Here is a 104,213-nt window from a genome sequence, read left to right on the forward strand (position 1 = left end):
TCGAGCTCCGATAGAATATCGAATCTCGATGGCTGCTTAGTCTTTTTCATACTGTCTACTTGACAGGGGTAAGACCACACTTTTGATAGTCTCTTTTTGTTGTCATTATTATTTCGTTTCACCATCGCCTTGCTGTGCATCAAACGTCCAAGTTAATTGTAACTTATCGCCTTGGAATTCATTTTGGTCTTTTTTATTATCAACGAATTCAAATTTCACTTTGAATTTATCAGATTTACCTGCAGAAATACCTTTTTCATCCCAGAACCAAGCAGCTAAATCATTATTTACTGCTGTAAGTGTATCACCCTTCAATTTATCTAATGTAGTTTCTTTCACAATCGTCTCATGCTTATCTACATTTTTTAAGAATGTTACTTTAATATGTTTACCAAAATCATCTTTATTATCTTTCTTCGTATCTTCTACATTATAGTCTGTTTTTAATAGAACCTTTTTAATATCTAAAGAGCCTTTATTTTCTAGTTTAAATTCTTTTTCAATTGTATCACCAGGTTTTAAATTCGATACATTAACAACTGTTGATGGACTTAATGATAAATCAAGCGTACCAGCCGCAAATGTATTATTTGACACTTCTTTATCGCTAAAGAATGCAAATGTTCCTCCACCAACTAATGCTGCTCCTAATACTGCTGATGCGATACCCATTCCTAATTTTTTCTTTAAAGTCATGTCCATATCCCCTTAATATATATATATATTTGTTAACTTCCTAAACGGAAAGTATAACCAAACGAACTAGACGGATTGTTCTACTTTTTTATCTTTCTTTTCTCCGTCAATGCTACGAATAGCGCCAAAAATAGAAATTGCGGAATAGCCAAGTAAAAAGACTCCAGGAATAATGAGCAGTAATGCTGCTCCCGCTTTTGAACTCGCATAATTCAGTCCATAACCAACGTATGGAACTGTAATATCTGCATACTTTCCAATTACATTCTCTGCAAGTACTGGTGCTAAATCTGGTCCGTTGTTGTTATCCCCTTTTGTTTCATACATTACTTTTCCATTTGTATCTTTCACACCGATAATACGGTGAGTGATAATTTTGTCATCTTTCTCTTTAAACGTAATAACATCACCTTTTTTATATTTAGAACCATCTTTCGTTGGCTCTATCGCAATGATTGATCCTGTTAAAAATGTTGGTTCCATCGATCCTGAAAGAACGCTCTTAAATTGATATCCCATCACTGTTGGATCCCCGCCACTCGCTTTTGAAGAAATAACTACAAAAGCTAAACAAACCATTACCGCAAATAAAACAAATGAGATAACGTTGCTAATCACCTTCCAAATTAATTTCATCGTCTCTCTCCCTCTCCGTTGTTTTATGTTATTTGAAGTATACAATATCCACTTTAGTTCTCTAACAAGAACACAAGTAAATAATATAACGAACGATTTGGAAATGCAATAAGAAAATTTACAATTATTAGTTAAATTATTTTTGAAATGCATACAAAAAAGACCGTGACAAAATCTCATCACGGTCTACTAGCAATTTATTTTTCTTCTGATTTCATCCCTTGGTTATTTCGGCGCAGCACTACATATAAAATCGCTCCAAATAATAAAATCGCACCTATTCCAACACTTATCACTTTCACATTCGATTCCTTTACTTCAGGTGCAACTGTATCTTTTTTAGGCATCGCAAAAGTAACATCTTCTTTTGAAAGAACATTTATAGTCGCAATCGTTTGATTATTCTTTATAATATCTACCGCACCAACTACTTCACCGCGATGAATTCCTTTTTGATACAAAGATTCTTTATCCACTGAATTAACCCGAAAAGCCGTTTTTATATTTTTCCCTTCATCTTTCTTTAGCATAAGCTCTGCACTTTTTTCCAGCTCAGAATCAACATCTTTATTTAAATACTTTGCCTTTTGGTGCCAACTATGTTTATCTAGTACAGTTTGCTTCGTAAATTGCCCAAAAGAATATTCCGCCATCTGCTTCAAATCTTCATAAATTTCAGGTCTTTGAGAAGCCATTACTACATTTATAATACGATTACCATCCTTCTCATTTAATAAAACGAGCGTATTGCGTGCTTCATTCGTAAATCCTGTCTTACCACCCATGCTATATGGATTTTCAAAATAAGTAGACTTATTAAAAATAGAAACTGTTTGCGTAGATGTCGTAACCGTCGTTCTTTTCGTATTCATCGCTTGTAAAATTTCAGGATACTTTTGCACACCTCTCGTAATCATGGCCATATCATATGGCGTCGTATAATGATTTGGATCATGCAATCCATTTGGCGTTACAAAATGACTATCTTTAGCCCCTAATTGCTTCGCCCTTTCATTCATCATATTGGCGAAGTTTTCAACACTTCCTCCAATACGCTCCGCAATCGCATACGACACATCATTCGCACTCAGCACCATTAAAATCATAAGTGCAGTATTTCTATTAATAGTCTCACCAGGGTGAAACTCAATTTGATAATTACTCTTCTCTTGATCTAATGCTAATTGTGAAAACGTAAATTGATCCTCTGGCTTCGTATGCTCCATCAGTAAAATCGCCGTTAACACTTTCGTCATACTAGCAGGGAACGCACGATGATGTGCATTTTTGTCGTACAACATATCTCCTGTTTTCGCATCAATCGTAGTCGCAAACTGACTAAAAACATTCGGCCCTTCCGCAGGTGGAGGTGCCACTTGCTCCGGATTTACTCCAATATTCGTCTCAGCATATAACGTCATAGGTGTCAAAAAAAATAAACAAATAACCATAACAAAAACCGAAATTTTCTTAAAATTTACCATATGACTCTCCCTTTTCCCTTTACTTTCACATTCTATAAAATACCTCTACCAACCTATATGTAATTTGTATTAATTTGGAAGAATATTCACTTTTTTTACTATATCACACTTTTACGATTAGGAACATAAATATACAACAAAAAATAAGAAGGAATTACTCTTTCTTATCCTTCTCATCAATCAACGAATCTATTAACTTTTGCCCAGCTTCTTCGGGCGTAATCTCGTCCGTCATACCCATAAACGACCAACCTTTAGAATCGACCCACTCAACGAACTCTTGTAAAAACTCATCATGCGTCACATCCACATCAAGAATCGAACCATCAATCGAAATCGTTCTATTTCTAGACACACGCATCTTAAACGTTTTTCTTACCATTACAATTATTCTCCCTCTACTCCTGAATATTTATAAATATCTTGTACTTCTTTTATACATGATTTCTTGAAAATTGTAAAAAGGATATATTGGCCAATTTGCATATTAAAAATGAAAATCTCTTATTATATGACCCTCACACTACATTCATTTAGTCATAAATTACGGAATACATCCATATAAAAAAACAAACCAACTTACATTCTATCACACTAACTACACTTGACTTTAGTACGATCAAATAGAATATATTAGAAAACACCTTAAAATGAGGAGGAACTCCATGGCGCGTTGTACATATTGTAAAACGAAGTGGAAAATAAAAGATGTATGGTCGATACTCGTAACATTTGAAAAAGATTGTCCGTATTGTTTTGGAAGGCAATATCTATCAAAGAAAACATTGAACGCTATGCCAGAACTTATAAGCTTACCTTTACACTTCTTATTCCCTTTTCTTGTTGACTTAAGCGATGAAGGTCCTTTGGATTGGTATCGGAAATCATAACACTTCAGCATCTTCTATTTATTAAATATAAAAACATACATACTAGTATACCTCTGAAATAAAACCTATTTTATATTGCACTACCTCTTTAAAAACTTACTACACAAAAACATTGTAAATTTTCAGTTAATTATATATAATTGCTTTAGCATAATTATTAAAGATGCTATTATATATAGCATTTTTGAAGATCCCGTAGCTCAGCAGGGAGAGCGCCACCTTGACAGGGTGGAGGTCGCTGGTTCGAGGCCAGTCGGGATCATATGAGAAACCCCTTGATAGTCACGGGGCTTTCTTTATGTAGCAAATCAATATATTATTTTTATAATAAATTTTTTATATACTGTTCAAGATTTGATCAATAGCTCTCTTTTGGTTAACGATTAATTTTTCATATGAAAATAGACTTATGATTTTAAATCTCTTATTAGATTTGAGTCAATATTTTAGACAAAAAAATTCAATCTAAGCTAGCTTTATTTTATTTGATTTACTTCTATTTATAATATCGTTCACCGTGATATAGCAAAGTGCGATTCTAAACTTGTAATATTCAACATGTCTTCAAAAAGCAGTAAATATATCAACTTCTTTCAACTTATATTCATTTCGATTGAAACATTGCGTAAGATTCTGTGAAACTTCCAGTTCATCAATCGCTAATATTATATTTATACCCTTTCCCCTACTTCTTTTCCTCAATTTTTGAGAAAGACATAAATTATATCAATCATCACTCTGCGTTGTTCGCCAGAACTCAATTCTTCACTCTCTTCTTGGGAGCTTTTTAAAGTTTTCTTTGAAAAATAGCCTAATACAATAATTTTTATATTTATTTATATATATTTTGTAACAACAAAGAACTACATAGATTAACTATGTAGTCTTTTTAAATATGAATAGGCCAATCTTATTTTTTCCCTAACTTGATTGCCTTTTTTATATTACTGAATGCACCTTTACCATATAATAATACGCCACCGCGGTAAACACGACTCGTTAAACCAATCATCATACATATTGTTGCTAATAGAATCGCTAATGCAAGCGCAATCTCCCATACTGGGATATTGAGGAATCCAATTCGTACGAGCATAACAATAGGAGTAAAGAAAGGTATATAGCTAGTAATGGTAACAACCGTGCTGCTTGGATTTGACATTCCATAAAGTGCGATATACAAAGCAGCAATTAACATAAATGTCAGCGGCATAACAGCTTGAGAAGATTCCTCTATACGACTAATAACAGAGCCGAGTAGACAAGATAATGAGCCATATAATAAGAATCCTAATGTGAAGAATAGAATCCCATAAAACACTAGAGTAGGAGCAACAGAATTTAAATCAATACTATTTAAAATATCATTTTTCGAATCATTAATTGCTGTTTTATACCCTACAGTTGCGACCAAGCCCCAAATTATTATTTGTGTAATACCTGCCAATAATGTTGAGAAGAGCTTCGCATATAAATGTTTTGTAGGCGAAATACTTGAAACAACTAACTCCATTACACGAGAAGATTTTTCTGTTGCAACATCTGTAGCTAATTGTGCAGCATACATTAATATCATTACATAATTTAGCATGATAAAGGTATTAATTAAAATTCCTACACCCTCTGTATGTTCTCCATCTTTAACCTTATCTGAAACAGTTTTGGTTTGTATTTCTACTGGCGTTGTTAACACCTTTAATTCATCTTGCGATAGATTCAATTGCTGAGCGAAATTAGAAGATTGTATTTGAGATAAAATAGTTTGAACCTTGCTAACATCTTGCTGATTTACATCTGTCTCAGTTATATACGTAGCCTTTAGTTGTTTATTATCCAATTCCTCTACAACGATTGCATATGTATAATCACCATTTTTAACACCTGATTCTGCTTTTTGTTTATCCGTACTACGCTTAACATGTATCTTACTATCGACATTTTTAAACACTTGATTAATAGTTGTATATAATTCTTCTTTTTCTGTAACAACAACAACTTGATCGTCCTCGTTACCTGCAAAATAGTTATAAATCTTGTCAAAATTCATCAATCCTATAATTAACATAGAAATTATTATTGTAATAGCAAAATATGATTTTGATTTCACCTTAGATTTATAGTTTTGTAAAAAAATTGTCCAGAAACTACTCATGTTGCGCACCTACTTTCGCAATAAAGATATCATTTAATGTAGGCTCTTCTACTGCAAACTTTTTAACATACCCTAACTTCGTTATTTCTTTAAATAAAACATGCGAAACTTCTTCATATGAAATTTTAAGAGTAACTGCATTCTTACGTTTCTTCATACTTTCTACACCTTTTATTTCTTTCAAATGGTCAAAGTCATGATCGCCAACGATTACAACATTCTTTTTACCAAAATCACTTTTAATTTTTGCAATGTCTCCCTGAACAACAGGTACTCCTTTGTGCATGATACAAATGTGTTGACATAACTCTTCCACATGTTCCATACGATGTGAACTAAAAAGAATGGACGACCCTTGTTTTTGCATATCAAGAACGGCTTCTTTTAACATTTCAACATTTACTGGGTCTAAACCACTAAATGGTTCATCTAAAATTAAGAGTTCAGGCTTATGTATAATCGCTGTTATCAGCTGAATTTTTTGCTGATTCCCTTTTGAAAGTTCTCCTACTTTTTTGTTCAGATTCTCAGTTATATTAAAACGCTCCAGCCAATAGTGAAGTTCTTTTTCTGCATCTTTACTTTTCATGTTCTTTAGTTTTGCAAAAAAGTTAACTTGTTCTTTGACAGTCATTTTCGCATAAAGCCCACGTTCTTCTGGTAAATACCCAATCTTATCCGTAACATCATAATTTATAGGTTTACCATTCCATGAAATAGTTCCGCTTGTTTTTGATAAAAGTCCAAGTATCATTCGAAATGTAGTCGTTTTACCCGCTCCATTTCCGCCCAAGAATCCAAATATTTCACCTTTTGGTATCTCGATATTCAAATTATTCACTGCAACATGCTCGTCAAATTTCTTTGTTAAATCTTTAATTAGTAAACTCATTATCCACGCCCTTAATTCCCAAGATGATTTATTTATACAATTGTATATCCATAGTCAACAACAATATTTTGACCTCTAATGGCACCGCTTTTATCAGACATTAAAAATAAGATGACATTTGTAACATCTGAAATTCTAACAATTTCCCTATATGGTATCTTTTTCAATAACTTATTTCCTTCAAAAATCATTCATTACCAACAAATGTTATATTTATCATTATAAGGTTAGCATAAGATTTAGAATAACCAATATGTAATTTTGCATATTTTAATATTTTCATAAAGTATTTCTTCGGAAAAAATTTTCGTTATGTACTTTAAAACAACTTATAGGCACATTTAAGCTGCTCAATAGATAAATCATTCGTTTCTATTTTTTCAAAAATTCCTACTTTCCATCTCATAACGCCACTACTCTCTATTAAAAATTTGTTTCTTCATTTATATTATAATACTTGTTTTAACATCGGTCTTACGATTCTATATTCGTCACCAAAAGGTTCCTTTATGATTAAAGGCGATTGATCATCTTTTTTCTTCAATCATTGTGAATACTTCTGTTTTTTCTTGTAATGTATTAGATTAGCTATTTTTAGTAGGTGCTTTACTTGCTTCAATTTTCTTTGTCACTTCGCCAAGCTTTTGTCCGATTTCTTCTGCTTTGGCAGGTTCATTCGTAACGTAGTATTCTTCGTTCTCCCATACTAACATAGGTGGCACTTGTTCTCGTTTGTTACATATCATATAAGTAATACTAGCTATAAGTAGTAGACATGTTAATTAAAAGAAGATAGCTTTTTTGTTCATATACTATTCTCCTTATCTATCATTTTATTGGATTATATAATAGGAAATATAGTCACTAAATAGTTTTCATGGTATTTTTTAGTATTAATTTCAAATAGAAAAACCTTACTATAAAGTAAGGTTCCGTTTTTAAGTTCTATAATGTTTTATTAATTAAAACGATCATTACGATAATCGCTATAAACATAACAACTAAGCAGCCGATCATTTTATAAAATCCTCGTTTCGTTAACGTTCCGCCCTGAACGTCTTTACGAATAAATAAGAATACCGCTAAAAATAAAACAAGCCCCATGCCAAAAGCGTACATCATTTGCATATGTTAATCTTCCTTTCTCTTTTACATCTTAATATCTTTTCGATAAAACAACAAACGATATAAAAACTGTACTCATCGTAAGTGCCATTAACATATTCAACAGTTCAACCGCAGATAGCGTAATTACTTTTAAGTTTAAGCCAATAGAGAAAAGAAGATAGTATGCCGTTAGTGCAAAAAAACTGAAGAACATTCCTTTATAACGAATGAGTTTCATTCGCTCATCTTTTTCTTTAAATTGCGGGTGCAAGTAGCTTAGGCAAAAACACATGATCATCATTGCAAGCAATGTATACGTTGGAGCCGGTGGTGCAGAATGCGTCATTATACCTGTTAATATCATAAATCCACTCATAAATAGAAAAATAATTCCCATAATAACGAAGTACTTTTGTGAATAATTCATCCTTTCTCCCCCTCTTCTTTTCCTTCATAAATAAATACATGTTCTATCGTTGTCTGAAATGTTTTTGCTATTTCAAATGCTAACGGAAGTGATGGATCATATTTTCCCTTTTCAATTGAAATGATGGTTTGTCTGGAAACTCCAAGTTTCTCAGCCAATTTTTCTTGAGATAGTCCAAATTTTTTTCGGTATTCAACCATTTTATTTTCCAAGGAAATTTCTCCCTCCTTCCTTATACCGAGTATATATGTAAAGGGAGCTTTACGTCAAGTTTCCTTTACATTCATTTCGTCTATTTTTCATTCTATTTATATAGAAGAAACTTTTTCAAATTCAGCACGTCTATTTTGAAATGAAACATGGAACAATGTATATAGCCGTTACTATATCTCCTCTCCGTTTTTATGAAAATTTAATATCTCCATATTTGTTTTATCCTTTTAAAATGTTTCATTCTGCTCTTTATCGGGTGAAATGCGCTATTGTTTTTACGTTGTTTTTCGCCATATTTATAGAAACTAACGATTTATGAAGCATTTTTTATGTTTAGCCACTTTTTTTGTAGAAATCCTTCATTTTCCTTTCGATATTTAACACTATCGAGATAAAGTTTATGGTAAATTCATAATTTTTTATTTTTTATACTATATTCCGTTATATTGTTGTATAATATCAATGAAAGCGCTTATTATTCCAATATACATAATTCGAACTAAACTTTATCGAAACATTCTGATAGTTATACTTATATTTAAATGCAACAATTATAGGTATTAATGTAGGTATACCAAATATATCCACCCCGTTTTCCCGTGAAATTACTTTATAACATGAAAGATTAACTTGGGTGATAAGTTATTGTGAATGTTTTTTTACAAAACAGATAAGTAATAGTGTTTGGTATTATGTAAATTATTGTAATAACATAAGAGTAAAGAAAAACATTTACATTGATTATTGGTTCATCAATTATTGAAAAGAGCAAAATGCACCTTTTTGTATGGAAAAAGGATTATATGCATTGGGAGGTTTAAACAAATGACGAGGAAGAATACAACGACAAACCCTTGGGCCAAGTTCCATGGTCCGAACCTTGGTTATGTTATTGAACAGTATGATCTTTACGTAACTGGAGCAGGTTCTGTTGATCCGGAATTACAAGAGCTTTTTGAAATTTTTGGAGCTCCTTCGTTTCAAGATGATGTCGTAACAGGGGACAACACAGCAACACATTTTTCTCCTCAAAACACAGGGAACATTGAAAAGATTCTTAAAGTCGTTCAACTTGTTGAACAGATCCGTTCTTTCGGGCATACATTGGCTCACATTAATCCGATGGAAGATGCTGCAAACGGACAATCTCTTATCGAGAAAACAATGAACGAACTGAGCGATGCTGACTTGAAAGCGATTCCAGCAAAAACAGTATGGCAAGATGCACCAGAGGGTATTCACACTGCACTTGATGTAATTCATAGATTAAAAGACGTTTATACAAAATCTTTAGCTTATGAATTCTCACATATACAAGATAGTGAAGAACGCGCGTGGTTGCATCAAATGGTGGAATCAAATTCATTGCGTCAACCATTATCAAATAAAAAACGAACTGCTCTTTTAAAACGTTTAACTGCTGTTGAAGGTTTCGAGCAATTCTTGCATAAAACATTCGTTGGTCAAAAACGTTTCTCAATAGAGGGCGTTGATATGCTTGTACCTGTACTAGATGAAATTGTTTCAGAAGGTGCTAAAGGCGGCGTTGAAGATGTCATGATTGGTATGGCTCACCGTGGTCGTCTAAGCGTACTCGCTCACGTATTAGAAAAGCCATATAATCACATGTTTGCAGAATTCAAACATGCAAAAATAGAAGGTGCAGTGGCAAATGCTGGCTGGACTGGCGACGTGAAATACCATTTAGGTAGAGAACAAGTCGTTGGTAATGAAGAGGTTAGCACTCGTGTTACATTAGCAAATAATCCGAGTCATCTTGAGTTCGTTAACCCTGTTGTTGAAGGTTTCGCACGTGCAGCTCAAGAGAATCGTAAAAAATCTGGTCTTCCAGAACAAGATACTACAAAATCATTCGTAATTTTAGTTCATGGTGATGCTGCATTCCCTGGTCAAGGTGTTGTGTCTGAGACACTCAACTTAAGTAGATTGAATGCATACCAAACTGGCGGAACGATCCATGTTATCGCAAATAATGCAGTCGGCTTTACGACTGATAGCTATGATTCTCGTTCTACTAAATATTCAAGCGACCTTGCAAAAGGTTTCGATATTCCGATTGTTCACGTGAATGCTGATGATCCGGAAGCTTGTCTTGCTGCTGCAAACCTTGCGATCCAATATCGTACGCTGTTCAAAAAGGACTTCTTAATCGATTTAATCGGTTACCGCCGATATGGTCATAACGAAATGGATGATCCAGCAGTTACGCAACCACAAGTGTACAAAAAAATTAAAAATCACCCAACTGTAAGAGCAATTTATGCAGATCAATTACAATCTGCTGGCGTTCTGAATGCAGATGAGGTTGAAACAATTACTCAGTTTATACAAGAGGAATTAAAGGCTGAATACGCACAAGTGCCACCAGCTGATACGAGTGCTGCAACAATTCACGTTAAAGTTCCAGAGGTTGTTGCAAAAGGAATTCAACCGATTGACACTGGTGTTTCAATTGAATCACTTCGTGCAATTAATGAAGGACTATTATCTTGGCCTGAAGGCTTTAACGTATATCCAAAAGTGAAGAAAATTCTTGAGCGCCGTAAAGATGCTCTTGAAGAGAACGGTAAAATTGAATGGGCACTTGCTGAATCGTTAGCATTCGCTTCTATTTTGCAAGAAGGTACGCCAATTCGTTTAACTGGTCAAGATTCACAGCGTGGTACATTCGCGCACCGTCATATCGTATTACACGATACTGATACAAACGAAACATATTCACCATTACACCGTTTACCGAACATTAACGCATCATTCTCTGTTCATAACAGTCCGTTATCAGAAGCTGCTGTTGTTGGTTACGAATATGGTTACAACGTATTTGCTCCAGAAACTCTTGTGATGTGGGAAGCTCAATACGGTGACTTCTCAAATACTGCGCAAGCATTATTTGATCAATATGTTTCAGCAGGAAGAGCAAAATGGGGTCAAAAATCTGGTTTAGTTCTTCTATTACCACACGGTTATGAAGGTCAAGGGCCAGAACACTCTAGTGCACGTCCAGAACGTTTCTTACAATTAGCTGCGGAGAACAACTGGACAGTTGCAAACTTAACGAGCGCGGCACAATACTTCCATATCTTGCGCCGTCAAGCATCTATCTTAGGAACAGAAGCTGTTCGACCGTTAGTGCTTATGACGCCGAAAAGCTTATTACGTCACCCACTTACACTTTCTACAGGTAGTGAGTTAAGTGAAGGACGTTTCCAACCTGCTTTAGAACAAGGAAACCTTGGTGCGAAACCAAATAAAGTAAAACGTCTTGTTTTAAGTACAGGTAAAATGGCAATTGACTTAGCAGCAGAAATCGAAAGTGGTAAGCATGAGTACAGCCTAGATGAAGTTCATATGGTTCGTATCGAGCAGTTGTACCCATTCCCTGCTGAAAAAGTTCAATCTATTATTAAACGCTTTAAAAACTTAGAAGAAATCATTTGGGTTCAAGAAGAACCTCGTAATATGGGCGCATGGCATTACATGGCTCCAATTCTGTTCGAACTAGCTGGGGATAAAGTGAAAACAGGTTACATTGGACGCCCGGATCGTTCTAGCCCATCTGGTGGCGATCCATTCGCTCACAAAGCTGAGCAAGAATTAATCGTTGCACACGCTTTAGATGTGAAGTACAACTTCCGTCAAGATAAACAAGAAATTGAAGTTTTCAGCAACTGAAAGTAACAATGAGTTTTTCAGGCTTGGCTGTGGCAGATAGTCTGCCACAGCCAGGCTAACAAATGGAGATTACCGAAGATTAAAGAAGATAAAACACACCGTTAGGCAAATAAGGGGAGGACATTTAAAATGATCGAAATTAAAGTACCTGAGCTTGCAGAATCTATTTCAGAAGGAACTATTTCACAATGGCTTATCAACGTAGGCGACAAAGTTGAGAAAGGTGGCAGCGTTGTTGAGCTTGAGACTGACAAAGTCAATGTAGAAATCATTGCAGAGGATTCAGGTATTGTATCGAAGCTACTAGGCGAACCTGGAGATACAGTTGAAGTTGGTGCTACTATCGCAATTTTAGATGCAAACGGCGCAGCAGTTGCAGTAAGTACACCAGCTCCATTGGCTGAGCAACCAAAACAAGAAACTACTGAAGCACCGAAAGCAGCTGCTCCAAGTGCTGAACAAAATAAAGCGTTGCAAGGTTTACCAAATACAAATCGTCCTATCGCATCACCAGCTGCTCGCAAAATGGCTCGTGAATTAGGAATCGATTTAAACGAAGTACGTAGCACAGATCCACTTGGACGTGTGAGACCACATGACGTACAAGCTCACGCTGCAGCGCCAAAAGAAGCACCAGCTACTCCAAAACAAAGTCCGGCTCCAGTTGCAAAAACTGAATTTGAAAAACCAGTTGAGCGTGTGAAAATGTCCCGCCGCCGTCAAACAATTGCAAAACGTCTTGTAGAAGTTCAACAAACATCTGCAATGTTAACTACATTTAACGAAGTTGATATGAGTGCAATCATGGAATTACGTAAAGAACGCAAAGATGCTTTCGAGAAAAAACATGATGTACGTCTTGGCTTTATGTCATTCTTCACAAAAGCAGTTGTTGCAGCATTAAAACAGTTCCCATTATTAAATGCTGAAATTCAAGGCGATGAGCTTATCATTAAAAAATTCTATGATATCGGTATTGCAGTAGCAGCTCCAGATGGATTAGTTGTTCCAGTTGTACGCGATGCTAACCAATTGAACTTCGCTGAAATTGAAAGCGAGATTCGTAATTTAGGTCTGAAAGCACGCGATAATAAACTTTCATTAAAAGAGCTACAAGGTGGTACATTTACAATTACAAATGGTGGTGTGTTCGGTTCTCTAATGTCTACACCAATCCTAAATAGTCCACAAGTAGGTATTCTAGGGATGCATAAAATCCAAGTACGTCCAGTTGCAATTGATGCAGAGCGTATGGAAAACCGTCCAATGATGTACCTTGCACTATCTTACGATCACCGTATTGTTGATGGTAAAGAAGCAGTTAGCTTCCTTGTTGCTGTTAAAGATATGCTTGAAGATCCAAAATCATTATTATTAGAAGGTTGATAGATTATTAATCTATTAAAGGCTGTAGAATGAATCATTCTACAGCCTTTTTTCATTATGTTCATATGGGACAAATCACACTACATAGACTAATAATGTATGCCTAAAACGTAAGGGGGATAAACATGAATAACCTTCCAGTTCATGCAAAACTTAAAGCAAATAAGGATACTTTCTTCCTCCCCGATTCAAACGGGGGTGTTTACTTTCGAAATAACTCCAGTTCATTCCGTATGGATGGTGATGGAATTTATGACTGGATTGAGAAATTAATGCCTATGTTTAACGGTAATCATTCTTTGACAGAAATAACCGATGGTCTCCCTCTCCCCTATCAAAATCGTGTATTTGAAATTGGAGAGATTTTATATGAAAATGGTTTCGTTCGTGATGTAAGCCAAGATGCTCCCCACGAATTAAACAGTGCATTACTCGACAGATATGCTTCGCAAATTGAGTTTTTAGAAGCTGATTCCCATTCAGGCGCTTTAAAATTCGAAACGTACCGCGCAGCAAATGTGCTTATAATTGGTTCTGGCGATATGCTTACTTCCCTAGTTTCTTCTTTATTAGAATCTGGTTTACCTACATTTCATTATCTTGTTACAGATCGTGCTGAAACAAACTACAATCGAATTCATGAATTAAGCGAACGTGCATATGCAAATGATGACAATGTACTTATTCAAGAAATAGATATTACAATTGATCGCCCTTTACATGAAGTATTCGAGCCTTTCGACTGGATTTTATACGTTTCCCAAAATGGAGATATTGAAAGTTTAAGAGCAATCCATACTATTTGTAGAGAGTTTAAGAAAAATTTCATACCAGCTATGTGCTTATCAAGAATTGGTTTAGCTGGACCCGTCGTAACCGCAGACCGTGAAGAATGCTGGGAATCAGCTTGGCATCGTCTACACGAAACTACTTTACAAAGTGAAAATCCACCTGAACCTTTCTCACCAATTGCATCTGCAATGTTAGCAAATGTTATCGTTTTTGAGTTATTTAAACATGTCGCTGAAGGTTCACATAGGCAGCATAATCCTCAATTCTTTTTATTAAACTTGGAAACACTTGAAGGAAAGTGGCACCCTTTCATAAAACATCTTCTCGCAACCGATGAAATCTTTACAATTGATACGGTGCAAAATCTTCAAGAAAACCTTGCCCATCGTTCCGGACAATATACTTCAACTGAACTTTTTCGTTTCTTTGATACGTTAACTTCTAAAGAAGCTGGCATATTTCACATGTGGGATGAACAAGATTTACACCAATTGCCTTTATCACAGTGCAATATTCAAGTTGCAAATCCATTATCAGACGGACCTACCTCTCCCCTTCCTACTATAACTTGCGGTGGATTAACTCATAATGAAGCACGCCGCGAAGCTGGCTTAACAGGAGTTGAAACATATGTAGCTGAAATGATTCATCGTCTTATCCCCGAACATACTGATATCGGTATTGGTGCTGGGGAAACGATGACAGAAGGTGTATACCGAGCACTCCAAAAACATTTAAATAATAAGTTATATGAACGCCAATCACATATGCTAGAAGAGATTACAGAGCTTTATTTAACCGAAATTCATGATAAACATTGTAGGTTTTACTACGATGCTCTCTCTACAATTCATGAAATACCTAAAGTAGGAATGAGTGAGGAGTTACTTGGTTTTCCTGTCGTTTGGATCGGTATTAATGATAGATGGTATGGTGCGGCAAATATTAATATAACACTCGCATTAAGAAATGCTCTGCAACAAGCACTCCTTCATATTCAAAATGAAGAGATTCCTTATAAAGCTAATATGTTACCGGAATCATCCATTATTTTATATAGTACGGATCCTGTTAGAGTAGCAATACAAGAAGAGGAAGAAATTCCAGGCGTACAGTCTTTACAAGTTGCTTTGCAAAATTTAACGGAAAACAACTTGTATCCATTCGTTTTTGATTTAGCTATTGAGTCATTTTTAAGAGACAACTTAGACGGTGTATATGGGGTATTAATTGCAAAGGAGGATGACCAATGACTCAAAACATACTACTTATAGGAGATGGCCTACTCACAGACTATGTACATGAGCAATTGTGTAAGCAATATTCACTCATCCGCCAGCATACAATTACAGAAGCTCTCCCTGAAAACATTCATCTTGCTCTCGTTTTACATGACGGGTCTCCTTCTTCCGTACATCGTGATGCTGAGCTTATCTTTCGCTCAAATAATATTCCGTGGCTTCGCGCGTTTACTTCGTTTGGTGAAGGTATTATCGGTCCTTACGTGAAGCCTCTTACAACTGGATGTTCCCACTGCGCTGATGGACGCCGGTTTATAGCTGGCTTTGATCAAAAAGAAATGTGGGAACTACAACGAAAATATGCATTAAAAGCAGAGAACGTGACGAGGCGTGATGTACGCGCCACCCAAAATGGAATGTTACAAATGTGCCAGCTCATTCATGCTGAAACAGAGAAAATATTAGCTCATGGATATTCTTCTTTAGAAAACGAACTCATTTTACTGGACTTACAAACGTTACAATGTACCCGGAATTCGTTTCTTCCAGACCCTCTCTGTCCGGTATGCAGCAATTTGCCTGACGATACAGCAGATGCAGCGCAAATTTCTTTACAACCAAGTTTGAAAACGAGTACTGAAACGTATCGCTGTCGTTCCATTCATGAGCTAAACACATTTTTAACGAGAGACTATTTAGATTACCGGACTGGTATTTTAAACGGTAAAATGCAACATTCTCTATTACCGTTTGCTGATGTCATTATAAACATGCCGTTACTGTTTGGAAATGAAGGTGTCGCGGGCCGGACTCATTCATTTTCACTTAGTAAAGCAACCGCTATTTTAGAAGGTTTAGAACGCTATTGCGGTATGTCGCCTCGTGGAAAAAAAACAAATGTACATGGCAGTTTTCGTGAGCTAGAAGATATTGCACTGAATCCCCTCACACTTGGTGTGCATACAAATGAACATTACAATCGTGATAGTTTTCCATTTAAGCCGTTTGATCCTGATTATGAGCAAAACTGGGTATGGGGATATTCTTTATTACAAAACAGGCCCCTTTTAGTTCCAGAATCAATCGCTTATTATAGCCTTGGTCATCGAGATGCTTTCGTGTATGAAACATCAAATGGATGTGCAATTGGTGGTAGTTTAGAAGAAGCAATTTTTCACGGCATTTTAGAAATTGTAGAGCGTGACGCCTTTTTGCTCACTTGGTATGCCGAATTACCTCTTCCCCGTCTCGATCTTAGTTCAGCCAATGATACTGAATTGCAACTAATGTTGGAACGCTTACGCACAATTACTGGATATGAATTATACGTTTTCAACGCGACGATGGAACATGGTATTCCGAGCATATGGGTCATTGCGAAAAATACAAGGCAAGATGGTATGAATCTCGTCTGTGCTGGCGGCGCACATATGGAACCAATTCGAGCTGTAAAAAATGCAATTCATGAAATAGCGGGCATGTTACTTATAACAGATGAAGAGCTTGAACAAAAAAGAGAGAAATATGAAAACTGTTTACAAGATCCATATCTTGTTTCGCAAATGGAAGATCATAGTATGCTGTATGGATTGAAAGAAGCGGAAGAACGTCTTCACTTCCTTTTACGTGAAGATGCTCCGGTGCAAACGTTCCAAGAAATGAATGCATTACAATCATTTGATATGGATTTAACATCTGATCTTCATCAACTTTTAAACAGGTTACATCAATCTGGACTTGAAGTAATTGTTGTAGATCAAACGGTCCCCCTTATAGAAAAGAACGGCTTACATTGTGTAAAAGTAATTATTCCAGGCATGTTACCGATGACGTTCGGTCACCATCTCACTCGGGTTACAGGACTGGATAGAGTGTATACCGTACCGATGACACTTGGATATTGGGCTGAGCCTTTAACGAATGAAAGTTTAAATCCACATCCGCATCCGTTTCCATAATTCATAGTGAGGGGGAAATTTGATGCAACCTGATACTTTTTTACATCATCTCCATTTTTCTATTAATGAAATTATGTCGTCCGATAAAGAGATTAACTGGGAAGACGCACCACTTCCTTATAAATTATATCGAAATTTACCAGTCATCCCTCTCTCTTTAGAAATCCCATTAACTTTGCGAAATTCTTCTACTAAACCTAACTTAGAGGAAATCGGTCATTATCTTTGGTACTCATTTGGTTTAACACAATTATGTCAGCCTACTACTAACCTAGAAAATAATAAAACAACGACTCTATTCCGAAGATTCATCCCTTCTGGGGGTGCTTTATATCCAAATGAATTATATATGTATTTAAAAATTGATCATTATCCAGACGGCATTTACCATTACGACGCCGCGCACCACCGTCTTATCTTACTTCGTGAAGGAAATTTCGATTCTTATCTTACAGAAGCACTCGGCAATCGTTGTAACATACATTCTTGTTTTGGTGCTGCATTTGTATCCACTATGTTTTGGAAAAACTTCTTTAAATACAATAACTTTTCGTATCGTCTGCAAGGATTAGATAGTGGTGTTCTAATCGGTCAATTACTTGAATGCGCAAAACAATTCGGTTATACAAATGGTGTATATTTTCAATTTCTAGACCGGGCAATGAATCATTTACTTGGACTGTCAGAAGGTGAAGAAAGTGTGTATGCTGTTATTCCTTTAAGTACAGAACCGAATACAGATTGGTTTCATGATGATCATCGTAAAAATAAAACCATTACTTCTCATGACTTGTTGCAACAAATCCCGCCGTTAACACATGAGCATTTCGTTCGTTCAAAACATGTAGATGACTATCCGATGATAAAAAAAATAAACGCGTCATCTATGATTGAATCAACAGAACACTTCCAAACATTTACCTGTGAAGAACGACAACAATATAGTGCACACGCTATGCAGCTACCTAAAGTGGAACGTTTATCATATGATTTTTTACAACTTTGTAAAAAACGATATTCACCTGATTCTGACTTCATTTTAACGAAATGGGATGCAGCCGAGCTCACTAATCTACTACAAGAAGCGAGCCTCTCCTTCCCTTATTACAACGACCTTGATGGCAAATATTTAAATGAAAACGCACGAGTCTCACTATATGGATGTTTTTATAACGTAAAAGACATAGAAAACGGCGCTTACGCTTATAACAGTAGTACACATTCCATACAGCCAATTCGGTACGGAGACCTTCGTTATTCTCTGCAATCCAGTATGACGATGGATAACGTAAACCTTTTTCAAGTACCACTTTGTCTACATGTAATCGGAAATAAAGATTACTATAAAAATAAATTAGGTTATAGAGGATATCGCATTCATCAAATGGAAGCTGGCATGCTCGTTCATAAACTCGTTTTTGCAGCGACTGCGATGGGAATGGGTGGGCATCCGTTACTAAGTTTTGATACAAATTCATGTGATCAATTGTACGGGATTGATGCTGGAAATGAAACTTCACTCATTCAAATTCCGGTTGGGGCGTATCGAGCACGAAATTGGCTAAAAGGGTCCTTGCATAATTAGAAGCACGCCGATTAATGGCGTGCTTTTTTTAAAGGAGTTAAATTATTAAAAGCGAAATAAATACATATTCTTATATAAAAGGAGAGTTTGAATTGAGTATTTTACAAAGATTAATCGAGCAAGCGAAAAATCCTCGCGGGACAATTGGTTCCTCTATGCTTTGCATTATGAATGCTGCGCATACGAGACTAACAAATTGGGCTTTACAAAAAATACATATACGTGAAAATGCAGTTATTTTAGATATTGGTTGTGGGGGTGGTAAAACCATACAGACTCTTTCAAAACGAACTCCACTTGGGAAAATATACGGGATCGACTACTCCAATCAAGCTGTTGAAAACTCAAAGAAAGCAAATATGAAGGATGTCAAAGCAGCGAAAGTAATTATTCATCAAGCAAGCGTCTCCTCTATTCCATATCATCCGGACTTCTTTGATCTCATTACCGCTTTTCAAACCCACTACTTTTGGCCTGATGTTGAGAATGATATGAAAGAAGTATTTCGCGTCTTAAAACCGAATGGATCCTTTTTACTAGTCGCTGAAACTTTCAAAATCCAATATCATATGGATAAATTTAAGACGACCGAAGAATTAGTAAACCTTTTTTATGAGACGGGATTTACAAGCCTGAAATGTTACGAAGAAAGAGGGTGCCTTTGTTTAATAGGAAATAAGTAAAAAAGCAGACCTTTCAAGGTCTGCTTTTTTACTAGATTACTTTAAAAATACTCTTAATTTGTCTTGCAAATAACCAGTTTTTCGTACCGTAGTTATCATTTAGACTATCTAAATTAATAGCTTTCCCGTTAGAAAACTTAAGTTCTAACGTTGTATTTTTGTCATTTGTTTTTAAGTTACTATTTGTAATATCATCATACTTTAATTTTTCTATCTCAATATACTCTTCCTTCTCTTCTCCAATAACGACGTGATCTTGGAAGAAGAAGAATACTTCTACTTTCTTACCGAAACAAAATACGTTTTTCGTATAAATTAATGTCGCGTTATCAAGTCCGACACATACTTCTTTCATCTCTTCAACAACGTTTCCTAAGTCTTCTTCGTTTCTTGCATTTGATTCAGCAATCCATTCTTCGATTGTATTCATGTTAATTGCCATACTGTGCCCCCTGGTTCGTTCATTGCTTTATAAAAAAATAAATACTATATGACAATATAAGCGATACGTACTATGTTTTCAAGGGCGAACGGTATATTCAAAATAAAGTGAAACTTTATTTATTCCCCTTTCACAAAAAAAATAACACTTAAAAAAGTGCTATTCCGCTCTCCTTGCTGCTTGTTGAATTGGATCCCAAACGCTGTTATATGGTGGTGCGTAACTTAAGTCGACATCTTCTAAATCGTGAATACTCATTTTATTGAAAAGTGCCATTGCGATAACATCAATACGTTTATCTACGCCCTCTTCTCCAATTACTTGTCCGCCTAACAATTGTTTCGTATCCGCGTGATATAGTAATTTCAAGTGAAGTGGCGAAGCACTCGGGTAATAGCCCGCCATATTTGTTGAATCTACTTTGACCGTCTTATACGGGATGTTTAGCCCTTTCGCTTCTTTTTCATTTAAGCCTGTTCTTGCGAGCGTCAGATCCATAAATTTAATAATGCCCGTACCTAACGTACCTTTAAATGCCCTTCGTTTATCAACCATATTGAGTCCGGCAAGTCGCCCTTGTTTATTCGCAGTCGTTCCAAGCGGGATATGATCATGCATTTCCTTTATAACATGGTAATGCGTTGCACAATCACCAGCAGCGTATACGTCTTTCACATTCGTTTGCATATAAGCATTTACTTCAACTGCACCTTTATGAGTTTTACGTATATTTGTCCCTTCAAGAAAATCAGTATTTGACTGTACACCGACAGATACTAAAACGAGATCTGTTTTATACGTACCTTTATCTGTTTCAATTTGTTCCACTCTCTCTTTTCCTTTAAACGCTTTTACATTTTCATTTGTTAAAATTTCAATATTATGTTTATCTGCTTCTTTATGTATATATTCCGCCATATCGGCATCATAAATTGTGCCAATATGATTGTTTCGCTCAATCATTCTTACTTTCTTTCCTAGTTCTACAAATGTTTCTGCCATCTCTAGACCAATTGCACCGCCGCCAATAATAGTTACAGCCTCAACTTTATTCGTTTCTAGCGTTTTTAATATGCGCTCAGCATCCGGAATTGTTTTTAAAAGATGAACGCCTTGCAAATCTCGCCCTTCCCATTCTGGCATAACAGGACGCACTCCAGTCGCAATTAATAAACGGTCATACGGAAATTCAAAAACATCTTTCGTCTCCGTATGCTCTGCGTACACCATTTTCTTTTCCGTATCTACTTTCGTTACTTCATGACGTACTTTGGCATCAATTCCATATTTATCACGAAACGTCTTTACATCGCGTGCAATTAACTTTTCAGTAGAAGCAATAACACCACTAATCACATACGGTAATCCGCACTGAGCGTATGAATAGATTTCACCTTTTTCTAACGTTACAACATTTGCCGTTTCATCGTTTCTAACAATTTGCATTGCTGCACTCATACCCGCTGCATCTCCGCCAATAATGACATAGTTCACTTTACCACTCCTTCTTTTTTACATACTCTTTACGATTTCCATATTTTATAGAAATAACACCTACTTCCATTGTAAAGAAATAGAATTCTATCTACAAATTTGGTGCACAAACCTATGCATGAATAGGTATCCGTCGTGTCTTATAAACAACATATTTAATATGCTATAACAGCAACTATTGAAAGTAGGTGAAACATACATGTGCGCCGGCCTTCTCGCTCAAACTCCAGAGGAACCGCAAGAACCAAAAGCCGCCATGCCACTTGATCAAGAATTTTCTATTAACGCAACATTATACAGCGCTCGTGCTTGGTTATCTAATGATGAGACTTTCGCACAAACGATTTGGAAAGGCTCTCGCTTTGCTTCAGCATCACACGCTGGCAAGTCCATCTTACCAATCGGTACTGTTAAAATTTTGAACTTATCTGATGATACAATAACAGTTACTGCATCATCAGAAAAAGATGATACTCTCAAAATAGTCGTACCCCCTCGTTCTGAAGGTGTTTTAACATCTAGTGCATTATCTGATGTGCAAGCAAGTACATCAGGAGGAGCAAGCAAAGTCACATTCCTCTTTCATATCTTTTTCTCAAGGGATCCTGGTCCAGCTAAATAACCATAGAAAAGGTACAGCTATGCACTGTACCTTTTTCACGTGTTTATTCTCTTGATTTGATCAATTCAACATTATAAGTTTCAATATCTGTTAGCTTTCCTGTAAAATACGGATTTTCTCTATACCAAGACTGTTTTGAAAAATACGCTTGCATATCTTTCGTTTGAAACATATGTCCATGTCTTGCGTATATTTCATTTCTTGCTATTTTCAATTGTTCTTTCGATAAATATGTTAAGTCCGTACTCGTTAATTTTCGAATATCACTATCAGGGAAGATGAAACCATTATATACATAATGAGTCGTAGGCGGTGGAGTAACATTGTAAACAACTGTTTTTTCTACACTTTTCTTTTGAAATGGAAGATTATAAGCCGAAAGTGCCGTTACCGTTTCTACCTTTGTCATTTCCCTTCCGTTTTCTCCATTTCGTTCTAAATAAATCGCCGCACTTCCATCAGTCGCTATCGGTCCCCACGTAATTTCTTCTCCAGTCAACGCAGTAACTGGCTTTTGATTCACGTATAATGTCGCACCAGATTCATTCGTTTGAACTGTAATATATTGCCCTTGCAACGTTAAATCTACCGTTACATTATTTTGACTTTGTTTCATAAGTACAACCTTTTCCTCACGTGATAGTTTTACATAGTCATTTTTATATTCAGATTGAAATACTTGAGTTCCAGGAAGAAACGGTCCATATTGCTTCTCAAACTTTTTGTCATTTGTCTTATCAATTTCTTTTCCGTTCAATTTTAAAGATGTACCTTTTTCATTTGTAAGCAGAGTCGTATAATACGTCTTCGCTTTCAATTTATACCGATCAAATAAAAAGAAATGTTTCCTATCTTTCGTTAAAGAAAAATCTGCTCTTTCTATTCCATCCCCTTGTTTTTCACCTTGCCTCAAATATTCTTTCAATTCATTCACGTAAGATGGATTTTCTTTTATATATGAAAATAGAGGCGTTAAACTCTCTCTCGTTACAATAACGGCTGGATCATCTGTCGTGACAATCTCAGCTAATTTCTCCCCGTCCCTCTCTTGTAAAATAGTAATCATTCGGTCTACTTGTGCCGTCTGCTTATAATACGATGATCCATACGAATACAATCCAACAATTACTATAACAAGTAATGTTAAGAGTGTAATGCCAACTTTTGTACCGCCGCTCATTTTCTTCTTTACTACAAGACTTTCCCTCTTCATCCCGCATTTTTGGCAAAATTGCACTCCATCTTCATACTGAGCTCCGCATTTTGTACATACATTCATCCATTCAACCACCTTTTCGTTAGAAGCCTGTTAATCCCCCGATAAAGGTTTGGATTATCGTTTTAATGTAAGACCAAAACACGATAAACGTTGCAATTCCGATTAAAACATTTGCGATAATAAGTGTGTAAACAGGATCTACTCCGCCGTTGTCTAGTTTTAATATAGCTACAATTATACTAATTCCCATATACGTTGTAGCCAGCCCTAATAAGATTGGTAAAAAAAAGATCAATAGGAAACTAAATAGAAAAGAAAGAACTAGTATAGCAATAGCTGGCGTCGCTATCGTCCCCCATATACCGAATGCTTCAAGAAAAGAAAAAGATGATTTCATCATCTTACCACTTACAAAAATAATAAATCCGACAAATAAAGTTAAAATTAATAAAAAGAAAAAGACCATTACAGATTCTCCAAAGAAAGTAGGAGTAGCTATATCTGGCACTAATGTCCTCGTAACAGTCGCCGCTGCGCTCATCATTCTATAAAAAATACATGCTCCTAAAAAGCAAATAAGCACAAGACTTACAATTCCATTTCGCACTTCAATATTTCCACTTTCCATAATGGCCGATGGTGATTTAAAAGCATTTTTAAAGAACTGAAAATAGCCACTTGCAAATTGTTTCACTTGCTCTACCGTTTCATTCGGACGAGTATCCTTTACTCGTGCCGGGCGCGATAGCTGCCCTTCTTCCTGGCCACCACTCGCTACCACTTCTTCCGTTAACGAATGTCCACAATTTCCGCAAAACCTTGCTTCCGCTGCATTTTCAGTATTACATGCCGGACATTTCATTCTCTCATCCCTCCTTAAGCATATACCTTATAGGGTGTTACAAATTCAATATATGACTTTGTACATAAAACATGACTACAAGAAAAAGAATATGAAATCCTTCTTTTAAACGAAACTATGTGTGCTAGTAATATAGAAAAATAATGTTATTATGAAACAGAGCAAATAACATTTTTAACAGATTGGATGAAGACAGTGGATTTTGTAAACTCGATTTTTCAAACACTCCTTACAAGCGTGATCCAATTATTTTCTTTAATTGGTGTCATCATTGTAATTGGATTTATATTAGGTTATTTAGAATCTCTCACACGAACGTATTGGTCGAGAGCTTTTGGTAGGAAAGGTTTTCTTTTAACCGCGTGGATTGGTGTTCCCGTTCATGAGCTTGGACATGCAATTATGTGTCTATTATTTCGTCATAAAATTGTAGCAACGCAGTTCTTCCCGACAGATACAAGTCAAGGAGCTCTAGGTTACGTACAACATCAATACAATCAAAAAAGTATATACCAACGAATCGGGAATTTCTTTATCGGCATCGGCCCTATTATTTCTGGTATTACTGCCTTAATACTTTTAATGCGCTATTTCGTACCAGAGTCATATTCTTTATTTAATACGACTCTCGAAACAACGATTGCATCGACTTCTATTAACTTAGACATGATCCAAAACATGTTTTTATCAACATTCTTTTTATTAAAAAGCTTGTTTACAATGAGCAATTTATTGACCCCTTCTTTTTGGTTATTTTTATTTATCGCTATTTGTATTTCCGCACATATCGCTTTAAGTAAACCAGACATTAAAGGATCAATAGACGGTGTGATCGTCATGTTTATCGTGTTATTTTTATTCAATATAATAGCAGGACTATTTCAGTACGACAGTAACCAGCTAATTGGCAAAGTGATGAAATATAATATGTACCTCATTGCGTTTTCTAGTGTGGCGCTTCTTTTCTCTTGTATTTCTACACTTGTGAGTTTTGCGTTTTATAAAATAAGAAGAGGGCGTTCGTTGTGAACGCCCTCTTCTCATCAATCATTTCTCTTATAATCACAATGCTCAACCGGAACACGAGCATGCCCTTCTTCATCGGTACACCATGACTGTGACTGAAAGACAAGAAAAATACCGATCCATTCTTCTTCCTTTTCAAAGTGAATGAGTATTCCTCCGTCTTGCCATATACCATTATCACCTTTCCATTTCTCTACATTCCCTTGATTCATATGAATATCGTGTATACCGTTTCCTGGTTCAAAATGAAAGTAAGAATCGGATGTATTTTCTTCTGGTCCCCATCTTTCACCAAACGCGTAAATAATTGCTTTCTCATCTATTGCTCGTTTTATATAACGTTCTATTTTCTCATTTAAATCATTATCAGATCCCGATTTTTCAGCAGGTAAAGGAATCATTTGCTTTGAATCAAATAAATTACCTCTTACATAATCTAAAGCTACTTTCGGCTCATTGTTTTTCACTTCTGTAAACCCAAACGGTAATGTTGGTAAAATGTGAATAGCTTCTGAATCAATATGTTCGCTTGCAAAATATAAAACTTCTGACGGATAACTTTGCGATTTCACATTAATTGCAATGCGATAATCTACTTCTGCTTCGCCTTGTAAATGAACTTGATAATGAGGTGTTTTCCCTTTTCCAATCTTAGATTGTACAACTGTACCTTTTAATACACCGTAGTTTTTTAAGGGCATCTCTTTCATCTCCTATTCATTTAGTAGAAGCTTTTCATACTTTAGGCATTATCCATATAAAAAGAAAATCCTCCTTTCCCAGGAGGATTTCTTATTTTCTCAACATATACCAAACAATAACCTCCACCACTACAAGCAACACCGCACCAAAAATCATTAACGTCGTTTTCTTTAATAGTTCATTTTCACGATAAGGGATATTACATAAATACGCGCCTAGTGTAATTCGTGATGGACAAGCGATTGTCGCTACTGATGATGCTGTGTTTTGGAGTGTTGTGACATATTGCCACGGGAGTGCTACGTTTTGCGCTGTTTGCATTTGAAGTTTAATAAACATCGCATTTGATCCTGCGTTACTACCTGTTAAAAAACCGCCGATTCCCCCAATAAACGGAGCAACGAAAACGAAAAATGTCCCAAATGTTTCACCAGCTGTTTTTGCGAGTAATGAATGCATACCAGATGCGCCCATTAGTTCTGAAATGGCGATGAACATCGTCGTTGTAATTGCGAATGGAATCCATTGTCTTATCGTTTGCGAGAGTGATTGTTTCATAATATTAGATGGAATGCGGAAGAAAATAATTGTAAATAAACAAGTCATGGCGAGCCAAAACCCTGGCGAATATAGTAACTCTAGTTTGTAAGAGTATGATTTTAAATCGAGAACTGCATATGACCTAAGAAAATCATGTAATGCTGGAACGAGGCGAGAAAGTAAAATACAAACTGTTAAGAATATATAAGGGCTAATAATCTTTATAATAGATACTTCTCTCTCTACAGCCGCAGCATGTTCTGTTATAAAGTTTTGCTCACTTTTCCCTTTTAATTTAATGATTAGAAAGCCAAATGTAATGGTAACGATAGAACTTAATATCCCTGCTAGTTCAACACTTACGTATGCGTTAGAAAGATAGATTCCGAGAGAAAATAATAGAAAGAATCCTATCCCTTCCTTCCACTTTTCTATAACTGCCTGCCAGCCACCGACAACGTATAAAGAAAGGATGATAAAGTATGCGAAAATCGGGATGCTTAATAATGCTGTATTTGTACCAAGAGTTGTGAGCGGCATGTTAATAAGCTGAGAACCGATAATCGTACCCGTTGCCATCGCGCCCCATGAACTTGCAAGTAAACCGATAAACGATAGTAGCACAGCTTGAAACGGTTTATAACCTAACGAAAGAAAGATTGGCGCTGCGACCATAAAACCAATTCCGAATCCACTCACTGATTCAATAAGTGGACAAATACCAAAACACATAAGAAGCATTTGCAATAATCGATCGCGCGTGACTTGTTCTAGAAATCGTGCTACTTGATCGATGTATCCCATTTTGTTCATGAGGTGAAATAAAAAAATACCGAAAAATAAAACGTATCCGACAATAAAACAAATTAACCACCCTTTAATTGTTGCGTGTACAGTTTCACTTATCCCTAATTGAAACGTTGGCGAGAGTAAAACGATTCCGACAGAAACGGCATAAGAGATTAATGAGGCTCTTAATGACGTTTGTTTAAACAAAAACAAACAAATGAAAATCATCATAATCGGGATAAGTGCCAACAATATGGCCATGCTATCATCTCTTTTCATTAAAAATACAATTTTTAACTATTATATAACAGATGTCATATTTTTCAATTGTTTTTACAACAGATTCAAAAAAGGAGCCTTTTGGCTCCTTTTTGAATCACTCCCATTTTCTTTTATCCTGAAAAACCGTCTGCTGTCCAATCATTTTTTCTAGTACAACAAACACAATATAAGCACATATTACTTGCAATACAATATTCCCAAGTTTTATTAATTCAAATGAATGGATCCATTGGAATAATTCACTTAATAATACAATCGAAACGATACTAAATAGTTCTATACTAACCGAAAATATACATACTTCGAAAATAGATTGCTCTTGAATCCTGTTTAAGTTGGAAAAGATGAATAAATACCCTAGAAATAGAGCCATCAACTCTATTTTCGTCATGCTAATGAGCCAAGCGTATAATGGTACAGTTAAAAGAAGATATAATAGTTTACGTCTTAGCATGCCTTCTCACCCTTTAATTTATAAGTATTTTCTGTATATTTTAACATTTATTACACAAAAGAAACAGAAGAGACTTAAGCCTCTTCTGTTTCTTTTACTGCATGTATTAACTCACAAATTTCTTCTCGCTTTTCATTTTCTAACAGCTCAATGACTTTACTTCCAACGACAACGCCGTCACATATTGTAATCATTTCTTCAATTTGCTCTCGTGTTGAAATACCGAATCCTGCGACTACTGGTAAGTGGACGTGTGCTTTTACTTTTTCTAAGTAACTACGAATCTCATCTTTAAAGTTTTGGCGTACTCCCGTTACGCCCGCTACTGTAACGGCGTAGACGAATCCTTGTGATTCACTCGTAATTTTTTCAATTCGTTCAATAGGGCTCGTTACGGTAACGAGTGGAATTAAAGCGATATTCGCCACGCGAAGGAGCGGTGCAATAATGTCTTGTTCTTCATACGGTAAGTCTGGAACGATAATACCGTCCACCCCTGCTTCAAGACAGCTCTCAATGAAACGTTCCTTTCCGAATGCGAGTACTGGATTTAAATATGTCATAAGTACAAATGGAATTTGAACTTCTTGCCTCACCTCTATTAATGCTTGAAAAATACCTTTCAATGTTACACCGCTATCTAATGCTCTTTTTCCTGCCCTTTGAATAGTTGGACCGTCTGCGACTGGATCTGAAAATGGGATACCAATTTCAACGATGCTTGCTCCTGCTTCATCAAGAAAACGAATTCTTTCTTTTAACTTTTCAAGTCCACCATCTCCGCCCATTACATACGGAATAAATGCTTTCTTGCCATTTTCAAACGCTGCTATAATTTTTTCTACTCCCATTTTTTACACCTCTTCCATATAACGTTTTATACTCTCTACATCTTTATCACCGCGGCCGGATAAACAAATGACAAGTCCTTCGTCTTTCTTCATTTGCGGCGCTAGTTTTAAAGCGTATGCAACAGCATGTGAACTTTCTAATGCCGGGATAATCCCTTCTTTTTTCGTTAATAATTGAAATGCTTCTAACGCTTCTTCATCTGTAATGGAATGATAAGAAACGCGGCCAATATCTTTTAGCAAGCTATGTTCTGGCCCAACACCTGGGTAATCCAGCCCTGCCGAAATAGAGTGCGCTTCTTGAATTTGCCCTTCTTCATTTTGCAGAAGGTACATCATCGATCCGTGTAAAACACCGACACTTCCTTTCGTTAAAGTGGCTGCGTGCTTTTCTGTGTGAACACCTTTTCCAGCTGCTTCAACACCGTAAAGAGCAACTTCTTCATCGTGTACGAACGGATAAAACATTCCCATTGCATTACTACCACCGCCAATACAAGCAACGACTGCTTCTGGTAATTTTCCTTCTAACGCTTCGTATTGCTTTTTCGTTTCTTTCCCAATTACACTTTGGAAATCACGAACAATTTGCGGGAATGGATGTGGCCCGAGAACTGATCCCATAATGTAGTGCGTATCGTGTACATGTGAAACCCAGTAACGAAGCGCCTCGTTTACCGCATCTTTCAACGTGCCGCTACCTGCCGCAACGCTTTCTACTTTTGCTCCGAGTAATTCCATTCGAAACACGTTTAATTTTTGTCGTCTCACATCTTCTTCTCCCATGAAGATGACGCATTCTAAACCGAAAAGTGCACATACAGTAGCTGTTGCAACTCCGTGTTGTCCTGCTCCTGTTTCAGCGACAACTTTCTTCTTACCCATTCTTACCGCAAGAAGTGCCTGACCGATTGTATTGTTAATTTTATGAGCTCCCGTATGGTTCAAATCTTCACGTTTCAAATAGATTTTTGCTCCGCCGCAATACTTCGTCATATTTTCAGCGAAATAAAGCGGTGTTTCTCTTCCGACGTACGTTTTTAAATAATGATTTAATTCCTTTTGAAACGCTTCATCTTGCATCGCTTCTTTATATGCTTCTTCTAGTTCTAATACAGATTGCATTAACGTTTCTGGAACGTATCGTCCTCCGTATATACCGTAATGACCTTTTTCATCTGGATATGCATAATTCATTTGGAACACTCCTTCGCTTTTATAATAAATTGTTTTATTTTCTCTATATCTTTCTTTCCTTCTGTCTCTACTCCGCTGCTCACATCGATCATATATGGCTGAACGGTTCGAATTGCTTCTTCTATATTAAGGATGTTTAATCCGCCAGCTAATATCGTTTTCTCTCGCAACTCGTTTGGCATATGTGCGAGTAACTCCCATGAGAATGTCTTTCCGTTTCCTCCGTGGAACTTTTCTTTCGGGCTATCAAATAACAGATAATCCGTATCGTATTTTTTCGCACATTCAATATCTTTCTCTAAAGCTACTCCTACCGCTTTTATAGACGGAATATTCAATCTTCTGATTTGATGATTGTCTTCATCCCCATGCAATTGCACATGGGTTAACCCGCACTCCTCTGCAATTTTCTGGATCACTTCTACTGATTCATTTACGAAAACACCTACCTTGAAAACGCGGACTGGAATTTCCCCAATAATTTCTTTCGCTAGCCCTGGGGTGATTTTTCGCTTACTTTCTGCAAAAACAAATCCAATTGCATCTGCTCCGTATTCGCAAGCATGTTTTGCTGTTTCAACATCAGTGATGCCGCAAATTTTCACTTTCATATGTTCACCTTACAGTCTTCGAAAAAGTTACTTATAGAAGATGATGTCATAAGTGCTTCTCCAACTAATACACCTTTTGCACCAGCTCGTTTGACGCGAATAATATCTTCTTTTGAATGAATGCCGCTTTCACTAATCCAAAGTAGGTTTTCCTCATTCAGTCGTTTTCCGAGCTTTTCAGTTTGGCTTAAATCTACTTCAAATGTTTTTAAATTACGGTTGTTAATACCGATAACGTGCGGATTTAATCGGATTGCAATTTCTAATTCCTGTTCATCATGAACTTCAACAATCGCTTCTAATCCTTTTTCTAGCACGTAGTTATAAAGCTCGTTTAATTTCTCTTTTGACAATGCTGCAACAATTAATAAAATAAGATCTGCTCCTGCTTCATACGCTCTATCAATTTGGATTTTATCGATTATAAAATCTTTACATAAAAGCGGAATGTTACTTTCTGCTCTTGCCGTTTGTAAGTCGTGAAACGACCCTTTAAAAAATTGACCGTCTGTTAAAACCGAAACTGCTCCAGCACCGCATTCTTCATATGTTTTCACTTGTTTTGGCACATCAACGTGTAAATTAATATCGCCTTTTGATGGAGACGCTCGCTTTACCTCTGCTATTACAGTAAACTGCTCTAACGCTTTTACAAGTGAGTGTGTTTTCCTTTTTTCTTTCACTGGTGAATATGTTTCATATAACTCCGCAACTTCTACTTTCTTTTGCTCTACAATTTTGTCTAAAATCGTCCCCATTTTAATTCACCCTTTCTAAATTTTCATGGCTTGCTGCAATTAATAAGTTTAGTTTGGCTAATGCTTTTCCAGAGTCAATGCTATGTGCCGCTAGTGTAATTCCTTCTTCAATCGTTTCTGCTCTTCCATTTGCGAAAAGGGCTAGACCTGCATTTAATAAAACAGTATCGCGATAGACACTCTTTTCTCCGCTTAATACTCCGAGCGTAATCTTTGCATTTTCTTTTGAATTCCCACCTCTAATTTCTTCATTTTTCACTCTTGAAAAACCATACTTTTCTGGATCAATACTCATTTCTACTATTTCATTATCTTTTAAAACGACGACATGATTTTCTCCCTGTAATGATGCTTCATCTAAAAAGCCACTTCCGTTTACGACGAGCGCTTGTTTTCTGCCAAGTTTCTGCAATACTTCCGCTACTGGCAATAACATATCTCGCTTATAAATACCGACAAATTGTGTTTCTAAATTAACCGGATTCGTCAACGGTCCAATTAAGTTAAAGATCGTCGGAACGTTTAATTCTTTTCTTATTTTCATAATGCGTCTTAATGCTGGATGCATCGCTGGTGCGAATAAGAAGGCAATACCTACATTCTCTAATAAATAGTCAATCTCACCCGGCGTACAGCTTATGTTTACACCGAGTTCTTCTAATAAATCAGCACTTCCTGTTTTACTAGAAACAGCGCGGTTTCCATGTTTCGCAACCTTTACACCAGCTCCGGCAAGTACAAATGCCGATGTTGTACTAATATTGAATGTTTGCGCACCGTCACCACCCGTTCCGCAATTGTCCATCGCGCCTTTTATATGATTTGAAAACGGTAATGCCTTTTCGCGAAGAGCACGAACGAGACCGTATATTTCTTCTGCTGTTTCGCCTTTCGCTTTCAGCAATACTAAGAAAGCTGCAACTTCACTTTCCAATATGTTGTCACTTAATAAAAGAAGTCCCGCTTCATACATTTCTTCTTCTGTTAAATGTTGTCCCTCTACTAATTTTCGAAGATAACTGTTCATACTCTCTCCTCCTCTTTCACTTCTGCTAAAAAGGCACGTATTAACTTTCCGCCTTCTTCTGTTGCAATTGATTCTGGGTGAAACTGTAATCCGAAGAGCGGATAATAGTTGTGACGAACTGCCATGATTTCTCCGTCATCCATCGCTGTCGCAAGTATGTCAAAACACTGCGGCAAACTATTTTGCACTGCGACGAGTGAATGGTAACGCATTGCTGTTAGCGGCTGCGTTACGTACGAAAAGATTGACGTTCCGTTATGTTTCACACGCGATGTTTTTCCGTGTTTAATGCGCTCTGCTCTAACAATTTCTCCTCCAAATGCGGATATGATTGCTTGATGGCCAAGGCAAATTCCTAAGATGGGAACGTTCTTATAAAAGTGACGAATAACATCGATACAAATTCCAGCATCTTCTGGTTTCCCAGGTCCTGGTGAGAGCACAATTCCTTTCGGCTTCATCTCCTCTAATTGTTCAATTGTTATTTGATCATTTCTTACGACAACAATTTCTTTCTCGTACTCGCCTAATAGTTGATACAAGTTATATGTGAACGAATCATAATTATCGATAAGTACAATCATTTCATAACCTCCAAAAGCGCTCTCGCTTTATTTAATGTTTCTTCATATTCAGCAACCGGGTCTGAATCGTAGACGATACCCGCTCCTGCCTGAACGTACGCTTTCTCGTCTTTTACAACCATCGTTCGAATTGCTAGCGCCATATCAAGGTTTCCTGAGAATGAAATATATCCAACCGCTCCGGCATATACATTTCTTTTTTCATGCTCTAACGTATTAATAATTTCCATCGCCCTTATTTTCGGAGCACCTGATACTGTACCAGCTGGTAAACAATACGCTAATGCATCAAATCCACTCGTTTGTTTTCGCAATGTTCCGTAAACTTCAGATACAATGTGCATAACGTGAGAGTATTTTTCTACTTTCATATATTTATCTATCGTCACAGAGCCAATTTCACTTACTCTGCCAATATCATTTCGTCCTAGGTCCACAAGCATCATATGCTCTGCTCGCTCTTTCTCATTTCCTAACAGTTCTTTTTCGATTTCCTCATCTTCCTGCTTCGTTTTCCCTCTCGGCCTCGTACCAGCAATTGGGTTTGTCATCACTTTATCCTCTCTTACTGATAACAAACTTTCCGGCGAAGAGCCAAGTACAACATAATCTTGAAAATCGATATAGAACATATATGGTGATGGATTTGCAATTCGAAGTTTCCGGTATAATGCAAATGGATCTCCAATACATTCACTTTGCAAACGCTGGGATAATACAACTTGGAAAATATCTCCGGCCCGAATGTATTCTTTCGCTGTTTCTACCATTTCACAAAATTCTTTTTCAGTTATTGAAGAAGTGAATGATAATATTGATTGTATTTCATTTACTTCCGCTTCTTCTCCCTTTAGCACTTCCTCTTTGTATACTTGCAATCTTTCGTATACTTCTTCATAAGAAGCTGAATCGTCTTCCCTGCATACATATACAAATGACAACTTTTGGCGTAAATGATCGTAAACGGTAAACTCACGATATAGTAAAAGGTGTACTTCTGGAATATTTAATGGATCGTGTAAATCTGCTCCAATGTTTTCATACTGCCGAATGACGTCATAGCCAATATATCCAACTGCTCCCCCGCAAAACGGAAATGGACTGTCTACTTGCGCTGGTGCGATTACCTCTTCTAGCATTTGCAGTACGTTACCCTGCAGCTTTTCTTTTTTCCCATACATCATTCGCTCTACTTCTATACCAACGCTTTTCACTTCTCCATAAGGATTACACCCTAAGTAAGAATAGCGCCCTTTATCTTGATGAAGCTGCGAACTTTCTAATAAAAACTTTTTCTTTCCCTTCATACGTCTATATAAAGAAATTGGCGTAATGCTATCTCCTTCTTCTTCAGCAATTACTAAAAATGTGTTTCTTTGTTCTTTTTGCTTCATAAATTCCTCTTTTGTCATCATGCCTTTCACCTCACTCTGAAAAATAAAAAAGTCCCCTACATATCGAAATATGTAGAGGACGATAAATTTACCGTGGTACCACCTCAGGTTGGATGCAAAAGCATCCCGCTTTATTCAGGTACAAAATATATACCTTATCCTTGTAACGGCGGAACCCGGGTTGCCTACTGAAAATAATTGTTCAGCATACCTCTCGTAAGCCCATTCCGTATATGGCACCGCACCGGGCTCCCACCTGTCCCCGGCTCTCTGAAACGTCTCCAATATACGTACTCTTCTTACTTAAACGATTTAACATATTTAATTTTTTGTACACAAAAAGGGAGTACTCATCCTATAGAAAGGACGGGTACTCCCGTGGTGCCACCTTAATTCGTTACGAATGTAACGCACTTTGCCGTATCAAAAAATAATACGTGTCTCTTGTATCGATGAGATCATGTCGCCAAAGCCTACTTCTTTCGTTTCGGTTTGGAAGCTCCGAAGCCCATTCCACATCAATCCCATACTGATTCGCACCAACCATCAGCTCTCTGACATGTTCATCATATGTACTCTTCTTCATCAACGCTTGCATTTTTTTAAGTTGCACTCATTATAGACCTAACTTTTTTTACAAGTCAATACTTTTTTTAAAAAATTATTTCTCTCTTCTTTCAATATTATATTGACAAAACAACGTGTTTTTATGTAAATATAATAAATACTCTATTAAAATTAAGGTTTTTTCGTCTGAAATTTATATATTAAAAAAGTAAAACGATGTCAAAAAACGCTTACATTTCTGAAAATTCATATTTGTATATGGATTTTTCAGAATAATCATGATAGATTATAAATATGCATAATGCATCAAAAGACATGACAAAAGGAAGGGGAACTACATGAGTACGCAGATGTTAACTTTAACTTCTATCTCTATTTACATGCTCGGGATGTTAGTAATCGGCTATTTCGCCTACAAACGAACGTCCAACTTAACAGATTATATGCTTGGCGGGCGTACACTAGGCCCCGCAGTAACAGCATTAAGTGCTGGAGCATCCGATATGAGTGGTTGGCTTTTAATGGGATTACCCGGTGCAATGTTTAGCGTTGGATTAAGTAGTAGTTGGATTGCATTCGGCCTAACACTAGGCGCATACGCAAACTGGCTTTATGTTGCTCCTCGCTTACGTACCTACTCTGAAATTGCAAACAACTCTATTACTATCCCAGAATTTTTGGAACACCGTTTCCACGACAAATCTCATATGCTACGCTTAGTATCCGGACTTGTTATTATGATTTTCTTTACTTTCTATGTAGCTTCAGGACTAGTTTCAGGTGCTGTATTATTTGAAAATTCATTTGGTATGAACTATCATGTTGGATTATTCATTGTCGCAGCAGTTGTCGTGGCTTACACATTATTTGGTGGTTTCTTAGCGGTAAGTTGGACAGACTTCGTGCAAGGAATCATTATGGTAATCGCTCTTATTCTTGTTCCTATTGTAACAATTATGAATTCGAACGGACTTGGACCTGCGTTTGACACAATTCGATTTGTAGATCCAACACGTTTAGATATTTTTAAAGGTGCCTCTACTTTAGGAATGATTTCTTTATTCGCATGGGGCCTTGGTTATGTTGGACAACCTCATATTATCGTACGCTTTATGGCAATTTCGTCTGTAAAAGAAATTAAAAGCGCACGAAGAATTGGTATGAGCTGGATGATTTTCTCTGTTGTCGGAGCTATGTTTACTGGTCTTATCGGTATTGCTTACTATTCACAACAAGGGTTGACATTATCTAATCCAGAGACAATTTTCCTTGAACTTGGAAAAATTTTATTCCATCCACTTATTACTGGATTTTTATTAGCAGCGATTTTAGCAGCTATTATGAGTACAATTTCTTCTCAGCTTCTCGTTACTTCTAGTGCTATAACAGAAGATTTATATCGTACATTCTTTAAACGTTCTGCTTCTGATAAAGAGCTTGTATTTGTCGGTCGTATGGCTGTACTTGTTATCGCCTTAGTCGGGTGCGCATTAGCGTTTAAACAAAATGATACGATTTTAGCTCTTGTGGGATATGCTTGGGCTGGATTTGGTTCTTCATTTGGACCTGCTATTTTATTAAGCTTATATTGGAAACGTATGACGAAATGGGGCGCACTTGCTGGTATGGTTTCAGGTGCCGCTACAGTAATTATTTGGACACAGTTTAAGTTCTTAAAAGATTTCTTATATGAAATGATTCCTGGTTTCGCTATTAGTTTAATAGTGATCATAATTGTTAGTTTACTAACTAAACCTTCAAAAGAAGTTGAAGAGCATTTTGAGCATTTTGAAAAACAACATATTCATAATCTATAAAAAGAAAGCTCTGCTGTTACGATAACAGCAGAGCTTTCTTTTTATTACAGTTCGACAATCTTCTTCTCAAATTTAACAAATTCTTTATGTTTCGTTAAATTTACTATAACATTCTTCCTTTATATTATTAGTATCGACACCTATACAGAAAGGGGACTCCACAATGTTAGCATCTTTACAGCAACAACATATAAGAAAATTTTCACCTATCACAAACACTTCTGCTTCTCGTTTAAACATACAACCAAATCCACCTAAAATTTCAATTGCTCCTTCTGTTATTTCAGTTATCGGTGTTCATATGCAAAAAAATAAGTTAAAGATAAAAACTGGACAAAGTACTGAGTTATCAGCTTCCGTTTTGCCAATGCAAGCAACGAATAAAGAACTTATTTGGACAAATATGAATTCTGATGTCATCACAATATACCCAAAAGGTGATACGGTAACGATTACTGGAAAAAGTGCAGGAAGAGCAGTCGTAATTGTCACAACTGCTGAAGGAAAATTTCGTGACTTATGTGTCGTTCACGTGCAACCTTATATGACAAATCCAAAGTGACATAAAGAGAGTAGATATGAATCCACTCTCTTACTTTATTTCAATCCCAGGATTTTTTCTTTTTAACAACAAAATAAATTCTTCTTTATTTCTTGGAGAAATAAGTTCTGTTTCATATGATCCGTAAACAATTTCTAATCGATCGAATGATAGTGCATGAGCTGCGATTGGATTTTTTGTATTGGAAATTCGTTTTATGTCTCGTATAAATATACGTTTTTTAACGGGACCTGATGTAATTATAATTATTTCTTCCTTAACGATATATTTTGTTAAAAACCAACTCCAACTAAACAGTATAGCCAACGGAATTGTAAAAAATAAGAGAAAATATTCTCTCCCTGCAAATATGGGAGCAAAACACGCTCCAATGACAACGAAAAAAATCGGATATAACCATACATCTTTTTTTGATGGAAATTCCACTAAACTTCCTCTCCCTTGATTTAAGTCAATGAATCTCCTCCTCTTCCCTATTACAATGAAAACAACATTAGAATAGGAGGACGTATTATGACTGAGCGAAATTTTGCCTTATTTGCAGGCACTTCTCTTCTTATCATGGCATTCACTGCATTTTTTTCTTACGGTTTTGTTCACGGAAATCTCGTTGTACCAAGTAATGCGAGCACGACACTCCATAATATTCAAACTTCAAGTTCACTTTTCAAAGCAGAAATTTTCGGATGGATTATCATTTTTATTACGGATATTATCGCCTCGTGGGCTCTTTATTTCTTTCTAAAACCTATCCATACTAGCCTCTCATTGCTAGCTACCTGTCTTCGTCTTATGTATACAGCTATACTTGGTATTGCTATATTCAATTTAACATTTGTATTACTTCTTTCAAAAAGCACAGTTGCTAATTCAGAAGCATATACAATGTTATTTCTAGAAGCTTTTGAATACATTTGGTCTGTAGGATTAATCATTTTCGGCTTACATCTTCTCACCTTAGGATACGTAACCTTTCAATCTAAAAACATACCGAAGACTATTAATATATTACTGCTCATTGCTGCAATCGGCTATATCATCATTAACGTAATGAATACGATGTTTTCACAATATGATGCGATTATTTCCATTCTTAACGTTGTCTTTCAACTACCGATGATCACAGGTGAACTAGGATTTAGTATATGGCTATTGCTTAGAGGTGGAAAAAACTCTACTGTTTGAGTCGTTTCTTAATTCTGCTTAATGATTCTGGCGTAATACCTAGATAACTTGCCAATTGATATTGAGGAACACGATCGATTAAATGCGGTCGTTTTTGTAATAATGATTTGTAGCGCTCTTCTGGTGTCGATGTAATAAATAATGTAAGTTCTTCTTGTACTTCACCAAAATTGTATTCAATCATTTGGCGCGTCATTTCTTCTAACTGTGAATATTTCTTATACATGTCCTTTTCACTATACAGATCGCCAACTACAACTAGACAATCTTCTAGGCACGTTAACGTATGTGGGGATAATTTATCTTGTTTATGATGATTGAAATTCGCGATTGCTTGTTCTTCTGTATAAAAATTTGCTGTAACTTCTTTTCCAGATTCATCTATACAATGTTGCCTCACGCATCCTTTTAATACAAAATAACATTTAGACGGAACATCTCCTTGTCTTAAGAGCACTGTTCCTTTTTTATACTCTTCAATTTGTAATTCTTCCACGATCATGCGCTGCTGCTCTTCACTTAATGTTGTAAGATTTGTCATGTATTTCATTAAAATCTCTTTCATTTGGTCTCTCCTTCCCCTTCTATATTTGTATGAGAAACGTATGATGTAACTCCACTATATATTATCTTTTTTCATGCTATATGGCGGGAATTCCCCCCTATTAATTTGTTTTATTTTCTGCATAGAACAAAAAAAGAGAAGTTACCAATAACTTCTCTTTTCGTATATTAGAATGGGCTCGTTATAATTCCTGTGTATACACCGGCTCGTTCACCACATTTTTTGCTGTTCGCTTTTGTTGCTGTAGTAAGAAAACAGATACACCAAACAATACGAGCATGCTACCGATAATTTGCATTGCATTTAATTTTTCTCCAAGTAAGAAGAACGCTAGTATAGATGCCCCAACTGGTTCTCCTAAAATGCTCATTGAAATCGTTGTTGCATTTACGTAATTTAATAACCAATTATTAATGACGTGTGACACTGTCGGTACAATCGCAAGTAAAAGAAAAATACTCCAATCCCACTTCGTATAGCCTGTAAATGGCACTTGAAGTATAACGTTATAAATCGCTATAAATATACCAGCGAAGGCAAATACAGTGAAACTATAAATCCAATGAGATACTTTCTTTACTGTCGTTTGTCCGATAAATAAATAACCGACAACTGCTATTACACTTAAAAAGGATAATATATCCCCATAAATTGCTTGCTCACTTAGCCCTAAATCCCCCCAGCCAATACACATTACGCCTAGTATCGCAATTCCCATCGTCGCAATTGCTGAATAGGTTGTTCTTTCTTTAAATAAGAAAAAACCTCCCACTAAAGATACGATCGGTTGAAGTGCTAAAATAATCGTCGAACTAGCAACTGTCGTATGCTTTAAGGATTCAAACCATAAAAGAAAATGAAGAGCTAAAAAGAAACCAGATCCAATTAAAAATCCCCAATCTTTTATTTGAATCCTACTAAACTCTTCCCGTTTTTTCCAAACGATCGGCAGCATAATAAGTACGATAATCCATAATCGATACATACTTAAAACGGAAGATGGTGCTGAGGACATCTTTGCAAAAACAGCTGCGAATGAAATTGCTATAATGGAAATTGCTAGTGGTAGTGCGATTGATCTTTCTTGTTTCAAATCCTGTCTCCCCTCTCACCTGTAAAAAATCCCACTTCATTATATCCGTTTTCTTTCACAACTTAAATACTAATTTTTTAGATTCTTCGTACCATTATGGTAAAATAGAAATTAAGGCACCTATTAGTGATTATTTCTTTCCTTTTCACTACAAGCGTTGCTCTTACAATCATTACAGTAAATTTTTATTTAGGGGGATATACATGAATCAAACAATAGGGAGAATTGAAGAAATTTCATTTTTTAGTACATCACTTCAAGAGGAGCTTACACTTCTTGTTTATTTACCAGTAAATTACACACCTCTCCATAAGCATACGGTTGTTATTGCACAAGATGGTAGAGATTATTTTCAGCTTGGTAAAGCGCACCGTGTAATTGAGCGTCTTCGTGAAACTGAAGAAATCGACCGCACAATTATTGTCGGTATTCCATATAAAAATGTACACGATCGTAAGGAAAAATATTTCCCAAATGATGTAAAGAATGCTGCTTACATTCGTTTCCTTGCTCATGAGCTTGCTCCATATATTGATGCAAATTATCCAACATATCAAATGGGTAAAGGACGCGTTTTAATTGGAGATTCTCTCGGCGGTACAGTTTCCTTCATGACCGCAATTATGTATCCGCATACATTTGGTAAGGTCGTTATGCAATCACCATTTGTTGATGAAACAGTCATGAACTTAGCAAAAGATTTCAAAAATCCGGGGGCGCTAGATCTTTATCACGTAATTGGGACCGAAGAAACAGCTGTCAAGCGTACAGACGGACAAGTATCTGATTTCGTAGAACCAAATCGCGAGTTAAATAAACTACTTACAGATAGAAATTTCATCACGCATTATGAAGAGTTTGAAGGGAATCACACATGGAAATATTGGCAAGCAGATTTACCAAAAGCATTTTCTCATATTCTATCAATGAAATAATAGAGAGCGGTATTCAGAATAATTTGATATAATAGATAAAGAGATTTATTCTCAAAATCTAACTAGACTTGCAAAGGGAGGAATTGGAACATGAAATTAGGAATTGTAATTTTCCCATCAAAAATGATTCAAGATAAAGCGAACGGATTGCGTAAACGTTATGATCCGCACTACGCATTAGTTCCGCCACATGTTACATTGAAAACACCCTTTGAGACGCAAGATGATCAACTAGAATCGATTGTAAACGAGTTACATACAATCGCAAGTAAAACGAACCCCTTCACCCTTCATGTTGGAAAAGTCGGTTCATTCGCACCTGTTAATAATGTTCTTTATTTTAAAGTAGAAAAAACACCTGAACTTACTTTCTTAAATGAAGAAATGCATAATGGTTTCTTTACACAAGAGCGCGAGTACTCTTTCGTACCTCATTTAACAATCGGTCAAGACTTATCAGACGCAGAGCACGCTGATGTATTAGGTCGATTACGTATGAAAGATTTCTATTATGAGCAACCAATCGATCGTTTCCACCTTCTATACCAATTAGAAAATGGAACGTGGACTGTACATGAAACATTCCACCTCGGAAAGGAGAACAACTAATTTGCACGCACAAATCGTACAAACGGACGAACAACTAAGTGATGCATTCTCTGTACGTAAGCAAGTATTTGTAAATGAACAACAGGTTTCTGCAGAAGAAGAGTATGATGAGTTTGAAAAGATTTCAACACACGTTGTTATATATGATAATGATGTTCCAGTTGGTGCTGGTCGCTTCCGCATCGTTGATGGAATAGGAAAAATGGAGCGCATTTGCGTACTAGCTTCACATCGTAAAAAAGGCATTGGTAAAATCATTATGGATGCACTTGAAGCGTATGCGAAGGAAGAGTCTCTACCGAAATTGAAACTCCATGCTCAAACACATGCTGAATTTTTCTATAAAAAGCTAGGATACGTGACGGCTTCTGATGTGTTTATGGAAGCAAATATCCCACACGTCGTAATGATAAAAGAATTATAAAGTGAAACTTTAATCAGTGGGGGTTTTGTTCCTCCCCCACTGATTATTAGCCTTCACCAATCGGGCGTTTACGGGCACCTGAATTTTGAGGTAAGAGTTTTACTGCCCGCAAATAGCGGGGTAATTTTGTAGCAGGAGGTAGCCCCTCCTGTTTTTTACATTGCTATTTTCTTTTTCTTCCGCTAAAGTTAAATGTTGATGCTATAGTTTTGAAGGTGAATATATGACACAAGAAAAATTTTCACAAAAACCGTTAACACACGCTGGCATTCCGCAAGCGGCGTATCATATTCCGAAAACATCTACCCATTTAATTATGGAAGAAGATGCAGATGCGGCGTATTTCCGCGCTTTAGAACAGCAAGGTGTTTATTTAAATGAAAAACAGTTAGAAGCAGTGCAAACGACAGAAGGACCTGTCCTTACACTAGCTGGTGCTGGAAGTGGTAAAACATCTGTTTTAACAACTCGCGTTGGTTATTTAGTTAATGTAAAACATGTCCATCCGCGAAATATTTTACTGCTGACGTTTACACAAAAAGCAGCTGAAGAAATTCGAAGCCGTGTAGCGAATTTACCTGGTATGAATCATGCCGCAAGTAGCTATGTCGTTGCTGGTACATTCCACTCTGTCTTTTTAAAATTGCTTCGTAGTCAAGGATATAATCAGCAAATTTTAGCAAATGAAAAACATAAACAAATTATGATAAAGAAAATTTTGAAAGAATTGCGCTTAAAAGACGATTATGATGCCGAAACGATACTCGCTATGATTTCACTTGAGAAAAACAACTTGAATCGTCCGAAAGATGTAAAAGCGAAAACACCGGTTGAACAAGAGTTCAAAGAAGTATACGAACGTTTCGAAGAGGTAAAACAACGACACAATTATATCGATTTTGACGACATCTTATTAGAAATGTATTATATGTTAGAAAATAACGCTCCCCTGCTTACTCAATTACAAGAGCGTTTTCATTACATTGAAGTAGATGAGTTTCAAGATACGTCGTATGCACAATATGAAATTGTAAAATTGTTAGCCACGCCGAGAAATAATTTATTTATCGCAGGTGATGACGATCAAGCGATTTACGGCTGGCGAGGGGCAAGTCACCAAATTATTTTATCTTTTCCAAAGGAATTTGATAATACTACGATTATCGCACTTAATACGAATTATCGATCTAATCCATTTATCGTAGGACTTGGAAATGAAGTTATTAAGCTCAATCAAGAACGTTTTGATAAAGAGCTATATTCTGTTCGTAACGATGGCATACAGCCGTTTTATGCACGACCTGCGACAACTCTTGATGAAGCAAATCAAATTTTGCAACTCATTCAGGAAAAAGTAGATAGTGGTGAACGAAATTATAAAGATTTTTGTTTATTATATCGTACACATTCTGTAAGCCGTTCTTTACTTGATCAGCTTACAATTCATAAGATTCCATTTATTAAACATGGAGCGAGCCAATCGTTCTACGAACATTCTTTAATTAGGCCCGTATTAGATCACTTACGACTCGTGCTTGAACCGTTCCGCCTCGAATCACTTTCAAATATATTACCAACAATGTATATTGGCCGTGATGAGTGCATTTCATTTATTGAACGTGAACAATGGAAATATGGTGAGGGCCGTTTCCCTTCTCTTCTTCATTTTCTATTACTAAACCCAAGCTTGAAACCTTTTCAAGTTAAAAAAGTAAATGAGCGAATCGATTTTATTAAGTTTATAAAAGAACTTGAACCGAAAAAAGCATTGAAAGAAATTATTCATGGTAAAGGAAAGTATTTAGAGTACTTACAAAGTAATGATCGTTCTTCCTTTACGATGCATAAGGACATACAAGAAGAAATGTTAGAAGAATTAATGGAATCAGCAACTCGCTTTACGGATATTCCAGCTTACTTACAATTTATTAATGAAGCCATTCAAGGTCAAAAAGAAATGGAAGCATTAAAAACAATGCCGCAAAAAGATACCGTATCGCTTATGTCGATTCATAACGCGAAAGGCCTTGAGTTTCCATGCGTCTTTTTACTCGGAGCAAGCGATGGTATATTGCCGCATACTTCTTCTTTAAAAGATGCAAATGACCGTGTGACGGAGACTTCTGAAGCATTAGAAGAAGAACGACGATTACTCTATGTCGCCATTACACGCGCAAAAGAAGAACTTTACATTTCCTCCCCGCAATTTTTCAGAGGAAAGAAACTAGATATATCTCGTTTTCTATATACTACCCAAAAAGATTTACCTGAAAAGACATCCATTAAATAATGGGTGTCTTTTTCCATATCACGATATGTACATCCCCTCTATATAAATTCCCTGTTTCTATCCTGAGAATTAACGTAATATCAACCATATCCCGTTCATATTGTAATAGTGTATGTCAGAACTCACGATAAGGAGTGAACATAATGAGCTGCAATTGTAATGAAGATCATCAACACCATGATTGTGATTTCAACTGTGTATCTAATGTCGTTCGTTTTATACATGAACTACAAGAATGTGCAACCACAACATGTGGATCTGGTTGCGAAGTTCCATTTTTAGGAGCACATAACACTGCATCAGTAGCGAATACACGTCCTTTTATTTTATACACAAAAGCTGGAACACCTTTTGAAGCATTTGCACCATCTGCAAGCCTTACTAGCTGCCAATCTCCAATTTTCCGTGTAGAGAGTATAGATGATGATGACTGTGCTGTATTGCGTGTATTAACTGTAGTTTTAGGTGATGGTACCTCTGTACCACCTGGTGACGATCCAATCTGTACATTTTTAGCTGTACCAAATGCAAGATTAGTATCAACCTCCTCTTGTATTACTGTTGATTTAAGTTGCTTCTGCGCTATTCAATGCTTACGCGATGTTTCTATATAAAACTGAATACTAATTTAAGCATGGATTGGGTGGCAGATGATTCTGCCACCCAATCCATGCTTAAAAGGTATTATTATGTATTTTTTATAAAATTGGGAACTTGTCTAGAACATAGAACCTGTCCTTTTCATTAACTAAAAGTAGAAACAGATAAAGGAGTGAAAAACATGTTCTCTTCTGATTGCGAATTTAATAACATTGATTGTGAGGCGAAACCAGCTAGTACACTACCTGCCTTCGGTTTTGCTTTCAACGCTTCTGCACCTCAGTTCGCTTCACTATTCACACCACTACTATTACCTAGCGTAAGTCCAAACCCAAATATTACTGTTCCTGTAATAAATAATACAGTAAGTGTCGGAGACGGTATTCGAATTCAAGTAGCTGGTATTTATCAAATCAGTTATACATTAACGATCAGTCTTGATAACGTTCCTACTGCACCAGAAGCTGGTCGTTTCTTCTTATCATTAGGTACACCAGCTAACATTATTCCTGGATCAGGTACAGCGGTTCGCTCTAACGTTATTGGTACTGGTGAAGTAGACGTATCCAGTGGTGTTATTCTTATTAACTTAAACCCTGGTGACTTAATTCAAATTGTACCAGTTGAACTGCTTGGAACTGTAGACATCCGTGCTGCAGCATTAACAGTTGCACAAATTAGCTAGTAAAAAGCGGTATTTCTTAATTGAAATACCGCTTTTTATTTTTACAATAAAAAACACTCACCGTAACATGAGTGTTTCATTCTTCATATTGTTTTATTGTATTCTTCTTTTTCCCACAGTTGCATCCCTTTTTTTTCACAAACCCTTGTTGCTGTAATTGCTCTTGATATGCCTGATGTTGTGCTTGTTGCTGTTGCTGTATGTTATACCACTGCTGCAGGTCATATGAATTTCGCCTTGGATTATTGCTCACAGCAAACATCTCCTCTACTGTCAATTCTGTCTATTCACTATATGAACAACTCCTTATTTCCGTTCCCTCATTCTTTTAAACTCCGCTTTTTCTAACATCATGAAAATTTATCCCGATTGGTGAGGGCTGATAATTAGCGGGGGATGCCCCACACTGATTAAATTTTCACTTTATTATTCTCCCATAAAATATCCTGTAATTGTTTCAATGATCGCCGCTGCACCTGCAATGGCTAATAATGCTAGTACAGGCTCTGCAACAATAGGAATCCATTTATATAAAACTAATAAAAAAGCACTAACCCACACACCTGTACACCAATAGCAGCTTAATAATTCTCCCATCCACTTTCTTAATCCTTTCCCTTTCACCTTTGTAAAAGTCGATACACTTCCATCAGGCTCTGTAATCTCTAACTCATCAATAAACGGTCTTCGCAAAAAAACTGTAATTTTATCATAAACAATAAGACGAGTTAACCTAAATGCAGCTAGCGCAAAAATAAAAAATAAAAGCCAGCTTGTAAATAACATAATTCCACCTTCCCTATCCTCTTTAGCCTATTTAAAAAAAAAGGTCTTAAGATTGTGACCAAATCTCCCCCACTCCAATATCTTATTAATGTAAATACAAACAAGAAGATAAGGAGTGACATTAATGAGTTGTAACGAAAATAAACACCATAGCTCTTCTCACTGCGTAGTTGACGTCGTAAAATTCATCAATGAACTACAAGATTGCTCTAGTTCAACATGTGGTTCTGGTTGTGAAATTCCATTTTTAGGAGCACACAATACTGCAGCAGTAGCAAATACACGCCCTTTTATTTTATACACAAAAACTGGTGAACCTTTTGAAGCATTTGCACCATCTTCAAGCCTTACTAGCTGCCGATCTCCAATTTTCCGTGTGGAAAGCGTAGATGACGATAGCTGTGCTGTCCTACGTGTGTTAACTGTAGTATTAGGTGATGGATCCCCTGTACCACCTGGTGACGATCCAATTTGTACGTTTTTAGCTATACCAAATGCAAGATTAATCTCGACATCTACTTGCATTACTGTTGATTTAAGCTGCTTCTGTGCTATTCAGTGCTTACGCGACGTTTCTATAGTTAAGTAAACTAAAAAACTATTGGGGTGGTAGAAACTTTCTACCACCTTTACATATTTAAAAGCCGGCCATATCAATCGATTTGATGTCTTCTATAGATAACCGAACATCTCTCATACTATTTGGTGGCATAATGGATACAATGCCATTACGGTAAGATATAATCGATCCTATATATGAGACGGTCGTCGTTCTTATTCTACATCTTACTTTCGGAATGTAATGAGGCCGATTTAATAAAAAATGAATTTTTTCTTCATTATTCATATCCTTAAAGGATTTATTGTAAGGGACCGTTCTCACTTGCTCTTCCTCTACTTTTTCTTCCACCTCCACTTGAGGCTCCTCTCGTGGTTCTTGTTTCTCTTGTTCTACCACTTCTTCCACAGCACTACTTACAATACTTTCATTTCTATTACTTTGCTCTTTTTGATCCTCATCTTCAAAATTTGTTAAAATAATTCTTTTTATTTTCGGTGCAGCGAGTTCTAAATTTACTTGTGCAATATATAACAACGGTTTTCCAACTGTTGAACTTTTATTTTTATTCTTCACACTCGTCCCTCCCACTTCCATACGTAGCTGGATAAATCGTGTACTATTATAGTTATATTCATAACGTGGCTAGAACTTTCGTTAAAAATCGTTCTTTCTGGGAACAATTAAAAAGGACAGTCTCAACGTTTAGAGACTGTCCTTTTTAAACTTTAATTCCTATTATATTTATCCTAAAATATGATATCCTGAATCAACATGAATGTTTTCACCTGTTACTCCGCGTGCTAAATCACTGAATAAGAATACTGCTGTATCTCCAACTTCTTCTGGAGTCGTCGCACGACGAAGTGGTGCGCGCTCCTCAATTTCTTTTAAGATTGAGTTAAAGTCGCCTACACCTTTCGCAGATAACGTACGAATTGGTCCTGCAGAAATAGCGTTAACGCGAATGCCATGTTGTCCTAAATCGTTCGCTAAATATTTCACGCTAGCTTCTAATGAAGCTTTCGCAACACCCATAACGTTATAGTTTTTCACAACGCGCTCACCGCCAAGGTATGTTAAAGTTAAAATATTTCCGCCTTCTGTCATCACTTTCTTCGCTTCTCTTGCTACAGCTGTTAAAGAGAATGCACTAATATTTTGTGCAAGTAAAAATCCATCGCGAGAAGTATCTACAAATTCGCCTTTTAAATCATCACGATTTGCAAAAGCAATACAGTGTGCAACACCGTGAATTGTACCAACTTCTTGCTTAATAGTTTCAAAGCAAGCTGTAAGTTCTTCATCATTCGTTACATCACAAGGTAATACAAGTGATTCTTGTCCTTCTAATGTTTCCGCTAGTTCACGAACGTTTCTTTCTAAACGCTCTCCTGCATATGTGAATATTAATTTTGCACCTGCATTATGCAAAGAGCGAGCAATTCCCCATGCAATACTTCTTTGGTTCGCAACGCCCATAACAACAAATGTTTTCCCTTGTAATAGTTCCATGATATATCCTCCCAGAAATACTTATACTTGTTATTAGTACCTGATACTATAATTATAGTACCATAAAACCTCTTAAAGGCAAACAAAAAAGTCACTAACATAAATTTGTTAATGACTTTTTGTTTCTATAAAAAACCTTTCTAATCCTTCTTCCCAAGTAGGCATTTGTAAAAAACCATTTAATCGTAGCATGTTATGTTGAAAGATAGAATATTTTGGTCTCGCAGCCGCCGATCCGAATTCTTCAGTTGAAACAGGTAATACATTCACTTTCATATTTGCATACGAAAATATTTTTTGGGCAAATTCAAACCAAGAACATGATCCTCTATTGGATACGTGATACGTACCGTATAAAGAAGTGTGAATGAGCTTATTAATCATCATATTTAAATCTGCCACGTACGTAGGAGAGCCAATTTGATCCGCTACAACAGATATGTTTTCTCTCTCTTTTCCTAATCGTAGCATCGTTTTCACAAAATTATTTCCATACTTACCATACAACCACGATGTACGAACTATAAAATATTTATTATGTAACTCTTTTACGAACTGCTCTCCTGCAAATTTAGAAGCTCCATATATATTTATCGGTGCTGGATTATGAAATTCATGATAGCCATCCGGTTTGTCACCTGGAAATACATAATCGGTACTGACATACACTAACTTAGCCCCTACTAATTGTGAAGCAACCGCTACATTTCGAGCTCCAATCGCATTTATTAAGTAAGCAAGATCCTGTTCTTTCTCAGCACCATCTACCTTCGTATACGCTGCACAATGAACAATTGTATGTGGCTTTATTTCTTGTACCACTTGCTTAATTCGGGATATATTTGTTACATCTAATAACTTTTTATCAAATGGATATATGTCATATTCCTCAGAATTCAACTCTTCTTGTAGTTGCTTCCCTAGCTGACCGTTCGCTCCCGTTATGATAATCCGTTCTTTCATCTACATGCCCCTTACTTTTCTTTTAGTGGTTTCCACCAGTCCACATTGTTTTTATACCATTCCACCGTTTCTTTTAATCCTTGTTCGAACGTATACTTCGGTTCCCATTCAAACTCATTCTTCATTTTTTGTGCATCAATCGCATAACGACGGTCGTGACCTAAACGGTCTGTTACAAATTCAATATCTTTTTTCGTTTTTCCTAAAAGTTTTATAATTTGTTCCACAACATCTACATTTGTTTTTTCGTTATTTCCGCCGATATTATACACCTCTCCTACACATCCCTTATGCAAAACGGTGTCAATTGCACTACAATGATCCGTTACATGCAGCCAATCCCTTACATTCAATCCATCACCATATAATGGTAGTTTCTTTCCTTCAAGCGCATTCGTAACCATTAACGGAATTAATTTCTCAGGATATTGGTACGGTCCGTAGTTATTAGAACAACGCGTTATAATAACTGGTAATTGATACGTTTCATAATAAGATAAGGCTATCATGTCGCTACTCGCTTTACTTGAAGAATATGGACTATTAGGAGCTAGCGGGGTTTCCTCTATAAATTTCCCAGTTTTCCCTAAAGAACCGTATACTTCATCTGTTGATACTTGCACGAGTTTAATATGTGAATATTTTTTCACTAACTCCAACAGCGTGACTGTACCTATTACATTCGTATCATAAAAAGGAATTGGGTTTTCAATACTACGATCCACATGTGATTCAGCTGCGAAATTTACAATTACTTGCACGTCACGTTCCTTAACAACATGTTCCAGCAGCTCTCCATTTTGGATTTTCCCTTTTACAAATGAGTAGTTAGGATTTTCTTGAATAGACTTTACATTATTTAAATTCCCGCTATATGTTAATGCATCGTAATTAATGATTTTATATGTTTCATAGTTTTTTAACATGTAGTGAATGAAATTACTTCCAATAAATCCAGCTCCACCTGTAACTAATATATTCATAAACAACTCTCCTACTTAAAAACTATCTTCATATTCCTGAAGTAATGGTAATATTCGATCCTTATCGGACAAGATAGGATTTGTTACCGGCCATGGAATTGATAATTCTTTATCTTCCCAAAGCAAACCGGAATCGTGATCAGCACTATAATACTCATCTACTTTATACATAACAATTGTATGAGGTACAAGTGTACAAAAACCATGAGCAAATCCTTTCGGCACTAATAATTGCCTATGATTATCCGCACTTAAAATATAACCTCTCCACTTTTTAAATGTAGGTGAATCTTTTCGCAAATCAACGATAACATCATATATTGCACCTTGCATAACTTGAATGAGTTTCGTTTGTGCTTTCGGATTTTTTTGAAAGTGTAGCCCTCGAATCGTCCCCGAATGCGCTGAATAAGATACGTTATCTTGCAGAAATGAATGCGTAATCCCTAACGATTCTAGCATCTTCTTATTATAACTTTCAGTAAAAAAACCTCGCTCGTCTTCAAACAATCTCGGTTCTAACAATTTCGCATCGGTAAAATTTGTTTCTACAACTTTCATATTTTCACCTATTCTCCATTAAACTGTTTCCCAAAGTTTATATCCCGCGCTAACGTATTCGCTCTTTGAAGAGAAGCATGCGTTCCCGCATCAGTCCACCAGCCACTCATTTCATTATAAGTAAGTACTCCTCGTTTTAAATACCAATTATTTATATCTGTAATTTCAAGTTCCCCTCTTGCGGAAGGTTTTAATTCTTTTATATAAGAAAAGACTTTCGAATCATACAAATAAATTCCCGTAACAGCATAAGAACTTTTCGGCTCATTCGGCTTTTCTTCAATTTCAATTATTTTTCGGCCTTTAATATGCGCTACACCAAATCGCTCGGGATCTTCTACAGATTGAAGCAGCACTTTAGCCCCTTCTTTTTGACTTGCAAACTCTTTAACATACGGGCAAATATCATCTGAAAAGATATTATCTCCTAATATAACTACCATCCGATCATTTCCTACGAAATCTTCACAAAGTCCTAGCGCTTGCGCAATCCCACCCGCCTTATCTTGCACACGATACGTAAAGGATACACCAAACTCTTGACCACTTCCTAGAAAGCTCACAACATCTCCCATATGCTCTTTACCTGTAATAATCATAATATCTGTAATTTCACATCGCTTCAGCTTATATACCGCATGATAAATCATCGGATACCGCCCAACGGGAAGTAAATGTTTATTCGTTACTTTCGTTATTGGATATAATCTCGATCCTGTCCCGCCTGCTAAAATAATCCCTTTCATCCTTCATCTCTCCCTTATGATGGAGATAGCACCTCTTTATAATGTTCCACAAAAATTTCCCGGTATTTCTCATATGTATCCGCATCAAACTCATCTCCGTTGTAATGAATACACCATAGATTTGCTTGATTAGGGATACCAATTAAATATCCAGCCTTTTGAAATTCTAAAGACTGTGACACATCATAGAAATGGAATCCTTGAAACAAATCCTCTCGCCACGGAATATCATACTGCGTTGCCATGAGTAAACCATCGATTGCTTGCACTGACATAAAAGATTGATTTCCATAAAACCCCTGATCCAAATTTAATAATTGATAATTCTGTCTTCTGTGCTCAATCACTTTCCCTACTAAATTTTTCCCTTCCCACCATATCCCGTTACTCGGTAAAAACTGAGCACCAGCTACTCCAATTAAACCAAGCTTTTCATTTTCTTTAAAAAGAGAAATGAGGGTACAAAACATATCACGATTAATAAGGTAAGTATCTTGATGTATATATACTTTATATTTCGCCGGATATGAAAGTGCTCGATTGTACGCACTTGCCATACTTTTCGCATCTCGTATCGGAAAAATTTGCACTACATAGCCAGGGGGAACAACAATGTTTCTTATTTGCCTTTCGCATTGCTCGAAAAGCTCTTCATTATTTACACAAACAACGACTAATATTGTATGATCTTTCATTTTGTAGCCCTCTATTCTTCCTTATTCACATCTGACATATAGTTCTCTACAAATACTTTTCTATACTTTTCATAGTTCGTCATATTTACATCGAAATGATAATGAATACACCAAGCATCACGCTGCACAGGGACACCGACTGTATACCCAGCTTTTTTAAATTCAAAAGATTGGGATACATCATAAAAATCAAACCCATCAAATAAGTCCTCTCGCCACGGAATATCATATTGTGTCGCCATCAATAAACCGTCAATACATTCCACAGGAATAAATGTTTTCGATTCATGAAATGGTTGCTCTAAACTTGCCATATAAAACAAATCGTTCATATAACCAATGACTTTCCCGACAATCCCACGCCCTTCGTTCCATACACCATTTGGAGGAACATATTGGGATCCAACCATCCCAATCATCCCAAGATGTTCATGCTCCTCAAATAATTGAATTAATCCGTATAGAAAGGCTCCATTTATAATAAAGACATCTTGGTGTAAATACACTTTATACTTCGCTGGATGTGAAATGGCTTGATTGTATCCGCTCGTCATACTTTTTGCATTTCGAATCGGCATAAATTGTATAGTATACCCAGGAGGTACTGCCAATTTCAATATATGTCGCGCACATTGTGCATACAATTTCCGATCATTTATACATGTAACAAATAGTATTGTTTTTTCTGCAGCACTCATAATTGTGATTTTTCTGCTTCAATAATATATTGAAATACAACTGTCTCAGCCATGAAGCCACTTCCAAGACGATACTTTTTACAAATTCCATATAACTCTTCAATAAGTGGCTCATATATTTTATGATCAACATATACACGATCTACTTTACTAATAGAATATCCTGCTTTTAAAAACATTCTTAGCATTTCATTAAAAGTAAAGAAACGAATATGCGTTTTATCTAATAATCCATATTCTGTATACGTCCAATTTCCAGCGAGTAAGGGAGCTAATACTGAAATGTGCGCAACGTTTGGTATGCTAGCTAAAATCACACCATTTTCTTTTATATATGGCTTTACTTTCTTTATGACAGCCCACGGATCAAATAAATGCTCTAATACATCCCCAAATATGACACAATCAAATTGTTCCTTCTCATAAGGAAGATCCATTGTTTCTATATCACCTAAAATAACATGATCTAGTTTTTCTTTCGCTTTTTCGGCAGCCTCTGGGAACGCCTCAATTCCTGATACACGTGCTCCATTTTCTTTTATAGCCGCTCCTAATGCACCGCTCGAGCAACCAATATCAAGAACTTCTTGCCATTCCTTTTTTATATGCTTGAATAAATTAGGATTTATCGCATTATAATAATGTTCAGATTTTTCTTCGTATAAAGAACTTTTCTCCCGATTCATTTCACACACTCCTTATGCAAATTGAATTTGAAATATAAACAAAAGACATTCTACAAAGGATGCCATCTCTATTGGTTGCATTACCGATACTCTAATATATAGCCATTCTACTATCATTAGAATAGCGACAAGTCATTTCCTAAAAATAGAACAAATTACATTTTATATTGTTTATCATAGATGCCTCTAAAATATTTACGGTTATATTCAATCGCAGCATTATTCGGAACATAAGAAGCTGCCAATTCATTATAATAATAAGCTTTATCTTGATCTCCTAATCTGCTATAACAAATACACATTTGTAAATATGGAATCCACGTATAACTAGCCGGACTGTGAAAAGGACTATCCTCTGCTAGCGGCACTTCAGTTGCTAGCTTAAACCAAAATATCGCTTCATTATACTTTTGTTGTTCCATATATATATATCCTATTCTTGTACAATTCTCTCCTCTAGGAATACCATAACGAAACGACTTCGTACAAGTTTCAACTGCCTTCTCCCAGTCTCCTAACTTCGCATAACAATCTCCTAACTTACCACATGCATAAATTTTCTCTTCATGCCATCCTTCCTCTTGATTAAGAAATGTTTCATACAGAAGAACCGCATCGTCGTATTTTTGATTATCCATAGATTCATTACCGTAATAAAATAAATCTCTCGGGCTTAATTCTTCTCCAGCTGCTACAGCATTTTGAAAAATTTTCAAATTACGATTCGTTATTTCTTTTTCTTTCTTATGTGTAATGGCGACATTACTATTGTAAATCTCACCAGAAACAGCTAAATACTCATGCACCTTTCCAAACCATTGAAATTGTTTTTCACGCTTTACAAGTCGATATCTTCTTGTGCAATATAAAGGTTTCCCATTAGAATCCATTACAAGATAATAAGGCATAGAAACAGCGTCAACTTTACCATCTAACTCTCGTTTTAATGTTTTCAGTGATTCTTGAGCTTCCTCTAATAACACATCATCAGCATCTAACCATAATATATATTCTTGCGTTGCTTTTGAAAACGCAAAATTTCTAGCTGCCGCAAAATCATCAACCCACGGAAAATCGTGTATGTTAGAAGTGTATTTTGCTACAATTTCCTTCGTTCGATCAGTGGATCCTGTATCAACTACAATAATTTCATCAACAATTTTTTCTACCGCGTCCAAACATCGATCTATTGTATTTTCCTCATCGCGAACAATCATACATAGACTAATTGTAATTCCTTGCTTGTTCAACATAATCACCCTCTTCCAACTCAATCATATGTTATACATACAATAAACTTTCCATTTTTTTAACTTGTTCAAGCTATTTAAGATTTCTTTTTAATAATTCAAATGTCCGTGTCATTTTCTTGCGATTTTGCATCTACTATATAATGAAAGCTTTATGGAGGTGAATTTATGTCAAATAATAATTATTCAGATGGCTTAAATCCTGATGAATTCTTATCAGCTAGTGCATTTGATCCTAATCTTGTAGGTCCAACTTTACCACCAATACCACCGTTTACACTTCCAACCGGGCCGACTGGACCTACTGGGCCTACTGGACCGACTGGACCTACCGTACCTACTGGGCCTACTGGGCCTACTGGGCCGACTGGGCCTACTGGGCCTACTGGAGACACTGGTACAACTGGCGCAACTGGACCTACTGGGCCTACTGGAGACACTGGCGCAACTGGACCTACTGGGCCAACTGGAGACACTGGCGCAACTGGATCTACTGGGCCAACTGGGCCAACTGGAGACACTGGACCTACTGGGCCAACTGGAGACACTGGCGCAACTGGACCTACTGGGCCAACTGGAGACACTGGCGCAACTGGTGCGACTGGACCTACTGGGCCTACTGGACCTACTGGGCCGACTGGACCTACTGGGCCGACTGGGCCTACTGGGCCTACTGGGCCATCTGGATTAGGACTTCCAGCAGGATTGTATGCATTTAACTCTGCTACAGTTTCTTTAGCTCTTGGAATTAATGATCCTGTACCGTTTAACACGGTTGGATCTCAGTTTGGTACAGCAATTTCTCAATTAGACGCTGATACTTTCATCATAAGTGAAACTGGATTCTATAAAATTACTGTTATCGCATATACTGCAGCAGTAAGTTTATTAGGTAGCCTTGCAATTCAAGTTAATGGAGTTAATGTACCAGGTGCAGGCACAAGCTTAATCTCACTTGGATCACCTATCGTTATCCAAGCAATTACACAAATTACAATAACTCCATCAATGGTTGAAGCAATTGTTACTGGAATTGGATTATCATTAGCTCTTGGTACAAGTGCATCCATTATCATTGAAAAAATCGCTTAATTTTTTTACTTAGCAGTAAAACTGATATCAGTTTTACTGCTTTTCCAATTATGAATTCAAGCATGAAACTTGCACTATCTACATAATCATATTGTTGTATGACATTTTGCAGGAGGCACAAATATGGAAAATAAATTTGCTGTTCAGCTTTATCTCGAGTTGTTAAAGAAAACAATTTTATTTGAAATATGGCTAGAGTATGAGCCATATTTACCTGCTTCATTACATATTTCTAAGGAACTTCCATATGAACCAGTTACCGTACCACTTCCTTTATTCATTAAGCAATATGCTGAAAACCATAACTTGAAAATTGTGAAACCAGATGTTTTAAAAAGTGAACGTCAAGATGGGATGGATTGGCCAAGAGCAGCACACAGTATGATTGGCCGGGAACGTATGAATCAATTACATGAAGCACTAGAAACAGTTGTCCGTGAAAATATAGAAGGTGATTTTATTGAAACAGGTGTGTGGCGCGGGGGATCGTGCATTTTTATGAATGGTTTTTTACAGGCAAATAACATTACTGATCGTAATGTGTGGGTTGCAGATTCATTTGAAGGTTTGCCAACACCGAATTTAGAACACTATCCGAAAGATTACGGAGATTATTTACACTCTTTCGATTACTTACGCGTTTCTTTAGAACAAGTACAAGAGAATTTTAGAAAATATGATTTATTAAATGATCAAGTAAAATTTTTAAAAGGCTGGTTTAAAGATACTTTACCAACAGCACCAATAGAAAAAATTGCAATTGCACGCCTTGACGGTGATATGTACGAATCCACAATGGATGGTCTCGTGAACTTATACGATAAAGTTTCTAAGGGCGGCTATATTATTATTGATGACTATGGACTACCAGCTTGTGCAGAGGCCGTGACAGACTTTAGAAATCAAAGAAACTTAAAAGCTCCTATTACTAAAATTGATGTATTCGGGGTTTATTGGCGAAAAGAATAGGGCGAAACTTTATTCAGTTAGGGTTCCTCCATCTCGCACTAATTATTAGCCTTCGCCAATAGCATGATAAATAAAAACAAAAGCTCCCATTACTATTTCCAGTTGTTCTAGGGAGCTTTTTACATATCGCAACAGTTCTAATATCGTTTCCCCTCCCACTATAAAATGTTAGCTGCATATTAAAAATGTTGGTTCCCTATTTACTACAAGGAAGGAGTGAAATTATGAGCGAGCTTGAAAAAAAAATCGCATTAATCCCACCTCCCGAACTCGTCCAATATGTAGGTGGCGACTTTCAAAAGGTTGGAAAAGAATTCATAAAGCATTTTATTCAAATTGGTAGTTTAAAATCCAATGAAACAGTTTTAGATGTAGGTTGTGGTGTCGGTCGAATGGCGGTTCCATTAATGAATTACTTAGGTGATGATGGAGCTTATTATGGATTTGATTTATTTAAAGATGGCATTACATGGTGCAAAAATAATATTTCAACTGCCCGTAGCAATTTCCATTTTGAACACGTTGATATATATAATCAATTCTACAACCCAGAAGGAAAAGAAGATGCTTCTCAATACAAATTTCCATATGAAGACGATTCATTCGATTTTATTTTTTTAACTTCTGTATTTACCCATCTCCTTCCGAAAGAATTAGAACATTACGTATCTGAGATTGTACGTGTTCTAAAAAAAGATGGGAGATGTTTTATTACCTTCTTTCTCATTAACCCTGAATCATCCTATTACTTAAATTCTGGGCTAAGTACATTAGGTTTTTATCATCAAATTGAAAATTGTTATGTTGTGAATAAAGATATTCCTAATTTCGCAGTTGCCTATCCTGAAGAAGATATCCGCACCTTATTAAATAAACATGGCTTAGAGGTAATTAATAAACCGCATTATGGTTTATGGTGCGGCAGAAATGAGTATACAAGTTATCAAGATATCGTTCTTACAAAAAAAGCTTCTGAAAGGTAGTTTCGTATGAATAATAAAAAAAAGTCACCTCTCGTTTCCATCCTTATTCCCACTTATAATCGACCACATTATTTCAAAATTGCTCTAGAAAGTGCATTAGCACAAACTTATCCAAACATTGAAATTATTATAGGAGACGATAGTACAAATGATGAAACAGAAATCTTAATAAATGAACAGTATTTACCTAATTATAAAAACATAACATACATTCGAAATACCACTACTTTAGGACAATTTCATAACGATCTTATGCTCTTAGAGAAATCTAATGGGGAGTATATAAATTTTTTAATGGACGATGATGTGTTTTATAATCATAAAATACAAAAAATGATGGCTTATTTTGAGCAAGACACAAATAAAAATCTCGCTCTTATAACTTCTTATCGAGTACGTATTGATGATCACGGGAATTTAATTGGAGATGCTCATCCAACACAAAGATTATATAGCGAAGACATTCAATTAAACGGAATATTTTTAGGCGACTGGATGTTAAAAGGTGGACATAACATTATCGGTGAGCCTACAACTATTCTGTTTAGAAAACAGTTACTCACTGAACCTTTCGGCACGCTAAAAGGAAGGCACTATTCTTGTAGTGTCGATATGGCATCATGGATTTCCTTACTTTCTAAAGGAGACGCAATATACATATCCGAACCTTTAAGCCAATTTCGCTACCATACTGGGCAACAAATACACAGCAAGCTCCTTGAAGGATCTGAGGATTTTACGCACCTCGTTATAACTTCAAAAGAATACGGATTTTTACAAGATAATACAGATTATAGACTAGGTCTAATTAGCGCTTATAAATGGTGTAAAGGTTCCTTAGAATATTATAGCCAGCTACCAAACCTCATTCCAGATGCACATGTACGTCTTTCCCATTGTTTGGACATAATTATAAAAGAGCTACATCATTAGTCTATTCTGCGAAAATAAAATGTGTGAGCTTTACGTGAATAATGCGTATAGTTCATACATTCTTTTTAAACTATGTGATGCACCAACTAAACCCCACTAATATAGAGAGCAGTAGAAAGGAATTCATACAGTGAAAGATCCGAACACTCAATATCAAATAGACTACATATTAATATTCATTTTATTTGCCATTGGGATTGTTAGCTGCTTTGCTATCGCAAGTGCACAAGCTTCTTTACCACCATTTTTACAAAATGTAAATTTTGTATTAAAACAAATCCAATGGTATGCCATTGGATTTATCGCCATTGGTGTTATTATGGTTATTGATTTCGATCGCTATAAACAAATTGCTTGGTATTTATATAGCTTTGCACTCATACTTCTAATTGGCCTAGAACTTCAAGTTCCTGGCGCCGTTACAATTAAAGGGGCTACCGCGTGGTACAGACTTCCAGGCATCGGAAACTTTCAGCCTTCTGAAATTATGAAATTATTTTTGATTATCGTCGTTGGACGAATTATAGCGAATCATAATGAAAAATACCTTTTTCGGACAACTCGTGAAGATTTCATTTTACTTTTAAAAATATTTGCAGCTAGTTTACCTCCACTACTTCTAATCGCAAAAGAACCTGATTTAGGAAACACAATGGTCATTTCAGCGATGCTTGCAACAATGGTTTTAGTTTCTGGTATACGTTGGCGCTTTATCCTCGGATTAACCTCCGGTATTTTCGCCATAGGCTCTACCTTAACATATATTTATTTCACGCATACAGAGTTCTTTAAAGAGCACATTCTAAAAGAATATCAATTAAATCGCTTCTATGGTTGGCTTGCACCTTATGAATATGACGCACAAGGATACCAATTAAGACAAGCATTTTTAGCTACTGGATCAGGAGAGATGCAAGGAAAAGGATGGGAAAATAGACAAGTATATTTTCCAGAGCCACATACAGATTTTATTTTTACAAATATCGCTGAACAATTCGGTTTTTTAGGAGCAAGTGTTATTATTTCATTTTTTTTCTTACTCATTTACCGAATGATCCATATCGCTTTAGAAAGCAATGAACCTTTCGGTAGTTATATTTGCGCTGGTACAATTGGAATGTTTACGTTCCAAGTATTCCAAAATATTGGGATGACAATTGGTTTACTCCCTATTACAGGAATAACGTTACCGCTTATGAGCTACGGCGGGAGTTCACTGCTCACATATATGGTTGCTATTGGATTTATTTTAAACGTACGCTCAAGAACTAAAATCTTTATGTTTAAATGAACCATATCGAAAAACGGTATGGTTTTTTTCTATGTCCATTTTAGATATACTAATGAAAAAATGAGCTGGAGGTTTAAATATGAAATATGACATTATAGGTGATATTCACGGATGCTTCCAAGAGTTTCAAGATTTAACAACGAAACTAGGTTATAGCTGGGATAGTGGTATCCCAATTCATAACGCAAAACGAAGGCTTGCATTCGTTGGTGATATTACAGACCGAGGTCCTCATTCATTACGGATGATTGAAATTGTATGGGAGCTCGTAATAAATAGAAAAGATGCTTATTATGCTCCAGGGAATCACTGTAATAAACTGTATCGTTTCTTCCTTGGACGTAATGTTACAATCGCTCATGGGCTCGAAACAACTGTTGCAGAATATGAAGCATTGCCTTCTAATAAGCAACAAATAATAAAAGAAAAATTCATTACTCTTTACGAACAATCACCGCTATATCACATACTGGATGAAAAAAAATTAACCGTCTGTCACGCTGGTATTCGGCAAGATTACATAGGAAGACAAGATAAAAAAGTACAAACCTTTGTATTATATGGTGATATTACAGGCGAAAAACACCCTGACGGCTCACCTGTCCGCCGAGATTGGGCGAAAGAGTATAAGGGTGAAACATGGATTGTTTATGGACATACACCTGTCAATGAACCTCGCTTTGTGAATCATACAGTCAATATTGATACTGGTGCTGTATTTGGTGGTAAACTAACTGGACTACGTTACCCTGAGTTGGAGACCGTTTCTGTCCCCTCTTCCCTACCTTTTGTCCCTGAAAAGTTCCGCCCAATTTCATAAAGTGAAACTTTAATCAGTGGGGGTTTTGTTCATCCCCCACTGATTATTAGCCCGCACCAATCGGGATAAATACCTCTACTTAATACAATTCACGATTTGCAGAGGATCATGGTGTTTTCTAGACATATTCCACACTAAAACTAGATAAAGCAATTAAAAAAAGATGCAATAAAGTGCATCTTTTTTTAATTGCACGGCATATACTGTCGCAGGAGGTGACGGAATGAAGAAAAAATCTTCTAAACAAAAAAGAAAATTCCACCCTTTATACCATCCCATGTATGGAATTAACAACTGGTGCAGTATTCGAGCTGCAGCTATAGAAGAAATAGAAGAACAAGAGTCATCAAAAAAAAGCAAACCGAGAGAAACATATGTCTCTTTAGAAAATGCTGTTATGAGGCGAATTATAGATAGCAGGAAAATAAAAGCAAAACAAAAAAAGAAGCTCGCTTCTAATAATGATGAACCTGTGCTTAATTCGGAAAAGATACAAGAAAATATAGAAGAAAACATTCCTGCAGCAATAAAGGAAAAAGTACAACCAGAAATTCCAGCTACTATTATAAATCAAGTAAAAAAAATAAAAGAAGCATTAGTCTCGGGCAACGATGTACAAATAGAAGGATCCGCCCCTATTCAGGCTCCTGTACCTACACCTATAAAAAAAGAAAATAACAAAGGAGCTCGTCACGCATATAAAGAAGGACTTCACTCTAAAGCTGATGGAATCGCTTCACATGCAGAAGGGCTTCTTACACATGCAACGGGTCCCTTTTCTCATGCAGAAGGGACAAAAACAAAGGCAACTGGACATAGTTCGCATAGCGAAGGAAGTGAAACGACAGCAGGCGGCTCTTATTCTCATGCAGAAGGAAAACATGCAATTGCTTTGGGCGAAGCAGCACATGCAGAAGGAACCGCAACTATCGCTAACGGATTCTCATCTCATGCGGAAGGAAATCATACATCAACAGCTAATTTTGCAGGCAGCCATATTATGGGGAAATTTGGTACAGCAGAAGAAGCTTATTCCTGGTTTATCGCAAATGGGACAAATGACACTGATTATAATATAGGTGCCAAATGGCTTGCCCATAACGGAGAAATGTATATCGATGGTGCTTCTTACAATGCAGGTGGTACTGATTTTGCACAAATGTTTGAGGCAGCAGATCATAGCCCTATTGATATCGGCTATTTCATTACATTTAGTAGCGAAGAAAAAATTCGAAAAGCTACTTCAAATGATTCATTCATATTAGGAATATCTAGCGCTACCCCCGCTCTCATAGGAAATAGCGGTGCTTTAAGTTGGGCAAAGCGTTATAAAACAGATAGCTTCGGAAAACGCCAATATACACGTACTGATACGCAAGAAATACAGCCACTTTTAAATACAGAATGGGATCCAGCTTGCAAATATATATCGAGACGAAATCGCACCGAGTGGCTTCCTGTCGGATTAATTGGACAAATGTTAGTACGTGATGACGGCACTTGCGAAACACACGGATATTGTCGTCCAAATGATGACGGCATTGCCACAAAAGCTGAAAGTGGCTTTTTCGTTATAAAACGTACTGGTGAAAATCAAATTTTAATATTATTTCGCTAAAAAAAGGGAACAAAATTCTTTTTATGATAAGAATTTTGTTCCCTTTTAATTGTTATGTAAAGCGTATTGCATATCCTCTGGGATACTTACGGTAAAAGTCATTCCCTTTTCTAAAATAGGATGATAAAACGTCAAAGATGTACTATGCAGCGCTTGACGTTTTATCACATCTCTTCGGCCACCGTATAGATCATCCCCAAGTAGCGGATGTCCTATATATGCCATATGTACACGAATTTGATGTGTTCTTCCCGTCTCGAGCTCAAGCGCTACATGCGTCTTATCGGAAGAACTCTCCATCACTCTAAAATGAGTAACAGCTCTTTGACCATCTTCACAGACAGTTCGCTCGATAATACTATCCGCTTTTCGTCCGATTGGCGCGTCAATCGTTCCTACTTCTTCTAAAATAGTCCCATGAACGATTGCCTCATACGTTCGTTTCACCCCTTTTTGTTGATGCTGCTTCGATAAAAGGTGGTGAACGAATCTATTTTTCGCAATTAACATAAGCCCTGAAGTATCACGGTCTAACCTCGTCACAATGTGCACCGTACTTGCAAGATTTTGTTTATCATAATGATATAAAAGAGCGTTTGCAATACTTCCTGACGGGTGCTCCCTAGACGGAATCGTCGACATATTTGCTTCTTTATTTATAACAAGAACCGCATCATCTTCATATACGATACATAAAGGGATCTCTTCCACTTCCATCCCTTCACTTCTTTCCTCCACTGGAAAAAAGATTTGTAACTCTTCACCAGCTTGTAACTTGTGACGAACACTTGTGTGTTGACCGTTTACTTCAATTGCTCCCCCGCGGAACTTTATATCCGTTAAAGCAGCTTTCGAAATCCCTTTTGTTTTCAAAAATTCTCTAACTAAAGTTCCCTCTTCAGCCAGCCCTATATCCCATTTCAATGTAAATCTGTTCAAATATATAAACCCTCTCTATTTATCTGCAACAAACGAGTCACGAACACGTTTCCAGAATGGGAACGGACGGAAACGAACAAATCGTACTTTCTCGTTTGCAACGCGATACTGAATTGATTTCACATCTTGATGAACCATCGTCAAATGATCCACGGTAATTTGCATGTTCATTCCTGCAGCCGGCTTTAAAACGCATGTATGATGCTTCGGCAGTACGAGCGGCGAACCTACCGTACGAAATACACGATTGTTGATAGATGCCATTTCTGCAATTTGAATCGCTTCAATAGAAGGGTGAATAATTGCTCCGCCAAGCGCCTTATTATACGCGGTACTTCCTGAAGGAGTAGAAATACAAAGACCATCTCCGCGAAACGTTTCGAAATACTCTCCGCGTATTTCCACTTCTGTTACTAATGTACCTTCTGCACTTTTTACAGTTGCTTCATTCATCGCCAAATACTGCGACTCTTTACTACCATTCACATAGCGAATAATCACTTCTAAAAGTGGATATTCAACCACTTGGAACGGTGTTTTAGCGATTGCAATCACCAACTTCTCTACTTCCGTCGGTAACCAATCTGCATAGAAACCTAAATGCCCTGTATGTACACCAACAAATGCGGTTTCATCTAATCGATTATAGTAACGATGGAATGCATATAAAAGCGTTCCATCTCCCCCAACAGAAATTACAATATCAGGTTCCTTTTCATCCATTGTAAACCCAAAATCTAACAAGTATTCTTTCATTGTACTTGCTAGTGTATCTGATGATTGATCTCCCTTTGACATAATTGTAAATTTCATCGCCCAACACCCTTTAGTTTATGATTCAGAATCTTTCGTTTCCTGCTTTCGTGAAAAGACCTTTTGCGCTTCTTGAATTTCAAGACGAATGGAAGACATTTCTTCATCTAATAAAAACGCCGCTTCCGCTGCACGTTGTAAGCGTATTTTAATATCTTCAGGAAAACGTCCACTATATTTGTAATTTAAAGAATGCTCAATCGTTGCCCAAAAATTCATTGCTAACGTGCGAATTTGAATTTCAACTAACACTTTTTTCTCCCCCTGTATCGTTTGAACAGGATAACTAATGACAACGTGGTAAGAGCGATAGCCGCTATCTTTCTTTTGCGTTACATAATCACGTTCTTCTACAATGTCAAAATCATTTCGTTTTCGAAGATATTCTACAACAGGCTTAATCTCATCTACGAATTGACACATCATTCGAAGGCCCGCGATGTCCTGCATATCTTCTCTAATTCGGTCTAGCGGTACATTTCTCTTCTCCGCTTTATCAATAATACTTGCAACCGACTTTACCCTTCCTGTTACAAACTCAATTGGAGAATGCTCCGTTAACATTGCAAATTGAGTACGCATTCCTTTTAGTTTCACTTTCAGCTCCGCCACCGCTTGGTGATACGGTGCTAAAAATTCTTCCCAATTACGATTCATTTCAACCACCACCAAAATCAATCCATTTGCTTATAGAAACACTTTTTCTACAGCAGTTACTAGTTCTTCTCCGTAATTTGCATTACCTTCAATATTTTCAACTAAATATTCTACTTCTTCTTTTAATCCTTCTAATTCTATTTCAACATCATTCACGCGAATAAACATCGCTGTATCTTTATTCATCGCTTCATGCATTACTTCCCAGCATGTATGCGGAATACTTACATAAATGAAAGATGATTCATTTTCTAAGATATATAAAAATGATAAATTGTCTGAGTCTACAAGTACGTGATTACGCGCACTTAACTCCTTTACCTCTATTTCAGTATTTTCCGCACAAAAAATAAGCGCATTCTCTCTCGTTTCTACGCTCTTAACTTGAATTTTATTTTGCATACTCGAACTCCTCCATCTCAACTTCCTGTCTTACTTAACAGTATTATTGTATCATAACATGGACGCAAACAAATAAAACATTGAACCAAATTTGCGAAAAAGCGATAATGTGGAAAGAATTATTTTTCAAAAGGAGCGCATACAATGACACAAGAAATTGAAATTGAATTTAAAAATATGGTTACAGAGGAAGAATTCCAAACATTATGCAAATCTTTTTCTATTGAAGCATTTACAAAACAAGTAAATCACTACTTTGAAACGCCTCACTTCTCTTTAAAAGATACGGGCTCTGCACTTCGTATTCGTCATAAAGATGGAACTTATACATTAACATTAAAACAACCTGCTGAAATTGGTTTATTAGAAACCCATCAATCTATAACAGAAAAAGAAGCACAACTTATGATGGAAACAAACACAATCATTCAAGGAACTGTAATGGATCAGCTACACAAATTACAAATTCCCGTTTCCTCTTTAACTTATATGGGTAGTTTAACAACAGAAAGAGCTGAAATATTATTTGAAGGCGGAACGCTTGTCTTTGATCATAGTTTCTATTACAATCACGATGATTATGAAATTGAATACGAAGTGCAAGATGAAAAGACCGGTAAAGCAGCATTTATAAGGTTATTAAAGCAACATAACGTACCAGTTCGTCATACAAACAACAAAGTAAAACGCTTTTTCCTTGCCAAACAAAACGAAGAGCGCTAAAGTAAAATTTCCATCAGTGAAGAAGAGCTGTACTTACGGCTACATTTCACCTTTTTGAAAAGCAAAAGATTTATTAGCAACATATAGAATAAGCAAAGAATGTTATGAAGGCTGTTTAGTTGCTCTTCATAACATTCCATTGCTACAATAGATATACATTTCATGGAAAAAGGAGTTTATAAAGGATGAGCAAGCAACCGATGACACCATTTGAAGCAATTGGCGGTGAACAATGCATTGCAACATTAGTGGATACATTTTATTCCTATGTCAGTGAACACCCTGACTTATCTCCGATCTTCCCGGATGATTTAACAGAAACTGCTAGGAAGCAGAAACAATTTTTAACACAATATTTAGGTGGTCCTAATTTATACACTGAAGAACATGGGCATCCTATGCTAAGAGCACGCCATCTTCCGTTTGAGATTACTCCAAAACGCGCAGAAGCTTGGCTGTCATGTATGGAGCAAGCAATGGATGATACAGGAGTGCACGGTCATATAAGAGAGTTTGTTTTTGAACGTTTAGCATTAACTGCTCAACATATGGTCAATACTCCAAATGAAACAGGTGAAGTGTAATGGATAAGCAGGAAGCAAAGCATATAAATATGCCTTCTCCTTCCACATGCGAGCATAAATCTGTAGAAGCATATTTATTTATTGATCCACTTTGTAAAGATTGCTGGGATATCGAGCCATTTATTATTAAACTATGGCTTGAGTATGGGAAATACTTCTCTATTCGTCATATAGTAACAGGAAAAGTGGACGGGGCAAACGCTTCCTCACACAAATGGAATAAACCTGCTAATATTCGATTTGTGTGGGAAAAGACAACAAGTTTACAAGGTTTTTCATGTGATGGAAAAGTACATATGCAAGAGGCGTCGTCAACACCGTATTTAGTTTCGATGGCAATTAAGGCGGCGGAGTTGCAAGGCCGAAAAGCAGGTTCGAAGTTTTTGCGAAAACTCCAAGAATACATTTTTCTTGAAAATGTATCAAACCCTGACTGTGAATTATTGCTTACATGTGCTAAAGATAGTGGCATTGATGTAGAGGAATTTAAAAAAGACCTACACTCAGTTAGCGCAAAAAAAGCTTTCCAATGCGACCTAAAATTCACAAATGAGATGCATATTACAGAAATACCTTCCCTCCTATTTTTTCATGCAAATTCAGATGAGGAAGGTATTAAAATCACAGGGATTTATTCCTATGATGTATACGTACAGCTATTAAAAGAACTGGTAAAATGCGAAATTGAGCCAGAACCATTACCTCCTTTAGAAGTATTACTAGAAGCAACACAATTTATTTCTTCAAAGGAAATCTCATTTATATATGACTGCCCTCAGCAAGAAATAGAGCGTGAACTAAAAAAATTACAACTAAAACGAAAAGTACAAATGATTGAAGTGAAGTGCGAGCGTTATTGGAAATGGATAGCAAAAGAAAAAGACCTGGTGTAAACACCAGGTCTTTTTCTTTACGGCTTATAAAAATATTAAAGGGGATGGGAGAAATTTTCACGTTCAAACAAAGGGGTATATGTTTGTATGTGAATTCGTTCACGCTTATTATATTACAAGATTCGACGTCAGATGACAACCCCTTTTGTCGAATTTCACATTTTTGTCACATTCTAAACGTTTTCATTCTTGAATAAGCTATAAAAAAAGCAATTTAGGAGGTTTCCTTATGAAAAAATCTCATATTTTTCTTATCTTTCTATGTGTTATTGTTTCTTTTTTCTTGTATATCCTCTCTCTATTACAAGCTTTCCCTAAAATTATTGCCTTTCCTCTTTTATTCGGAGTTATCGTCATCGCTGTCTCTTATTTCAACTATAGAAAACGATTTAAAGGATTTTAATTACAAAAATCAACTGTAAAACTGCCTTCTAATTTAGAAAAAGTAAGGAAATCCTCCTTATTTTATCGACAAATATCGACAAAAAACATTTTCAAACAAAAAAGACGAGGATAAAATCCCTCGTCTTTTCTCATTACTTTTCTTCAAATAATAACGCTTCTAATTCATTTAATTTCTCTTCAAATACTTGAAGTGCCTCTTTCACTGGTTCAGGAGATGCCATATCAACTCCTGCTTTTTTCAACACTTCAATTGGATAATCGGAGCTTCCCGCTTTTAAGAATTCGTTAATGTAACGTTCTACTGCTGGTTGCCCTTCTTCTAAAATTTGTTTAGATAACGCAGTCGCTGCACTAAATCCTGTTGCGTATTGATATACGTAATAGTTGTAATAGAAGTGCGGAATACGAGACCATTCTAAACCGATTTCTTTATCGATTACTAAAGCATCCCCGAAATATTTCTTATTTAAATCGTAGTAGATCTCCGTTAACATATCTGGCGTAACCGCATGTCCTTCTTGTACTTTTTTATGAATGATATGCTCGAACTCTGCAAACATTGTTTGACGGAATACAGTACCACGGAATCCTTCTAAATAATGATTTAATAAATATAGACGCTCTTTTTTATCTTCTGTCGTTTTTAATAAATAATCATTTAGAAGCGCTTCATTACAAGTTGATGCTACCTCTGCAACGAAGATTGAATAATCACCGTATACGTGTGGCTGTGTCTTTCTTGTGTAATAACTATGCACCGAATGACCAAACTCATGAGCAAGTGTATATAAATTATTTACATTATCATGCCAGTTCATTAAAATATACGAATTTGTTCCGTATGCACCAGATGAATATGCTCCGCTTCGTTTGCCTTTATTCTCGTACACATCTACCCAGCGATTTTCATATGCTTCTTTTAAAATTTCAACATATTCATCACCAAGTACGTTTAAAGATTTTAATAACAGGTCTTGCGCTTCTTCATACTTCACATTCATTTTCACTTCTTGTACAAGTGGTGTATATAAATCGTACATATGAAGCTCATCAAGTCCTAGTGCACGCTTACGAATATCAATGTAACGGTGTAATAAATGTAAGTTGTCATTTACCGTTTCAACGAGTTGATCGTATACTGCTTCAGGAATATTATTATTGCTTAATGCTGCTTGGCGAGCAGAGTCATATTTACGAATACGTGCATTGAAATTATTACGTTTCACTGCCCCGCTTAACGTACTTGCAAATGTGTTCTTAAATTTCCCATACGTTTCAAATACAGCTTTGAATGCATCTTCGCGAACACGACGATCATCACTTTCTAAAAACTGAATGTAACGGCCATGTGTTATTTCTACCTCTTCTCCATCCTCACCTTTAATAGATGGGAATTTCAAATCCGCATTATTCAACATACCGAATGTATTACTTGATGCACTCATCACTTCAGATGCTTCTGCTAATAACGCTTCCTCTGCCTCAGATAATACGTGCGGACGTTGACGTGTAATTTCTTCTAATGCATGCTCATATACACTTAGTTCTCGATTTTCTTGTAAAAATGTTTGCAATGTATCTTCTGAAATAGATAAAATTTCAGGTACGATATACGCTGTGCTACTAGATACTTGTGAGTATAAATTTGTTGCGCGATCATTCAGTGCTTGATACACAGAGTTTGTTGTATCTTGATCGTAACGCATATGTGCATATGTATATAGCTTACCTAATCGCATTGAAATTTCATCTTCATATTGCAATGCCTCAAGCAAATTGTCTGCAGAGTCGCCAAGCTTCCCTTTAAATTCAGTTAACTTTGGCAATAGCTCTTTAATAGCTTGGAATTCTTTTTCCCATTCTGCATCTGTTTGGAAAATATCTTCTAATCGCCATGTACTTGCTTCTTCAATCTCATTGCGATCTGGTAATGTTTTTGCTTTATTTTGTTCAGACATTCTGTAAGCCCTCCTTTAAATATCTCTACTTAAGTACAATTCTGTTTTTCTTATGTAATTCCTTCACGTTCATTCTTTATTATATCCCCTTTTTCTTCTCTCATGTTGAACTTTGTCTCAAATAGAGATAGCGCATAAGTTAGGCAAATCTCATCATATTTCCTAACTTCCTCCTCCGCCTGTAACATAACTATATTCCTCATTTTTCGGTACGTATAAGTCCCTACTTTATGCAACACGCCTACAAAACATAAAAAAGTCATATATTCAGTAACCGCTACTTTCCATATATGTTGTGAAAAGTACGGAAGTAAGCGCATTTCCGTATTTTTTTTTACATAACTACACACATATTGAAGGGAAATACAATTCCCTACCGCAAGCTCACCTATACACTTCATGTATAGAAAAGCTTGCCATGTAAATGGATTTGTTTGAAAAGCAAACGCGGATGGGAGCGGAACACCGATTTCAGAAGGAAAGCTCGCTGGGGTACATTTATATTGATATAAGAGGCGGAGTAGTGACTTATGATTATAATTCCAGATAGATAGAGCGTTTTGCCGAAAATGGTTCTTTTTTCTCTTCCATTCTTGTCCTAGTACCTCTTTTTGGAAAGGAACAGAGGAAAAGAGCATGTCAACAGTAGTCGTATCAGTTGGTAAATAAATAGTATGTGAGAAAGAGACATTTGTAGAAAACGGAGTGATAAATGCGCATTTCATAAACGATTTTTGTTTCGGACAGAAGAAAATAAGAAATGGCTGAGGATAAGATTGTAAGGAGAAAGCCAGAAGTGAGGAAAATTTCATCCAATATGCAGATTGCTTTTTTAATTGATTTCCACCAATGATCCAGATGACCTGTATACCAGCTTGCCAATACGAGTATGTTCGTTTAGAAAGCTGTTCTATGGAGAGATTGGCGCATTGATATTCAATCGCAATTTCCCTACCTGCTCTCTCTACGAAAACATCTGGTCTTTGCTGGATTTTTGGAAGGTAATGCTCTATATCCACATGAAAATTTTGACGTTTCAACCATCTATATAACAATTCTTTACCGTGCATATGATACATAGATTCTGCTTCATAAAAGGTAAGACATGAATCCACTTTCTTATGAGCAAAATGCCAGCTCTTTTGTGTTCCTAATTTCATTTGCACTTCTTTTCCGCAAGCTGTACAAAAGAATTTTTCTCGTTTACGCATTTCGCGTAAACGTTCTTCATCCCGGTTATATAATAGATGAATTTTCTCTCCGTTTTCTCTCCTTGCAATAAACATCCACCATCACACCCTTTCAACTTCTTGTATTCTACAATTTACTACAAATTCCTCTCAAAAAAAGAGATGTCCTAAATTAGGACATCTCTTTCTATAATAAAGGTGATAATAACCGATACGTCGATTCAACAATCCGCCTATGAAGACGTCTCTTATGAAATCGGTCAACATGAATTTCACTGGATTCTTCTAAATCGTCTTTAAAATCTTGAACGAGCTTTCGAATGCTACCTGTATCATATAAAAAGGCATTTACTTCAAAGTTTAAATGAAAACTTCTCATATCCATATTAGCTGTCCCAATTGATGCGAGATCAGAATCCACGATGACAACTTTACTATGAAGAAAACCTTTTTCATATTCATATATTTTTACTCCTGCATCTAATAACTCCGGAAAGTACGATCTTGATGCATAAAAGACAGTCCGCTTATCTGGCTTACTTGGCATTAACAAACGAACATCAATACCAGCAAGTGCAGCTACTTTTAATGCAGATAAAATATCATCATCTGGGATAAAGTATGGTGTTGCAATCCAAATCGATTTCCTAGCTGAAGCAATCATTGCAAAATATAAATGTTTAATTGTTTCCCATTTATTATCCGGTCCACCTCCAACAAGTTGGACTCCGCCCCAATGATCACCCTCAACTGCTTCCGCTTGTAAATATTCAGGTGCTAATACCGCCTCACCAGTCATATAAAACCAGTCTTGAAGGAAAATTAGCTGTAAACTTTGAACTGCTTCACCGCGTAAATATAAATGCGTGTCTCGCCAAAAACCGAAATATTTATCCTTCCCTAAATACTCATCACCAATATTTAATCCACCTACAAACCCTTCATTTCCATCTATAATAACGATTTTCCGGTGGTTTCGATAATTAATTTTATCGTTTAAAATTGGAAAGCGCACAGGGAAAAATGGAATCATTTCTACTCCTGCATCATTCAATTCTTCAATATACGAATTTGATAATTTAAAGCTTCCAACCGCGTCGTATAAAAAACGAACGACAACGCCTTCTTTTGATTTTTTTATTAAAATATCTTTAATTTCTGTACCGAGCTTGTCATCACGCACAATGTAATACTCCATATGAATGTGGTGTTTCGCTCGATTTAACCCATCTAAAATTGCCTGAAACGTTTCGTCTCCATTTGTTAATGTCCTCGTTTCAGTTTGAAATGAAATATTTAAAGCACCTAGTCGATCTGCTAAACGAAATAACAATTCTTGATGCTTATGATTTCGTAAAATCCGTTCTTCGTAATCTTCGTGTCCCTTATATTGTAAAAATGCCTGTTCATCGAGTAATGCCTTCTTTTGGAACATTCTTTTTCTACGAAAATTTTGTCCAAATAAAAGATAAGCAAAGAAACCGAACACCGGAAAAATACCTAGTACGATTAACCACGTAAGTGTTTTAGACGGATGGCGGTTTTCTAAGAAAATAACACATCCAATTAAAAATGCGGAAACCGTAAATAAAATACTAATAATACCTAAAATAGAAACATCCTTTATCCCAATGACATCCGAATAAAATGCTACATCAATAAACATGCGTAATGAAACAAATAATGCGAACAATAGTAGAAAAAAGAAAAATAGTTTTAACGTGTTTTTCATCTCTTACCTCCTTACTAAGAAAGCCTTCCTATTCTTCATAAAAAAAGCCGATTTCATACTATAGAAATCGGCCTACATTTTAGGAGGAAAATTGTTGCGAATTGTCTCAAGCGCACGCTCTTTCACAACCTGTTTCCCATACTCACTTACACGGTGAATCGTTAAAGTAGATTCTTCTCCATATTCTAAAACAATACTTAAAATACGATCAATTTCTTCTTCATCATGTAGCACTTCATCGAATTCCACATATACATAATATCGGTCCTCAAATGAATGTAATTCATCTTTTATATCTTCAAAGATAAGACGATGACTTAATGAAATAACATCTTCAAAATCATTAAACTTAATTAAAAAGCCAAACGTACCATCTTCATTAAAGTTTGTTCCTACTTGTTCTTCTACCTCTTCCACTAATTCTTGCTGGAATAATGATTCGATGCCTTCATCTAGAGGAATGTCTATAATTTTGTCTACACCTATTGGTAGTTCCAGCTTTTGTCCATCCTTTGAAAGCTCCGCTTTCGTTACAAGTACTTCAATCCCTTTATCGACTGCTTGCACTTGGATCCATAACGGCCCATCGATAAAGAAATCATCATGATCACGAGCTTCGTCCATCATCTCCCAAAAGAGCTCTTCACTTCGTTCGCGATCATACCAAATTTCTTCACGATTAAACCCTCTGTCCTCTATATCAATGTACGTAATAAAAAATTTCATCGTATGGTCATTAATTCTTTCAATATCCAAAATACAACGCTCCCTTCCTGCTTAGAATTGTTATGAAGGGATTCCCCACTCATATGACAAAACAATAGATTCTTGTACTCTCATTTTATGATAAGATTCTCCAGAAGGGAAATAAAATCGATTTATTTTACAAAAATAGTTATATACCTATCTGTATTCGACTTTTTACATAAAGTGAAACAATAATCAGTATTTTTTTCATCCTCCACTGATTATTAGCTCGCACCAATCGGAATAAATATACCATTATACCAATTCACTGCTCGCAAAAAATTTGGACATACATTCCCATATTCCCTCGTACACTGTAATAAAGTGAAACTTCTATTAGAGGTGATTATTTTGTCCCTGGGAGCGCGGGATCAAAACTAGACAAACTTTCTTCACCACATACATATATTTCGCTTATTAAAACATCATAAATGGAGGCAGACGAATGGACTTAGAGTTTTTAACATCTGTACTACTGATTGTCGGTATCGATGTTGTACTAGGTGGCGATAACGCAATTGTCATCGCACTAGCTAGCCGAAATTTACCTGAAGCAAAACGAAATAAAGCCATTTTGATTGGTACTATGTTAGCAATTGTGCTACGAATTCTCCTCACGATACTAGCTGTCTATTTACTTGATATCCCATTTTTACAACTCACCGGCGGAATTTTACTCACATTAATTGCGGTCAATTTACTCACTGATAATAACAACGATCTTTCTTCTATCAAAGGAAAAACGACTTTATTCCAAGCTGTGCGTACAATTGTATTCGCGGATCTCGTTATGGGGTTTGACAATGTTATTGCCATTGCAGGAGCAGCTCACGGAAGACTTTCACTGGTAATTATCGGTTTATTCATTTCTATCCCGATTATCATTTGGGGAAGCAAACTTATTTTAATACTCATGGAACGCTTTCCATTTCTCATTTATTGCGGAGCAGCAGTTCTCGCCTATACAGCAGGAAAAATGATTACACATGAAGACAGACTTGCAACGTTTTTTCATCATAATCCTAGTTTTGCCACAAGTATCCCTTATTTGTTCATTTTCACCATTTTATGCATAGGCTTTATCGTTCAACAAGTGCGATTACGTAATGTTAAACAGTAAAAAAAAACCTTCTACTCTATAATAGGTAGAAGGTTTTCATATTATTATAATTAATTTACAAGACGCTGTGCTTCACGTAATTGGAACGTTCTTACTGTACGTGGTAAGAAACGACGGATTTCATCTTCGTTGTAACCTACTTGAAGGCGTTTTTCGTCAATCATAATTGGACGACGTAAAATACCTGGATAGTCACGAATCATCTTATATAAATCTTGAAGTGGTAAAGACTCTAAGTTCACATTCAATTCTTGGAAAACTTTTGAACGAGTAGAAATAATCTCATCCGTTCCGCTTTCTGTCATACGTAAAATCTCTTTAATCTCATCAATCGTTAATGGATCTGAGAAAATATTACGTTCTGTATAAGGAATATGATTTTCCTCTAGCCATAATTTCGCCTTTCTACAAGACGTACAGCTTGGAGAACTATATAATGTTACCATACAAAGCTCACTCTCCTTAAAGAGTACAAATTCTGTACTAATTACAGTTTAAATTTCTAACTTCCGCAATTTTTCGCGATAACTTGTCTTATAGCAAAGTAAAAAATCGCAATTCATGTAAGCAACAATAATTACTTTTAATAAGTAACTTCTATAATCATTATACAATAGTTTTTGCAAGAAATATACAGTGAATTTACTGCTAGTTGAGAAAATTTCTCCGTGTACTCCACTGCTATGCAACATGATTATACTCAGTAAAACTGTCCTTTAACAACGGTCTTCAACCCTTTTGATACTTACTTTCTACAATAATCTTCACTTGATATACAATTACAGTTTCATAATCTTCCCCATTAAAAAGAGAGCGTTTTCTTACCTTTTCCCAACAAAACAATTGAGAAATGTAAGACTCTAAAGATTAGAAACGAAAAGGAACATTCGTTCTCATTTTAACAAATCTCCCCGCTCATGTCTATATGCTTTCTAAAGCAAATCGAATATTTTTCTGACATTTCTTTCTTTTTTACCATTTATCTCATACAATAAAAATACAGACAGACAAAGGGGGAATTTGCATATGATCGCTTTTTTTACTGATTTTATCATTGTTGCTACCCTCATCATCGGAATAACAGCATTGATTGGTGTCATTACAAATAGCATCGGTGAAAAACTCTTTGGTGGGAAAGAAAAAATGAAGTTTGTTAACAAAAGTTTAGATGTACAATCTGGCTGGAACCAAGTTGGCGGAAAAGGCATTTATAAAAAACGTACGTACTAAAAAAAGCAGGTAATTACCTGCTTTTTTTTGTTATTTTCCTACTGATGCCCATTTGAAGCTTACTTCGCCACCATACTTATGGTTGTACATATCTTTAATTGTTTCTCTTTGTAAATATGCTCTACCACGTTGATATACTGGAACAATCGCAGCGTCATCAAGTAACATTTTTTCTGCTTCAAGTAAGTTTTTCCAACGAGCATTTACGTCGCTTCCATCTTTCTTCGCTTTCATAATAATCTCATCGTACTTCGGATTAGAATACTTCATTTTATTTTGTGCCCCATCAGTTACGAACATATCAAGATATGTAACTGGATCTGGGAAGTCTGCACTCCATCCAGAGAATGACATTACAAAGTCGCCCGCATCTTCTAATTTTAGTTTTTGCGCGAATGGTTGTTGTTTAATTTTCACTGTTAAACCTGGTAAATTCTTTTCTAACTCACCTTTTAAATATTCACCAGTTTTCTTCGATAATTCAACGTCTTCATTTAATAGCTCTAATTCAATTTCGTTTTTACCAAGCTCTTTTTTACCAGCTTCCCAATACTTTTTCGCTTCTTTTACATTTGGTTTTACAATATCTCCATTTTCAACACGGAAATCTTTTTTATCCGGTCCTTTAATGAAATTGTCAGGAATTAATCCCGTCGCTGGCTTAGAACCGTTATTTAATAATGTATCAACGAATGGTTTACGGTCAAAACCAAGAGAAATTGCTTTACGAATATTTTTATTTGCTAAAGCTGGGTCTTTTTGATTTAAGCGAAGGAAGAATACAGATGTATCTTCTACCGTTTTGAAATCTGGTTTTCCTTTATATTTATCGATGAACTCTGCTAATAACGTCGCTCGATCGACTGCGTTTGTTTCATATAAATTAATTGGCGTAGACGTATCTTTTACAATATTAAAGTTTACTTCCTCAAGCTTCACTTCTTTATTGTCCCAATATGATGAGCTCTTTGTCATTTTGAAGCTACGTTCATGTTGCCAATCACTTAATGTAAATGGTCCGTTATAAAGTGTTGTATTTGCTTCTAAACCAAACTTCGTCCCTTGCTCTTTCACATACTTTTCATTAACAGGATAGAAGATCGGATAGACCATTAAATCAACAAGATATGGAATAGAATTATCTAATTCTACTTCTAGTGTATGATCATCAATCGCTTTTACACCTAATTGGTCTGGACTCATCTCTTTTTTATTAATTTTCTCAGCATTTTTTATATCGTACATAATGTAAGCCGATTTCGCAGCTGTATCTGGATTAATTGCTCTTTGCCATGCATACACGAAATCTTTCGCCGTTACAGGTTCACCATTTGACCATTTTGCATCTTCACGTAATTTAAATGTATACTTTTTACCGTCTTCTGACTTTTGGAATTCCTTCGCTACACCTGGAACTAATTTATCGTCTTTCCCAAGGCGGTATAGGCCTTCCATCGTATTGTTCATTACTTTTGAAGAAACTGCATCAGCTGATAACGCTGGGTCCATCGTTGGAATTTCTTGTGTTTCAATTAAGTTAATAACTTGCTTCGCACCGCTTTTCCCGCTATCCCCTTTTGCGTTCGCTTGCGGTTCATCTTTTTGGTAGCCACATGCCCCTAAAATCATGCTCATTGCTACTGTTGATGCTACAAAAACTGGTATCTTTTTTTTCATACTTCCACCCTCCAAAAAAAATGTTAGCCCTTTCATTTTCAAACAGAAAGAAATATATATATGTTCTAATAATTCATATTATACACACAAATATATTCTTTGTATATTTATATTTCTATTTTATTAAAATTTTCTGTTAACACCACGTGCATTTGTAAACGTTTCACACTGCGTTTTTATTGAACTAAAGTGTTAAAAATGAACATTTTTATACTTTTCTAAATTATCAGAGAAAAATAAATTTTATATTCTATAATATCTTACGCATAATTATTCCTCCTTTTTTGTCATAAAATGAAGGTTTATTCATATTGAAAATATGTAGGCTAAAATAAGTGCAAAGGATATGAAAGTGTGTTACGATACACTTTGCTAAAAATAGATATCGGTAAAGAGGGGACGGACATGACAGCAATTCGCTCAAAAAACGGGCCAACAGAGAAATTAAGTTTATTCTTATTAACATGGCCTATTTTTCTAGAAGTTTTTCTTTTTATGCTGATGGGGATCGCTGATACTTTCATGTTAAGTGCATTATCAGACGATGCTGTATCTGGGGTTGGTGCAGCGAATCAATACCTTCATATCGCGATTTTAGTACTAGAAGTCATAGGGAATGGTGCAGCTATCGTTGTATCCCAATACCTCGGTTCTAAACGCTTTATGGAAGCATCAAAAATATCAGCATTAGCCGTCACATTAAATTTAGTGGTCGGACTCATTATAAGCGCTGGTTTTCTTTTATTTTCAAAACATATGATGATGGCAATGAATTTACAAGGCGATGTACTAACTTATGCACAAAGCTATCTATCCATCGTCGGAGGAGCTATTTTCCTTCAAGCTATTATTAACTCATTAGCCGCAATTATCCGCGTTCACGGCTTTACAAAGCAAGCGATGTTTGTTTCGCTTGGAATGAATATTATTCATATCGCCGGAAACTACGTACTTATTTTCGGGAAATTCGGTTTCCCTGAACTTGGTGTGCAAGGGGCCGCGATTTCTTCCGCTGTCAGCCGGTTAATCGCACTTATCGTTTTCTTCTGGTTACTGTACCGCGTTATGGAATACCGTGTGAAATTACAATATTACTTCACTTTATCAAAAGAATACGTTGGCAAAATTTTAAAGATCGGCATTCCATCTGCATTCGAACAAGTCATGTATCAAGCTTGTCAAATTGTCTTCTTATATTACGCAACATACTTAGGTACGGAATCGTTAGCTGCAAGACAATACGCTACTAACATTTCCATGTTCACTTATTTATTCGCCATTGCTATCGGTATGGGAACAGCTATTATCGTTGGACGCCTAGTTGGCGGAAATGAAAAGGATGAAGCTTACACACGCGTATGGAAAAGTGTACAATGGGCGATTGGTGTAACTTTATTTATGGTCATGCTCGTTGTTACATTCCGCACACAATTAATGGGACTATTTACGGATAATCCTCATATTATCGCTCTAGGGGCAAGCGTTCTTTTACTAAGTGTACTACTTGAAACAGGACGGACGATGAACATCGTCATCATTAATTCACTTCGTGCAGCTGGCGATGCAAAATACCCTGTTTTAATCGGCGCATTCTCCATGGTGTTAATGAGCTTACCACTCGGTTACTTTTTCGCCTTCCATTTAGACATGGGGCTCGTTGGTATTTGGCTAGCGATTGCTATCGACGAATGGACGCGAGCAATTATTATGTTCTTCCGCTGGAGAAGTAGATCGTGGGAAAATTATGCACTTGTTAAACCAAATGAGCAAGATGAGAGTGTTTCTGTTCAAGCGCAGTAAAATAAAAGTGTTTCTAAATGAAGAAAAAGGCGGCTGGATTTCAGTCGCCTTTTCTTCATTCTTGGAAACTCTTAATTTGCTGTCTTTAAACCGAAAAAGAACTTGGATAAAATCTCTTTATACTAAATTAAGTTTAATTAGTATAAAAAAATAGAGCCATCCTTCTTTAATAGAAGAATGGCTCTACTTTATTATTGATAGATTTCTTTATATTTCTTATACTCTGCTTCAGAACATAATACAAAATGTCCTGGGCGAATTTCACGCATTGTTGGTGCTTCCTCACCATATTGATGTTGAGATGGATCGTATACGATACGTTTACGATTGCGCTCATAATCTGGATCTGGAAGCGGAATTGCAGATAGTAGTGATTTTGTATATGGATGCATTGGATTCGCATATAACTCTTCACTTGTTGTCAACTCAACGATTTGACCACGGTACATTACACCAATGCGATCACTAATGTATTTTACCATTGATAAATCATGGGCGATGAATAAGTATGTTAAACCTTTTTCTCTTTGTAACTGTTTCAGTAAGTTTACAACTTGCGCCTGAATCGATACGTCAAGTGCTGAGATTGGTTCATCAGCAATGATAAATTCAGGTTCTACAGCTAGCGCACGAGCGATACCGATACGTTGACGTTGTCCGCCTGAGAATTCATGCGGGAAACGGTTTGCGTGCTCTTTATTTAAACCAACTGTATTTAATAATTCATGAACACGGTCCATGCGCTCTTTTTTGCCTTTTGCTAGTCCGTGAATATCAATACCTTCTGCAATAATATCCCCTACTGTCATACGAGGATTTAATGATGCATATGGATCTTGGAAAATCATTTGCATTTTACGGTTGAACTTCTTCAGCTCGGCACGTGATTTTTTACCATGTACATTTTCACCATCGAACAACACTTCACCAGCAGTTGCATCATATAAACGAATAATCGTTCTTCCAGTTGTCGATTTACCACAACCTGATTCTCCTACAAGACCAAATGTTTCTCCGCGGTAAATATCAAATGAAATATCATTAACCGCTTTGACAACACCACCACTCACGTCGAAGTGCTGCTTTACATTTTTTACTTCAATTAATTTCTCACGTTGTTTAGTCATGTTGTTCACCTGCTTTCATTTGAAGAATGCGTTTTTCAACGACTGCCGGTGGTTTTACTTCTGGAGCTTGCTCGTGAAGTAACCAAGTTGCCGCATAGTGTGTATCACTTACTTTAAATAAAGGTGGGTCCATTTCAAAATCAATTTTTAATGCCTGCGGGTTACGTGGTGCAAAAGCATCACCCTTTGGCGGTTTTAATAAGTCTGGAGGCGTTCCTGGAATCGCATATAGCTCGTCCTCTGCACCATCTAAGCTTGGCATAGATGCGATTAAGCCCCATGTGTATGGATGTTTTGGATTGTAGAAAATTTCATCAACAGTTCCAATTTCAACAACTTTACCAGCGTACATAACCGCAACTCGGTCTGCAACGTTTGCCACTACACCTAAGTCATGCGTAATGAAAATGATTGCTGCTTCTGTTTTTTGCTGAATGTCCTTCATAAGTTCTAAAATTTGCGCCTGAATTGTAACGTCTAGCGCTGTTGTCGGCTCATCGGCAATTAATAATTTCGGGTTACAAGCTAACGCCATCGCAATAACTACACGCTGTCTCATACCACCTGAGAATTGGTGAGGATATTGTTTTAAGCGCGCTTCTGGATTCGGAATACCTACAAGGTCGATTAATTCTAACGCAACTTTACGTGCATCTGCTTTACTCATCCCTTGGTGTTTAATAAGGCCTTCCATAATTTGATTTCCAATTGTCATCGTTGGGTTTAATGATGTCATTGGATCTTGGAAAATCATCGCAATATCTTTACCGCGTACTTGTTGCATTTCTTTTTCTGTTAGTTTCGTTAAGTCACGACCTTCAAATACGATTTCACCGTTTTTAATACGCCCTGGAGGATTCGGAATTAATCCCATTAACGCTTTAGAAGTAACTGATTTACCAGAACCAGATTCTCCTACAATCGCTAATGTTTCTCCTTTTTTCAAATCAAAAGTAACACCGCGTACAGCTTGTACTTCACCTGCATGTGTATCAAAGGAGACTTGCAAATCTTTTACCTCTAGCAATGTTTTCATTTTTACTTCTCCCCTCTTTTACTTACGCATTTTTGGATCTAACGCGTCGCGTAATCCGTCTGCAATTAAGTTGAATGCTAAGATTAACATACTGATGACAACCGCTGGGATGAACATCATATGTGGATACGTTTGAATTGATTTATAACCATCATTTACAAGAGAACCAAGTGATGCGAATGGTGGCTGAATACCTAGTCCGATGAAGCTTAAGAATGCTTCACCAAATACCGCTGTTGGAATTGTAAACATTGTCATTACGATAATTGGTCCCATTACGTTCGGAATTAAGTGCTTCACAATTAACTGTGTATTCGTTGCCCCTAATGTACGAGATGCTAATACATATTCTTGGTTTTTTAATTTTAGGATCTGTCCACGAACGATACGCGACATCCCTATCCAACCTGTAATTGCCATCGCAAGTGTAATTGACCAAATACCTGATCCCATAATGATTACCATTAAAATAACGATGATTAAGTATGGAATACCGTTAATGATCTCCATAATACGTTGCATAATATTATCTACTCTGCCGCCATAGAAGGCTGAAATACCTCCATATGCAACCCCAATTACTAAGTCAATCGCTGCTGCTAAAAGAGCGATATATAATGATACTCGTGTACCTTCCCATGTTCTTGTCCATAAATCACGGCCAAGATCATCTGTACCAAACCAGAAGTACTCTTTAATATCACGTTTTTCATATTGGTCAACACCATATTGATCTGTACCGTCAAATGGTAGCCAATGAACATTTTCAATCACTGGAATTTTCGGTGGCATTTTCGCACGACCTAAATCCTGCTCTTTATAAGAATGCTTACTTACCATCGGTCCTAAAATTGCTAGTAGTACAATAAGCATTAATAATACGAAACCAAACATTGCACCTTTATGTTGGAACAAACGTCTTCTTACATCTTGCCAAAACGTTAAGCTTGGACGGGCAATGACTTCATTATCAACATTACTCTGATTGGCTGGTTGAAATAAATCTGGAGATAATTTTTGTACATCTTTCATCATTTTTTCCCTCCCGCTAAACGAATACGAGGATCAATAATTCCGTATAAAATATCGACAATGAAAATAACTAAGATGAAGATCGCACTATAGAAAATTGTAGTTCCCATAATAACTGTATAGTCATTCACTGTAATCGATTTAACGAATTGTTCCCCAAGTCCAGGTACAGCGTAAATTTGCTCAATAACTAGTGTCCCTGTAATTAATCCTGCAACCATTGGTCCTAAAATTGTTACAACTGGAATTAATGCGTTACGCAGTGCGTGCTTGATAATGATAACGCCTTGGCTAATTCCTTTCGCTTTCGCTGTTAAAATGTAGTCTGCTTGCATAACCTCAATTAACTCTGCACGAGCGAAACGTGCGATTGTTGCGATAACTGCCATCGATAAGGCAATTGTAGGCATTACTGTAAACTCCGGTCCTTTCCAGAATGCTACTGGGAACCAACCAAGTTTTACTCCTACGAAATATTGTAGTAATGCGGCGAATACGAATGATGGTACCGACATCCCGAGTACGGAAATAATGGTCGCCCCATAATCGACCCACGTATTGTTACGAAGTGCCGCAACGATTCCTAAAATTAAACCGATAAATGTTCCTAATATAATCGCTTGTAAACCAAGTTGTGCTGATGGTCCAATACGATCCACAATCATATCTGTTACTGGGCGATTATCATATTGGAATGATACCCCTAAATCACCTTTTGCTAAGTTACCTAAGTAACGTGCATATTGAACTGGTACTGGATCATTTAATCCATATTTTTCAAGAATGATTTCTTTTTGTGCCGGTGATAGTTTCTCCTGGTTTTTAAGTGGAGAACCCGGTAGTAATTTCATCAAAAAGAAAGTCATTGTAGTAATTAAAAATAATGTCAAAGCCATGTACACGAAACGTTTTAATACATAACGTCCCATAGTCAAGCACCTCCCCGTTTTTCTCAAAAGCAATAAGATAGTTTGAAATATTCTTACTTTTATTTTTTTAAAATAAGAGCACATGCCCATCATAGGCATATACCCTTATTCATGATGGAAACCATTTTTAGTTTTTGAGTTCAACCCACTTATAGCTAAATTCTCCGCCATATTTATGTTCTAATAGGCCTGTAATTGAACTACGTTGTAAATATGCCTTTCCAGGTTGATATACTGGAGCAATCGCTGCATCTTCAAGCAGTTGTTGTTCTGCTTTTAATAGAGCATCCCAACGAGCTTGTACATCTACTTCTGTTTTGGCTTCCTTAATTAGTTCATCATAAGCTGGATTTGCGTAATTCACTTTATTTTGTGAATTACCTGTTGTATACATTTCAAGGAATGACATTGGATCCATATAATCTGGACTCCATCCCGCATATGACATCGCATAATCTCCACTTGCTTCAAGTTTTAATTTTTGTGCAAATGGCTGCATTTTTGTTGAAACTGTTAAACCTGGTAAGTTCTTTTCGAATTGTCCCTTTAAATACTCTCCGATTTTTTTGGCATCATCAGTATCAAAGTTTAATAACTCTAACTCTACTTTGTCTACACCAAGTTCTTTTTTACCAGCTTCCCAATATTTTTGAGCTTCTTTAACATCCTCTTTTATAAGCTTTCCGTTCTCTTCACGGAAGTCTTTTCCGTTAGGTCCTTTTGCCAAACCTTTCGGAACAAAACCATACATTCCTTCTGAACCATCGTTTAAGATAACTTTTCCGATACTTTCACGTTCAAAGGACATCGCAATTGCTTTTCGGATATTTTTATTTGCTAAAAACTTATTTTTTTCATTTAAACGAATGAATTGTGTAGATGGTCTCTTAATTGTTTTAAAATCAGCATCTGATTTGTATTTATCTACAAATTCTGATGTTAATACTACACGATCAATCGCTTTCGTTTCATATAAATTTATAGCAGTTGAACGATCCTTAACAATATTGAAGTTTATCTCCTCAAGCTTCACTTCTTTATTTTCCCAATACGTTGGATTTTTCTTAAGGTGGAAACTTTGTTCATGTTTCCATTCATTTAAAACGAATGGGCCATTATAAAGTGTCGTATTGGATTCTAATCCAAATTTTGTTCCTTGTTCTTTTACAAACTTCTCATTCAAAGGATAAAATGTTGGATAGACTGTTAAACTTACAAAATAAGGAACAGGGTTATCTAATTCCACTTCAAGTGTGTGATCATCAATTGCTTTTACACCAAGTTCCTCAACTGGTAATTCTTTTTTATTAATTTTCTCTGCATTTTTTACATCAAATAGTATGTAAGCAAATTTGGCACCCGTATTTGAATCAACAGCTCTTCTCCAAGAATAAACGAAGTCTTTCGCTGTTACAGGTTCACCATTCGACCATTTCGCATCTTCACGTAATTTAAATACATACTTTTTACCATCTTCTGATTTCTCATAAGATTTAGCGACTCCCGGAACAAGTTTATCGTCTTTCCCCAGACGATACAATCCTTCCATTGTGTTATTCATGATGTTAGAAGATGCTGCATCCGTTGATAACGTCGTATCCATTGTTGGTATCTCAGCAGTTTCTGTTAGATTCAATACTTGCTTATTTGAAGTACTGGATCCTTTCGCGCTTGCCTTATTATCATCTTTTTGATAACTACAGGCTCCTAGCACACTTACTGTCAACGTCGATGCAAGCAATAGCGGTATCTTTTTCTTCATGTTGTGTTGCCTCCCCTAATTGCACTTCCTGTACCCTCACTTGTAGAAAATTAGAATTGAAAGAATAATCTCCAAGTTTCTACAATTTTCATTATACATATAATTAGACGATTGTGAATATAGTTTTTTATTTTTTTGTTAAAATTTTTAATAAAATGTTTATATTTTTAATTTTTTGTAAAGGGATACGTTAACATTGCTACCATCATCTTGAAATTAGAACCTCAATTGCGTATAATTTTCAAAAAATTATTTATATTACTTATTATAACTTTTATAGTATAATAATTCTAGTAATATTTTGACGGAGGGGAATATTTTGAATAAAGTTTTTTTTCATACTTGTATACTATTTTTTGTTGCGATAATCGTTTCTAGTGTTGGCGCATTCTTCGTTTCATCTCATTTTTTGTTGAATTTTGTCAACATCTCATTCTATATTGCATTGATTTTTATTCTTATAGGTGGTTTTTTATTCATATTTCAAAACGGATTTTTTAACGTAACAATTTACGCATTCCAAAGAGTATTTGGTACGAATAAAAAAATTGACTCTTTAATTGAAGAAGCAGAGGAACCTATCGATAAGAAAGAACGTATTTATAAAACATATTCATTCAAATGGACGTATCCGATTTGTATTACCGGTATCGTACTTGGGTTGTTCTCGATCCTCATTAGCTTTACTATTTTGATGTAGTTTGCAAACACTATCCCATATGATATAATAATCAGCAAAACATTTTGTTATAAAACTTTAGTTCTTTCATATTAAAAGAGCTTAGGTAACAATAAATAAATTTATATGTATGCGATGATAAAGAAGAGTACATATTGGGGCAATTTCAGAGAGCTTGTGGCTGGTGTGAACAAGTAATTGTACAGTATGGAATGGGCTTTTGAGCACCAAACCGAACCGAAAGTAGTAGGCTTTGGCGTTATATCCAGACGTTATTATGGATCTTGAGAGATTTCACAGCTGTGAAATAATTAGGGTGGTACCGCGGTCCATTCGTCCCTATGTAATTTGGGATGAATGGGCTTTTTTGTATGCCTTCTCTTCCCCATCGCACATTCAATTTTAGGAGGAATTACTTATGTCAGTTATCTTTTCTGGTATTCAGCCAAGCGGAACGATTACACTTGGAAACTATTTAGGAGCTATGAAGCAATTTACAGAGCTTCAAAATGAACACGACTGTTATTTCTGTATTGTAAACCAACATGCGATTACAGTACCTCAAGATCCCGTACAACTTCGTAAAAACATTCGCAGTCTTGCTGCACTTTATGTAGCATGCGGCATCGATCCTGAAAAAGCTACTTTATTTGTACAATCAGAAGTACCAGCACACGCTCAACTAGGATGGATTATGCAATCAGTTGCTTACGTTGGAGAATTAGAGCGTATGACGCAATATAAAGATAAATCTTCTGGTAGAGATTCAGTTCCAGCTGGATTACTAACGTATCCACCATTAATGGCTGCTGATATTTTACTTTACAACACTGAAATCGTACCTGTTGGTGATGATCAAAAACAACATATGGAATTAACACGCGACCTAGCAGAGCGTTTCAACAAACGCTTCCGTGAAGTGTTCACTGTTCCTGAAATTCGTATTCCAAAAGTAGGAGCTCGCGTTATGTCATTAACAGAACCTACGAAAAAAATGAGTAAATCTGATCCGAATCCAAAAGCAATGATCAGTATGCTTGATGAACCAAAAACAATTGAAAAGAAAATTAAAAGTGCTGTAACTGATTCTGAAGGTATCGTGAAATTTGATAAAGAAAACAAACCTGGAATCTCTAACTTATTAACAATCTACTCTTCATTCTCTGGAAAGACAGTTGAAGAAATAGAAGCAATGTACGAAGGAAAAGGATACGGAGACTTCAAAGGCGACCTAGCACAAGTAGTCGTAGAAGCAATTCGTCCAATCCAAGACAAATATAACGAACTAATCAACTCACCAGAACTAGACGAAATTCTAGACAAAGGTGCCGAAAAAGCGAACCGCGTTGCATTCAAACAACTACGTAAAGTAGAAAACGCAATGGGATTAAGTAGAAAACGTAGGTAACTTATAAAGCGGAGGCGACTGCTTAGCCCTGACGGCTAAGGTTCTTTCCCACAGAAGGTGCTTTTTACCTTCTCGTGGGGAAGGTTCTTAGACGCGAAGGGCTAGGAGCCGGAGCTGGATTTCTTATAAAGCGGAAGCGGCTCGTTCAGAATGTGAGGGGGATGGAGCTCCTGACGTAGAGGCGGGTTTTGCCTCGCAGGAAGGCGCGAAGCCACCGAACATTCTTGCCGCTGGAGCTAAGTTACAACAAATTAAAAAAACCGCCAATTGGCGGTTTTTTTAATTTACCTTCTGCTCATTTTCCATTTCCCATAACTTTTCAAAAAACGGCTGTCCTTTTACAAGGCGCTCACATAATTGCTCGTGCTTCTCAGACCATCCAGTTTTCGCTTCATCATAAAGTTTAGCCCAAACATCTTCAAACTCCATATGTTGGACCATTCCGTACGCTGATGGATCCCACTCTGTGAACCAATAGCGAATTTCAGCTGGATTTTTCGTTGTATGTAATTGATCTAATGCCATAAATAATAATTGTTTTAACTGTCTTTCTTTACGAGTTAGGCCGTTCATAATGAAAGGCGACGGCGATAAAATATGATGTTCTTTTTCAATCTCTTCCACTTGGAACTCATACTTTTCTGCTTGCACATTCTCTACCATCTCATATACCATCTGTTCTTGACGCGGTATAAGCCTACTTTTTCTAATTGGCACATTATAGCCGATTGAATCAATCGCAATAATTCCTTTTCCATCTGTAACTACAAAACAATATTCTTGTTGCAAACGTTCGTGATTTTTACGAATATAAGCCTTATGATATACGTCTTCCAATAATTTTTGCGGAAGCTCTAATAATTCGTTCTCGATGTAATGATATAATGTGGCATCTACTTTTAATAATGGCACTTGATCTAATAGCTCAATCGTATCATCTTTCCGCCATTCGTAAAAATGACAAACGTTATACCCATTCTCTTCACCTTCAAACCAATTTACCCATACATCATGTAGATATAACATTCACTACCCCTCACTTCACTACTGTTTGTACCAATCATTATGTTCAGTTTTGCTTAACTTTATTCCACTTGAGGAAATATATTCTAATTATTATTTTTTCTTCTATAATATTAAAAAAACAGGAGATAGCTCCCCTGTTTTTCATGAAACATGAAATGTATTTGCTTTATTCAATATTTCTTTCGCATCTATAGATAATAAAGAAAGTGTATTTTCTCCTTCAAATGCTACACAATCTTTCACAATATGAAATCCCAGTGCATAGCCCAGCATTTTCGGATACGAGTGCAGTCCATTTAATAAAACATCATGCTCCCTCGTACCTCTCTTTACGCCTATTCGTTCTTGTATTGAATTCCTCCAATAATAAATAGCATCTTCTTTTGAAATGTAAGTAGTCCACGGTGCACATCTTTTTTCTGTATACCTTTCATACACAGCTTGCTCAGCTAACCCTTCCATAATCATCGTATCAAGTAATGTATACTCTGTTTCTTTCGTCTCAATTTGATGTAACCTACATATATGATGGTATTCATGCGTTAATAAAGCTTTTAGTTCCTCTACTGAATTACGTCCACATACGAATAAGAAAATAACGTGACGCATAGATAAGCCAGCCTTCCCGTTATATTCCTCTTGTACAGTTCGATTGTATGAATCTGATAATAAAATAAAGATAGGGACATCTGGACCTTTTAGCCAACCTTTCAATTTTTCATACTCCATGCTAAGTTCTTTCCAAATTTCTTTCTTCTCTAACTCTTTAATTTCCTGCTCCCCCCGCATTACTGGGCGATACATACCTTTAGAGATTAAAAAGCGATACAGCCTCTCTTTTGGCAATGGAATATACTTTGTAAATTTCTCACAAAGCTTCTCTGGACGTCCATAATACAGATGTAACCATTCTGCCGTTTCAACAACCCCCAACCTTCATCCCTCCTTTTCTTATGTATATGCAAAAAAGAAAGGAACGTAAAGGTGATTAAAAATAAATAAGGTGTCTTTTCGTAATACTTTACGAAAAGACACCTTATTGTACATATTATTTATATGCTTTAAATACTAATACTGCGTTATGACCACCGAATCCTAATGAATTACTTAATACAGCTCGCACTTCTTGATGCCTCGCTGTATTTGGTACGTAATCTAAATCACATTCTGGATCTGGTGTTTCATAGTTAATCGTCGGAGGAACTACTCCGTCTGTAATTGATTTAATAGAGAAGATCGCTTCAACAGCACCAGCTGCTCCTAATAAATGACCTGTCATTGATTTCGTTGAGCTAATCGCTACTTTATATGCATGCTCACCGAAAGTTTCTTTAATTGCCATCGTTTCATACTTTTCATTTGCATCTGTACTTGTACCATGTGCATTAATGTAATCAATATCTTTTGGCTCTAGACCTGCATCAGCTAAAGCTTGACGCATCGCACGAACTCCGCCTTCACCGCCAGGAGCAGGCATTGTAATATGGAACGCATCACCAGTTGCACCATAACCAGCAATTTCCGCATAAATGTGAGCACCACGCGCTAATGCGTGCTCTAATTCTTCAAGAATAAGAATTCCTGATCCTTCACCCATTACGAAACCGCTACGATTTTTATCGAATGGGCGGCAAGCTGTTGCTGGATCTTCATTGAATGTTAATGCTTTCGCTGAGCTAAACCCAGCGAATGCCATACTTGTTAATGGCGCTTCTGCTCCGCCTGTTATCATCGCATCAGCATCACCGCGCTGGATTACTTTAAACGCATCACCAATTGAGTTTGCTCCAGATGCACAAGCTGTTACAGAGCAAGTATTAATTCCTTTCGCTCCTGTAGCGATTGACACTTGACCTGCTGCCATATCTGGAATCATCATTGGTACGAAGAATGGGCTCACGCGGCGCGGACCTTTTTCAGTAAAAATCTTAAATTGTTCTTCGTATGTTTCCATACCACCAATACCAGAACCAACCCATACACCAATGCGTGGTGCATTTTCTTCTGTAATTTCAAGCTTCGCATCTGCAACTGCCATTTTCGCTGCTGCTACTGCATATTGCGTAAAGCGGTCCATACGGCGCGCTTCTTTTTTATCTATATATTTTTCGACTTCAAAGTCGTTAATTTCTGCTGCTACTTTTGCAGGAATTTGTTCTGAATCTATTCTTGTAAGTCGTCCGATTCCGGATACACCGTTTTTAATGTTTTCCCAAGCTGTTTCAACATCTGTTCCGATCGGTGTAACAGCTCCTAGCCCTGTAATTACGACCCTCTTTTTTTCCATACAAAATACACTCCTTTTTTTCTCTCAGTCCTTATTTACCCCAACGAAGAGCTACTGCTCCCCATGTTAACCCGCCGCCAAAACCGACTAGTATAATTAAATCACCATCTTGAATACGTCCATTTTGCAATTCCTCTACCATTGCAATTGGAATTGAAGAAGCCGATGTATTACCGAACTTTTCAATTGTCATACTCATTTTTTCTTTCGGTAAATTTAATCTTTCTCTTGCAGATTCCATAATACGAATATTCGCTTGATGTGGTACTAAGAAGTCCACATCTTCTTTCGTAAGTCCCGCTTTTTCTAACACGCGAAGACAGGAATCACCAAGTTGGCGAACAGCAAATTTAAAGACTTCTCTGCCGTTCATCATAACATACTCGTCTTGATAAAGATGCTTACCGCCACTTCCGTCCGCTCCTAATTCAAAAGAAAGTACACCTTTTCCTTCCGAAACAGCTCCCATTACGATAGCACCTGCTCCGTCTCCAAATAGTACTGCTGTATTTCGATCGTTCCAGTCTACAATTTTAGATAGTTTGTCACTACCAACTACTAATACATTTTTATAAGTTCCCGTTTGAATAAATTGCTGCGCTGTAATCATTCCGTACATAAAGCCAGCACACGCTGCACTTAAATCCATTGCGGCTGCGTGTTTTGCGCCAATTGCTTCTTGGATTACACAAGCTACTGCTGGGAATGCGCGATCTGGCGTTACTGTTGCCACTAAAATAAGATCGATATCCTCTCCGCTAATCCCGGCATCTTCAAGTGCTTTTTTAGAAGCCTCTACCGCCATATATGAAGTATCTATTGTATCATCGGCAATGCGTCTTTCTGCAATTCCCGTTCTCGTACGAATCCATTCATCAGATGTATCTACGATTTTCTCTAAATCGTGATTTGTGACTACTTTTTCTGGCACATATCTTCCGATCCCTAAAATGCCCACGTTCACATCGCAGCCCTCCGTTTTATATCAATTATTATGACTTGGTACTAATTTTAAAACATAAATGTACTTTTGTCTAGAATATATTTCAGCTAAAAAAATAAGACAGCGTATTACTAACTTTATTTTTCATTAAAAGAAACAGAAAAATCCCTATCCTTTCAAAAGATAAACTTCCCAATACTTTTGACCTTACTCCGCTCGAAACAAAAAAAGCCCTTACCGCTTCTATCCACAGCTCGAGCCTCTCTCCCATCAAAAAAGAAGGGTTTGGTTTTATTCTTTATCTGCTTTCCCTTCAAAACTAAGACGTTCTCCTCATAACCTTTCCCTTTAACCTCATCATCTCTCTGGTCTTACCTCGCTCGAAATAAAAAAGGCCCTTACCGCTTCTATCCACGGTTCGAGCCTCTCTTCCATCAAAAAAGAAGGGTTTGGTTTTATTCTTTATCTGCTTTCCCAAGCTCATATGCTTCGCCCATTACTTTCATCAATAGCTCTAACACTGGCTGTGCTTTCTCCATATCAAGCGCAATTCCATTAGAATCTAAAATTGCCTTAGCTTCTGGTAAATGTTTCATTGCGATTTGTAAAAATTGCATACTTTTTTCGTTCATGTAATCTCTTCCTCTCCATTAAAGCTTTTCAATCAATTATCCATACAATAGTTTAACACGTGCGCTACCCTTCGTATAACTCTTTATATTTTTTCATATGTGCTAATTGTTTATTTAAACCGAATTCTACTGGTGTATTTTTTTGAATAGAAATAACCTCTACAGCTTCATCTCTTACTTCCACATTTTTTTTATTTACTTTATCATCTGCATGCAGCAAGGTCATACCTTTTTCCCATAACGCTTCTTTTCCGCTAAGTAAGTTATATATACCGAGGTGTTTTACATTCATTCCATTTTCCCATAAATATTCACATACATCTTCAACGTAAAGTAAATCGCTTCCTTTTTCTCCATTTATACAACGGCACTCTTTTTCATCAAGTTCTGATAAAATAAGCTGATGATACATCATAAACGACGGTTGCCACGGCCCATATAATGTAGGAACTCGATATGCACTATATTGTAATTCGCCTTTTTTCAACCCTTCTTCCACTTTCGAAAATAGATGTTTGTTTTCGGATTCTTCAGTGCTTCCTATTTCAATAGAAGAAATTAGATTTAACTTTACTTTATTTTTTTCACACATCCTTACGATTCGTTTTAAATATTGTAATATGACCCTTTCATTCCGAAATCCACTTTGCTGATTCGGCTCATACAAGCAAAAATAAACTGTATCGAAACTCTCTTCCTCTACCGATCGCCATCCGTCTTCATCCCTTATAGAATAGTACGTAAATAACGCATTCCGCCCAATCAACAATAATTTCTCTTCATTAATTTTTGTCATACTATCAAATTCATCAAAATCAAGACCATATACTTCTACTTCTTCTGCAATCATTTTATTCACAAGGTGATAACCTACAAACGTAAGTGCACCTATAATCAGCACGCGTTTCATACCACCAACCCTTTCCCCTTGAAACAAATAGCTCCTCATTTATGTATATGGGAGCTTCACAATTCTTCTTCATATTTTTTAAAGAAATCAGTCGTTTGTCTAACCATTTTATATTTCACATCTTGCAGATGGAATAAAACAGAAGTATCGCATTGATTGAATTGCCTCATTTTCTCGTATTTACGTAACAATTGTTTTCTTCCTCTTTTTTCCTGTGTTGATACGAAAATCTTAACAGGTACACAAGACGGAAGAAGCGCAAATGATTTCTTATTTATTTTTGATTCTAATTCTTCTTCTTTGGAATCATACGCCAAACTTAATTCCTTCACTAATCTTTTGTAAAAAAACTTATGCTCTTTCTCAAAATCCACATATTCTGGTAAATCTAAACACGGATTTAACATAACGACAGAACGTATACATTCAGGGTATTTGTTCATCATCTCCAGTGCTACAAGCGCTCCCATACCATCTGCCATAATGTGCATTTTCGCATTCAATGTCTCTTTTCTTAGAACGACATCATACAAACGTTTTGCAAGACGAACAGCTCGATCGTTCCCCCAATGCCTTCCGTATAAGTTAGATGAAAAGACCGTATAGCCTTTTTCAATAAGGCCCTGTAAAAAATAAGCTCTCCCTGCATGCTGTGTCCATAAACTTGTACCATTCTCAATAAAATAGTTATAATCTCCTAGGAGCATAACAGAAAATCCATTTGGCTTTTCCGGTAAATAAATTACACATGGTTCTTTTTCTAAGTAAAAAAAACGTTCCGTAATACTCATTTTTCCCCCGCCTTATTTTCTAAACGTATAAAAGTACTCTTTTATAATGTATGAACAGAATGCAAATTTGCGTTGAAAAATCTACAAATATTTTTCTATATTCTTTTTTCAATTGTGTTACAATAAGGACAGATTGAACGAATAGAGGTGTAAAATATGCGTTTCATTTGGGCATTAATTTGGTCGTTCGCGCTTGTACATATGATGAGCTACGTAATCGGCTCTATGACTGGCGGTACATACGATTTTAACCAAGCGTCTATTTTCTCAGTTGTTCTTGCGGTATTAGTATTAGCGATTTCAGCTGCAATTCCAAACGAGCCAGTAGAACAACACTAAAAAGAGTCCGGATTTTATCCGAACTCTTTTTTTACTTTACATGAACAACTAATTCGTTATTTTCTACATCAACAACTACGTGACTATTATCCGTAATCGCTCCTGCAATTAATTCTCTCGCTAATTTCGTCTCAACTTGACGCTGTACGTATCGTTTTAACGGACGAGCTCCGTACAGCGGATCGAATCCAGCTTCTACAACAAATTCTTTTGCAGATTCCGTCAATTCTAATGATATGTGGCGATCTGCTAAACGCCCTTGTAATTCTTGTACAATCTTATCAACAATACCTTTAATTTCATTCCTTGTAAGAGGTTTGAATAAAATAATTTCATCGACACGGTTTAAGAATTCTGGTCGGAAATGTCCTCTTAATTGTCCCATTACAAGTTCTCTTGACTCTTCTTTAATAGAACCATCTTCTTCTAGCCCTTCTAATAAGTGAGCAGATCCAATATTTGAAGTCATAATAATAACCGTATTTTTAAAGTCTACTGTACGTCCTTGTGAATCTGTAATGCGGCCATCGTCTAACATTTGTAATAAAATGTTGAATACTTCTGGATGTGCTTTTTCGATTTCATCTAACAAAATAACAGAATATGGTTTACGTCTTACTGCTTCTGTTAATTGTCCACCTTCTTCATATCCAACATATCCAGGAGGCGCTCCAATTAAGCGTGACACTGCGTGTTTCTCCATATACTCAGACATATCGATACGAATCATTTGCTCTTCACTGTCAAATAATGTTTGCGCTAACGTTTTTGCAAGCTCAGTTTTACCAACACCTGTAGGGCCTAAGAAAATAAATGAACCAATTGGACGATTCGGATCTTTAATACCAGCGCGAGCACGAAGTACTGCGTCTGATACAAGGCTTACCGCTTCCTCTTGACCGATAACACGCTCTGATAAAATTTGTTCAAGACGTAATAATTTCTCACGTTCACCTTCAACGAGTTTTGCGACAGGAATACCAGTCCACCTTGAAACAATGTCTGCAATTTCTTCTTCACTTACTTCCTCGCGTAATAAACGATTCTCTTGTTTATTATGTGCACCCATCTCTTCCGCTTCTTTTAACTCTTTTTCGATAGCTGGAATTTTCCCGTGGCGAAGCTCAGCTGCTTTATTTAAATCGTAATTTCCTTCTGCTTCTTCTAACTCACGGCGCAAGCGCTCTAAATGTTCACGTAAGTCACGCACTTTATGAATGTCTTCTTTTTCTTTCTCCCATTTCGCTCTCATACTACTTGCAACTTCTTTTAAATCCGATAATTCACGTTGCAATGTTTTTAGGCGCTCTTGACTACCTAAGTCCTTTTCTTTCCCAAGAGCAGCTTCTTCAATTTCCAGCTGCATAATGCGGCGCGTTACTTCATCTAGTTCTGTTGGCATAGAATCAATTTCTGTTCGAATTGTTGCACAAGCTTCATCAACAAGATCAATTGCTTTATCGGGCAAGAAACGATCCGAAATATATCGATCTGATAAAACAGATGCCGCTACAATCGCGCGGTCATGAATATTTACACCGTGATAAATTTCAAAACGCTCTTTTAAACCACGTAAAATGGAAATTGTATCCTCAACAGTTGGCTCTTCTGCTAACACTTGTTGGAAACGTCTTTCTAACGCTGGATCTTTCTCAATATATTTACGGTATTCATCTAATGTCGTTGCCCCGATACAATGCAGTTCACCACGCGCTAGCATTGGTTTTAACATATTTCCCGCATCCATCGCTCCTTCTGTTTTACCAGCGCCGACGATTGTATGAAGTTCATCAATGAATAATAAAATGCGACCTTCACTCTTTTTAATTTCATTTAATACAGCTTGCAGACGTTCTTCAAACTCACCGCGGAATTTTGCTCCGGCCACAAGTGCACTCATATCTAAAGCGAAAATTGTTCTATCTTTTAATCCTTCTGGGACATCTTTTTTCACAATACGCTGCGCTAATCCTTCAACGATTGCTGTTTTACCAACACCTGGCTCTCCGATTAAAACGGGGTTATTTTTCGTTTTGCGTGAAAGAATGCGGATCACGCGGCGAATTTCACTATCTCTGCCAATTACAGGATCAATTTTCCCCGCTCTTACTTCAGCCACTAAATCACGGCCATATTTTTCTAACGCTTCATAAGTTGCTTCTGGATTTTGACTAGTCACTCTTTGATTCCCCCGAACTGTCATTAAAGACTGTAATAAGTTATCTTTCGTAATATAAAATTTTGCGAATAATTGATTTATATCGCCTTTTTCTTCAGAAAAAGCAAGTAATACATGTTCGATTGAAATGTAGTCATCTTGCAATTTCTCCGCTTCTTTTCCTGCTCTTACAAGCAGTTGTTGCAAAGCACCTGTTACATATAATTTCCCTGCCTCTGCCCCGCTTCCAGTTACAGAAGGCTTTTTCTTAATTAAACTTTCTACACCTTGCTTTAACGCTTCTATATCGACATTCATTTTTTGAAAAATACGTACCGTTAATCCGTCTTGCTGCTCTAATAACGTAAGCAATAGATGAACAGTATCTACTTCTTGATGATGATGAGATACCGCTAAAGATTGAGCACTCATAATCGCTTCCTGTGTTTTCGTTGTCATTTGATTTAAGTCCATCTTTACAGCCCTCCAAATGTTTGACTTTCTTTGACCTTTGATTTGATTATACGCCAACTGACTTTTTTATACAATAATTTTGCTTATGTAGTTCAAACTTATTATTGGAAAAAGAAAAAAGTAACATTCATTTTCCTAATCAAAAAAGCCGCAATAACGATTGCGGCTTCTGTTACGGTTTTCTTTTATATGTCCACTGACGGTTATGATTTGCGTTCTCTGGAAACTTTTCACCGGCAGTTAATTGTACCATTTGCGGATTTTTCACCATACTTCCCGTTTCACCAATTTCTACGTAAATGCCATCATTTGGCGCTTTTTGCCCTGAACGAAACCTGCGATTTTGTCCCATTTCCATTCTCCTTCCATGACGTCTTGCCTCATTAGTATATCCATTTTAAAAGAAAGCTTTTCTGTCATGTTTAGGAAACAAGTACTACGGTTTACCCATGTACATATATATAATTACACAAGCTTAAGCAGGAATTATTGGCATATTTGTTGAAAAAAAAGAAACCAACCTACTTTAGGCCAGTTTCAAAGGAGAGTCAAACATATACGAGAAGATTACATGTTCATTATAAGTCGCATTGTTCAAACAATGTAACCCTTTTCACAAATTGTACATAACGAAAGAAACATTGTTTGAACTTTCTAAAAAGATGTTGACTTTTCCTAATTTCCAATGAGAAATAGTAGACACCACAGCGCTTCGCGACGTAAGATGGATATATAGTGAAACTTTCATTTACAGTAGTTTCACCCAGTCTAACCTCTTATTTCTGCATATTAAAAACGGAAATACAGATAGAAATAAAAAAATTATTATAAGAGGTGAAATTATGAATAAACAACATTTAATCGCATTAGACTTAGACGGAACTTTATTAACAGACAACAAAATAATTTCTCCAAGAACGAAAAACACAATTGCAAAAGCAAAAGAACAAGGACATATTGTCGTTATTTCAACAGGACGTCCATTCCGCGCTAGTTACGATTATTATAAAGAACTTAGCCTTAACACACCAATCGTAAACTTTAATGGAGCTTACGTGCATCACCCTCTTGATTCAAGTTGGGGAACACATCACTCTCCTCTTGAACTTTCAACAGCGCAAGAAATCGTCCGAGCTTGCTTTGATTTCGGCGTGAAAAATGTCTATGCTGAAGTCATCGATGATGTGTATGTCCGTGAAATTGATGAAGATAAAAAACATATTTTTGAATTCGGTTCTCCAAAGATTTTCACAGGAGATTTATTAAATATTTTAAACGACCATCCAACTTGCTTATTAATCGATGCACATGACGAGCATTCTGCTGCAATTCGCCAACATTTAACAGATATGCATGCTGAAGTCATCGACCATAGAAAATGGGGTGCGCCTTGGCCAATTATTGAAATTGTAAAAAGCGGATTAAATAAAGCTGTCGGATTACAAAAAATTTCAGGCCATTATAATATTCCTAAAGAGCGAATTATCGCTTTTGGTGATGAGGATAACGACTTTGAAATGATCGAATTTGCTGGTCATGGAATCGCAATGGGTAATGCGATTCCTGAATTAAAATCACTCGCAAATCATACGACATTAACGAATGAAGAAGATGGTATCGCTCTATATTTAGAAGAGGTTCTTGGATTGTAATCTAAAAATTCCCTGCTTATAGTTTCTCGCCAAACGCTCATACTATTATTAGACGCAAGAGAAAGCGCGTCAATTGTTTTCAGCTAAATAAAGGGGGGTTTTCGAATGGGTAAAAAGAACAAATCAAAGCGTTTTATCCAGCAAGGAGCCGATGCTGTTATGAAGCATGATGCAAGATTCCCGTACAGAGGTACATTAGCTGAGGCAGAAAAAGCGAGAAGTAACTCTTCATTTGGAGGGGTTTAAATGGGGAACTTACTATTCCAACAAGCTAGAGACGCTGTTTCAAGTGCCGTTTCTTGTTCAAGTGGCGCTGAACAACAGGAACTCGTTTATAGAGCAAAAAACTCTTTGCACTCTGCTTATGCAAACTCTTCAACTGCTGAAAAAGTTCAGCTACGTGAAATGCAGGAGCAATTGCAAAACATTACGAATTCGCATTAAAAAAGGAGGACCAGCTTTGGTCCTCTTTAATCTTTTCTAAACAATCCAAACACACCGACCGTTTGCAGTATATTTGTAAATGCACCTGGGTCCACTTGTTTAATAACCCTCTCTAATTCGTACAACTCGTAACGAGTAATAACAATCATTAACATTTCTTTATTTTCATTTGTATAAGCACCTGTTGCTGGTATAGTTGTAATCCCCCTCACTAAGCGAGAGTGAATCGCTTTTCGCACATCTGCCCCGTTCTTTGTAACAATTAATGCCGTAATCTTCACATGACGGGTATGAATCGCATCAATAATTCTCGTTGATACATACAAAGTGACTAAAGTATATAATGCCTTTTCCCATCCATATACGTAGCCAGCAGCGATAATGATAAGTGCATTAAAGAAGAAAAAATACGTGCCGACAGGCTTATCTTTTATTTTTGATAAAATCATGGCAATAATATCTAGACCACCTGTAGAAGCCCCCCACTTTAAAGCAACCCCTACCCCAATCGCTGAAATAATACCACCAAAAATCGCATTCAATATAATATCGTGCGAAACCGCTCTAACTGGGATAATTTCTAAAAACAAAGTCATAAATACAACACAAAGAAAACTAAAAAATGTAAAGGCCTTCCCAACCTTTTTCCACGCTAAAATAACGACAGGAATATTAAACAAACTAAACAATACCCCCGTAGATATATGAATAGATAAAAAGTCACCTAATATTTGTGACAATAATTGAGACAATCCAGCAAAACCACTCGCATACACTTTCGCTGGTGTTAAAAATAAATTCATCCCAATCGCATTTAATAAACCCGCAATAATTACAACAACTAACTTCTTAATAAGTTCAGTATAATTCAGCTTCAAATCCATTTCTAATCCACCTTTAGTATTCATGAATGCACCGCTATACATAGTCTTTACGAAAAAGGAAATGATAAACATACAACGTTTAGAAATGGAGTTGATACATATGCCACATACTAGCGATAACGACAAAAAAGCACGCGACAATAATGCAAAGCGCACTCAAAAAAATGAACAAGAGCAAAAAAATATTCAGCAAGGAAAACGTGCATATTCTAAGAAAACCGATCACCTTTGATTACATCGTACATCAACTTTAATGTTGATGTACTTTTTTTACATTTTACAGGGAAAAAACATTAAAAATTCACTTCATGTTCACTTCTATATTCTACAATAGCGATAACATATTCGGATGAGGTGTTAGCATGAAAGGAAAAAGTACATTCATTATCACTGCACTAATAAGTATATTAATGCTATCTGCTTGCGGACAAAAAAATGACTCGGCCACAATCGCTACAACAACAAACTCAACCATTACGAAGAGCGATTTCGAAAAACAATTGAAAGATCGATACGGAAAAGACACGCTATACGAAATGGTAGCACAAGATGTTATTACTAAAAAATATAAAGTATCTGATGATGCGGTAGATAAAGAAGTAGAAAAAGCAAAAGATCAATATGGAGAACAATTCAAAGCAACACTAGAAAATAATCGTTTAAAAGATGAAGAAGATTTCAAAAATCAAATTAAATTCAAACTTGCATTGAATGAAGCGATTAAACAAAGCGTTACAGAAAAAGATGTGAAAGACCACTATAAACCAGAAATTAAAGCTAGTCACATTTTAGTAAGTAACGAAAATGAAGCGAAAGAGATAAAGAAGAAATTAGATACCGGCACTTCATTTGAAGAATTAGCAAAACAAGAATCTCAAGATTTAGCATCAAAAGATAATGGCGGAGACCTCGGATACTTCGGGGCAGGCAAAATGACACCTGAATTTGAAAAAGCTGCCTACAAATTAAAGCCCGGCCAAATTAGCAATCCCGTAAAATCACCAAACGGCTATCACATTATTAAACTAACTGATAAAAAAGATTTACAACCTTACGATAAAGTCAAAGACTCTATACGTAAAGACTTAGAAGAAGAACGTCTTGCCGACCCTTCCTTCGGTCAAAAATTATTACAAGATGAATTAAAAAAGGCGGATATTAAAATAAACGATAGTGAATTGAAAGATACATTTTCTCATCTTTTTGGGAAAGAGAAATAAAAAACGAGGGTGCAAACTTTTTGAACAGTATGCATGATGGTAAATGAGATTATATCGGCGTTTTTTCGAATATATCGATTTACCGACCAAAATTGACAACATAAAGAAGTAGGCTGCTTGAGCAGCCTACTTCTTTTATTCTTTCATTAATACTTTCAGCTTTTTCTTCAGACTTTTATAATGCCAATTGATGTGATCTAGTTCTATCTCTACTTCAATTAATATATCTATTAAGTCGTCTTTATTTTGCTGAGATTTCATAATATTTTCAAGCAATTTTTCGAATCTTTCACTACTCTCATATATATCATTTAAATCCACCGCTAATATTTCACGTTCTTTTTCAGGGCATACTACGGAAAGACGGTTTATTAATTGTTCTAGTACATTATCTTGCCCTTCCGTACCTCCGTTTCAATATCTCATCTATTCTTTCTTAATCTCTTGTAACAAAAGCATACAAAATTCAACTGAAGCTATTAGGGGGCACCATACCAAAAAAAGAAAACTGTACATTTAGACATTAAATTGACGTATTTCAATTTATTCCCTGTACGTTAAGGAATTAGTTTGTATATTTGTGGAGATATACGAGACAGGTGTGAATTTAGGGGAATCCAATATTTTCTATTCAAATATGATAGAATGAAAATATATCCAAAAGGAGGAACAACAACTGAACTCAAACACAAAACAGTTTATTTATGATATCCAGCAAAGAAAGAACAATTATATGGAAAATGTATTAATAGCAATACAACACCCTAAAAAAGAACAATCTGAACAGGTCATTCAAAATATAGTAGAGAAGATGGATATGATGATTAGTCTAGTTACTACGTACATGAGGATTGAATCAGGATCTACGGAAGAATTAACAGAACTTCAGAAAGAAATTATTCATGCTCAAGCATATATTCAAAAACGAAAACTTGAAGAAACACAGAGATAAAACCCTGTGTTTTTATTGGGTCGTCTATGACGCCAATCTGTTATAAATTAAATTAGATGTAATTTAATTATTGTTTTGGCATAATCCATACAATTTGTTGAATGCGTACAATATATGGCACCGTATCTTCAATGAGTAAATGATCTGGTTTCACATCTTTTAACTTTCCTCTTACATTACCTCTTACAGTTTCAATAACCACCTGTTTACCAATTACTGATTGTAATGTCTGATATACGTAGGGATTGGGTGCACTTACCATATGTTGTTCACTCAAGTCATTTCCTTCCGAATAACTCATTCTATAAGACTCCTTTCTAACTTACATTTTTTCTCTTAATATATGATATAAATCTTATAACTATACTAGAAGGATAATTCATTATAAAAAACGAAACTAACATTTTAATAAGGTGCGTTTTCTATTCCTAAATTGCTAAAAAATTATTTATATAAGGTTACTTTTACTAGTTAATAGGTGATGATATAGGGATATTTTGAATGTACATCCAGGCTGTTCCTTTCAAGATATGTATCATTTTAAATACGTGCTTTATTAGAATACTGCTCATACTTTTTTTGAGATTCTTTCGTAATACGTGCGGTAAGTAAAATTGCTAACAATAAAAACACTCCATATTTTCCCCCTGTAGCTCCTATGATAATCACACTACTACAAACAAGTACAATTAATAGGAGAAACGAAACTGAATAAATACGGTCATAATTCTTTGACATCTTTTCGTATTTTATGCGTTCTTTCCTTGCATCCATCTAAATTCCTCCTTTACATTATCCATTTCACTATCAAATAAATCTCGCCCTTAAAAAGGAAACCATATATCGTTTTAAATAATTAGTTTGTTTTTTTAGCAACTAATGTATATAACATGAAAAGAAATCCTACCAATGTTAAGCTTTCCACTATGATAATCCCGACCCTCTCCTCCCTATTAACCCCAACACATCAGATGAAAATTATGTGTATCCCATATTAGCTGCAGCAAACAAAAAGGATCCTCCCTTCTCTTAAAGGCTGATCCTTTTCTTCGTGCATTCAACTATTTTTAGCTATTCTTGATTAATTAGAATAACAGCTGGTCCATCTACACGAATTCCACCAACTTCGATTTTTTCATAAGGCTCAACTGTAATAGAAATGACCCCTTCCCGCTTCTTTAATTCTTTACTTAATTCTTTGGTTAACATTTTTTTCATGTGTGCACTCCTTCTTACTGCTTAATTTACTATTGTTATGTAAATAAAATTAAAAGTGGTTTCCTGGTCTGGAAACCATTTTTTGTAGTTAACCATATGGTGTTACCAGTTCGCTTATCAATTTTACGTAAAGAAGATAAACAATTACTATTCACTGTCTCAGTAGATGTAAGAAATTCTTAAAGATAGCGGTGAGATTGATTGTTTTTTCTTCTAGAAATAATGACTTAGATAGTATATTACCTAAAACAATGAAAGCCCTACCTCTCTT

The 104,213-nt window shown here is 36.3% G+C and carries 110 protein-coding genes, 1 tRNA gene, 1 pseudogene and 3 other annotated features; of the genes and pseudogenes, 43 read left to right on the forward strand and 69 right to left on the reverse strand.

Annotated features, from left to right (window positions below; translation table 11 throughout):
- Positions 1–108: 108 nt before the first annotated feature.
- The 4 genes from SB773_RS18015 to SB773_RS18030 all read right to left on the reverse strand — a co-directional run bounded on the left by SB773_RS18015 (position 109) and on the right by SB773_RS18030 (position 3,198).
- A complete protein-coding gene (locus tag SB773_RS18015; protein WP_044437854.1) occupies positions 109–696 on the reverse strand; it encodes a CalY family protein in 588 nt (195 codons plus the stop codon).
- A 66-nt stretch (positions 697–762) separates the two neighbouring features.
- Positions 763–1,332: a signal peptidase I SipW gene (gene sipW, locus SB773_RS18020; protein ID WP_002064334.1), complete on the reverse strand. Its 570-nt coding sequence runs from the start codon at positions 1,330–1,332 to the stop codon at positions 763–765.
- Positions 1,333–1,529: 197 nt separating this feature from the next.
- Entirely contained in the window at positions 1,530–2,816 is a 1,287-nt protein-coding gene (locus SB773_RS18025) for a D-alanyl-D-alanine carboxypeptidase family protein (RefSeq protein ID WP_002126097.1), read from the reverse strand.
- A gap of 154 nt (positions 2,817–2,970) precedes the next feature.
- Entirely contained in the window at positions 2,971–3,198 is a 228-nt protein-coding gene (locus SB773_RS18030) for a hypothetical protein (RefSeq protein ID WP_002135051.1), read from the reverse strand.
- Positions 3,199–3,481: 283 nt separating this feature from the next.
- On the opposite strand from SB773_RS18030, the gene SB773_RS18035 reads away from it, so the two are divergent.
- Together SB773_RS18035 and SB773_RS18040 are read left to right on the forward strand one after the other, a co-directional pair.
- Positions 3,482–3,706: a hypothetical protein gene (locus tag SB773_RS18035; protein ID WP_060751870.1), complete on the forward strand. Its 225-nt coding sequence runs from the start codon at positions 3,482–3,484 to the stop codon at positions 3,704–3,706.
- A 189-nt stretch (positions 3,707–3,895) separates the two neighbouring features.
- Positions 3,896–3,968: transfer RNA gene (locus tag SB773_RS18040), tRNA-Val, on the forward strand.
- Positions 3,969–4,616: 648 nt separating this feature from the next.
- Here the strand turns inward: SB773_RS18040 and SB773_RS18045 are convergent.
- The 7 genes and pseudogenes from SB773_RS18045 to SB773_RS18075 form a co-directional block, all read right to left on the reverse strand.
- Positions 4,617–5,858 carry an ABC transporter permease gene (locus tag SB773_RS18045; protein WP_410591240.1) on the reverse strand — a complete coding sequence of 414 codons (1,242 nt, stop codon included), beginning with the start codon at positions 5,856–5,858 and terminating at the stop codon, positions 4,617–4,619.
- Positions 5,851–6,750 (reverse strand): ABC transporter ATP-binding protein, encoded by a 900-nt coding sequence (locus SB773_RS18050; protein WP_289403408.1) that lies wholly within the window; start codon positions 6,748–6,750, stop codon positions 5,851–5,853. The genes SB773_RS18045 and SB773_RS18050 overlap by 8 nt, the downstream gene beginning before the upstream one ends.
- Before the next feature lie 32 nt (positions 6,751–6,782).
- Positions 6,783–6,941, reverse strand: coding sequence for an SDR family oxidoreductase (locus SB773_RS18055; RefSeq protein WP_410591242.1), 159 nt, complete (start codon positions 6,939–6,941; stop codon positions 6,783–6,785).
- A gap of 257 nt (positions 6,942–7,198) precedes the next feature.
- Positions 7,199–7,514, reverse strand: a pseudogene (locus tag SB773_RS18060) (hypothetical protein).
- A 181-nt stretch (positions 7,515–7,695) separates the two neighbouring features.
- On the reverse strand, positions 7,696–7,878 hold the full coding sequence (locus tag SB773_RS18065) for a DUF3976 domain-containing protein (RefSeq protein WP_002011459.1): 183 nt from the start codon (positions 7,876–7,878) through the stop codon (positions 7,696–7,698).
- A gap of 28 nt (positions 7,879–7,906) precedes the next feature.
- A complete protein-coding gene (locus SB773_RS18070) occupies positions 7,907–8,284 on the reverse strand; it encodes a permease (protein WP_410591245.1) in 378 nt (125 codons plus the stop codon).
- On the reverse strand, positions 8,281–8,496 hold the full coding sequence (locus SB773_RS18075; RefSeq protein WP_000428507.1) for a helix-turn-helix transcriptional regulator: 216 nt from the start codon (positions 8,494–8,496) through the stop codon (positions 8,281–8,283). Before SB773_RS18075 ends, SB773_RS18070 begins: the two co-directional genes overlap by 4 nt.
- Positions 8,497–9,322: 826 nt before the next feature.
- On the opposite strand from SB773_RS18075, the gene odhA reads away from it, so the two are divergent.
- From odhA to SB773_RS18105, 6 genes are all read left to right on the forward strand, one after another.
- Positions 9,323–12,190 (forward strand): 2-oxoglutarate dehydrogenase E1 component, encoded by a 2,868-nt coding sequence (odhA, locus tag SB773_RS18080; RefSeq protein WP_410591247.1) that lies wholly within the window; start codon positions 9,323–9,325, stop codon positions 12,188–12,190.
- A 129-nt stretch (positions 12,191–12,319) separates the two neighbouring features.
- A complete protein-coding gene (odhB, locus tag SB773_RS18085; protein WP_410591249.1) occupies positions 12,320–13,576 on the forward strand; it encodes a 2-oxoglutarate dehydrogenase complex dihydrolipoyllysine-residue succinyltransferase in 1,257 nt (418 codons plus the stop codon).
- Positions 13,577–13,701: 125 nt separating this feature from the next.
- Positions 13,702–15,621, forward strand: coding sequence for a putative thiazole-containing bacteriocin maturation protein (locus SB773_RS18090; RefSeq protein WP_410591251.1), 1,920 nt, complete (start codon positions 13,702–13,704; stop codon positions 15,619–15,621).
- Entirely contained in the window at positions 15,618–17,567 is a 1,950-nt protein-coding gene (locus SB773_RS18095; RefSeq protein WP_410591253.1) for a TOMM precursor leader peptide-binding protein, read from the forward strand. The genes SB773_RS18090 and SB773_RS18095 overlap by 4 nt, the downstream gene beginning before the upstream one ends.
- A gap of 22 nt (positions 17,568–17,589) precedes the next feature.
- A complete protein-coding gene (locus SB773_RS18100; RefSeq protein ID WP_410591255.1) occupies positions 17,590–19,152 on the forward strand; it encodes a SagB family peptide dehydrogenase in 1,563 nt (520 codons plus the stop codon).
- Between the two features lie 92 nt (positions 19,153–19,244).
- A complete protein-coding gene (locus SB773_RS18105; RefSeq protein ID WP_410591257.1) occupies positions 19,245–19,835 on the forward strand; it encodes a class I SAM-dependent methyltransferase in 591 nt (196 codons plus the stop codon).
- 31 nt (positions 19,836–19,866) lie between these two features.
- On the opposite strand, the gene SB773_RS18110 is transcribed toward SB773_RS18105, so the two are convergent.
- Together SB773_RS18110 and SB773_RS18115 are read right to left on the reverse strand one after the other, a co-directional pair.
- The gene (locus SB773_RS18110; protein ID WP_002030461.1) at positions 19,867–20,277 is read right to left on the reverse strand and encodes a DUF3908 family protein; all 411 of its coding nucleotides are present in this window, start codon (positions 20,275–20,277) and stop codon (positions 19,867–19,869) included.
- 159 nt (positions 20,278–20,436) lie between these two features.
- Positions 20,437–21,771: an FAD-dependent oxidoreductase gene (locus SB773_RS18115; protein WP_410591260.1), complete on the reverse strand. Its 1,335-nt coding sequence runs from the start codon at positions 21,769–21,771 to the stop codon at positions 20,437–20,439.
- Positions 21,772–21,970: 199 nt separating this feature from the next.
- On the opposite strand from SB773_RS18115, the gene SB773_RS18120 reads away from it, so the two are divergent.
- Entirely contained in the window at positions 21,971–22,393 is a 423-nt protein-coding gene (locus tag SB773_RS18120) for a hypothetical protein (RefSeq protein WP_044437833.1), read from the forward strand.
- Between the two features lie 43 nt (positions 22,394–22,436).
- Here SB773_RS18120 and SB773_RS18125 read toward each other — a convergent pair whose 3' ends face one another.
- Together SB773_RS18125 and SB773_RS18130 are read right to left on the reverse strand one after the other, a co-directional pair.
- Positions 22,437–23,672 carry a TcaA 3rd/4th domain-containing protein gene (locus tag SB773_RS18125; protein ID WP_410591262.1) on the reverse strand — a complete coding sequence of 412 codons (1,236 nt, stop codon included), beginning with the start codon at positions 23,670–23,672 and terminating at the stop codon, positions 22,437–22,439.
- Between the two features lie 19 nt (positions 23,673–23,691).
- Positions 23,692–24,474 carry a zinc ribbon domain-containing protein gene (locus SB773_RS18130; RefSeq protein ID WP_131246134.1) on the reverse strand — a complete coding sequence of 261 codons (783 nt, stop codon included), beginning with the start codon at positions 24,472–24,474 and terminating at the stop codon, positions 23,692–23,694.
- 195 nt (positions 24,475–24,669) lie between these two features.
- On the opposite strand from SB773_RS18130, the gene SB773_RS18135 reads away from it, so the two are divergent.
- A complete protein-coding gene (locus SB773_RS18135) occupies positions 24,670–25,503 on the forward strand; it encodes a hypothetical protein (protein WP_410591327.1) in 834 nt (277 codons plus the stop codon).
- A 14-nt stretch (positions 25,504–25,517) separates the two neighbouring features.
- On the opposite strand, the gene SB773_RS18140 is transcribed toward SB773_RS18135, so the two are convergent.
- The 10 genes from SB773_RS18140 to trpE all read right to left on the reverse strand — a co-directional run bounded on the left by SB773_RS18140 (position 25,518) and on the right by trpE (position 34,710).
- Positions 25,518–26,201 (reverse strand): DUF2278 family protein, encoded by a 684-nt coding sequence (locus SB773_RS18140; protein ID WP_410591264.1) that lies wholly within the window; start codon positions 26,199–26,201, stop codon positions 25,518–25,520.
- A gap of 91 nt (positions 26,202–26,292) precedes the next feature.
- Positions 26,293–27,792 carry an L-lactate permease gene (locus SB773_RS18145; RefSeq protein ID WP_410591266.1) on the reverse strand — a complete coding sequence of 500 codons (1,500 nt, stop codon included), beginning with the start codon at positions 27,790–27,792 and terminating at the stop codon, positions 26,293–26,295.
- Positions 27,793–27,907: 115 nt separating this feature from the next.
- Complete coding sequence (locus tag SB773_RS18150; protein WP_002149751.1) at positions 27,908–28,267, reverse strand: DUF4029 domain-containing protein; 360 nt, start codon at positions 28,265–28,267, stop codon at positions 27,908–27,910.
- A gap of 74 nt (positions 28,268–28,341) precedes the next feature.
- Positions 28,342–29,118, reverse strand: a complete 777-nt coding sequence (gene trpA, locus SB773_RS18155; protein ID WP_002011422.1) for a tryptophan synthase subunit alpha — start codon at positions 29,116–29,118, stop codon at positions 28,342–28,344.
- A 3-nt stretch (positions 29,119–29,121) separates the two neighbouring features.
- Positions 29,122–30,315, reverse strand: coding sequence for a tryptophan synthase subunit beta (trpB, locus tag SB773_RS18160; protein WP_060751889.1), 1,194 nt, complete (start codon positions 30,313–30,315; stop codon positions 29,122–29,124).
- Complete coding sequence (locus SB773_RS18165; protein ID WP_410591269.1) at positions 30,312–30,926, reverse strand: phosphoribosylanthranilate isomerase; 615 nt, start codon at positions 30,924–30,926, stop codon at positions 30,312–30,314. Before SB773_RS18165 ends, trpB begins: the two co-directional genes overlap by 4 nt.
- A complete protein-coding gene (trpC, locus tag SB773_RS18170; protein ID WP_002011417.1) occupies positions 30,923–31,684 on the reverse strand; it encodes an indole-3-glycerol phosphate synthase TrpC in 762 nt (253 codons plus the stop codon). The genes SB773_RS18165 and trpC overlap by 4 nt, the downstream gene beginning before the upstream one ends.
- Before the next feature lies 1 nt (position 31,685).
- A complete protein-coding gene (gene trpD, locus SB773_RS18175; protein WP_002086923.1) occupies positions 31,686–32,711 on the reverse strand; it encodes an anthranilate phosphoribosyltransferase in 1,026 nt (341 codons plus the stop codon).
- On the reverse strand, positions 32,708–33,295 hold the full coding sequence (locus SB773_RS18180) for an anthranilate synthase component II (protein ID WP_002086924.1): 588 nt from the start codon (positions 33,293–33,295) through the stop codon (positions 32,708–32,710). The genes trpD and SB773_RS18180 overlap by 4 nt, the downstream gene beginning before the upstream one ends.
- Positions 33,292–34,710, reverse strand: a complete 1,419-nt coding sequence (gene trpE / locus SB773_RS18185) for an anthranilate synthase component I (protein ID WP_002086925.1) — start codon at positions 34,708–34,710, stop codon at positions 33,292–33,294. The genes SB773_RS18180 and trpE overlap by 4 nt, the downstream gene beginning before the upstream one ends.
- A gap of 51 nt (positions 34,711–34,761) precedes the next feature.
- Positions 34,762–35,006: a binding site (T-box leader), on the reverse strand.
- Positions 35,007–35,048: 42 nt separating this feature from the next.
- Positions 35,049–35,287, reverse strand: a binding site (T-box leader).
- Between the two features lie 307 nt (positions 35,288–35,594).
- Between trpE and putP the strand changes: the two genes are divergently transcribed.
- Positions 35,595–37,073, forward strand: coding sequence for a sodium/proline symporter PutP (gene putP, locus SB773_RS18190; protein WP_410591272.1), 1,479 nt, complete (start codon positions 35,595–35,597; stop codon positions 37,071–37,073).
- A 163-nt stretch (positions 37,074–37,236) separates the two neighbouring features.
- Positions 37,237–37,635 (forward strand): Ig-like domain-containing protein, encoded by a 399-nt coding sequence (locus SB773_RS18195; RefSeq protein WP_410591274.1) that lies wholly within the window; start codon positions 37,237–37,239, stop codon positions 37,633–37,635.
- Positions 37,636–37,665: 30 nt separating this feature from the next.
- Here SB773_RS18195 and SB773_RS18200 read toward each other — a convergent pair whose 3' ends face one another.
- Positions 37,666–38,061: a PH domain-containing protein gene (locus SB773_RS18200; protein WP_410591276.1), complete on the reverse strand. Its 396-nt coding sequence runs from the start codon at positions 38,059–38,061 to the stop codon at positions 37,666–37,668.
- 87 nt (positions 38,062–38,148) lie between these two features.
- Here SB773_RS18200 and SB773_RS18205 point away from each other — a divergent pair, with 87 nt between their 5' ends.
- Complete coding sequence (locus tag SB773_RS18205; RefSeq protein WP_410591278.1) at positions 38,149–38,820, forward strand: DUF4386 domain-containing protein; 672 nt, start codon at positions 38,149–38,151, stop codon at positions 38,818–38,820.
- Here SB773_RS18205 and SB773_RS18210 read toward each other — a convergent pair.
- Together SB773_RS18210 and SB773_RS18215 are read right to left on the reverse strand one after the other, a co-directional pair.
- Positions 38,810–39,385 carry a Crp/Fnr family transcriptional regulator gene (locus SB773_RS18210; protein ID WP_131246125.1) on the reverse strand — a complete coding sequence of 192 codons (576 nt, stop codon included), beginning with the start codon at positions 39,383–39,385 and terminating at the stop codon, positions 38,810–38,812. The genes SB773_RS18205 and SB773_RS18210 overlap by 11 nt on opposite strands.
- A 181-nt stretch (positions 39,386–39,566) precedes the next feature.
- Positions 39,567–40,478: a DMT family transporter gene (locus SB773_RS18215; protein WP_060751714.1), complete on the reverse strand. Its 912-nt coding sequence runs from the start codon at positions 40,476–40,478 to the stop codon at positions 39,567–39,569.
- Positions 40,479–40,681: 203 nt separating this feature from the next.
- Between SB773_RS18215 and SB773_RS18220 the strand changes: the two genes are divergently transcribed.
- From SB773_RS18220 to exsF, 6 genes are all read left to right on the forward strand, one after another.
- Entirely contained in the window at positions 40,682–41,413 is a 732-nt protein-coding gene (locus SB773_RS18220; protein ID WP_289403385.1) for an alpha/beta hydrolase, read from the forward strand.
- 90 nt (positions 41,414–41,503) lie between these two features.
- The gene (locus SB773_RS18225) at positions 41,504–42,022 is read left to right on the forward strand and encodes a YjcG family protein (protein WP_113733636.1); all 519 of its coding nucleotides are present in this window, start codon (positions 41,504–41,506) and stop codon (positions 42,020–42,022) included.
- A gap of 1 nt (position 42,023) precedes the next feature.
- Complete coding sequence (locus SB773_RS18230; protein WP_289403382.1) at positions 42,024–42,446, forward strand: GNAT family N-acetyltransferase; 423 nt, start codon at positions 42,024–42,026, stop codon at positions 42,444–42,446.
- Positions 42,447–42,669: 223 nt separating this feature from the next.
- The gene (locus SB773_RS18235; protein WP_002086939.1) at positions 42,670–44,736 is read left to right on the forward strand and encodes an ATP-dependent helicase; all 2,067 of its coding nucleotides are present in this window, start codon (positions 42,670–42,672) and stop codon (positions 44,734–44,736) included.
- Between the two features lie 143 nt (positions 44,737–44,879).
- On the forward strand, positions 44,880–45,350 hold the full coding sequence (gene cotY / locus SB773_RS18240; RefSeq protein WP_002011392.1) for a spore coat protein CotY: 471 nt from the start codon (positions 44,880–44,882) through the stop codon (positions 45,348–45,350).
- 167 nt (positions 45,351–45,517) lie between these two features.
- On the forward strand, positions 45,518–46,021 hold the full coding sequence (exsF, locus tag SB773_RS18245; RefSeq protein ID WP_002011391.1) for an exosporium protein ExsF: 504 nt from the start codon (positions 45,518–45,520) through the stop codon (positions 46,019–46,021).
- Positions 46,022–46,097: 76 nt separating this feature from the next.
- On the opposite strand, the gene SB773_RS18250 is transcribed toward exsF, so the two are convergent.
- Positions 46,098–46,283: a hypothetical protein gene (locus SB773_RS18250; RefSeq protein ID WP_044438098.1), complete on the reverse strand. Its 186-nt coding sequence runs from the start codon at positions 46,281–46,283 to the stop codon at positions 46,098–46,100.
- A 164-nt stretch (positions 46,284–46,447) separates the two neighbouring features.
- Positions 46,448–46,807: a DUF1360 domain-containing protein gene (locus tag SB773_RS18255; RefSeq protein WP_410591283.1), complete on the reverse strand. Its 360-nt coding sequence runs from the start codon at positions 46,805–46,807 to the stop codon at positions 46,448–46,450.
- A gap of 124 nt (positions 46,808–46,931) precedes the next feature.
- Here SB773_RS18255 and exsY point away from each other — a divergent pair, with 124 nt between their 5' ends.
- Positions 46,932–47,396 carry an exosporium assembly protein ExsY gene (gene exsY, locus SB773_RS18260; protein WP_002166137.1) on the forward strand — a complete coding sequence of 155 codons (465 nt, stop codon included), beginning with the start codon at positions 46,932–46,934 and terminating at the stop codon, positions 47,394–47,396.
- Between the two features lie 48 nt (positions 47,397–47,444).
- Here exsY and SB773_RS18265 read toward each other — a convergent pair whose 3' ends face one another.
- The 10 genes from SB773_RS18265 to SB773_RS18310 all read right to left on the reverse strand — a co-directional run bounded on the left by SB773_RS18265 (position 47,445) and on the right by SB773_RS18310 (position 55,466).
- Positions 47,445–47,963, reverse strand: a complete 519-nt coding sequence (locus SB773_RS18265) for a CotO family spore coat protein (RefSeq protein WP_410591286.1) — start codon at positions 47,961–47,963, stop codon at positions 47,445–47,447.
- 147 nt (positions 47,964–48,110) lie between these two features.
- Positions 48,111–48,881 carry an enoyl-ACP reductase FabI gene (gene fabI, locus SB773_RS18270; protein ID WP_002011384.1) on the reverse strand — a complete coding sequence of 257 codons (771 nt, stop codon included), beginning with the start codon at positions 48,879–48,881 and terminating at the stop codon, positions 48,111–48,113.
- Positions 48,882–48,989: 108 nt separating this feature from the next.
- Positions 48,990–49,844, reverse strand: a complete 855-nt coding sequence (rfbD, locus tag SB773_RS18275; RefSeq protein ID WP_002011383.1) for a dTDP-4-dehydrorhamnose reductase — start codon at positions 49,842–49,844, stop codon at positions 48,990–48,992.
- An 11-nt stretch (positions 49,845–49,855) separates the two neighbouring features.
- Positions 49,856–50,827, reverse strand: coding sequence for a dTDP-glucose 4,6-dehydratase (rfbB, locus tag SB773_RS18280; RefSeq protein ID WP_044437803.1), 972 nt, complete (start codon positions 50,825–50,827; stop codon positions 49,856–49,858).
- 15 nt (positions 50,828–50,842) lie between these two features.
- Positions 50,843–51,388 (reverse strand): dTDP-4-dehydrorhamnose 3,5-epimerase, encoded by a 546-nt coding sequence (gene rfbC, locus SB773_RS18285; protein WP_002011381.1) that lies wholly within the window; start codon positions 51,386–51,388, stop codon positions 50,843–50,845.
- 8 nt (positions 51,389–51,396) lie between these two features.
- Positions 51,397–52,134, reverse strand: a complete 738-nt coding sequence (locus tag SB773_RS18290; RefSeq protein WP_002011380.1) for a sugar phosphate nucleotidyltransferase — start codon at positions 52,132–52,134, stop codon at positions 51,397–51,399.
- 14 nt (positions 52,135–52,148) lie between these two features.
- Entirely contained in the window at positions 52,149–52,829 is a 681-nt protein-coding gene (locus SB773_RS18295; RefSeq protein ID WP_215552756.1) for a glycosyltransferase family protein, read from the reverse strand.
- Between the two features lie 11 nt (positions 52,830–52,840).
- Positions 52,841–53,527: a glycosyltransferase family protein gene (locus SB773_RS18300; RefSeq protein ID WP_002140852.1), complete on the reverse strand. Its 687-nt coding sequence runs from the start codon at positions 53,525–53,527 to the stop codon at positions 52,841–52,843.
- A complete protein-coding gene (locus tag SB773_RS18305; RefSeq protein ID WP_002125965.1) occupies positions 53,524–54,213 on the reverse strand; it encodes a class I SAM-dependent methyltransferase in 690 nt (229 codons plus the stop codon). The genes SB773_RS18300 and SB773_RS18305 overlap by 4 nt, the downstream gene beginning before the upstream one ends.
- 155 nt (positions 54,214–54,368) lie before the next feature.
- Positions 54,369–55,466 (reverse strand): tetratricopeptide repeat-containing glycosyltransferase family 2 protein, encoded by a 1,098-nt coding sequence (locus SB773_RS18310; protein WP_002125963.1) that lies wholly within the window; start codon positions 55,464–55,466, stop codon positions 54,369–54,371.
- A gap of 165 nt (positions 55,467–55,631) precedes the next feature.
- Here SB773_RS18310 and SB773_RS18315 point away from each other — a divergent pair, with 165 nt between their 5' ends.
- The 7 genes from SB773_RS18315 to SB773_RS18345 all read left to right on the forward strand — a co-directional run bounded on the left by SB773_RS18315 (position 55,632) and on the right by SB773_RS18345 (position 63,169).
- Positions 55,632–56,555 carry a BclA C-terminal domain-containing protein gene (locus SB773_RS18315; protein ID WP_410591292.1) on the forward strand — a complete coding sequence of 308 codons (924 nt, stop codon included), beginning with the start codon at positions 55,632–55,634 and terminating at the stop codon, positions 56,553–56,555.
- A 123-nt stretch (positions 56,556–56,678) separates the two neighbouring features.
- Complete coding sequence (locus SB773_RS18320) at positions 56,679–57,524, forward strand: TylF/MycF family methyltransferase (RefSeq protein ID WP_002186420.1); 846 nt, start codon at positions 56,679–56,681, stop codon at positions 57,522–57,524.
- Between the two features lie 224 nt (positions 57,525–57,748).
- Entirely contained in the window at positions 57,749–58,507 is a 759-nt protein-coding gene (locus SB773_RS18325; RefSeq protein WP_002030399.1) for a class I SAM-dependent methyltransferase, read from the forward strand.
- Positions 58,508–58,513: 6 nt separating this feature from the next.
- A complete protein-coding gene (locus tag SB773_RS18330; RefSeq protein ID WP_410591295.1) occupies positions 58,514–59,440 on the forward strand; it encodes a glycosyltransferase family 2 protein in 927 nt (308 codons plus the stop codon).
- A gap of 130 nt (positions 59,441–59,570) precedes the next feature.
- Positions 59,571–60,731 carry an FtsW/RodA/SpoVE family cell cycle protein gene (locus SB773_RS18335; protein ID WP_002030401.1) on the forward strand — a complete coding sequence of 387 codons (1,161 nt, stop codon included), beginning with the start codon at positions 59,571–59,573 and terminating at the stop codon, positions 60,729–60,731.
- A gap of 79 nt (positions 60,732–60,810) precedes the next feature.
- Positions 60,811–61,551: a bis(5'-nucleosyl)-tetraphosphatase PrpE gene (prpE, locus tag SB773_RS18340; RefSeq protein ID WP_016093071.1), complete on the forward strand. Its 741-nt coding sequence runs from the start codon at positions 60,811–60,813 to the stop codon at positions 61,549–61,551.
- Between the two features lie 223 nt (positions 61,552–61,774).
- A complete protein-coding gene (locus SB773_RS18345) occupies positions 61,775–63,169 on the forward strand; it encodes a peptidase G2 autoproteolytic cleavage domain-containing protein (protein ID WP_131246114.1) in 1,395 nt (464 codons plus the stop codon).
- Between the two features lie 45 nt (positions 63,170–63,214).
- Here SB773_RS18345 and SB773_RS18350 read toward each other — a convergent pair whose 3' ends face one another.
- The 4 genes from SB773_RS18350 to SB773_RS18365 are packed head-to-tail and all read right to left on the reverse strand — an operon-like array spanning position 63,215 to position 65,980.
- On the reverse strand, positions 63,215–64,108 hold the full coding sequence (locus tag SB773_RS18350) for an RluA family pseudouridine synthase (protein ID WP_002134973.1): 894 nt from the start codon (positions 64,106–64,108) through the stop codon (positions 63,215–63,217).
- Positions 64,109–64,123: 15 nt separating this feature from the next.
- Positions 64,124–64,921, reverse strand: a complete 798-nt coding sequence (locus SB773_RS18355; protein ID WP_002011365.1) for an NAD kinase — start codon at positions 64,919–64,921, stop codon at positions 64,124–64,126.
- A gap of 18 nt (positions 64,922–64,939) precedes the next feature.
- Complete coding sequence (yjbM, locus tag SB773_RS18360) at positions 64,940–65,578, reverse strand: GTP diphosphokinase (protein ID WP_002125951.1); 639 nt, start codon at positions 65,576–65,578, stop codon at positions 64,940–64,942.
- 30 nt (positions 65,579–65,608) lie between these two features.
- Positions 65,609–65,980, reverse strand: a complete 372-nt coding sequence (locus SB773_RS18365) for a UPF0738 family protein (RefSeq protein WP_410591299.1) — start codon at positions 65,978–65,980, stop codon at positions 65,609–65,611.
- A 144-nt stretch (positions 65,981–66,124) separates the two neighbouring features.
- Between SB773_RS18365 and SB773_RS18370 the strand changes: the two genes are divergently transcribed.
- From SB773_RS18370 to SB773_RS18385, 4 genes are all read left to right on the forward strand, one after another.
- A complete protein-coding gene (locus tag SB773_RS18370) occupies positions 66,125–66,703 on the forward strand; it encodes a CYTH domain-containing protein (protein ID WP_410591301.1) in 579 nt (192 codons plus the stop codon).
- A 185-nt stretch (positions 66,704–66,888) separates the two neighbouring features.
- A complete protein-coding gene (locus tag SB773_RS18375) occupies positions 66,889–67,287 on the forward strand; it encodes a globin domain-containing protein (RefSeq protein ID WP_000043388.1) in 399 nt (132 codons plus the stop codon).
- Complete coding sequence (locus tag SB773_RS18380; protein ID WP_002011359.1) at positions 67,287–68,180, forward strand: ClpXP adapter SpxH family protein; 894 nt, start codon at positions 67,287–67,289, stop codon at positions 68,178–68,180. The genes SB773_RS18375 and SB773_RS18380 overlap by 1 nt, the downstream gene beginning before the upstream one ends.
- A 229-nt stretch (positions 68,181–68,409) precedes the next feature.
- The gene (locus SB773_RS18385; protein ID WP_000748141.1) at positions 68,410–68,583 is read left to right on the forward strand and encodes a hypothetical protein; all 174 of its coding nucleotides are present in this window, start codon (positions 68,410–68,412) and stop codon (positions 68,581–68,583) included.
- Positions 68,584–68,716: 133 nt separating this feature from the next.
- Here SB773_RS18385 and pepF read toward each other — a convergent pair whose 3' ends face one another.
- The 4 genes from pepF to mecA form a co-directional block, all read right to left on the reverse strand.
- Positions 68,717–70,543, reverse strand: a complete 1,827-nt coding sequence (gene pepF, locus SB773_RS18390; RefSeq protein WP_410591304.1) for an oligoendopeptidase F — start codon at positions 70,541–70,543, stop codon at positions 68,717–68,719.
- A 50-nt stretch (positions 70,544–70,593) separates the two neighbouring features.
- Positions 70,594–71,829: a competence protein CoiA gene (locus SB773_RS18395; protein WP_410591306.1), complete on the reverse strand. Its 1,236-nt coding sequence runs from the start codon at positions 71,827–71,829 to the stop codon at positions 70,594–70,596.
- A 91-nt stretch (positions 71,830–71,920) separates the two neighbouring features.
- Positions 71,921–73,465: a cardiolipin synthase gene (locus SB773_RS18400; RefSeq protein ID WP_410591308.1), complete on the reverse strand. Its 1,545-nt coding sequence runs from the start codon at positions 73,463–73,465 to the stop codon at positions 71,921–71,923.
- Between the two features lie 72 nt (positions 73,466–73,537).
- Positions 73,538–74,221 carry an adaptor protein MecA gene (gene mecA, locus SB773_RS18405; RefSeq protein ID WP_002011351.1) on the reverse strand — a complete coding sequence of 228 codons (684 nt, stop codon included), beginning with the start codon at positions 74,219–74,221 and terminating at the stop codon, positions 73,538–73,540.
- A 436-nt stretch (positions 74,222–74,657) separates the two neighbouring features.
- Between mecA and SB773_RS18410 the strand changes: the two genes are divergently transcribed.
- Complete coding sequence (locus SB773_RS18410; RefSeq protein ID WP_002030376.1) at positions 74,658–75,332, forward strand: TerC family protein; 675 nt, start codon at positions 74,658–74,660, stop codon at positions 75,330–75,332.
- A gap of 50 nt (positions 75,333–75,382) precedes the next feature.
- Here the strand turns inward: SB773_RS18410 and spx are convergent, their stop codons facing one another.
- Positions 75,383–75,778 (reverse strand): transcriptional regulator Spx, encoded by a 396-nt coding sequence (gene spx, locus SB773_RS18415; protein WP_002011348.1) that lies wholly within the window; start codon positions 75,776–75,778, stop codon positions 75,383–75,385.
- A 580-nt stretch (positions 75,779–76,358) separates the two neighbouring features.
- Here spx and SB773_RS18420 point away from each other — a divergent pair.
- Positions 76,359–76,562, forward strand: coding sequence for a hypothetical protein (locus tag SB773_RS18420; RefSeq protein WP_000559981.1), 204 nt, complete (start codon positions 76,359–76,361; stop codon positions 76,560–76,562).
- 30 nt (positions 76,563–76,592) lie between these two features.
- On the opposite strand, the gene SB773_RS18425 is transcribed toward SB773_RS18420, so the two are convergent.
- Entirely contained in the window at positions 76,593–78,239 is a 1,647-nt protein-coding gene (locus SB773_RS18425) for a peptide ABC transporter substrate-binding protein (RefSeq protein WP_002140829.1), read from the reverse strand.
- A gap of 354 nt (positions 78,240–78,593) precedes the next feature.
- Between SB773_RS18425 and SB773_RS18430 the strand changes: the two genes are divergently transcribed.
- A complete protein-coding gene (locus SB773_RS18430) occupies positions 78,594–80,039 on the forward strand; it encodes an MATE family efflux transporter (protein ID WP_002166144.1) in 1,446 nt (481 codons plus the stop codon).
- Positions 80,040–80,230: 191 nt separating this feature from the next.
- On the opposite strand, the gene SB773_RS18435 is transcribed toward SB773_RS18430, so the two are convergent.
- The 5 genes from SB773_RS18435 to SB773_RS18455 form a co-directional block, all read right to left on the reverse strand.
- The gene (locus SB773_RS18435; RefSeq protein ID WP_002086978.1) at positions 80,231–81,166 is read right to left on the reverse strand and encodes an ABC transporter ATP-binding protein; all 936 of its coding nucleotides are present in this window, start codon (positions 81,164–81,166) and stop codon (positions 80,231–80,233) included.
- A complete protein-coding gene (locus tag SB773_RS18440) occupies positions 81,159–82,202 on the reverse strand; it encodes an ABC transporter ATP-binding protein (protein WP_002011337.1) in 1,044 nt (347 codons plus the stop codon). The genes SB773_RS18435 and SB773_RS18440 overlap by 8 nt, the downstream gene beginning before the upstream one ends.
- Positions 82,203–82,220: 18 nt before the next feature.
- On the reverse strand, positions 82,221–83,237 hold the full coding sequence (gene opp3C, locus SB773_RS18445) for an oligopeptide ABC transporter permease (protein ID WP_002086981.1): 1,017 nt from the start codon (positions 83,235–83,237) through the stop codon (positions 82,221–82,223).
- Positions 83,234–84,163: an oligopeptide ABC transporter permease gene (gene opp3b / locus SB773_RS18450; protein WP_088035105.1), complete on the reverse strand. Its 930-nt coding sequence runs from the start codon at positions 84,161–84,163 to the stop codon at positions 83,234–83,236. The genes opp3C and opp3b overlap by 4 nt, the downstream gene beginning before the upstream one ends.
- Before the next feature lie 127 nt (positions 84,164–84,290).
- The gene (locus SB773_RS18455) at positions 84,291–85,925 is read right to left on the reverse strand and encodes a peptide ABC transporter substrate-binding protein (RefSeq protein WP_113733644.1); all 1,635 of its coding nucleotides are present in this window, start codon (positions 85,923–85,925) and stop codon (positions 84,291–84,293) included.
- A gap of 319 nt (positions 85,926–86,244) precedes the next feature.
- Here SB773_RS18455 and SB773_RS18460 point away from each other — a divergent pair, with 319 nt between their 5' ends.
- Together SB773_RS18460 and trpS are read left to right on the forward strand one after the other, a co-directional pair.
- The gene (locus tag SB773_RS18460) at positions 86,245–86,625 is read left to right on the forward strand and encodes a DUF3899 domain-containing protein (RefSeq protein WP_410591315.1); all 381 of its coding nucleotides are present in this window, start codon (positions 86,245–86,247) and stop codon (positions 86,623–86,625) included.
- A 105-nt stretch (positions 86,626–86,730) separates the two neighbouring features.
- Positions 86,731–86,948, forward strand: a binding site (T-box leader).
- A gap of 74 nt (positions 86,949–87,022) precedes the next feature.
- Positions 87,023–88,012: a tryptophan--tRNA ligase gene (gene trpS, locus SB773_RS18465; RefSeq protein WP_000110999.1), complete on the forward strand. Its 990-nt coding sequence runs from the start codon at positions 87,023–87,025 to the stop codon at positions 88,010–88,012.
- 279 nt (positions 88,013–88,291) lie between these two features.
- Here trpS and SB773_RS18470 read toward each other — a convergent pair whose 3' ends face one another.
- From SB773_RS18470 to SB773_RS18500, 7 genes are all read right to left on the reverse strand, one after another.
- Positions 88,292–89,038, reverse strand: a complete 747-nt coding sequence (locus tag SB773_RS18470) for a YjbA family protein (RefSeq protein WP_002030367.1) — start codon at positions 89,036–89,038, stop codon at positions 88,292–88,294.
- A 141-nt stretch (positions 89,039–89,179) separates the two neighbouring features.
- A complete protein-coding gene (locus SB773_RS18475) occupies positions 89,180–89,971 on the reverse strand; it encodes a DUF2268 domain-containing putative Zn-dependent protease (protein WP_002030365.1) in 792 nt (263 codons plus the stop codon).
- Positions 89,972–90,086: 115 nt separating this feature from the next.
- A complete protein-coding gene (gene fabF / locus SB773_RS18480; protein WP_410591318.1) occupies positions 90,087–91,325 on the reverse strand; it encodes a beta-ketoacyl-ACP synthase II in 1,239 nt (412 codons plus the stop codon).
- Between the two features lie 31 nt (positions 91,326–91,356).
- Entirely contained in the window at positions 91,357–92,289 is a 933-nt protein-coding gene (gene fabH / locus SB773_RS18485; RefSeq protein ID WP_001100550.1) for a beta-ketoacyl-ACP synthase III, read from the reverse strand.
- A gap of 434 nt (positions 92,290–92,723) precedes the next feature.
- On the reverse strand, positions 92,724–92,900 hold the full coding sequence (locus SB773_RS18490; protein ID WP_002011319.1) for a ComZ family protein: 177 nt from the start codon (positions 92,898–92,900) through the stop codon (positions 92,724–92,726).
- 64 nt (positions 92,901–92,964) lie between these two features.
- On the reverse strand, positions 92,965–93,837 hold the full coding sequence (locus tag SB773_RS18495) for an NAD-dependent epimerase/dehydratase family protein (protein WP_002188748.1): 873 nt from the start codon (positions 93,835–93,837) through the stop codon (positions 92,965–92,967).
- A gap of 29 nt (positions 93,838–93,866) precedes the next feature.
- The gene (locus SB773_RS18500; protein ID WP_063217364.1) at positions 93,867–94,601 is read right to left on the reverse strand and encodes a lipase family protein; all 735 of its coding nucleotides are present in this window, start codon (positions 94,599–94,601) and stop codon (positions 93,867–93,869) included.
- Positions 94,602–94,757: 156 nt separating this feature from the next.
- Here SB773_RS18500 and SB773_RS18505 point away from each other — a divergent pair, with 156 nt between their 5' ends.
- Positions 94,758–94,940 (forward strand): YjzD family protein, encoded by a 183-nt coding sequence (locus SB773_RS18505; protein WP_001211112.1) that lies wholly within the window; start codon positions 94,758–94,760, stop codon positions 94,938–94,940.
- Between the two features lie 31 nt (positions 94,941–94,971).
- Here SB773_RS18505 and clpB read toward each other — a convergent pair whose 3' ends face one another.
- Positions 94,972–97,572 carry an ATP-dependent chaperone ClpB gene (clpB, locus tag SB773_RS18510; protein WP_113769124.1) on the reverse strand — a complete coding sequence of 867 codons (2,601 nt, stop codon included), beginning with the start codon at positions 97,570–97,572 and terminating at the stop codon, positions 94,972–94,974.
- A 172-nt stretch (positions 97,573–97,744) separates the two neighbouring features.
- Complete coding sequence (locus tag SB773_RS18515; protein ID WP_002086997.1) at positions 97,745–97,924, reverse strand: YjzC family protein; 180 nt, start codon at positions 97,922–97,924, stop codon at positions 97,745–97,747.
- A gap of 490 nt (positions 97,925–98,414) precedes the next feature.
- Here SB773_RS18515 and SB773_RS18520 point away from each other — a divergent pair, with 490 nt between their 5' ends.
- From SB773_RS18520 to SB773_RS18530, 3 genes are all read left to right on the forward strand, one after another.
- Positions 98,415–99,224: a Cof-type HAD-IIB family hydrolase gene (locus SB773_RS18520; protein WP_002030271.1), complete on the forward strand. Its 810-nt coding sequence runs from the start codon at positions 98,415–98,417 to the stop codon at positions 99,222–99,224.
- Between the two features lie 105 nt (positions 99,225–99,329).
- On the forward strand, positions 99,330–99,470 hold the full coding sequence (locus tag SB773_RS18525; RefSeq protein ID WP_000516816.1) for a hypothetical protein: 141 nt from the start codon (positions 99,330–99,332) through the stop codon (positions 99,468–99,470).
- Positions 99,471–99,668: a DUF3813 domain-containing protein gene (locus SB773_RS18530; RefSeq protein ID WP_002011309.1), complete on the forward strand. Its 198-nt coding sequence runs from the start codon at positions 99,471–99,473 to the stop codon at positions 99,666–99,668.
- A 26-nt stretch (positions 99,669–99,694) separates the two neighbouring features.
- On the opposite strand, the gene SB773_RS18535 is transcribed toward SB773_RS18530, so the two are convergent.
- Positions 99,695–100,552, reverse strand: coding sequence for a YitT family protein (locus SB773_RS18535; RefSeq protein WP_002125914.1), 858 nt, complete (start codon positions 100,550–100,552; stop codon positions 99,695–99,697).
- A 100-nt stretch (positions 100,553–100,652) separates the two neighbouring features.
- Between SB773_RS18535 and SB773_RS18540 the strand changes: the two genes are divergently transcribed.
- Both SB773_RS18540 and prsA read left to right on the forward strand, forming a co-directional pair.
- Complete coding sequence (locus tag SB773_RS18540) at positions 100,653–100,784, forward strand: DUF3941 domain-containing protein (protein ID WP_001120851.1); 132 nt, start codon at positions 100,653–100,655, stop codon at positions 100,782–100,784.
- 130 nt (positions 100,785–100,914) lie between these two features.
- Entirely contained in the window at positions 100,915–101,772 is an 858-nt protein-coding gene (prsA, locus tag SB773_RS18545; protein WP_113733650.1) for a peptidylprolyl isomerase PrsA, read from the forward strand.
- Between the two features lie 135 nt (positions 101,773–101,907).
- Here prsA and SB773_RS18550 read toward each other — a convergent pair whose 3' ends face one another.
- On the reverse strand, positions 101,908–102,144 hold the full coding sequence (locus SB773_RS18550; protein ID WP_131246108.1) for a hypothetical protein: 237 nt from the start codon (positions 102,142–102,144) through the stop codon (positions 101,908–101,910).
- A 304-nt stretch (positions 102,145–102,448) separates the two neighbouring features.
- Here SB773_RS18550 and SB773_RS18555 point away from each other — a divergent pair, with 304 nt between their 5' ends.
- A complete protein-coding gene (locus SB773_RS18555; protein WP_410591330.1) occupies positions 102,449–102,724 on the forward strand; it encodes a hypothetical protein in 276 nt (91 codons plus the stop codon).
- A 67-nt stretch (positions 102,725–102,791) separates the two neighbouring features.
- On the opposite strand, the gene SB773_RS18560 is transcribed toward SB773_RS18555, so the two are convergent.
- The 3 genes from SB773_RS18560 to SB773_RS18570 form a co-directional block, all read right to left on the reverse strand.
- The gene (locus SB773_RS18560) at positions 102,792–103,025 is read right to left on the reverse strand and encodes a YuzF family protein (RefSeq protein WP_088031430.1); all 234 of its coding nucleotides are present in this window, start codon (positions 103,023–103,025) and stop codon (positions 102,792–102,794) included.
- A gap of 239 nt (positions 103,026–103,264) precedes the next feature.
- On the reverse strand, positions 103,265–103,498 hold the full coding sequence (locus SB773_RS18565; RefSeq protein ID WP_044437760.1) for a hypothetical protein: 234 nt from the start codon (positions 103,496–103,498) through the stop codon (positions 103,265–103,267).
- Positions 103,499–103,795: 297 nt separating this feature from the next.
- Complete coding sequence (locus SB773_RS18570; protein ID WP_002011296.1) at positions 103,796–103,942, reverse strand: BC1881 family protein; 147 nt, start codon at positions 103,940–103,942, stop codon at positions 103,796–103,798.
- Between the last annotated feature and the right edge of the window lie 271 nt (positions 103,943–104,213).

Source organism: Bacillus sp. SIMBA_074, assembly GCF_046534555.1.
Classification (GTDB): Bacteria; Bacillota; Bacilli; order Bacillales; family Bacillaceae_G; genus Bacillus_A; species Bacillus_A mycoides.

What these genes read in the sequence shown, in the direction of transcription:
- SB773_RS18045 (WP_410591240.1), bottom strand. Translation starts at nt 5,858, where the DNA reads ATGAGTAGTTTCTGGACAATTTTTTTACAAAACTATAAATCTAAGGTG.
- putP (WP_410591272.1), top strand. Translation starts at nt 35,595, where the DNA reads ATGAGTACGCAGATGTTAACTTTAACTTCTATCTCTATTTACATGCTC.
- exsY (WP_002166137.1), top strand. Translation starts at nt 46,932, where the DNA reads ATGAGTTGTAACGAAAATAAACACCATAGCTCTTCTCACTGCGTAGTT.
- SB773_RS18180 (WP_002086924.1), bottom strand. Translation starts at nt 33,295, where the DNA reads ATGATTGTACTTATCGATAATTATGATTCGTTCACATATAACTTGTAT.
- SB773_RS18250 (WP_044438098.1), bottom strand. Translation starts at nt 46,283, where the DNA reads ATGTTTGCTGTGAGCAATAATCCAAGGCGAAATTCATATGACCTGCAG.
- SB773_RS18455 (WP_113733644.1), bottom strand. Translation starts at nt 85,925, where the DNA reads ATGAAGAAAAAGATACCGCTATTGCTTGCATCGACGTTGACAGTAAGT.
- SB773_RS18065 (WP_002011459.1), bottom strand. Translation starts at nt 7,878, where the DNA reads ATGCAAATGATGTACGCTTTTGGCATGGGGCTTGTTTTATTTTTAGCG.
- SB773_RS18070 (WP_410591245.1), bottom strand. Translation starts at nt 8,284, where the DNA reads ATGAATTATTCACAAAAGTACTTCGTTATTATGGGAATTATTTTTCTA.
- SB773_RS18255 (WP_410591283.1), bottom strand. Translation starts at nt 46,807, where the DNA reads ATGTTATTTACAAGCTGGCTTTTATTTTTTATTTTTGCGCTAGCTGCA.
- SB773_RS18300 (WP_002140852.1), bottom strand. Translation starts at nt 53,527, where the DNA reads ATGAGTGCTGCAGAAAAAACAATACTATTTGTTACATGTATAAATGAT.
- rfbD (WP_002011383.1), bottom strand. Translation starts at nt 49,844, where the DNA reads ATGAAAGAACGGATTATCATAACGGGAGCGAACGGTCAGCTAGGGAAG.
- SB773_RS18520 (WP_002030271.1), top strand. Translation starts at nt 98,415, where the DNA reads ATGAATAAACAACATTTAATCGCATTAGACTTAGACGGAACTTTATTA.
- SB773_RS18050 (WP_289403408.1), bottom strand. Translation starts at nt 6,750, where the DNA reads ATGAGTTTACTAATTAAAGATTTAACAAAGAAATTTGACGAGCATGTT.
- sipW (WP_002064334.1), bottom strand. Translation starts at nt 1,332, where the DNA reads ATGAAATTAATTTGGAAGGTGATTAGCAACGTTATCTCATTTGTTTTA.
- SB773_RS18410 (WP_002030376.1), top strand. Translation starts at nt 74,658, where the DNA reads ATGGACTTAGAGTTTTTAACATCTGTACTACTGATTGTCGGTATCGAT.
- SB773_RS18435 (WP_002086978.1), bottom strand. Translation starts at nt 81,166, where the DNA reads ATGACTAAACAACGTGAGAAATTAATTGAAGTAAAAAATGTAAAGCAG.
- cotY (WP_002011392.1), top strand. Translation starts at nt 44,880, where the DNA reads ATGAGCTGCAATTGTAATGAAGATCATCAACACCATGATTGTGATTTC.
- rfbB (WP_044437803.1), bottom strand. Translation starts at nt 50,827, where the DNA reads ATGAATATATTAGTTACAGGTGGAGCTGGATTTATTGGAAGTAATTTC.
- SB773_RS18290 (WP_002011380.1), bottom strand. Translation starts at nt 52,134, where the DNA reads ATGAAAGGGATTATTTTAGCAGGCGGGACAGGATCGAGATTATATCCA.
- SB773_RS18125 (WP_410591262.1), bottom strand. Translation starts at nt 23,672, where the DNA reads ATGAATGTATGTACAAAATGCGGAGCTCAGTATGAAGATGGAGTGCAA.
- SB773_RS18015 (WP_044437854.1), bottom strand. Translation starts at nt 696, where the DNA reads ATGACTTTAAAGAAAAAATTAGGAATGGGTATCGCATCAGCAGTATTA.
- SB773_RS18090 (WP_410591251.1), top strand. Translation starts at nt 13,702, where the DNA reads ATGAATAACCTTCCAGTTCATGCAAAACTTAAAGCAAATAAGGATACT.
- fabI (WP_002011384.1), bottom strand. Translation starts at nt 48,881, where the DNA reads ATGGAACTATTACAAGGGAAAACATTTGTTGTTATGGGCGTTGCGAAC.
- SB773_RS18235 (WP_002086939.1), top strand. Translation starts at nt 42,670, where the DNA reads ATGACACAAGAAAAATTTTCACAAAAACCGTTAACACACGCTGGCATT.
- SB773_RS18120 (WP_044437833.1), top strand. Translation starts at nt 21,971, where the DNA reads ATGTGCGCCGGCCTTCTCGCTCAAACTCCAGAGGAACCGCAAGAACCA.
- SB773_RS18505 (WP_001211112.1), top strand. Translation starts at nt 94,758, where the DNA reads ATGCGTTTCATTTGGGCATTAATTTGGTCGTTCGCGCTTGTACATATG.
- trpS (WP_000110999.1), top strand. Translation starts at nt 87,023, where the DNA reads ATGTCAGTTATCTTTTCTGGTATTCAGCCAAGCGGAACGATTACACTT.
- SB773_RS18095 (WP_410591253.1), top strand. Translation starts at nt 15,618, where the DNA reads ATGACTCAAAACATACTACTTATAGGAGATGGCCTACTCACAGACTAT.
- SB773_RS18470 (WP_002030367.1), bottom strand. Translation starts at nt 89,038, where the DNA reads ATGTTATATCTACATGATGTATGGGTAAATTGGTTTGAAGGTGAAGAG.
- SB773_RS18320 (WP_002186420.1), top strand. Translation starts at nt 56,679, where the DNA reads ATGGAAAATAAATTTGCTGTTCAGCTTTATCTCGAGTTGTTAAAGAAA.
- SB773_RS18365 (WP_410591299.1), bottom strand. Translation starts at nt 65,980, where the DNA reads ATGCAAAATAAAATTCAAGTTAAGAGCGTAGAAACGAGAGAGAATGCG.
- spx (WP_002011348.1), bottom strand. Translation starts at nt 75,778, where the DNA reads ATGGTAACATTATATAGTTCTCCAAGCTGTACGTCTTGTAGAAAGGCG.
- opp3b (WP_088035105.1), bottom strand. Translation starts at nt 84,163, where the DNA reads ATGGGACGTTATGTATTAAAACGTTTCGTGTACATGGCTTTGACATTA.
- SB773_RS18345 (WP_131246114.1), top strand. Translation starts at nt 61,775, where the DNA reads ATGAAGAAAAAATCTTCTAAACAAAAAAGAAAATTCCACCCTTTATAC.
- SB773_RS18525 (WP_000516816.1), top strand. Translation starts at nt 99,330, where the DNA reads ATGGGTAAAAAGAACAAATCAAAGCGTTTTATCCAGCAAGGAGCCGAT.
- opp3C (WP_002086981.1), bottom strand. Translation starts at nt 83,237, where the DNA reads ATGATGAAAGATGTACAAAAATTATCTCCAGATTTATTTCAACCAGCC.
- SB773_RS18025 (WP_002126097.1), bottom strand. Translation starts at nt 2,816, where the DNA reads ATGGTAAATTTTAAGAAAATTTCGGTTTTTGTTATGGTTATTTGTTTA.
- trpE (WP_002086925.1), bottom strand. Translation starts at nt 34,710, where the DNA reads ATGATGACAAAAGAGGAATTTATGAAGCAAAAAGAACAAAGAAACACA.
- trpB (WP_060751889.1), bottom strand. Translation starts at nt 30,315, where the DNA reads ATGAATTATGCATATCCAGATGAAAAAGGTCATTACGGTATATACGGA.
- SB773_RS18140 (WP_410591264.1), bottom strand. Translation starts at nt 26,201, where the DNA reads ATGCCCTTAAAAAACTACGGTGTATTAAAAGGTACAGTTGTACAATCT.
- SB773_RS18130 (WP_131246134.1), bottom strand. Translation starts at nt 24,474, where the DNA reads ATGAAATGTCCGGCATGTAATACTGAAAATGCAGCGGAAGCAAGGTTT.
- clpB (WP_113769124.1), bottom strand. Translation starts at nt 97,572, where the DNA reads ATGGACTTAAATCAAATGACAACGAAAACACAGGAAGCGATTATGAGT.
- SB773_RS18330 (WP_410591295.1), top strand. Translation starts at nt 58,514, where the DNA reads ATGAATAATAAAAAAAAGTCACCTCTCGTTTCCATCCTTATTCCCACT.
- SB773_RS18295 (WP_215552756.1), bottom strand. Translation starts at nt 52,829, where the DNA reads ATGAAAGATCATACAATATTAGTCGTTGTTTGTGTAAATAATGAAGAG.
- SB773_RS18265 (WP_410591286.1), bottom strand. Translation starts at nt 47,963, where the DNA reads ATGGAAGTGGGAGGGACGAGTGTGAAGAATAAAAATAAAAGTTCAACA.
- SB773_RS18385 (WP_000748141.1), top strand. Translation starts at nt 68,410, where the DNA reads ATGAAAAAATCTCATATTTTTCTTATCTTTCTATGTGTTATTGTTTCT.
- SB773_RS18395 (WP_410591306.1), bottom strand. Translation starts at nt 71,829, where the DNA reads ATGTTTATTGCAAGGAGAGAAAACGGAGAGAAAATTCATCTATTATAT.
- SB773_RS18165 (WP_410591269.1), bottom strand. Translation starts at nt 30,926, where the DNA reads ATGAAAGTGAAAATTTGCGGCATCACTGATGTTGAAACAGCAAAACAT.
- SB773_RS18540 (WP_001120851.1), top strand. Translation starts at nt 100,653, where the DNA reads ATGCCACATACTAGCGATAACGACAAAAAAGCACGCGACAATAATGCA.
- SB773_RS18375 (WP_000043388.1), top strand. Translation starts at nt 66,889, where the DNA reads ATGAGCAAGCAACCGATGACACCATTTGAAGCAATTGGCGGTGAACAA.
- SB773_RS18030 (WP_002135051.1), bottom strand. Translation starts at nt 3,198, where the DNA reads ATGGTAAGAAAAACGTTTAAGATGCGTGTGTCTAGAAATAGAACGATT.
- SB773_RS18515 (WP_002086997.1), bottom strand. Translation starts at nt 97,924, where the DNA reads ATGGGACAAAATCGCAGGTTTCGTTCAGGGCAAAAAGCGCCAAATGAT.
- SB773_RS18370 (WP_410591301.1), top strand. Translation starts at nt 66,125, where the DNA reads ATGACACAAGAAATTGAAATTGAATTTAAAAATATGGTTACAGAGGAA.
- SB773_RS18205 (WP_410591278.1), top strand. Translation starts at nt 38,149, where the DNA reads ATGACTGAGCGAAATTTTGCCTTATTTGCAGGCACTTCTCTTCTTATC.
- trpC (WP_002011417.1), bottom strand. Translation starts at nt 31,684, where the DNA reads ATGGGGACGATTTTAGACAAAATTGTAGAGCAAAAGAAAGTAGAAGTT.
- rfbC (WP_002011381.1), bottom strand. Translation starts at nt 51,388, where the DNA reads ATGAAAGTTGTAGAAACAAATTTTACCGATGCGAAATTGTTAGAACCG.
- SB773_RS18150 (WP_002149751.1), bottom strand. Translation starts at nt 28,267, where the DNA reads ATGCTAAGACGTAAACTATTATATCTTCTTTTAACTGTACCATTATAC.
- SB773_RS18145 (WP_410591266.1), bottom strand. Translation starts at nt 27,792, where the DNA reads ATGGCCATATTGTTGGCACTTATCCCGATTATGATGATTTTCATTTGT.
- SB773_RS18535 (WP_002125914.1), bottom strand. Translation starts at nt 100,552, where the DNA reads ATGGATTTGAAGCTGAATTATACTGAACTTATTAAGAAGTTAGTTGTT.
- SB773_RS18355 (WP_002011365.1), bottom strand. Translation starts at nt 64,921, where the DNA reads ATGAAATTTACAATTATGTCAAAGGGAGATCAATCATCAGATACACTA.
- SB773_RS18220 (WP_289403385.1), top strand. Translation starts at nt 40,682, where the DNA reads ATGAATCAAACAATAGGGAGAATTGAAGAAATTTCATTTTTTAGTACA.
- SB773_RS18110 (WP_002030461.1), bottom strand. Translation starts at nt 20,277, where the DNA reads ATGGCAATTAACATGAATACAATCGAAGAATGGATTGCTGAATCAAAT.
- yjbM (WP_002125951.1), bottom strand. Translation starts at nt 65,578, where the DNA reads ATGAATCGTAATTGGGAAGAATTTTTAGCACCGTATCACCAAGCGGTG.
- SB773_RS18035 (WP_060751870.1), top strand. Translation starts at nt 3,482, where the DNA reads ATGGCGCGTTGTACATATTGTAAAACGAAGTGGAAAATAAAAGATGTA.
- SB773_RS18210 (WP_131246125.1), bottom strand. Translation starts at nt 39,385, where the DNA reads ATGAAAGAGATTTTAATGAAATACATGACAAATCTTACAACATTAAGT.
- SB773_RS18315 (WP_410591292.1), top strand. Translation starts at nt 55,632, where the DNA reads ATGTCAAATAATAATTATTCAGATGGCTTAAATCCTGATGAATTCTTA.
- SB773_RS18325 (WP_002030399.1), top strand. Translation starts at nt 57,749, where the DNA reads ATGAGCGAGCTTGAAAAAAAAATCGCATTAATCCCACCTCCCGAACTC.
- SB773_RS18420 (WP_000559981.1), top strand. Translation starts at nt 76,359, where the DNA reads ATGATCGCTTTTTTTACTGATTTTATCATTGTTGCTACCCTCATCATC.
- pepF (WP_410591304.1), bottom strand. Translation starts at nt 70,543, where the DNA reads ATGTCTGAACAAAATAAAGCAAAAACATTACCAGATCGCAATGAGATT.
- SB773_RS18565 (WP_044437760.1), bottom strand. Translation starts at nt 103,498, where the DNA reads ATGGATGCAAGGAAAGAACGCATAAAATACGAAAAGATGTCAAAGAAT.
- SB773_RS18305 (WP_002125965.1), bottom strand. Translation starts at nt 54,213, where the DNA reads ATGAATCGGGAGAAAAGTTCTTTATACGAAGAAAAATCTGAACATTAT.
- SB773_RS18100 (WP_410591255.1), top strand. Translation starts at nt 17,590, where the DNA reads ATGCAACCTGATACTTTTTTACATCATCTCCATTTTTCTATTAATGAA.
- SB773_RS18310 (WP_002125963.1), bottom strand. Translation starts at nt 55,466, where the DNA reads ATGTTGAACAAGCAAGGAATTACAATTAGTCTATGTATGATTGTTCGC.
- SB773_RS18400 (WP_410591308.1), bottom strand. Translation starts at nt 73,465, where the DNA reads ATGAAAAACACGTTAAAACTATTTTTCTTTTTTCTACTATTGTTCGCA.
- trpD (WP_002086923.1), bottom strand. Translation starts at nt 32,711, where the DNA reads ATGAACAGTTATCTTCGAAAATTAGTAGAGGGACAACATTTAACAGAA.
- SB773_RS18225 (WP_113733636.1), top strand. Translation starts at nt 41,504, where the DNA reads ATGAAATTAGGAATTGTAATTTTCCCATCAAAAATGATTCAAGATAAA.
- SB773_RS18425 (WP_002140829.1), bottom strand. Translation starts at nt 78,239, where the DNA reads ATGAAAAAAAAGATACCAGTTTTTGTAGCATCAACAGTAGCAATGAGC.
- prpE (WP_016093071.1), top strand. Translation starts at nt 60,811, where the DNA reads ATGAAATATGACATTATAGGTGATATTCACGGATGCTTCCAAGAGTTT.
- SB773_RS18490 (WP_002011319.1), bottom strand. Translation starts at nt 92,900, where the DNA reads ATGAACGAAAAAAGTATGCAATTTTTACAAATCGCAATGAAACATTTA.
- prsA (WP_113733650.1), top strand. Translation starts at nt 100,915, where the DNA reads ATGAAAGGAAAAAGTACATTCATTATCACTGCACTAATAAGTATATTA.
- SB773_RS18570 (WP_002011296.1), bottom strand. Translation starts at nt 103,942, where the DNA reads ATGAAAAAAATGTTAACCAAAGAATTAAGTAAAGAATTAAAGAAGCGG.
- exsF (WP_002011391.1), top strand. Translation starts at nt 45,518, where the DNA reads ATGTTCTCTTCTGATTGCGAATTTAATAACATTGATTGTGAGGCGAAA.
- SB773_RS18195 (WP_410591274.1), top strand. Translation starts at nt 37,237, where the DNA reads ATGTTAGCATCTTTACAGCAACAACATATAAGAAAATTTTCACCTATC.
- trpA (WP_002011422.1), bottom strand. Translation starts at nt 29,118, where the DNA reads ATGGGAGTAGAAAAAATTATAGCAGCGTTTGAAAATGGCAAGAAAGCA.
- odhB (WP_410591249.1), top strand. Translation starts at nt 12,320, where the DNA reads ATGATCGAAATTAAAGTACCTGAGCTTGCAGAATCTATTTCAGAAGGA.
- odhA (WP_410591247.1), top strand. Translation starts at nt 9,323, where the DNA reads ATGACGAGGAAGAATACAACGACAAACCCTTGGGCCAAGTTCCATGGT.
- SB773_RS18500 (WP_063217364.1), bottom strand. Translation starts at nt 94,601, where the DNA reads ATGAGTATTACGGAACGTTTTTTTTACTTAGAAAAAGAACCATGTGTA.
- SB773_RS18440 (WP_002011337.1), bottom strand. Translation starts at nt 82,202, where the DNA reads ATGAAAACATTGCTAGAGGTAAAAGATTTGCAAGTCTCCTTTGATACA.
- SB773_RS18380 (WP_002011359.1), top strand. Translation starts at nt 67,287, where the DNA reads ATGGATAAGCAGGAAGCAAAGCATATAAATATGCCTTCTCCTTCCACA.
- fabF (WP_410591318.1), bottom strand. Translation starts at nt 91,325, where the DNA reads ATGGAAAAAAAGAGGGTCGTAATTACAGGGCTAGGAGCTGTTACACCG.
- SB773_RS18530 (WP_002011309.1), top strand. Translation starts at nt 99,471, where the DNA reads ATGGGGAACTTACTATTCCAACAAGCTAGAGACGCTGTTTCAAGTGCC.
- SB773_RS18055 (WP_410591242.1), bottom strand. Translation starts at nt 6,941, where the DNA reads ATGATTTTTGAAGGAAATAAGTTATTGAAAAAGATACCATATAGGGAA.
- SB773_RS18560 (WP_088031430.1), bottom strand. Translation starts at nt 103,025, where the DNA reads ATGAGTTATTCGGAAGGAAATGACTTGAGTGAACAACATATGGTAAGT.